Here is a 114,265-nt window from a genome sequence, read left to right as displayed (position 1 = left end):
AACCCGCTGCCCGTCGAAGGACAGCCCCCGGGTTTTGAGCATTTCGTTGGTGAAGATGACCGTCCCGAAGCCGGTTGCCTCCGGCCGGACCAGTGATCCGCCCCAGGAAATGCCCTTGCCGGTGAGCACACCGGATTCATAGCGGTTGGTGATGCGTTTGTACTGGCCGAACAGGTAGCCGATTTCGCGCCCGCCCACCCCGATGTCACCCGCCGGGACATCGGTGTACTCCCCGATGTGGCGGTAGAGCTCGGTCATGAAGGACTGGCAGAACCGCATGACTTCGGCATCGCTGCGGCCGCGGGGGTCAAAGTCGGAGCCGCCCTTTCCGCCGCCGATGGGCATGCCGGTCAAGGCGTTCTTGAAGATCTGCTCGAAACCGAGGAATTTCACGATGCCAAGGTTGACCGAAGGGTGGAACCGCAACCCGCCCTTGTAGGGACCCAGCGCTGAGTTGAATTCAACCCGGAAGCCGCGGTTGATCTGTACCCGGCCCTCGTCGTCCGTCCAGGGGACCCGGAAGATAATCTGCCGCTCGGGTTCACAGAGCCGGCCCAGGATGGCTGCTTCGAGGAACTCGGGGTGGCGGTCGTGGACCGGGCCGAGGCTTTCGAAGACTTCAGTGATGGCCTGGTGGAATTCCGCCTCGCCAGGGCTCCGGGCCAGGACAGTCTCCTTCACGGCCTCGAGTCGTGCATCCATGAATTCTTCCTTACGTGGCCGGGCAAGGGGCGGCGCACGCGGAGGCGGCACTGTCCCAAAGGTTTACGTTTCAACTTATCCGATTGCGACCGTTGACCGTTAGGCGAGCGGCGCCATTACCTCTATTGTCCGTATTGTGACATACAAATTCCACTTCACGAGAACTTCTGCTGGTCCGCCCCGGCGCGGGGTGCGCTGATGCCCTACCTATGCCTCCTCCTTTCCGGCGCTGCGCTGCTGGTCAACGGCCTGGCCACACTGGGGCGCCTGCCCCGCCGGGATGCAGCCGTCCTCAGTCTGGTGGTGGGGTCCGTCCAGCTGTCCCTCGCCGTCGGTTACCTCATTGGGGCGGACGGCAGTGCAGATGCGCTGAAGAGTGCAGCCGGCATGGTCCTCTTTGGATTGACGTACGCGTATGCCGGGCTGGACGTAATACTGGGCCTCGGCTCGAAGGGGCTTGGCTGGTTCTGCGGCATGGTGGCCTCTGTCGGCATGCTCCTGGCGGCGGCATGGTTGCGCGACGATCCGCTGCTGGCCGTCCTGTGGCTCGGCTGGTCCGCGCTGTGGGCGCTGTTCTTCGTATCGATGGCCCTGGGCCTGGCACAGGTGGACGTGTTCACCGGCTGGGCGCTTGTTCTGGCCAGCCAGGCCACGGCCACTGTCCCGGCCGTCCTGGGCATCGCCGGATGGTGGCCACGCAGCCTCAATGCTGCTGCCGGCGCAGCGGTTTTGCTGACGGGACTGTTCCTTGCTGCGGGCGTCCTGGCCAGGCGCACGCAGGCCCGGCACACACAGGCACAGGGTATCCAAGCGGAGCACCTGCAGGCCCGGCACGGAACATCCGCTCCGCGGTAAACGGCGTCACCGTCGGCCGCACCCGGCCAGCGCAGCATGGGATACTCCGATAACAAGTGCCTGCCGGATCAGCCGGCCGGCAGTCGGAAGGGGTCCGTTGATGCAGGAATTCGTCGGTGTGGACGAGATGGTTCGGCAGCACGCCGTCGAAGCTATGGCCAAGGCCGGCATCGAAGCAGGTACCAACTTTGAGGAGCGGTTCCACCGGCATTTCCCTGACCTGCACCACCTTTTCCATTCGTTGTACGGGTCCCGCAGCGATTGGGCCGATCAGCTCACGGCCCTGGTCTTGCAGATCGCCCGCTCCTGGCAGGAACGCCCGGCCGAGCTGAAGGTTCTCGACGCCGAGCGGGAGGCCAACAGCGGCTGGTTCCTCTCCAATGACATGCTTGGCGGGGTCTGCTACGTGGACCGGTACGCGGAAAGCCTGGAAGGAATCCGCGCCCGCATCCCGTACTTCAAGGAGCTGGGCCTCACGTACCTGCACCTCATGCCGCTGTTCCTGGCACCGGAACCGCACTCCGACGGCGGTTACGCCGTCTCCAGCTACCGCGACGTGAACCCGAAGCTGGGCACCATGGAACAGCTCCGGGACCTCGCCGCCGAGCTGAGGGCCAACGGCATCAGCGTGGTGGTGGACTTCATTTTCAACCACACCTCCGACGAACACGAGTGGGCCCGGCGGGCCGCTGCGGGCGATCCGGAGTACAGCGACTACTACTGGATCTTCCCGGACCGCACCATGCCGGACGCCTTCGAGCAGAACGTGCGCGAAATCTTCCCCGAGAACCACCCGGGGTCCTTCATCCAGATGGAGGACGGCCGCTGGGTCTGGGCCACGTTCCACACCTACCAATGGGACCTGAACTACTCCAACCCGGACGTCTTCCGGGCAATGGCCGGCGAGATGCTGTTCCTGGCGAACCAGGGCGTGGAGATTCTGCGCATGGACGCCGTGGCCTTTATCTGGAAACAGCTTGGCACACCCTGCGAGAACCTTCCCGAAGCCCACACTTTGCTCCAGGCCTTCAACGCGGTGTGCCGGCTGGCGGCGCCGTCGCTGCTGTTCAAGTCCGAGGCAATCGTGCATCCGGACGAGGTGGCCCGCTACATTGACCCGGGCGAGTGCCAGATCTCCTACAACCCGCTGCAGATGGCCCTGATCTGGGAGTCCCTTGCCACCCGCGATGTCTCACTCCTGGCCCAGGCACTGAAGCGCCGGCACAACATCCCGGAAGGCACGTCCTGGGTGAATTACGTGCGCAGCCACGACGACATCGGCTGGACGTTCGCGGATGAGGACGCAGCCGAACTGGCGATTAACGGCTTTGACCACCGCCGCTTCCTGAACTCCTTCTACGTCAACCGCTTCCCCGGCAGCTTCGCCCGCGGAGTTCCCTTCCAGGACAACCCCAAGACAGGCGACTGCAGGATCTCAGGCACGACGGCGTCACTGTGCGGGATGGAGGTTGACCCCGCTGAGGCGGTGGAGCGGATCCTGCTGGCCCACTCGGTTGCCTTCAGCACCGGCGGGATTCCCCTGCTGTACCTGGGTGACGAGGTGGCCCAGGTCAACGACTACGGATATGACCGGGAGGCAGGCCATGAGCATGACAGCCGCTGGGTCCACCGGCCCCGCTACCCTGAAGAGCAGTACGAACGCCGCCTCGACCCGTCCACCCCGGAAGGTGCTGTGTTCGCCGGGATGGAGCGGATGATCAAGGTCCGGGCCCGCACCCCTGAGCTGGCCGGAACCCACCTCATCGACTTTGCTACCAACAACCGCGGGGTCCTGGCATACCAGCGGCCGGGGCAACACACCCGGATCCTGGCACTGGCCAACTTCAGCGACCAGCCCCAGTCCCTGCCCGCCGAAACCTTTTCCGGCTACTCAAGCGCCGCCGTCGACCTCCTCTCCGAAGCCGTGCTGCAGCTCGACGACGGCGTCACGCTCCTGCCGCGCCAGTACGTTTGGCTGCGCGTCACCCCCGCGTAATCCCAACTAAGTAGCGCGAAGTGTCGTTATGACCGCTCAAAGCCACACTTGGCGCTACCCAGTTGGGCGGGCGGGGGCGCGGCGTGAAACCATACGGATCATGGCCTCCAAGATTGCGTACCAGGGTGAACCCGGCGCCAACTCCAATATCGCGTGCCAGCAGATGTTCCCGGAGATGGAGAGCGTGCCCTGCGCGAGCTTTGAGGATGCGTTTGAACTCGTGTCCAGCGGCGAGGCGGACCTGGCCATGATTCCCATCGAGAATTCGATCGCCGGCCGGGTGGCGGACATCCACATCCTGCTGCCGCAGTCCAACCTGCAGATCGTGGGCGAGTTTTTCCTGCCGATCCACTTCGACCTCCTGGGCATCCCGGGCAGCACCATCGAGGCCGCCACCGAGGTGCACAGCCACATCCACGCCCTCGGCCAGTGCCGGAAGCTGATCCGCGAGCACGGCCTCAAGCCCGTGATCGCCGGCGACACGGCGGGGTCGGCCCGCGAAGTCAGTGAGTGGAACGATCCCCGGAAACTCTCCCTCGCTCCCCCGCTGGCCGCGCAGATTTACGGCCTCGAGGTGCTGGCCTCGCGGGTGGAGGACGATCCTTCCAACACCACCCGCTTTGTGGTCCTGGCCCGGGAAACGGCGCTGCCGGCCCGGGACGAGCTGCCCGGACCGGCCGTCACCAGCTTTGTGTTCCGTGTCCGCAACGTCCCCTCCGCCCTGTATAAGGCGCTGGGCGGGTTTGCGACGAACGGCGTGAACATGACGCGCCTGGAAAGCTACATGGTGGGCAACGAATTCGCGGCCACCATGTTTATGGCCGACGTCGAAGGCCACCCCGAGGACCTGCCGCTGAAGCTGGCCCTCGAGGAACTGGACTTCTTCACCACCGAAGTGCGGGTCCTCGGCGTCTACCCAGCAGCCGAGTACCGGACTGCTCAGACCGTCAGCGGCTGATCCAAAGACTGGCGCGGCTTCAGCAGGGCAGAGAAGAACCGGCCCAGTTCGGCCGTTGCGGTGAGCGGCAGGACGTTCGCCACGTACTGGTCCGGGCGCACCACCACCACAACGCCGCCCCGGTCCAGGCCGCGGAGTTCAAAGATGTCTGCGGTGGGATCTGTGGCGTACACCTTCTCGTAGTCGGTCAGCTTGAACGGGCCAACCCGCGGCTTGAACACGGCCGGAACGGCACCTATGTCCACGGCCGAGTGCGGCTGCTGGTAAATCACCTTCACGTCGAACCAGGCGTCAGGATCAGCGTCCGACGGCGTCGCGGCCAGGGGCGAGTCCGGCGAGTTTGACATCCACTCGGCGAAGTCCGCCACACCTGACGGTTCACCGGCGTTTGCTGCGTCGGCAAAGACATAGATGCGCCACCGGCCATCGGCCGTGGCGTGGTGGCCAAGATGCACGGGGTTGGTATCGCCCACCCGCACCACGGGTGCCGACTTGAAGCGTTTGCCCACGGGAAAACCGGTTGCAAGCTCCTGGTATCTCGCCGGGGCCACGAGCATGGACGGGGCGTACTCGGTCATAAACCCGGCCGGGAACTCGGCGGTGCGCACGTAGAAGTCCTCGAGGTCCGAGGGGTGCTCGAACTCCTCGGGCTTCTTGGCCATCATGGCGGACCATTCCTTGTCGAAGTCGATGAGGTTCTTTGCCACCACCTGGCGCTCGGCTGAGTACGTCGCCAGTAGACTCTCCGGGCTGCGCCCCTCGAGCACGTGCCCCAGCTTCCAGGCGATGTTGAAGCCGTCCTGCATGGAGACGTTCATGCCCTGGCCTGCCTTGGCGCTGTGGGTGTGGCAGGCGTCGCCGGTGATAAACACCCGGGGGGTCCGGGTGCCGCGCTCCTCCGGCAGGACGTCGTCGAACCTGTCCGTCAGGCGGTGCCCCACCTCGTAGACGCTGTGCCACGCTACATTGCGCACGTCCAAGGTGTAGGGATGGAGGATCTCGTTGGCCTTGTGGATGATCTGCTCGATGCTGGTGTTCCGCACGGCGTGGTGGGTGGCCGGATCCACCACGCCCAGGTCCACATACATCCGGAACAGGTGTCCGCCTTCGCGCGGAATCAGCAGGATGCTGCCTTTTTCACCCTGGATGGCGCACTTGGTGCGGATGTCGGGGAAGTCCGTGGCCGCAAGGGTATCCATCACGCCCCACGCATGGTTGGCCTGGTCCCCGGCAAGGCGGCAGCCGATCGCTTCGCGCACCTTGCTCCGCGCGCCGTCGGCCCCCACCACGTACTTAGCCCGGACAATGCGCTCTTGCCCCTCGCTGGGACCGGCCGTGTGGAGCAGCGTTACGGTGACGGGGTGCTCCCCCTCCCCCACCTCGAGGCCTCGGAACTCGTAGCCATAGTCGGGCTTCAGCCGGGTAGGCGAGTTGGCCGCAAACTCGGCGAAGTAGTCCAGCACGCGGGCCTGGTTCACGATCAGGTGCGGGAATTCGCTGATGCCGGTGGGGTCATCCGGCGTGCGGGCCGTCCTGATGATGCGGGTGCGGTCCGCAGGGTCCGGCTTCCAGAAGGCCATTTCGGTGATCCGGTACGCCTCCGCGATGATCCGCTCGGCGAAGCCAAAAGCCTGGAAAGTCTCGACGCTTCGGGCCTGGATACCGTCGGCCTGGCCAATCGCAAGGCGTCCGGGACGGCGCTCGATGAGGCGCGTGGTGACGCTCGGGAACATGGAGAGCTGCGCTGCGGCCAGCATGCCCGCGGGTCCTGTGCCGACGATCAGCACGTCCACTTCGTCAGGGAGTTCGGCAGGGCGGTCAATGCCGACGCCGGCTGCGGGTTTGACCCGCGGGTCGCCGGATACATAACCGTGGTGGTGAAACTGCACGGGATTCCTCACTTCATTGTGTGACGGCTGGGCCAGAAAGATGCTGTTCGATAATAGAACTTGAGTTTCCATATGAGAAAACAGTGCCCTCGGAGCAACACTGTACGCCTCCTGTGACATGGACGACAAGGGACCTGCAAACCGTGGCCCTCAGGGGGTTGACGGAATCCCCTGAGATGGCGATAGTGATCGTATACGATTTCATACTTCCAAGGAGATGCTTTGGAGCAGGTCAACGGTGACACCCTGGCAGCCGCACGCAAGGTCATTGCGGTGCACATCAACTACCCCAGCCGTGCCGCGCAGCGGGGCCGCACCCCGGTCCAGCCGTCCTACTTCCTGAAGCCCTCGTCGTCGCTCTCCCTGAGCGGCGGCACTGTGGAACGCCCCGCGGGCTGTGAACTTCTTGGCTACGAAGGTGAGATCGCGCTCGTCATCGGCAAGGCCGCCCGGCGGGTCGGGATCGACGACGCATGGAGCCATGTTGCCGGCGTGACCGCCACCAATGACCTGGGCGTGTACGACCTGCGCTGGGCGGATAAGGGGTCCAATCTCCGGTCAAAGGGCGGTGACGGGTTCACGCCGGTGGGCCCGGCACTGATCCCGGCAGACGCCGTCGACCCCGCCGGCCTGCGGATTCGCGCCTGGCACAACGGCGAACTGGTCCAGGACGACACCACGGAGGACCTGCTGTTCCCCTTCGCCCGGCTGGTGGCCGATCTGTCCCAGCTGCTCACCCTCGAGGAGGGGGACATCATCCTCACCGGCACCCCCGCCGGCGCTTCCGTGGCCAAACCGGGTGATGTCCTGGAGGTGGAGGTCTCAGCCGGGGATCTCACCTCGGGCCGTTTGGTCACCCGGGTGGAGGAAGGCACGACGCCGTTCGCAGACTTTGGTGCCGCGCCCAAGGTTGATGACCTGCAGCGGGAGGAGGCATGGGGTTCACGCGAAGCCGCCGGCCTCCCGGCCGTCGACGAGGCTGAGGCGGGGGCCGCCGTCGCGTCTTCCCTCTCCCCCGAGCTGAAAGCAAAGCTGGAGAGCGTGGCCACAGCCACGCTGTCCTCCCAGCTGCGCAAGCGCGGCCTTAATAACGTCAGCATCGACGGTTTGCAGTCCACCCGCCCGGACCGCCGCGTCGTCGGCCTGGCCCGGACCCTGCGGTACGTCCCCAACCGCGAGGACCTCTTCAAGACCCACGGCGGCGGCTTCAACGCCCAAAAGCAGGCTATCGACTCGGTCAACGACGGCGAAATTTTGGTCATGGAAGCCCGCGGCGAGAAGGGTACCGGCACCGTGGGCGACATCCTCGCCCTGCGCGCCCAGGTCCGCGGTGCCGCGGCGATCATCACCGATGGCGGCGTCCGCGACTACACCGCCGTGGCAGGCCTGGACATGCCCACCTACTTCGCCAACCCGCACCCCGCCGTGCTGGGCCGGCGCCACATCCCGTGGGACACGGACATCACCATCGCCTGCGGCGGCGCCACCGTCCAGCCCGGCGACATCATCGTGGCCGACTCCGACGGCATCCTGGTCATCCCGCCTGCCATCGCCGAAGAACTTGTGGACGACTGCATCGCCCAGGAAAAGGAAGAAACCTTCATCTTCGCAATGGTCAAGCAGGGCAACAGCGTGGACGGCCTCTACCCCATGAACGCGGAGTGGCAGGCCCGGTACGAGGAATGGAAAGCGGGCCAGGCAGATGGCTGAAACATTGCTGAGTGCCGGCAGCAAGTCCGAGCAGGCGTACCAGGCGGTTAAGGCGCGTATCGTGGAGGGCACCTACACACCCGGGTACCGCCTGGTCCTGGGCAGCATTGCCAAGGACCTCGGCTTCAGTGTGGTTCCGGTCCGGGAGGCGATCCGCCGCCTGGAGGCCGAGGGCCTGGTGAAGTTCGAACGCAACGTGGGTGCCACGGTGGCCGGGATTGATCCCACCGAATACCTCTACACCATGCAGACCCTGAGCATCGTGGAAGGTGCCGCCACGGCGTTGTCGGCCCCCCTTATCGACGCGGTGGCGGTCGCCCGCGCCCGCGCCATCAACGAGGAAATGCGCGAATGCCTTGACCACTTCGACCCCGTCCGCTTCACCCGGCTCAACCAGGACTTCCACAGTGTCCTGTTCGAGCACTGCCCCAACCCCCACATCCTGGACCTGGTGCACCGCGGCTGGAACCGGCTGGCCTCGCTCCGGTCCTCCACGTTCCGCTTTGTCCCCGGCCGCGCCCACGAATCGGTGGACGAGCACGAAGCACTCCTGAAACTGATCGAATCCGGCGCAGACGCCGAAACCATTGAAAAGGCGGCAAGGCTCCACCGTTCCGCCACCCTCGACGCCTACCTCGCCCAAGCCAAGCACTAGTAAGGACTTCAACGATGACGACCTCTGCAGAAACCGCCAAGCACTACGTGCCGCAGGACCTTCCCACCCACATCCAGCACTACATCAACGGCCAGTTCGTTGACTCCGTTGGCGGAAAGACGTTCGATGTGCTGGACCCGGTGTCCAACCGGAACTACGCCACCGCGGCCGCAGGCCAGAAAGAGGACATCGACCTCGCCGTGGCCGCCGCCCGCGAAGCCTTCGTCAACGGCCCGTGGCCGAAGATGAAGCCCCGCGAACGCGCCCGCATCCTGAACAAGATCGCGGACGCCGTCGAGGCCCAGGAATCCCGGCTCGCCGAGCTGGAAACCTTCGACACCGGCCTGCCGATCACCCAGGCCAAGGGCCAGGCCTTGCGCGCGGCGGAGAACTTCCGCTTCTTCGCGGACCTGATCGTGGCCCAGTTCGACGACGCCATGAAGGTCCCCGGCTCGCAGATCAATTACGTGAACCGCAAGCCGATCGGCGTCGCAGGCCTGATCACCCCCTGGAACACCCCGTTTATGCTGGAGTCCTGGAAGCTCGCCCCGGCCCTGGCCACCGGCAACACCGTGGTCCTCAAGCCCGCCGAGTTCACCCCGCTGTCCGCGTCATTGTGGGCCACCATCTTTAAGGACGCGGGCCTGCCTGACGGTGTCTTCAACCTCGTCAATGGCCTCGGCGAGGAAGCCGGCGACGCCCTCGTCAAGCACCCGGACGTCCCGCTGATCTCCTTCACCGGCGAGACCACCACCGGCCAGACGATCTTCCGCAATGCGGCTGAGAATCTCAAGGGCCTGTCCATGGAGCTCGGCGGCAAGTCCCCCTGCGTGGTGTTCGCCGACGCCGACCTTGACGCCGCGATCGATTCGGCTCTGTTCGGGGTGTTCTCCCTCAACGGCGAACGCTGCACCGCCGGCTCCCGCATCCTGGTCGAACGCGCCATCTACGAAGAGTTCTGCGAAAAGTACGCGGCCCGCGCAAGGAACATCGTGGTGGGCGACCCGCACGACCCCAAGACCCAGGTGGGCGCCCTGGTCCACCCGGAGCACTACGAAAAGGTTGCCACCTACGTGGAGATCGGCAAGTCCGAAGGCCGGCTGCTGGCCGGCGGCGGCCGCCCCGACCACCTGCCCGAAGGCAACTACATCGCACCCACCGTCTTCGCCGACGTCGCCCCCGACGCCCGGATCTTCCAGGAGGAGATCTTCGGACCTGTCGTCGCCATCACCCCGTTCGAAGACGACGACGAAGCCCTCGCCTTGGCCAACAACACCCGGTACGGCCTGGCCGCCTACATCTGGACCCAGAACCTGACCCGGGCGCACAACTTCTCCCAAAACGTCGAAGCCGGGATGGTGTGGCTGAACAGCCACAACGTCCGTGACCTGCGCACCCCGTTCGGCGGTGTCAAAGCATCCGGCCTGGGCCACGAGGGCGGCTACCGCTCCATCGACTTCTACACCGACCAGCAGGCCGTCCACATCACCCTTGGTACCGTCCACACCCCGAAGTTCGGTGCATAAGACACAGTTCGGCAGCATCGAAACATCAGCCGCCAACGAAGGCTAAGCTCCGGCACCCAGCCCGGCCAGCCGCCGTCGTACTTCCCCCAACACCTTTCAACGAAGAGAGAAGAACATGAGCAACTTCGTCCCCACCCCCTCAGTTCCGGCACCGGACATCGTCCGCTGCGCCTACATGGACATCGTGGTCACCGACCTCGCCAAATCGCGCGAGTTCTACGTGGACGTCCTCGGACTGCACGTCACCGAGGAAGATGAGAACGCAATCTACCTGCGCACCCTGGAGGAGTTCATCCACCACAACCTGGTGCTCCGCAAGGGCCCCATCGCCGCCGTCGCGGCCTTCGCCTACCGGGTGAAGTCCCCCGCCGAAGTGGACGCCGCCGAGGCCTACTACCGCGAGCTGGGCTGCCGGGTGGAGCGGCGCAAGGACGGCTTCACCAAGGGCGTGGGCGATTCCGTCCGGGTCGAGGACCCGCTGGGCTTCCCGTACGAGTTCTTCTACGACGTGGAGCACGTCGAACGCCTCACCCAGCGCTACGACCTCTACTCCGCCGGCGAACTGGTCCGGCTGGACCACTTCAACCAGGTCACCCCTGACGTGCCCCGCGGCCGTGCCTACCTTGAAGACCTCGGCTTCCGCGTCTCCGAAGACATCAAGGATTCCGACGGCGTCACCTACGCCGCGTGGATGCACCGCAAGCAGACCGTCCACGACACCGCCCTGACCGGCGGAGACGGCCCGCGCATGCACCACGTCGCGTTCGCCACCCACGAAAAGCACAACATCATCCAGATCTGCGACAAGATGGGCGCCCTGCGCATCAGCGACCGGATCGAACGCGGCCCCGGCCGGCACGGCGTGTCCAACGCCTTCTACCTCTATATCCTGGACCCGGACGGCCACCGCATCGAGATCTACACCCAGGACTACTACACCGGCGATCCCGACAACCCCACCATCACCTGGGACGTCCACGACAACCAGCGCCGCGACTGGTGGGGCAACCCCGTGGTTCCGTCCTGGTACACCGAAGCCTCCCTGGTCCTGGACCTGGACGGCAACCCCCAACCCGTCATCGAACGCGAGGAAAAGTCCGAAATGGCCGTCACCGTCGGCGCCGACGGATTCTCCTACACCCGGCCCAGCGAAGCAGCCGGGGCTGAGGGCTTCAAGCTCGGGGCGCAGCTGTAGCCATGCTGGATGCCAAGACAATTGAGGCCATCGCCGACGAGCTGCTGGAAGCAGGCCGCACCCGCACCCCGGTTCCCCGCTTGACGGCCCGTTACCCCGGGATGACGGTGGAGGACTCCTATGCGGTGCAGCAGTTGTGGCGGCGCCGGAACGAGGAAGCCGGCCGGACCCTGGTGGGGCGCAAGATCGGCCTCACGTCCAAGGCCATGCAGGACGCCACCGGCATCACCGAACCGGACTACGGCGCCATCTTCGATGACATGGTGCTCGAAACGGGATGCTCCGTGGAGTGGGACCAGTACACCCACCCGCGCGTGGAGGTGGAACTCGCGTACGTGTTGAAGGACGGGCTCAAGGGTCCCGGCGTCACCATCTTCGACGTCCTGAAGGCCACCGAGTATGTGGTTCCGGCCCTCGAGATCCTGGACTCCCGCATCGAGATGGAGGGCAGGACCATCGTGGACACCATCTCCGACAACGCCGCGATGGGTGCCATGGTGATCGGCGGCCGCCCGGTGAAACCCGACGCCGTGGACCTGCGCTGGGTCTCCGCGATTCTGTACAAAAACCAGACCGTGGAGGAAACCGGCGTCGCGGCCGGCGTGCTGGACCACCCGGCCAACGGGGTGCACTGGCTGGCGAACAAGATCGCCGCCCACGGCGATTCCCTGAAAGCCGGGGACATCATCCTCGCGGGCTCGTTCACCCGCCCCCTGTGGGTGTACAAGGGCGATACTGTTCACGCCGACTACGGACCCCTGGGGAGTGTCACATGCCGCTTCGAATAAACGACACCTTCCGCGACGCGCTCCACAATCAAAAGGGTAAAGCAGGCCGGCCGCTCGCCGGGATGTGGGTGTGCTCGGGCAGCTCGCTGATAGCCGAACTCTGCGCCGGGTCCGGCCTGGACTGGCTGCTGGTGGATGCCGAGCACAGCCCCAACGGTCTCGAATCCATCCTCGCCCAGCTCCAGGCCATCCACGGCTACCCGGTCCACACCCTGGTCCGCCCGCCGGTGAACGACACCGTAGTGATCAAGCAGTACCTCGACCTCGGTGTGCAGAACCTGCTCATCCCCATGGTCAACTCCGTGGCCGAGGCAGAGGCCGCGGTTGCGGCTACCCGCTACCCGCCCCAGGGTGTCCGCGGCGTCGGCTCGGCGCTGGCCCGCGCAGCCCGGTGGAACCGGGTGCCGGACTACCTGGCCCGGGCCGATGACACCATCAGCGTTACAGTCCAGATCGAATCGACGGCGGCCGTCGAGGCAGTCGAGGACATCCTGAAGGTCGACGGCGTCGACGCCATCTTCGTCGGGCCTTCGGACCTCGCCGCGTCCATGGGCCTGCTGGGACAGCAGGAACACCCCGAGGTGCGCGCCGCCGTCGAACACTGCCTCACCGTCGCGAAAGCGGGCGGCAAGCCCGCCGGCGTCAACGCCTTCAACCCCGACACCGCCCGCCACTACCTGGACAATGGTGCCAACTTCATCCTCGTGGGCGCCGACGTCGCCCTCCTCGCCCGGGGCTCCGAAGCCCTCGCGAAGCAGTACATCCAGAAACCAGACGGCGACACCCCCGCCAGCTACTGACCGTGGTTGGGAGCCGCAACCGGCCTACCCCATGGCTGAGGCGGCGGCGGTCCGTCCGGCGAACTGTCGGCGTGCCCAGCGGGCCAGCTTCTTGCCCTTGCCCTTCCACCAGTTGTCCTCGTCCTTGTCGTGGTGCAGGCGGAAGATGATGGCCATGAGCACGAACATGCCCATCACCACGTCGATCCAGGACGCCAGCACCAAGGCGATCAGGACTGTCAGGCCGTTGGCGATGATGGACGGGACGGCAAGGGTCCGGAAGACGGTGCTCGCCACAAATCGCCGGTGCGACCGCGGTACGGACAGCGCGCGCACCATGTCGAAGCAGACGCACACCACCACGACGGTTTGTCCCAGTGCCAACAGGATCTGGCCGGGAAGCGAGCCGCTGAAGGAGGCGACCGCTTCCATTCCCGGGCTCACCGGTGGTTCCCGTGGCGTGGACGGCAGAAGGCGGGCGTCGGCCCATGAGTACCAAACATCAAAACCCCCAGAAACTTGGAACCACTGCTGCTGATCCAGCAGTGGTTCCATTCAAGTTTCCGGGGGCTGTACCGTCACGAGTAGTGGGTACTCATATTTTCCGGATACGTGGTGGTTCCGGTTCTCAGATGAGCATTGCCTTGCGAACGTCAGCCGCGGATCCGGCACCGCCGGCCCCTGAGGACGAGACCCTTCCGGCGGAGAGGACGTAGTAGCTGTCCGCGGCCTGCAGGGCAAAGCCAATGTGCTGCTCCACCAGGAGGATGCTCATTCCGTTCCGCTGGGAAAGCTTGATGATGGTCGCTTCTATCTCGGCCACGACGTTTGGCTGGATGCCTTCGGTGGGTTCGTCGAGGATCAGCAGGCGCGGGTCCGTGATGAGTGCCCGCGCGATGGCCAGCTGCTGCCGCTGCCCGCCGGAGAGCAGCCCGGCCCGCCGCGCCAATAATGGCCGGAGCGCCGGAAACATATCCAGCGCCTCCGCCACGCGCCCGGCGCCGTTCCTGCGCCCGTCCGCCACCAGCTGCAGGTTTTCCAGGACGGAGAGCTGCGCGAACGACTGCTGGCCCTGCGGCACATACGCCATTCCACGGTCCACCCGCCGGTGCGGGCGGAGTGCGGCGATGTCCTCCCCGTCCAGGCTGATGCGTCCCGCGGTGGGTTTGAGAAGCCCGACGACGGCGCGCAGCAGCGTTGTTTTGCCGGCGCCGTTGTGCCCCAGGACAGAGACAACGGCGCCGTCCGGGACGGTCAGGCTTACCCCGGAGATTACCTGTGTGCGGCCGTAGCCGGTCTGCAGTTTTTCAATTTCAAGCATCGGTGGCCTCCGCTTCCGAGGACCCCAGGTAGACGTCCTGTACTTTCTTGTCCGCCTGCACCTGCGCCACGCTTCCCTCACTGAGGACCTTGCCCGCAGCCAGGACAGTGACCGACGTTGCGAACTCACGGACGAAGTCCATGTCGTGTTCAATCACCAGGGTGATGCGGCTGGCTGCGATCCGGCGCAGCAGCTCCCCGGTTTCCGCGCGCTCGTCCTGGCTCATCCCGGCGATTGGCTCGTCCAAAAGGAGGACTTCCGAGTTCTGGACCAGGAGCATGCCGATCTCCAGCCATTGCTTTTGTCCGTGGGCAAGGATCCCCGCCTTTTTCCCGGCCGCGCCCTCCAGTCCAATGATCTCCAGCGCCTCTTCCACCGCCGTGTCCACGGCCTTGCGGCGCCGCAGCATTCGAAGCGGGCCGCGGCCGGCACCGGCAGCGATGTCGAGGTTTTGGAGGACGGAGAGATTCTCGAAGACGCTGGCAGTCTGGAACGTACGCCCCACGCCCAGCCGGGCGACCTGATGCACTTTGCGTCCGAGGATTTCCGTGCCGGTGTGGTTCACCGATCCCGTGGCTGGTACCAGGCCGGTGATCGCATCGATCACGGTGGTCTTGCCGGCGCCGTTGGGGCCGATCAGGAACCGCAGGTCGCCCTGGACCACATCCAGGTTGACGTTGTCCACGGCGAGGAATCCGTCAAAGGAGACCGACAGGTCCCGGACTTCAAGGTATTTCGGCCGGCCGTGGCGCAGCCCTCCGGCCCGCGGCTCACCGTCGGGGAGCAGGGTGGGCGTGGTCATCTGCGGGCCTCCTCAGGCATGGTGGCGTGCTGTTCTGGTTCCGGCGATGCGGCCAGGGATGCTGGCGCGGGGGTTGCCGGCACTGCCGGCGCTGATGCTGTTGTTCGGAGTCTGCGCCGCCTGCCCAACAGCGCCGGCAAGGAGGCCAGCCCGCCCGGCATGAACCCGATGACCAGGACAAACAACAGGCCCTGGAAGTACACCCAGAAGGAGGGGAAAGTGGAGGACAGGGCGGATTGGGCGGCGGCAACGCCCACAGCGCCGAGGACCGGCCCCAGGAGGGTGGCACGGCCGCCGATTGCAACGCCGATGAGGAAGGCGATGGAAGGGATTACGCCCACATCCGCCGGTGAGATAATTCCGACGAGCGGGACGAACAATGCACCTGCAATGCCTGCCAGGACAGCGGCAACCACGTAGGTGACAGTTTTGATGGTGGCCGGATCGTAGCCCAGGAAGCGGACCCGTTCCTCCTGGTCCCGGACCGCAACCAGCAGCTCCCCAAACCGGCTGTGCATCAGCTGCCGGGCAAGGGCTATGGACAGCAGGAGGACCACCGCCGCGATCAGGTACAGCATCACCTTGTTGTTCGGGTCCTTCAGGTCGAAACCGAAAAATGACCGGAACCCGCTGAGTCCGTTTGAACCACCGGTGGTGGCCTGCTGGCCGATCAGGAACACTGCGAACGCAGCCGCCAGCGCCTGGCTAAGAATTGCGAAATACGCGCCCTTGACACGGCGTTTGAAGACCGCCAGGCCAAGGACAAGCGCCACCAGCCCCGGTATCAGCACCACCGCCAGCAGCGTCACGGGGGGGCTCCGAAACGGTTCCCACCAGCCGGGCACCTCGCCGCTGCCGTAAAGCGACATAAAGTCCGGCACCCCGGAGCCGCCGAAAAGCGACGCGTCCGCCAGCTTCATATGCATCGCCATGATGTAGGCGCCAAGCCCGAAAAACACTCCCTGGCCCAGGGTCAGCATGCCGCCGCGTCCCCAGGCCAGGCCGATGCCGACTGCCACGATCGCGAAGCAGAGGAACTTCCCCAGCAGGCCCAGGCTGAAGACCGGAAGCACCGCGGGCGCAACTCCCAGCAGCAGGACTGCCCCGAGGGCGAATCCGGCCGCAGTACCCAACCGTCCGCGCAACAGCCCCCTCATGCCAGGCTCCTTGTCTTGAGGCTGAAGATGCCCTGCGGCCGAAGCTGGAGGAACACCACGATCACTATCAGGATGAGGACCTTGCCGATACTTGCTGTGGTCGAGTATTCAAAGACAGACTGCAGCACGCCCAGTGCGAACGCCGCGATGACAGCTCCCTTGATCTGGCCAATGCCACCAGCCACTACCACCAGGAAGGCATCCACAATGTAGTTGGTCCCGAGGTAGGGGCTGGTGGAACCTATGAGGGTGACGGCCACACCGGCTACTCCGGCCAGGCCGGAACCGATGAAGAACGTCAACTGGTCGCTGCGCCGGGTTGAGACGCCGCTGGTTTCTGCGAGATCCCTGTTCAGCACAACGGCCCGGATGCGGCGGCCCAGCGGGGTGGCCCTGAGCAGCAGGACCAGTCCGGCCAGGCACAGCAGCGAGAGCGCCAGGATAAACAACCGGGTCAACGGGATCGGTGCGCCCAGTACCTCGATGTTTCCCTGCAGCCAGGCTGGTGCGCGCACGTCCACGCTTGGTGCACCGAAAATGTCCCGCGCGGCCTGCTGCAAAATGAGCGCCACGCCAAAGGTGACCAGGAGCGTGTCCAGGGGCCGGTGGTACATGCGGCGCAACAGCACCGCCTCGAGCACCAGCCCCAGGACACCACCCACCAGGAAACCCGCTGGAATGGAAACCAGCAGTGAAACGCCGGCATCGGAGATGGCCTGCTGGACCACGAAGGCTGTGTAGGCCCCGGCCATCATGAACTCGCCGTGGGCCATGTTGATGACCCCCATCTGGCCGAAGGTCAACGACAGTCCCAGTGCTGCCAGGAGCAGCACGGACCCGAGGCTGAGTCCGGCGAACATTTGCCCTATCAGGAGTTCCATCCAGCAGGCCTTTCTTGATGTGTCCGGCGCCCGGTTACTTGGCCAGGTCCTTGGCCCAGTCGTACGTCTTCAGGAACGGATCCGGTTCAACTGCCTCCGGCGAGGACCAGACCGTGTCGATGAGCCCCTCCGAGTTGATCTTCCCGATCCGGGGAGTCTTGGTGATGTGGTTGTTTTCCCCATTGACCGTCACCAGGCCTTCGGGGGCTTCGAAGGTCACGCCATCCGCGGCAGTTTGCACCTTGTCCACGTCAAAGGACCCGGCCTTCTCCACCATGGCTTTCCAGAGGTACAGCGAGGTGTAGGCGGCTTCCATGGGGTCGCTCGTCACGCGCTCAGCGCCGAACTTCGCTTTGAAGGCGGCAACGAACTTCGTGTTGGCCGGGGTGTCGAGGGTCTGGTAGTAATCCCAGGCGGTCAACTGCCCTTCCACATTGTCCAGGCCGACGCCGGGAACTTCCTCCTCGGCGATGGAAACTGAAACCACGGGCATGGTGTCAGCTGTCAGGCCAACGCTCTTGTACTGGCGGAAAAAGGCCACATTGCTGTCGCCGTTGAGGGTGTTGAAGACCGCGTCGGCTTTGGAGTCCCGGACTTTGTTGACGATGGTGGAGAATTCCGTGGAGCCGAGCGGGGTGTACTCCTCGCCAAGGATTTCAATGCCCTTGGCGGCGGCGTAGGCCTGGATGATCTTGTTGGCCGTCCTCGGGAAGACGTAATCGCTGCCAACCAGGAAGAGGGACTTGGTTCCCTGCTCGGCCAGGTAATCCAAGGCAGGAATGATCTGCTGGTTGGTAGTGGCACCGGTGTAGAAGATGTTCTTCGAGGACTCCAGGCCTTCATATTGCACCGGGTAGAACAGCAGCGCGTCATTGGCTTCGAACACGGGGAGCATGGCTTTGCGGCTTGACGACGTCCAGCCGCCGAATACTGCGGCAGTGCAATCCTGTTGGATCAGCTTTCCGGCCCGCTCGGCAAACTTCGTCGGTTCGCTGGCGCCGTCTTCGCTGACCACCTGCAACTGTTTGCCCAGCACGCCGCCGGAAGCATTTATTTCCTCTGCGGCCAGGGTCAGGGAGTCGAAGACCGTGCTCTCGCTGATGGCCATGGTGCCGGACAGGGAGTTAATGAAGCCTACTTTGATGCTGCTGCCGGACGTGTCCACGCAGGAGGTGCCGCTGCTGGCGGTGGAGCCAGCCGATGCCGGATCTGCGATCTGGCTGCCGCAGCCCGCCAGGACCGCGGCCATGGCTGCCGCCGCCAGGGGAAGGAAAGCGCGTTTATTAACCGAAACCCTCATGTGTACCTGCTTCTCACTCCGCCGCTGCGTGGGCAGCGGCTCGCCTCCGAGGTCCTGGGAAGTGACCCCTTGCGATGAATGTAGGAGCGGATTGTTTCGGCAGCTGCGGCAGTTGGTTTCGTTGTCGTTTCGTCCCGGCTCCCCGGAGCCGCCAGATGCCTGGTTGTCTGTCTAAAATGCTGACGAACGCGGGAAAAGCGGGGGAAGGAAAGTTAACTTGGGGGAAACGTGCGGCGGCGTAACGTTGGCCCGCCGGCCGGACATAAACCAGCGGGCCGTCGTTAGTCGCGCCTGACCTGCGGCTTTACCAGGCGGCGGGAGCTACTGTCCGATAGCGCGGGGCCGCCAGAGCACCACAGCCTGCGAGCGGGGACGGGGGCGCTGGCCGCGTGCCAGGCTCACTACGTCGCCCGCTGCACCCGCCGCAAAGATCCGGGAATCGAAAGGCTGCGGGCGCCGGCTCAGTTCGTCAGCCAGCTCCGCTACACGGTGCTGCAAGGCAGCCACCTGGTTTTCGAGTTCCAGGATCCGCTTGATGCCTTCGAGCGAGACGCCTTCCTGCGACAGCCGCTGCACCTCGCGCAGCATGTTGATGTCACGCTGCGAGTAGCGGCGGGACTTGCCGGGCGCGCGGCTGGGCGAGACGATGCCCATCCGATCGTATTGCCGAAGAGTCTGGGGGTGCATGTCCGCCAGTTCAGCCGCCACCGAGATCACAAAGATCGGCTGGTCTGAGTTGATGTCCATGGCTCACCCGCTGCTAAAGCCGGGCCTTGGCGGCCAGGCCTTCTCGGACGTCAGCTCCGGCCGTGGCATCGGCAAACGCCTTGACCGCGGCTTCGGCTTCCTTGTTCAGGTTCTTGGGAACGGCGACGTCGATGGTCACCAGCAGGTCGCCGGTCCCCTTGGACGTCTTCACGCCTTTGCCCTTCACCCGGAGGGTACGGCCCGACGGCGTACCGGCAGGAACGCGGACCCGCACCTTTTCGCCCTCGATGGTGGGCACTTCGATGTCGGCGCCCAGGGCAGCCTCGGGGAAGGTGACGGGAACATGGATACGCAGGTTGTCGCCGTCGCGCGTGTAGAACGGGTGCGGCTGGACCGAAACGGACACCACCAGGTCACCGTTGCCGGCGGCACCGGGCTGGCCCTTGCCGCGGATGCGGACTTTCTGGCCGTCCTTGATGCCGGCGGGCACGCGGACGTCGATAACCTCGCCGCTGGGTTCCCGCAGTCCGATGGTGGTGCCGCGGATCGAACCCGCGAAGGAAATACTCGTGGAGGCAGTCCGGTCAGCGCCCTTCTGCGGTGTCCGCTGGAAACCCGTCTGCCCAAAACCGCTGCCGAACAGGTCGGCGAACTCCGGCGGGATACCGCCGGCGGAGGGGTTGAACCCGCCGGCGTGGCGTCCGGTGTTGCCCGTGAACAGCCCGCCGAACATATCCTCGAACCCGCCGTTGCCTGCACCGGCACCGCCGGGAGCAAATCGGGCTCCGCCGCCCATGGCCCGGATGGCGTCATACTGCTGGCGCTCTTCGGGATCGGAAAGAACAGAGTAAGCCTCGGAGATGTCCTTGAACTTCTTCTCGGAAGCAGAGTTCCCCGAGTTCGTATCAGGGTGGTGCTGCCTGGCCAGCTTCCGATAAGCCTTCTTGATGTCGGCGTCGGAAGCGTCCTTGGCGATACCAAGGATCGCGTAAAAGTCCTTGTCCACCCAATCCTGGCTAGCCAATGGCGTTTCCTTTCAGTCTGTATTTACTAAAGCTCTACGCGCTGCATGGGCCCCCGCCCCTACGCCGGGCGGCCTGGGATCTGCGATCCCACGCCGCCCGGCTCCGATAGGCCCGATGCCACTCCCTGGGCCCATGCAGCGCTCCGAGCTTGTGTCATCTCACCTTAGGTGACACGAACGCCGAACGCCGGAGCGGATGAGGGGGCCCGGGAGTGGCTTCGGGCCTGCCGGAGCGTGGCGGCTTTGTCCGTAGGACCAAAGCCGCCACGCGTAGGGGCGGGGCCCCCTCATTCGTGGAGGCGTGGAGGTGCGAACTACGCAGGTACAGCGACGATGACCTGTGCGGCCCGGAGGACGCGGTCGCCTGACTTGTAGCCGGAGCGGAGAACCTGGCTGACGGTGTCAACTTCGATGTCCTCGCCGGGCTGCTGGATGAGGGCCTCGTGGATCGTGGGATCGAACTCCACGCCGGTCTCATCGATGCGTGCCAGGCCGTAGGTCTTCAGCGCGTTCTCGAGCTTGGTGGCAATCGCAGCGAAGGGGCCGTCGGCGAGGTCGCCGTGCTGCCGGGCGGCGTCGACGTCGTCCAGGACCGGAAGCAGGGAGTTCAGGACGCCGATAACGGCCATCTCCCCTGCCACGGCGCGGTCGCGTTCGACGCGCTTGCGGTAGTTGACGTACTCAGCCTGCAGCCGGAGGAGGTCGTTCTTCAGCTCGGCCGCCTCCGTGGTGGTGGAGCCTGCCGGAACCCCCTGGGCCACGGATTCCTCGGCCGGCACTTCGATGCCGTTGAGGATCTCCTCGGCCTGGGCGAGCGCGTCGCCGTCGGAGTCCACGTCGGGACCGTCGCCTGGGGCTGACTCGGCGCCCTCAGGGTGCCGGGCCTGCCCGGTCACCGGGTCAACCTTGCGGTTGTCCCGGATGACCGGTTCCTGGTGGCCGTTGCCCTGCTGCTCCTGGCGCGCGGATGAGATGTGCTCTTCCTCGTTACCGTGGTGCGGCATGGCTACTTCTTCGCTTCGTCTTCGTCGATGATCTCGGCGTCGACGATGTCTTCATCGCCCGAGGCAGAACCCGTATTCTCCCCGCCAGCGGCGCCTTCAGCACCTGCCGCACCGGTCGCGCCGTTGGGGGAACCGGCCTGGGCGTAGATGGCCTCGCCCAGCTTGCCCTGGGAAGCCTGCAGCTTCTCGAAGGCGGCCTTCACCGCGGCGTCGTCCGTACCTTCGAGGGCCTTCTTGAGGTCGTCGACGTCGGCCTGGACCTCGGTCTTGACCTCTTCGGGCAGCTTGTCGGCGTTGTCGGCGATGAGCTTGTCCACGGAGTAGGCGAGCTGCTCTGCGGTGTTGCGCGTGTCGGTTGCCTCACGGCGGGCCTTGTCCTCGGCTGCGTGCTCTTCGGCATCCTTGACCATGCGGTCGATGTCTTCCTTGGAGAGGCTGGAACCGCCCGTGATGGTCATGGACTGTTCCTTGCCGGTGCCCTTGTCCTTCGCGGAAACGTGGACGATGCCGTTGGCGTCGATGTCGAAGGTGACCTCGACCTGCGGAACGCCGCGCGGAGCCGGTGCGATGCCGGTCAGCTCGAACGTGCCCAGCGGCTTGTTGTCGCGGGTGAACTCGCGTTCGCCCTGGAAGACCTGGATGGCCACGGACGGCTGGTTGTCGTCCGCGGTGGTGAAGGTCTCGGACCGCTTGGTGGGGATTGCGGTGTTGCGCTCGATCAGGTGCGTCATCACGCCACCCTTGGTTTCGATACCGAGGGACAACGGGGTGACGTCGATCAGGAGGACGTCCTTGCGCTCACCCTTCAGCACGCCGGCCTGCAGGGCTGCGCCAACGGCCACAACCTCATCCGGGTTCACGCCCTTGTTCGGCTCCTTGCCGCCGGCGAGTTCCTTGACCAGCTCGGAGACTGCGGGCATACGGGTGGAGCCACCGACCAGGACGATGTGGTTGATGTCGGAGAGCTTGATGCCGGCTTCCTTGATCACATCGTGGAACGGCTTCTTGGTGCGCTCCAGCAGGTCCTTGGTGAGGTCCTGGAACTTGGCGCGGGTCAGCTGCTCGTCCAGGTGGACCGGACCGTCGGGGGTGACGGACAGGTACTGGAGGGAGACGTTGGTGCTGGTGGAGGAGGACAGTTCCTTCTTGGCCTGCTCGGCTGCTTCGCGGAGGCGCTGGAGGGCGATCTTGTCCTTGGACAGGTCGATGCCCTTGACCTTGAGCTGGTTCAGCAGGTAGTCAACAACCCGCTGGTCCCAGTCGTCGCCGCCCAGGCGGTTGTCACCGGCCGTGGCGCGCACCTGGATGGTGGAGAAGTTGTCTTCGTCCTTGCCGACTTCCAGCAGGGAGACGTCGAAGGTGCCGCCGCCGAGGTCGAAGACCAGGATGAGTTCGTCTTCCTTGCCCTTGTCCAGGCCGTAGGCCAGTGCGGCCGCGGTGGGCTCGTTGACGATGCGGAGGACGTTCAGGCCGGCGATTTCGCCGGCTTCCTTGGTGGCCTGGCGCTCGGCGTCGTTGAAGTACGCCGGGACGGTGATCACAGCGTCGGTGACCTTTTCACCCAGGTAGGACTCGGCGTCGTTCTTCAGCTTCATGAGGATACGCGCGGAGATTTCCTGCGGGGTGTACTTCTTCTCGTCAATGCCGACGGTCCAGCCTGTACCCATGTGGCGCTTGACCGAGGCGATGGTGCGGTCGATGTTGTTGACGGCCTGGCGCTTGGCGATCTCGCCCACCAGGACCTCGCCGGACTTGGAGAATGCAACGACCGACGGCGTGGTGCGGCCACCCTCGGCGTTGGCAATAACGGTGGGCTCGCCACCTTCGAGAACGGAGACGACGGAGTTGGTGGTTCCGAGGTCGATACCTACTGCACGTGACATGTGTTGCTTCCTTCTTTCCTTGGAAACTTACTGGCGCCCTGATGATTGAGCGTTCTGCACTCAACTTTACTCAGGGCGCCAGCGATGTCAATCCAAGTTGAGCGCACTACGCTCAACTTTGTTTTCGGGCAGTGGAGAGTTGGCTTGGAGTTCCTTACGATGCCGGGCTTGGGCAGCGCACGACGGCGGCCCGCCGTTTCGCTGCTGGTGAACCGCGCCGCCGGGCTGCTTGCCTTGCGGTGCTACCTGTCGCTGTCCCGGTCGCCGTGCAGGGGCCCGCGCTCTTCAGCCGTGGTGTTGACCTGCCCGTCGGTAAGCCCCTCCCGGATGGCGTCAGTTTCGTGCCCGGTTCCAGCGGTACCGGCATCCCCGTAATCCCCGTCCGGGTATTCGCCGTCCTCAAGGTTCCCGGCAGGGTCCCCTACAGTGCCGGCGTCACCGTAGTCGCCATCCACATACTGGCCGCCTTCGCCTTCGAGTCCGGGGGCACTGTTTCCCCTGCGGGGCTGCTCCGCTGCGGATTCCTGGTTCTCAGTCATGGTGCACCTCTCCTTTGAGTTCCGCGTCCATGCGGGCGCATGTGCAGTCTATCCAGCGGGCGTTTCCTCCAACAGGGCATCAGCCGGGCCCGGACGCTGCTCAAGCTCCTGCCGGCCCAGCTTGCCCGGCCACCAGATCCGCGGACCGATGTCGTACGCCAGGGCGGGCACCAGCAGCGAGCGCACCAGGACGGTATCCAGCAGCACCCCGAAGGCGACGATGAACGCCAGCTGCACGAGGAACATGATGGGGATGACGCCCAGGGCGGCGAACGTGGCTGCCAGCACCACTCCGGCGGAGGTAATCACACCGCCGGTGACGCCGAGCCCGCGAAGGATGCCGGGCCGGGTGCCGTGCTTGAGCGATTCCTCCCTGACGCGGCTCATGAGGAAGATGTTGTAGTCCACCCCGAGCGCTACCAGGAACACAAAGCCGAACAGGGGAACTGTGGCGTCCGCACCGGGGAAGCCCAGGATGTTGTTGAACACAAAGGCCGAGACACCCATGGCGGCCGCGTAGGAGAGGACCACCGAGAGCACCAGGAGGACCGGTGCAACCACACTCCGGAGCAGCAGCATCAGGATGAAGAGGATGACCACCAGGACAACCGGGATGATGATCACGAGGTCACGCTGGGCAGTGGTGTTGGTATCCAGCGCTGTGGCGGTTACCCCTCCCACCAGGGCGTCGGGGTCCACAGCCTTGACCTCCGCACGCAGGGCCTTCACGGCCTCCTCCGCTTCGAGCGAATCCGCGGCGGAGTTCAGCGTGGCATTGATCAGCACTTTGCCGTCGCGGACGTCGGGAGCGCTGGGAGCGCCGGGGGCTCCGGTGATGGGCACGGAACCCTGCGCCAACAGGTAGGCCTCACCGACGCCGTCGGCCGCTTTCACAGTGTCCAGCACCTCCCCCGCCTTGCCCTGGTCCACTACCACGACGGCGGGGCTGCCGCTGCCGGCGTCGAAATGGCGCGCCAGGGCGTCCTGGCCGTCCACTGCGTTGGACGCCGTAAGGATGACGTCAGTCTGCGGTACCCCGTTGGCCTTGAGCTGAAGGACACCGGCGGAACCGGCCAGCAGAAGCAGGACCGAGGCAACCCAGACGATGCGGGGGCGCCGCGAAACCAGCGAGCCCGTGGCACGCCACAGCCCCTTTTGGCCTTCCAGTCCGGTGACGAGCTCCGGCTGGCGCTCGTCCGCGGGGGCGAGTTTCGGGCGGAAGGGCCAGAACGCCGCGCTGCCCAGGAGTGCCATCAGGGCAGGCAGCAGGGTCAGGGCTGCGAACAGCGAGCAGAGGATGCCGGCAGCTGCCACGGGACCCAGCGCCTTGTTGGAGTTCAAGTCCGAGAAGAGCAGGCACAGCAGCGCGATGATCACGGTGGCGCCGGACGCGAGGATGGGCTCGAAGGAGGCCTTCCAGGCGGTCAGCACGGCGGCGGTGCGGTTGGTGGTGTGGGTCAGGGCTTCCCGGAACCTTGCCACATATAGCAGGGCGTAGTCCGTGGCGGCGCCGATGACGAGGATGGACAGGATGCCTTGGCTTTGGCCGTTGAGCTGGATCCAGCCGGCCTTCGCCATGCCGAACACCAGCAGGATGGCCGCGCACAAGGCGAAGACCGAGGTCAGGAGCACCATGATCGGCAGCAACAGCGAGCGGTAGACAATCAGCAGGATCACAAAAACCGCGGCCAGCGCCACCAGCAGGAGGATGCCGTCGATGCCTGCGAAGGCCGCTGTGAGATCTGCCGCCAGGCCGGCAGGACCGGTGACATAGGTCCGCATGCCCTCGGGTGCTGCCTCGGCAACGGTGTCCCGCAACTCCTGGACAGCCTCCTTGATTTCGACCGACGAGTCGATGGGGGCGATGTACTGGACCGCTTTGCCGTCCTCTGACGGAATTGGACCAATCACCGTACTGCCCAGTTCCAGGCCTTCAAGCTCCGCCCGCAGGGACGCGGCCTCGCCCAGTTGGGCCGGCGTGAGGCTTTCGTCGCTTTCCAGGACGATAACGCCGGGAACCTCGTCAGAGTCCCGAAATTTCGACTGCCAGTCCTGCGCGGCCGTTGCCTCGGCGCTGGCCGGCAGGAAGGATGCCTGGTCATTGGAGGACACCTCCTCGAGCCGGCCAAAGGTGGGTCCGCCGATCCCGGCGAGCGCCAGCCAGGTCAACACGAGGATTACGGGGAGGAGCCAGCGCAGCCAGAACGGAACGCGTTCCTTGGGTTGGGAATGGGAGTTCATGATGCCTTCCGGGCAGCTATCGGGAGTAGGATTGGTTCCATACTAGAGTATCTCCATTATGGAGATAAGTGGTTCCCTAGCTTTTTCTCCTCTCTAGACCGGGAAGAGGGGAAAGACTCAGCTGAAGTAATATCCGTCAGTACGGTTAAGCCGCACAGCCGGCGCCCGAGGCGGGGCCCGTATGAGCACATATTCTTGGAGGCGGACATGGCAAGCGACGAGACGTCCGCTGCCCCCGGCCCGCCGGCGGCCGGCGGACCGCCCCCGCTGGTGCGGCTCCTGCAGGAATTCACCCTCGAGGCCAACCGCTATGTGGACGCGGCCGGCGGGCGCAAGGACATGCACCGGACGGACCTGAACGCGCTGGCGGTCATCATGCGCCACACCGCAAATGGCGGCACTGTCACGCCGGGCCTCCTGCGCAAGGAGTTGAACCTGAGTTCCCCTGCCACCACGGCCCTGATCGACAGGCTGGACAACTCCGGACACGTAGTGCGCGAGCGGGACAGCTCCGACCGCCGGCAGGTTCACCTTCGCATGACGCCCAAGGCCTTCCAGGACGGCGGCGCCATCTTCGCTCCCCTCTCGCGCCGGATGGGCAGCGCCATGGCGAATTTCAGCGCGGAGGAACTCGAAACAGTGACCCGTTTTATGACGGCCATGGTGGAGGCCACGGTGGCCGCGCGGGAAGAATCGTCCAGCACGCCCAAGTAGGTTGGGGGTAGCGTTTGGTTATGAGTGCCCAACAGCCCGAAGACGACGTTTACACGCACGGCCACCACGAGTCGGTGGTCCGCGCCCATGCCGCCAGGACGGCCGAGAACTCCGCCGCATTTGTCCTGCCGCACCTCGCACCCGGCGCTGAAGTGCTCGACGTCGGCTGCGGCCCGGGCAGCATCACCTGCGATTTCGCCGTCCTGGTCAACCCCGGAAAAGTTACCGGCCTGGACCGCTCACCGGACATCATCGCCCAGGCCAAAGCCCTCGCCGTCGAGCGGGAGGTTTCCAACGTGGAGTTCGTAGCGGGCAACATCTACGACCTCGACTTCGACGACGAAACATTCGACGTCGTGCACGCCCACCAGGTGCTTCAACACCTCACCGACCCCGTGGAGGCGCTGCGGGAAATGCGACGGGTGGCAAAGCCGGGCGGCATCGTTGCCGTTCGCGACGCCGACTTCTACGGCATGAGCTGGTACCCCGCCATTCCTGAGCTGGACGAGTGGATGGAGCTGTACCAGCGGATCGCCCGCAGGAACGGCGCGGAGCCCGACGCCGGGCGGCGGCTGGTGAGCTGGGCGCAGTCGGCCGGCTTCACCGACGTCGCGCCCACCAGCAGCAACTGGCTTTACGCCACCGGGCAGCAGCGCCGCTGGCAAGCGCGCGTCTGGGGCGAACGAGTACTGCACTCCGCTTTCGCAGAGCAGGCACTGGAGTACGGTTTCGCCAACCCTGCCGACCTGGCCAGGATTTCTGCCGGTTGGCACCGTTGGGGATCCACGGACGACGGCTGGTTCCTGATTCCCAACGGCGAGGTCATCGCCCGGGCCTAGGGACTGGGAACGATCCCTCACGGCCACGGGCTTCCACATAGCAATGCTTCAGGCTGCCATTGCCTGCCGGCCCAAGATTATGGTCAGCCCATGACCTACTACGGTGACAACGAATATTGGGCGGAACCTTACACACCGGAAGTTGACCAACTAGACTTGGTCAACATGGGACAGTACAACGTCCAGGAAGCAAAAACCCGGTTGTCCGAACTGTTGAATCAAGTGGAAAAAGGCGAGGACGTAGTTATCGCCAAAGCCGGCAGGCCGGTTGCCAGGCTGGTGAAAATTGAGCGTCCCCATAAACGCGAACTGGGCTTCCTTGCGCCCCTGCACATCCCTGATGAGTTCTACGAGCCGTGGAGTGACGAGGAGATGGGGGCCGGCGAATGACGCGGTTCCTGCTGGACACACACGTCTTCCTGTGGGCGGTGGCCGAACCAAAACGTCTCTCCAGCAAAGCGAGGAGCTCCATCACCAAACTGGAAAACCAGATATACGTGTCGCCGGTGACCGCCTACGAACTTTCATACAAGCATCACCAGGGAAAGTTGCCATCCGGGGCGGCTATTGTTGCAAGCTTTGGGCGGCAGGTCGCCCATCTCTATGCCTCCGAACTTGCGGTCTCCTCGCCGCACGCCCTCGCGGCAGGACAGCTGGACTGGGACCACAAGGACCCCTTTGACCGGATGCTCGCTGCCCAGGCGATGGTGGAGGGCTTCACCCTTATCACCGCGGATGAAGACCTGCAGGCCTTCGGACCTGTGGCCACCCTTTGGTGAGGATGGCCCTAAACTTGGCTGGTGCAATTCTCCCTGTGGCTCGCCCTGGCCGGCGCCGGCGCCCTCATCAGTTTCACCCCCGGCGCCGGGGCCATCAACACCATGAGCAACTCCCTGACCGCCGGTTTCCGCCGCTCCATCTGGGGCATCCTGGGGCAGCAATTGGCGCTGGTGGTACACATCGTGATTGTGGCGCTGGGCGTGGGCGTGCTGGTGGCGGGTTCGCCCGTGGCCTTCAACGTCATCCGCTACGCCGGCGCGGCATATCTTGTCTATCTGGGCATCCGGCAGTTCCTTAGCAAGCCGGACCTTGAACACGAAAAGATTGCGGGCTTGAAGAACGAGCCAGCCTGGTCCATCTTCCGGCGGGGCCTTTGGGTGAACCTGTTGAACCCGAAGGCAATCGTCTTCTTCCTCGCGTTTATGCCCCAGTTCATCCGGCCGGACCAGCCCCTCCTGGCCCAATACGCAGTGCTCGCGGCAACAGTCGTGGCCATCGACATCCTGGTGATGTGGTTCTTCTTTGCGGCCGCAGCCAGGTCCTTCGAGCGCTTTACCCATAGCGCCCGGGGACAACTGGTCCTCAACCGGTCGTTTGGTGTGCTGTTTGTGGCCGTGGGCATCCTGCTGGCTTTCCTCCACTGACCCTTAAGCACAGTTGGGCCCGCCAGCTGACGCCGGGTGTGACGAAAAAGCAGACCTTCTTTACAAAAGAGTCATCCTTTATGAACCTGGCGCTAGCCAACAGGGCCAATTAGCACGCATGCTTAGTATATGAACTCAACGTCGAGCCCATACCGTGTCATTGCAGTCTGTACCGGAAACATCTGCCGGTCCCCCATGACCGAGCTGATGCTCGCCGCGGCGCTTGAACGCGAGGGGCTGGACGGCGTGGTCACCGTGGACTCAGCAGGCACCACCGGCTACGAAGCAGGCCGCCCGATAGACCCGCGGGCCGCACGGCGTTTAACCGCCACGCAGCTCTTCTCGGACAAGCACATCGCCCGGCAGTGGCAGTCCGCATGGTTCCGTGAACGCGACCTGATCCTGGCGCTCGACATCGACCACTACGCGTGGCTGAGCGAGTCCGCGCCGGACGATGAGTCCCGGAACAAGATCCGCATGCTCCGGAGCTTTGATCCCCGGCTGGCAGAAAAGGACCTGCTGGACCAGGGGATCGAGGACCCCTGGTACGGCGGGCACGCAGATTTCGACGCCGTCTGGCACCAGATCCACGCCGCCCTGCCCGGGCTGGTGGGTTATCTCAAAGGGGCTGTCCTCCAAGGCGCCCAGCTACAGCGCTGATGAAAGCCCCACGGGGATAAAGGTACGCTCTAATCCATGAGCCCTGCCCCCGTCATCATCGCCGTCGACGGGCGCTCAGGCGCAGGAAAGACAACGCTCGCCGTTGAACTGGCGGCACGGTTGCGGGCGCACCACAAGGTCTCGCTGTTCCACCTCGAGGACATCTACCCGGGCTGGAACGGGCTGATGGCCGGCGTGGACCGCTACGTCGCCACCGTGTTGGCGCCCTTGAGCCGGGGCGAGGCGGCTGCCTGGGTCAGCTGGGACTGGGAGAAACACTACGACGGCGACGTCCGCGTCACGCTGCCCGCCGAGATCGTCATCGTTGAGGGTGTGGGTTCTGCTGCCGCCGCTGCGCGTCCCTTCCTCAGTGCCGTCATTTGGGCCGACTCGCCCGAGGACATACGCCGGACCCGCGCACTGGACCGTGATGGCGGAACATACGAACCGTTCTGGGACCAATGGGCGGCACAGGAAGAGCAGTGGCTGCGCGGCGACGACGTTCCCGGCCACGCGGACGTACACGTCCTGAACCGCGCAGACGGGGCCGCCCCCGCCGACGTACTCCAGCTCCTTCCCTACCTTCCCGCGTTGGCCACCGCCCTCTCCCCCGAGCTGTCCGCCCGCCGCGGGCTGAGCCTCCGCGCCGAATGCCTGAACCTGCGCCCGGACGCCGCCGCACTGTTCAGCGCCCTCTACGGCAGCTCATCCAACGCAGTCTGGCTGGACTCCTCCAATACGGGCGCTGCCGCCGGGACTCCTCCGCACCAGTCCGGGTCCGCCGCAGCTTCGGAGCGCAGGCGCTTCAGCATCATGGCGGACGACGGCGGGTTGTCCGGCCAGTGCGTAACGCACCGCTCCGGCAACAGCGTGATCCACGCGGGCTGCGCCACCGCCACCATCGAAGGGCCCTTCTTCCGCTGGCTGGACACCGTGTGGGGAGGCGCAACGGTCCACACTCCCGACGGCTACCCGGGCGAATTCGCGCTGGGCTGGCTCGGCTGCCTGGGCTACGAACTCAAGCGGGAAACCGGCGGAACCGATCTTGCAGCTTCCACCCCGGACGCCGCCCTGATCTTCGCCGCCAGGGCAGTGGTCCTGGATCACGCCGCAGGTACCGCTTGGCTCCTGGCCCTGGACGTTCCGGATGCGGACGAGTGGTTCAGGGGCGCGCGGGCCGCCGTCCAAACTGCCTCCGCACTGGCTCCAGATGGGGAGGGGGTCTCCAACGCCGGCGGCAGCAGCGGCGTCGTCCTTTCAGATCCGCCAGTGTTTCGCAGCCGTGATACCGGCGCCGGATACAAGGCAAAAATCGCCGCCGCGCAGCACGAAATCGCCGAAGGAAACAGCTACGAAGTGTGCCTGACCACCACACTCTCGGCCAGTGTTCCGGCCGCAGAGCTGGACCCGTGGCAGACGTACCTTGCCCTGAGGCGCAGGAACCCCGCACCCTTTGCCAGCTACCTCCGGTTCGAGGGCCTCACGCTTGCCAGCACCTCGCCCGAGCGGTTCCTGAAGATAGCGTCCGACGGCGGCATGCGGGCCGAGCCGATCAAGGGCACCCGCCGCCGTGCCTCCGATCCAGCGGAGGATGCCCGCCTGCGCTCAGAGCTCGAAACGTCCGTCAAGGACCGCGCCGAGAACATCATGATCGTTGACCTGCTGCGGAATGACCTCAGCCATTTCGCGGTCCCCGGCTCCGTGACCGTGAGCAGGCTTTGTGCCATCGAAAGCTACGCCACCGTCCACCAGATGGTCAGCACCATCGACGCCCAGCTGCGGCGTGGGTCATCGCGGGCAGAGGCGGTGGCAGCCTGTTTCCCGGCCGGTTCCATGACCGGCGCGCCCAAAATCAGCACCATGGCCATCCTGGACCGGCTGGAAGGCGAAGGACGCGGCATGTACTCCGGTGCCGTCGGGTACTTTTCACTGAACGGCGCGACGGACCTCGCCGTCGCCATCCGGACGCTGGTGATCCGCGACGGCGGTGATGGAACCGCGGAACTGACCCTCGGCGTCGGCGGCGCCATCACTGCCGATTCCGACGCCGGCGAGGAGTACGAGGAGATCCGGACCAAGGCCTTCGGGGTCCTCTCAACGCTGGGTGCGGAGTTCCCGGAGGACTAAGCCCCCTGAGCGGCTTACTGAACGGTCGCCGTCAGCCTGGCCACGTTGTCCACATAGCGTGCCGCCAGCGGGCGGTTAAGCCAGTCGGACAGCTTGAGCTCGTGCGAAATGTCCCGGTACGTGTCTTCCACAGCGCGCATCTTGGTGACGATGCCGGCTCCCAGCAGCATCACGGACACCTCCAGGTTCAGCGAGAAGGAGCGCATGTCCATGTTGCTGGAGCCGAGGACCGCCACTTCGTCGTCGATGGTGAAGTGCTTGGCGTGGAGCACAAACGGGGCTTTGTAGAGGTAGATCCGGACGCCCGCCTCCAGCAGCGCCTCGTAGTAGGAACGCTGGGCGTGGTGGACCAGGAACTGGTCTCCCTTTTCGGAGACGAACAACTCCACGTCCACGCCGCGCTGGGCTGCTGTGGTGATGGCGTAGAGCAGCGAATCGTCCGGGACGAAGTACGGACTGCAGATGGAGATCCGGTGCTGCGCGGAGTAGATGAGGGTGTTGAAGAGCCGCAGGTTGTTTTCGGTGATGAAGCCGGGGCCGCTCGGAACCACCTGCGCGGTGACGTTCCCGGGATGCGGGTTGGCCGGAAGCTGGAGCTGGTGTTCCAGGGACTCGTCGGTTTCGCTCAGCCAGTCGGTGGCGAAGACGACGTTCAGGGTGGTGACGATCGGCCCATGGAGGCGGGCCATCAGCTCCACCCACTCCCGGCCGGCCTTGCGGTGCCGCGGGTTGTTGTAGGAGGGCTCGATCAGGTTCTGGGAGCCGGTGAAGGCGATTTCGCCGTCGATCACCATGATCTTGCGGTGGTTCCGCAGGTCGGGCCTGCGCCACTGGCCGTGAATGGGCAGGAGCGGGAGCATCCGCTTCCACTGGATCCTGCCGGCCCTGAGCCGCTCTAACAGGTTTTTGTAACCCTTGACCCGGAGGGTGCCGATGTGGTCGAACAGCACCCGGACTTCCACGCCCCGCTCCGCCGCTTCCTCCAAGGCTGTCAGCAGGTCATTGGTGATGTGGTCCGTGCTCATGATGTAGAACTCGGCATTGACGAACTTTTTCGCCTTCCGCACCGCCTCCGTCATCTGCAGGATGGAGTCGGGGTAGCCGGGGATGAGGTCCACGGAGTTGCCGTCCACCATGGGGAGCGAACCCAGCCTCCGGTTCAATTCCGCGGCGGACCGCACCCATTCCGGTCCCGGGTAGTCGCTTTCCACGTCCGCGAGGGACGTGATCCCGGCGCGCACCCTCTCGTTGACCAGCTGCTGCTGCTCACGGCGCCGCTTTGACAGCTGGAAGTTGCCGAACAGCAGGAAAAGGACGATGCCCACAAACGGGACAAAGAAGATGCCCAGCAGCCAGGCCATCGCCGTCGTGGGCCGCCGGTTGCCGGGAATGATGCCCACGGCCAGCACCCTGATCACCAGGTCGGCGACAGCCAGCAGCACCACGATCCACGTCGGCGCGGAACCGGCAAGCGAAAATGGCCACAACACGGAAATAACCCCCGGGAGACGGGCCGCCGGCGGACGGTTTCCAGCCGGGGCACTCTGCCCAGCTTATCCGCGGGACGCCGCACTAAGCTGGAGCCATGACCTCTCCAGCTTCCGTGGTTCTCGTATTCCTCGACCCCTCCCACCCGGACGGCCGGCTGGCCGACGCAACCAAGCCCCAGCTGCTGGTGACGGACCAGGGCGCCACCCGGGGCGACGGGATCTTCGAGACGATGCTTGCAGTTGACGGCAGCGTACGGAAGATCCAGGCCCATCTGGACCGCCTGGCGGGTTCCGCGATGGCGCTGGACCTCGCCATTCCCGGCGAGGAGGAGTGGCGCCGAGCCGTCGCCACCGCCGTGTCCGAACACCTCGCCCAGCATCCGCCCGCTTCCGGGGCCGACAACGAACTGGTGGTCAAGCTCGTGGTGACCCGTGGTGTGGAGGGCGCCTCAGCCCCCACCTCCTGGGTCCAGGTTTCTCCTGTGGGGGCGGCCGGGCGCCGCCAGCGCGAGGCCGGGCTCGACGTCATCCTCCTGGACCGCGGCTACGACAGCGACGTCGCCGAGCGCGCCCCATGGCTGCTGCTCGGTGCGAAGACGCTCTCCTACGCTGTCAACATGGCAGCCCTGCGCCACGCCCACAAGCAGGGCGCGGACGACGTCATCTTCATCTCCTCCGACGACCGGGTCCTGGAGGGCCCCACGTCCACCGTGCTGATGGCGCATGTGGAAACGTCCGACGACGGCGCGTCAGTCAAGCGCCTGATCACACCGCAGCTGGACAGCGGCATCCTGGCCGGCACCTCCCAGGGTGCATTGTTCGCTGCGGCCAAAGCGGCCGGCTGGGAATTGGGGTACGGCCCGCTGGAGCCCCAGGACCTGCTGGATGCTGATGCGGTCTGGCTGATTTCGAGCGTGCGGATGCTTGCGCCGGTGAACCGCATTGACGGCAAAGAGGTGGGCCTGCCCTCGGTACAGAAGGAGCTCACCGCGGAGCTGAACGAGTTGTTCGCGGGTATTGAATAGCAGTTCCGCAGCCTGGGCCTGGAACCCCGGCAGCCGGGCGGGAAAGCCCATCACATCAGGTTGCGGCACTCCCGCCAACTAGGCGGGGGAACTCTGCGGTTCCCGAGTCAGTTGCGCTTCGAGGCCTGACAGCAGGATGGTGATGCCTTGGTCCAGTTCGCGCTCGCCATCATAATCGGCGAGCGCTGGGGCCAGTGCACGGAGCCGGGGAAACTCTTTTGATGGCAGCCGGTGCAGTCCCAGCCGGAGCAGCACTTCGTTCTCTTCGGGGTCCACAACGAATTCCTGCAGCTCATTCAAGATGTGGCCATAGAGGAACCCGTAGTAGGCGCGATAGACATGGAGGGCGTCGGCCGGGCTGAAGCCGGCGCCAATGAGCAGGGAGAGGATCTGCTCGAGCGGGCGCAGCGTGCCCAGGGGCCTGAGCCCCAGTGGCGTGGAAAGTGGCCTGGTCACCAGCAGCGGTACAACATTCGGGTGCTGGAGCGCGAGCCGCCGCAGGTTATGTGCGATGTGCCGGAGCTGCGCTTTCCAGTCGGGGTCCTCGGGGTGGATGGGCAACTCGTTGAGCACCAGCTCCGAGACGCCGTCCAGCAATGCCGCCCGGTTCTCCGCATAGCGGTACAGGCTCATGGGATCCCGCTCCAGTTCCTGCCCCAGGCGGCGCATGGTAAGGGCCTCCAGGCCCTCCGCATCCACCACTTCCAAAGCTTTGGTGAGCACCAATTCACGGCTCAGCCTCGCTTTGTGGTCGCGGCCTTTCGTGCCTGGGGTCTTGGGCGAGGACATGGGTTTTTCCATTCTGGAGCCGGCAGCAAGCGTTGCGCGGGCAGTAATTCCAGACGCTTGCCGTATTTGTAGTCTACGGCTAAAGTCTACATTGTAGATAAGGCATTCACGCCGCCTGTAGGTCCTGGTTTTCTGCGGGGCCAGTCACACTCCATTGCCCTGTGCAAGGCATTTGAGGTCTGCTGCTGTAGCCGAACGGCGGCGCCACGCACGTAGCGAAGGGACGCCGCCATGGCTAATTCGCAGTTCGACCTTTTTCTCCACGAAGCCACCTACCTCGACCAAACGTCTGACTCCACCCTGGATCAGGACCGCCTTTACGGCCTGTACACCAGCTGGTGCTTCATCAACCAGCAGACACCCGGCCCGGAATCCACGTTCTGGGCCGCCATGAAGAACAAGATCGACCCCGCGCGCAACGGCCTCCGCATGAAGGGCCCTGCCGCCACGGACTACATCATGACCAGCTACCCCGGACTCGTCTAAGAGCGGGCAGCGACCAAAAGGCGTGAACCGCCCGGCACGAAGCCGGGCGGTCCACGCCTTTTTGCTATTTTCCTCCCGGAGCCGGGTACGCGGCGTCCACTTCCACCTCGACGAGCCACCCGTTCACGGGCAGGTTCTCGATCTCGAGCGCGAACCTTGAGGGCCGGGCAGCATTGCTGACGAACGGTTCGGCGGGAGCAGCCGAGCCCAGGGGAACCTTGAAGGCGGAACCGTCGGACAGGCTGGTGTTGGCGAAGTACTGCCGGTACGCACGGTTCCAGCCGTCGAAGTCGGCTTTTTCTGCACCGGCGGGGTTCTGGAGGAAGACGCGCATGGTGATGACGTCGTCGTAATCCAATCCAGCCTGGGCAAGGTTCTCGCCAATCCTGCGGAGGGCGTTGATTCCCTGCGCCTCGGTGATGGTGACACCGGGCGGGAGGACCCCGCCCGGGAAGACTGTGGTGTCCACGTAGCGCTGCTCACTGCCGGCGGGGGCAGTGTTGTTAAGCGCGGACGGTCCCAGGCCGCTGGTCTTGTAAATGGGAGTGTTCGCACCGATTGCCACGCCGCCGGCAATCATCGGGTTGTCCTGACCGGCGGGAAGGTTGGAAACGGTAGTTCCGGGCTTGGGATCGGTGAGGTCCTTGAAGACCGCCGGTGCGGCGAAGGCTGCGGTAGCGGTGAGGCTGATTCCGGCGATACCGGCGGCGATGAGGGAGAGTTTGCGGCGCAGCATGGGCTTCTTTCGGGGTTTGGCTTGGGTTATGGCGGGAGCAGGGAGGGGCTTCATCCGGCCACCATCGCTGCGGCCCGGGTGTGCAGGGCGGTGACGGCGGCCCTGGCGGAGGTCATGGCGCCGTGCTGCCAGGCGATGGCGTGGCTCAGGTGGTCGCCGGCGAAGTAGATGTTGCCGGACGGTTCCAGCAGCTTGGCGTATTTGGCGTCCGTCTGCGACGGCCAGCCCACCCAGGCGCCTTCAGAAAAGGCTGTGTTCCCCCAGTCAACCGAGAACGACGCCGCGACATCCTTGCGGTAAACGTCTCCGTGGATCCTGGCACCCTGGTCCAGGGCGCGGCTCAGGCGCTTCTCCGGGCTGAGCTCCTTATAGACGCGGGCGCTGGCGCCGGTGTTGTAGTAGCCCACCATGGTGCCGCGCTGCCCGTGGAAGCCGGTGGACGGGTACCACATGTTGCCGAGATCGATATTGGTGTTGGTGATGCCGCCGTAGATGCGGTGGTCTTCCTCCCACCAGCGGCGGGAGTATTCAATGCCGATCTTGCCCGCGTCGGCGGGGCTTGCGAACCTAAGGGCGTCGAGGACGTCCGTGGGGAGGTTGCCCGGAACCTTGGCGGCGATGTGCGGCGGCAGGGTGCAGACTGCAAAGTCCGCCTCGATCCTCTTGGTTTGGCCGCCCGGGTTGGTGTACTCCACCGCTACGCCGGCGGCGGTGTTGTTCATGGACAGGACCTGGGCCCCGTAAACGAACTTGTCCTTGCCAATGGCGGCTTCGAACGCGTATGGGATACGGTCCATGCCGCCCACGGGCTGGAACATCATCATGGCCTGGTCCCAGCCGAATTCGAAGGAGAAGTAGTTGCCGACGCCGCTGGCAAAGACATCCGAAAGGGCCTCCGGTGCCAGGGGTGTTCCCGCTTCCAGCCCGGCGCCCGGGGCCACGGAGTAGCCCTTGCGGCCCGTGCCGGTGTATTTGAAGCTTGCCGCCGCATCACCGGGAACCTTGCCGCCGATGGCGCCGAAGTTCCGCAGGAAGGAGATCAGGTTCTCTTTATCCGCTGCGCTCATGTAGCTGTCCAGGGCACCCTGGTCTGTGGCTTTGGCGAGGAGCTCGGAGACGTAACCGTAGACATCGGCTTTAGCGGCGCGGTGGCGGACAGGGGTGTTGGAGAGCTTGGTGTTGCCCTCCCGGAACAGATATCCGTCAGCGTTCTGGTTGGTGAAGGGCTCGATCGTCACCCCCAGTTCCTTGCAGTAGTCCAGGGTGATGTGGTGCTGGGGAATGCGGCCGGGGCCGGCATTCATGTACTGGTCCTTCGAGAATGTTGCCCGCTGGGTAATTCCGCGGAGGTCCGTTTCCTCGGTGCCGCCACGTACGGTCCAGTTGCGTCCGCCTGGCCGCATCCGGGCCTCGAGGATGGTGACTTTGTAGCCCGCCTTGCCCAACTCATAAGCAGTGGTCAGTCCGGCGATGCCGCCGCCCAGGATGACGACGCTCTTCCCCTTCCCCTGCAGGTCATTGGCCCGGGGCGCAGCATAGGCAGGCGCGGCCGTATCGGGAGCCAGGCCCATCGCTGCCATGGTCTCGTACATCACCCCGGCCCCTCCCACCATGCCCACGTAGCGGAGGAAGTTCCTGCGAGTCGCATCTGTCATTTTTTCCCTTTCACCGGAGTGTTACGAGGTGAGCGTAAGGGCCAAATGTTTCGTCAAATGCTGTGACAATGTCGGTGCTGTGCCGTTCACATTTCCGTGAAGTAAACGCTTCCGGGATGCCGCGGGCAACTCCAGCGGATGCCCTACGTGGGAATGATCCGGAAGAGGAACCTGGTCCGGACCATGACCCACAGGAGCCCCAGCACTACGGCGTATGCGGCCGTGTTGAGCAGCACGTTCTCCTGCTGCAGTGCCGGGATATTGGCCACCACGGCGATCAGCACCACGTGCATGATGAAGACGTAGAGGGTGGCGCGGCCCAGCGGAATCAGGAACCAGCCGAGTGCGCGCTGCACGGGCTTCCAGTACGCGGTGAGGAAGGCGTAGGCCGCCACCACCAGGACCAGGACGTTGAGCAGCCGGCCCGGCGCCAGATACGTCCGTCCGAAGAAAAAATCGTACATGCTCCGGTACAGGGCGTCCGGGATGATGGCGAGGCGGACATCAAAACCGTTCGCCAGGTAGGGGTTGCCCCACGAGAGAAATGCGAACAGGAGTGCGGCGACGGTGCACGCGGCCACCAGCCAGGTCTGCCCCACCAGCCAGGCGACGATGTTGCGCCGGTGGTAGCCGGCGACGAGTCCGATCACGAACAGCACCTGCCACACGAGCAGCGGGAACGAGTCCTCGAACTGCGAGGGCAGGAGCCGGAACCTCGTGGCCGCTCCCACGGCGTAGACCGCAAGGGTTCCGGCCAGCACCCAGACTGCCTTGCCGCGGTTGAGCGCAGCCAGGATCAGCGGGCTGGCAAGGAGCAGCACCACGTAAAGCCCCATCACGTTGAACTGCCAGGGTCCGAACTGCAGCAGCAGGATGGCAGGGAGCACCTGCGGCGGCACCGGGAACTGGAACAGGGATTCCATGCCTGCATACAGGTCATAGGTACGGCCGGCGCCGTCGTGCCCTGCCCCGCCCGTTCCCTGGTCCACAAAGGTGGTGAGGGCGTCAGTCCGGAAGATCGGCAGCAACGAGACCAGGAAGACGCCAATCAGGACTATCAGTGCCGTCAGGTAGAGCTTGCCCGCCCGCCGCGAGGTTAGGTCAACCACCGTTCCGAAGTCCTCCTTCGCTCTGGGCCCGTACACCATGCCCACCACCAGGCCGGAGAAGAGGACAAACAGCTCGGCACCCGAGACGAACCCCACCGCCTCCTGCGTGAGCAACTGGAACAGCGAGGTCATGCCCAGGTGGTTTACCACAACAAAGACAATGGCCAGGCCGCGCAACATATCCACCCGGGAATCCCTGCTGGACGGGTCTGAGTATCCCCACGCCGTTGCGACATTGACCCGGCGGGGAATCTGCCACAGGGCAACCAGGAGGATGAGGAGCGCCGCGCCCACTGTCCAGGCAGCGGCCCCCGTGAGGGTGTTGGCCCGGACGTATGTGCTGCCGGAGCTGACCTCGGTGACCGGGCCTGCGACGATGGGGGACGCTTCCAGCGTGCCCAGGGCGGCGTTGGCGATGGCCGGGTTTCCGGTGAGCCGCCAGTCGATGCTTGCCACTCCGGCGTCCCGCGTACTGGTCCGTTCGTCCCACACCACAGCCCCTGCCCTGCGGAATTCACCGGCGGTGGCGACCCCAACCACCTGGTCCCACCAGGCGGCCTTGATGTCCGCTTCGGATGCGCCGCCGGAGGCCGGGCTGTAGAACGCGGACGTGTGCAGGAGGAGCGGCTTGTCCCGTCCCTCGGAATAGCTGGCGTAGAAGTTTTCACCGCCGGAGGCCGTGAGCATGTCCCGCAGTTCGCCGGCGCGGGGAACTGTGTTGACGGCAGCGCCACCGGCTGTGTCGTCGTGGAAGGCGGTCAGGCCCACCCAATCCACCGCATCGTCCCCGGGATAGTAGGGTTCGTAGGCCGCGTCCGAGCCGTTCCAGACGCCGTCGCCGTTACTATCTAGCAGCGCGAACCCATCGCTTCCCTGTGCAGGCGCATTCCGGTTCCGGTCGAACGGATAATCCGTGCCCAGGTACGGTTCCCAGACCATCACAGTGCCCCCGCCGCCGTCGACCTCCCGGAACGCCGCCGTCACGGTCTGGAATGCTGCGCGGTAGGCAGCCGGCTGCTGGCCCCACTCAACCCAGCTCGCATTCATGTCCGGGGCAAACCGGACCAGCAGCTGCCCTTTGAAACTGGACGCAAGCTCCAACACCCGTTCGGCGAAGGGCCTCGCAGCGGCGGCGTCGATCTGGTCCAGCGGCATCGTGGGCTTCACGGTGAGCATCGCGTGGGCACCCTGCAGGGAGGACTGTTCCAGGAATCCCTCGATGTCGTTTTGCTCTGATGAGCGGTAGGGAAACGCTATGTCGTGGCCCAAAATGGCCGGCGAGGCACCCAGCCGGTCGGTGAAACCGGCGGCGGAGTCCTCACCCCATTCAAGGACGGCGCCCAGCAGCGGCTTTCCCTCTTCCGGGAAACTCCGCGCGGCCTGGGCCGACCCTGCAGGCAGCACCACAGCCACGAGGGCAATCAGCAGTGTGGCAAGGAGCGCCCCAACCACGCGCAGTTGGGGTACCCCGTAAAGGCCGGCAGGGTGCTGTGGCCCGGCAGATCGCGTGCTGATGGGGACCCCCGGTGCTGGTTCTGATGATGGGGCACTGCCCCGTAAGAAACTGTATCTGGCGGTGCGTCCGCAAAAGGCCAGAAAACGCCAACCACCTGCGGTGATGCCGCTGCCGTCGGTTTCTCCGGCGTCATGGAAACCGCTGCCTGCTGCACGGTGCCCCGTTCAGTTACGGAACATGACGACGGCGGCCGTGCGGCCCTGCGCGCCAAGTGTTACGTTTCTGGGGAGTAATGAGTACCGGCACCAAGCCCTGACTGGCCGGTCGGCAACCCTCCTTTCGCGGCGGGGTGCCTCAGGTGAATACTCGGCATATCGACCGATTCGAGTTGCAAGCGTGAGAGAAGGAGATCCGTCGTGTCCGACGCACCTGCCCCTGAAGAAAGACTTTCCTACCGGCTTGTCACCGGACCGGATGACAGGTCCTTTTGCGAACGGATTTCCGCTGCCTTGGCCGAAGGCTAGTTCCTCCACGGCAGCCCGGCTGCAACGTCCAACGGCGGCCAGGTGATCGTGGCGCAGGCATTGGTCCTGCCGGCGGCCATCGCTTCCGCCGACGCCGCCGTCGCCACCGCAGTGGATAACCTCGAATCCGCAGGCGAAGACCTCGAGTTCGACGGCGAGGGCCACGCATGAGCTACGCCGGAGACCTGACGCCCCAGGAGGCGTGGGAAAAGCTGGAGCAGGGAGCCATCCTGGTGGATGTCCGCACTGAGGGCGAGTGGGCCCATATCGGCATCCCCGACACAAAGGCCACCGACAACGATCCGCTGTTCATCCAGTGGACGTTCCCCGGCGGCATTCCCAACCCTGATTTCATTAGCTCCCTGAGCCAGCAGGCGCCAGAGGATCCGTCTACCGAACTGGTATTCCTGTGCCGCTCCGGGCAGCGTTCCATCGCGGCCGCCATTGCCGCCACCCAGGCCGGCTACACCTCCTACAACGTGCTGGAGGGCTTTGAAGGCGAGCCGGACCGTTACGGCGAACGCACCGTCAACGGCTGGAAGAACCGCGGACTGCCCACCAACCTCGGAAAGAATTAAGTGACCTTCAACGAAGACGCCGCCGGCTGGAGCCCCGACACCCAGGCCGTGCGCGGCGGGCTGGACCGCACCAACTTCCAGGAAACCAGCGAGGCTGTATTCCTGAACTCCGGGTTCGTGTATGAATCCGCCGCCGCTGCCGAACGCGCCTTCACGGGCGAGGACGAGCGCTTTGTGTACTCCCGCTATGGCAATCCCTCGGTTGCCACCTTCCAGGAGCGCCTCCGCCTCCTTGAGGGAACCGAGGCGTGCTTTGCGACGGCGTCCGGCATGTCCGCCGTCTTTACCGCCCTGGGTGCGTTGCTGGCTGCCGGCGACCGCGTGGTGGCTGCCCGCTCGCTTTTCGGTTCCTGCTTCGTGATCCTGAATGAGATCCTGCCGCGGTGGGGTGTGGAGACGGTGTTCGTGGACGGTCCTGACCTGGAACAGTGGCGTGACGCCCTGTCCCAGCCCACCACTGCCGTGTTCTTCGAGTCACCGTCCAACCCCATGCAGGAAATCGTCGACATCGCCGCGGTGAGTGAACTCGCGCACGCGGCAGGTGCCACCGTCGTCGTCGACAACGTCTTTGCGACTCCCCTGCTGCAGCGCTGCGGGCAGCTGGGTGCCGACGTCATCGTCTACTCCGGCACCAAGCACATCGACGGCCAGGGACGAGTCCTGGGCGGCGCCATCCTGGGCACCAAGGAGTTCATCGAGGGGCCGGTCAAGCAGCTGATGCGCCACACCGGCCCGTCGTTGTCCGCCTTCAACGCCTGGGTGCTCACCAAGGGCCTTGAGACTATGGCCCTGCGCGTCAACCATTCATCGGCGTCCGCCCTGCGGCTGGCCGAGTGGCTGGAGCAGCAGCCCGCCGTGAGCTGGGTGAAGTACCCGCTCCTGAAGTCCCACCCGCAGTACGAACTGGCGGCACAACAGATGAGCGCCGGCGGCACGGTCCTCACCCTTGAGCTTGCGACGACGGGCGGCCGCTCGGGCAAAGAGGCTGCCTTTGCGCTGCTGGACGGTTTGCGCATCATCGACATCTCCAACAACCTCGGGGATGCCAAGTCCCTCATCACGCACCCGGCCACTACCACCCACCGTGCGATGGGTCCGGAGGGGCGGGCAGCCATCGGCTTGAGCGACGGCGTGGTGCGGCTTTCGGTGGGCCTGGAGGACGTGGACGACCTGATTGGCGACCTGGAACAGGCGCTCAAGCAGGTCTAGAGGTCCCTGGTGCTGGGGCCGAGCTCCGGCACCGGCGCCATCTGGGCGAGGGCTTTGTCAGACCTCTTCGATGGAGAGCTGGACGGGCACCTCGTCGCCTTCATAAATCCGGGCTTTGTCCCTGATGGCCTTCTTCACCGGCGAGAGGTAGAAACCGGCTTTCTGGTCCGCAAACAGCGAGGTCTGCCAGGAGTGCCTGGCAATCTCCGCGGTCACCCTGACGGATCCGAATGCCTTGCTGGCGCCGGCGCATTGTTCGTGGATGTCATCCCCGACGTCTGCTGGCAGCGTCAAAAAATGCCAGCCTGCCTCACCGGGGTAGAGCCACAGCTCAGCTCTGAAGGAGTACGACGCCGCCACGCGCCGAGTATGGCACGCCCCCTTGCCGGGGCACCACCGGTTGCTGATTTTTCCTGTCTTGTTGCCCTGCTGTTCGCACGCTGAGGCCAGCGTCAGGCGTGCCAGGGGGATTAAACTGTGCAGGCTGAAAAGTTTTTTGATTTCTTTCCCAGCAGGTGGACTTTTAGGCCCTGTTTTGTCAGACCCTCGCAAGAGGATTGGGGTATGGAAACGAACCCGGCAGTGGTGCAGCGGAGGCGTCCGTTGCGGCTGCTGTCGCTGCGTTTATGGCGGTGCTCGCTGGCAGTGATGTTGCTGTTTCCGGTGGCCCTGGCGAACTTGACGCCGGGGCTGGCCCGCACGCTGCGGCGGGGTTTGATGATGATCCGTTGCAGCGGGTTGCTGACGGGGCTTTGGACGTTCTGGCCGCGGTGGCGCGGTCGGAAGCGAAACTGGCGGCGGCGAAGGTGCAGGCCGTGGCGGTCTTCGCCGAAGCCACGAAAGCGCTGAACGCTCCTGCGAGGTCGCCGTATGAGGCGACGGCGCAGGAGCGGAGCCTGGTGGCTGAGATCGGGTGTGTGCTGGCGATCGGTGACCGGGCCGCCGGTGCCTTGCTCGCCGATTCCCATGCCCTGACCACGTTCCTGCCGGGGACCCTTTCGGCTTTGCAGGCCGGGGCGATGTCCTGGGCGCATGCCCGGGCCATGGTGGACCAAACGGCGAGCCTTGACCCTGCCGGGGCGGCGGCGTTGGAGGCGCACTTCCTGGACCCTGTCCTGGACCCGGGCACGCCGAGACCGGCCGCAGCCGCCGCCGTTGGGGAGATGCCGGCGTACCGGTTCAAGGCCAAGGCCAGGGCCTGGCGGGAGCGCCACCATCCGGAGAGCCTGGAGAAACGGCACGCCAAAAGTGTGGCGGACCGGCGGGTCGAATTCTGGCCGGACAACGACGGGATGGGCTGGATCGCCGCCTGCCTGCCCGCAGACCAGGCCTCCGCGATCTGGGACCGGCTCACCACCATCTCCCGGGAAATGCAGGGACCGGACGAACCCCGCACCCTGACCCAGCTCCGGGCCGACAACTTCGCCTCAGGGCTCCTCACCACCGGGCCCGGCATCAGCGCCGGAAACAGTCCCAGCAACGGCGGAAATAGTTTTGGCAACGGCGCCGGAGATGGTTTTGGCAACGGCGGGGCCAACAGTGCCCGCAGCGCCGGTGGCGGCGGGGAGGAAACCGGCCCCGGGCAGGGATCTTCGATTCGGGCCCAGGTCCTGGTCACCGTGCCCGTGTTCTCCCTGCTGGGCCTGACCGATGAACCGGCGATGCTGGACGGGTCCGGCCCCATCCCCGCCTCAATGGCCCGCGATCTGGTCGGTAACGGGGCAGGCTCTTTTTACCGGGTTCTGGTGGATCCGCGGGACGGGGCTCCACTGGAGATCGGCCGCACCAGCTACCGGCTGACCAAAGCAATGCGGAACTGGCTGCGGCTGCGGGACGGCAAATGCCCGTTCCCCGGCTGCAGCAACAACTCCCTGGATAACGAAGCGGACCACATCCTCGCCTGGCACAAAGGCGGCACAACCGGCATATCCAACCTCGGCCAACCCTGCCCCAAACACCACAAACTCCGACACACCGGCGGCTGGAAACCAACACCAGCCACCACAACCGAACCACCCGGCTGGACCTCACCCACCGGCCGGCACTACAAAAGCGAACACCAGGACTGGGAACCACCCCACTGGCCGAAACGGATTGAGGAACTTTGGGATGCCTCCCTTCAGGCTGACTCGGAGCCCTCGGACCTGTACGTGCCTGGGTACTTTGCCCTACCGGAAACCCTGGACCGCCAGGAAGACCCGGACCCCCGGAATATCCTGATCTGCCAGATTTTGATGTTCCGGAAGACCCTGGCCCTGCTGAAGACGAACTGCCCAAGGACCCGTTTCCGGAGTGGCACCTCTGGCTGGAAACGGCTACCTCAGCGCACTAGGACTGGCGGACCCGCAGCAGCTCGGGGGACCCGTCGACAGCCGAAAGATTGGCAGAGCCGCGCATCGTTACATCCACCGCATGCTTGACCACTGCACCAAAGCCCAGGTCCTCCGGCGCTGAGGCGGCCAAAGCCCTGTCGCGGATGCGGCGCTGTTCAGCTGCCCCTGTTCCGCGGGCAATGATGTCCTCCACACCTTGACGGGCCAGGGCGAGTTCACCCTGCTCCTGCAATACCGGTGCGAGATAGTCCACCAGGGAACGAACTACGTCGGCGGCCCGAGCGGGCCGGAATGTACCGAAATCCAGGAGTTCCCCGCTGAGTCCGCCGCTGCTGGCCTGCCAGGAAGCCATCCGCAAAAGTACGGTGGGCACCGGCGCGGGCTCAACCCCCTCGTGCCACTCACGGCTCGCAGTCTCCACAAGCGCCCTGACGAGAACGGCAAGAAGTGCTGCGTCCTCGGCCCGGAGGCAGACGTCTGCAACACGGACCTCGACAGTGGGGTGGTTTCGGGACAAGCGGGCGTCGAAGTAGATCATTCCTTCGTCCAGCATCACTCCGCTGTCCAGCAGGCGGGTGACCACCCTCCGGTACGCAGGATATGTCCCGTAGATACCAGCGGGTCCCGCTGTGGGCCAGCGGTTCCACGCCTGGGTGCGGTAGCTTTCGAAGCCGGTCTGAAGACCGTTCCAGAAAGGCGAGTTCGCGCTCAGGGCCGTGAGGACGGCAAGCTTGTCACGGATCCGGTCCAGCACAGCCACACCTTCGTCGGGTGACTCAATAAAGGTATGGACATGGAAGCCGCAGGTCAGCTGCTCCTGGGCCGTCAGGCCAAAGCGCTCCAGCATCCTGGCATAGCGTGGATCAGGGGTGGTGTGGCTGGCCAGCCCAAGGGGGGACGTGGCCAGTGCCGCTACCCTTGCGTTATGCCTCCTGGCAGCCGTGTCAGCGAGCGCCCGCCCTGCCCGGATCTGGTCAAGCAGCACACCGTGCTCCAGGCATGGGCGCGTCTGGGTCTCGATCTGCTCCAGCTTGAGTTCGGCACTCAGGCCCATCTCGTCGTCGTCGTAAACGGTCTTGTCTTCCGTTACCAGGTCCCGGGGGTCGTCCGGAGCGTCGTCTGCGGCCAACCGGCGGCCGGACAGCAGGGCGTCAGCGAGGGCAAGCGGCTCCCCGCTCTCCGGATCAACGATCAGGAGCTCTTCCTCAACGCCGAATGTTCGCATACTCACATTCTGCGGCAGCTGAGGGAGTTGTGAAGGTCCTCAGGGCTTCATGACGAAGCGTGAATGCTCAGTCCTGGAAGTACTCCACCTTGGCCCCGATAGTGTTCAGCCGCTCCGCCAGGTCCTCATACCCGCGCTCGATAACGTAGATGTTCCGCAGCTCGGAGATTCCCCGGGCTGCCAGCATGGCCAGCAACAGGCAGGCTGCGGGGCGCAAAGCCGGTGGACAGCCAACCTCTGCAGCGCGCCACTTGGTGGGCCCGTTGACGTAGATCCGGTGGGGATCCAGCAGCTGAACCTGCGCACCGAGCCGGTTCAGCTCCGTGAGGTAGATGGCCCGGTTTTCGTAGACCCAGTCATGGATCATGGTCTGTCCGCTGGCGTTCGCGGCAATGACTGCAAAGAAGGGCAGGTTGTCAATGTTCAGGCCGGGGAACGGCATGGGGTGGATTTTGTCCTCCGGCGCGTGCAGCTCGGAAGGTTTGGTGGTGACGTCCACCAGCCGGGTCCGGCCGTTGCGTGCCATGTACTCGCCGGAGATCTCCAGCTGCTGGCCCATCTGCCCCAGCGTGGCCAGCTCGATCTCCATAAACTCGATGGGGACCCGGCGGATGGTCACCTCGGAGTTGGTGACGATACCCGCGGTGATGAGGCTCATTGCCTCAATGGGGTCCTCGGAGGGGAAATATTCGATGTCGGCATCGATCATGGGACGCCCGGTAATCTTCAAGGTGGTGGTGCCGACGCCGTCGATGGCCACGCCCAGCATCTGCAGGTAGAAGCAGAGGTCCTGCACCATATAGTTCGGGCTGGCGTTGCGGATCACCGTTGTCCCCTCACGGTGGGCGGCAGCCATAATGGCGTTCTCGGTGACAGTATCGCCGCGCTCGGTCAGGACAAAGGAACGGTCGCGGGTATCGGCCGAGGGAGCCTGGACGCTGTAGAAGCCGGCCGTCGCCTCCACTGCGAGGCCGAACTGGCGCAGCGCCTGCATGTGTGGCTCTACCGTGCGCGTGCCCAGGTCACAGCCACCCGCGTATGGAAGGCGGTACTGCGAGGTTTCGTCCAGCAGCGGCCCCAGCAGCATGATGACACTGCGCGTGCGGCGGGCGGCTTCCACGTCCATCGATGCGAGGTCAAGGACGGCCGGCCTGCGGAGCTGGAGGTCGGTATCATTGAGCCAGGTGCACTCGACCCCAATGCTGCTAAGCACCTCGACGATGCGGTTTACTTCTTCAATCCGCGCAAGGCGGCGAAGAATGGTTGTCCCACGGTTAATGAGGCTCGCACACAGCAGTGCGACACCGGCGTTCTTGCTGCTGTTGACGTCCACGGCTCCTGACAGCGGGTGCCCGCCCTCCACCCGAAGGTGTGTCATCTGCGGTTTGCCCACATTGACGATGCTTCGGCCAAAGATGGTCTCAAGCCGCTGGATCATTTTCAGGCTCAAATTCTGTTTGCCCTGCTCCATCCGTGCAATGGCGCTCTGGCTGGTTCCGAGTTCTGCGGCCAGCTGGCCCTGCGTCCAGCCTTTCTCGCCCCGGGCATCCCGGAGCATGGCGGCAACGTGTTCCGTAGTTTCCTGCGTCATGCCGAAAATATATCATAAATGAGTTAGCGCCAGCAGATATCGACTGATAACACTCGGAGCGGAGAACGTTTACCCACTACATGCGATAGAAAACGTGCCCCCTCCTCCGGTCCTGCCTGTTATTGACCCTGCCTGCTCGGCCGGAGGAGACTGGATAAAACCTCTTCCTTCGACGACGACGGAGGTGCTGATGCGCCGGAAACGAGGCCCCCGGGCGGCAGCCACACTTGCCGGCCTGATCTTCGCCGTCGTGCTCCTGGTCCCCGCCTGGCCGGCCTCCGCAGTGCCGTCGCCAGGGGAAGGCACACAGTCAACACTTGGCAACGACGTCTCCTGGCCCCAATGCCGCAAGGACCTTCCCACCGGCCAGGCTTTTGGCATCGTCGGCGTCAATAACGGGTTGGCCAACAACACCAATCCTTGCCTGCGAAAACAGCTCGAGTGGGCTGCTGCCTCATCCGGCCATTCGGCCCAGCCCGAGGTGTCCCTTTACGTGAACACCGCCAACCCGGGAACAAGCGGCTCGTGGTGGCCCTCCAGCAACGAGTACCCGATAGGATCGGCCGTCCATAACCCCTACGGCTCCTGTGAGGAAAGGGACTACGGCACGGCGTGCGCCTACATATACGGCTACGCCAAGGCCTGGGACGACGCTTACATCCGTGGAATTAGCAATCCCTCCGACTACGTCTGGTGGCTGGATGTGGAAACCGAAAACTCCTGGTCCACGGACAAGGATGCCAACCGCGCAGTCCTGGAGGGCATGACGGACTTCTTCCACAGCATCGACGTCAAGGGTGTGGGGATCTACTCAACCGGCCTTCAATGGAGCCGGATTGTGGGAACCGTCAGCAGCTCAAGCAACCTGTACTCGCTGCCGAGCTGGCTGGCGGGGGCGCGCGCCGTAACAGGAGCCAAAGCGAATTGCGCGGGCCCCCGCTGACCGCAGGCGGCGACGTCACGCTCACCCAGTTCGTGACGGGAAACTTCGACTACAACCACTCCTGCGGCTGAATCAGCAGACGTGTGGGCAGTCAGCTCCCCAGCCACACCATGTTCCATGTCCCCGCCCATATGGCGGCAACAAACGCTGCAGCGGCCATCAGCATCCCGGCAGCCAGCACCCAGAGGTCGAGGGCGGTGTACGTGGATTCCCGTGCCCAGGTCCGCTTTCCGCCGCCGAAGCCGCGTGCCTCCATGGTGACGGCAAGCCGGGAAGCACGCCGGATGGCCTGAACCAGCAGGCCAAAGCTCTGCCCCAGCGTCGCCTTCAGCCGCTGGCGGGCATTACCGCGGGAGCCGACGCCGCGGGCACGGCGGGCCATGCCGATGGTCTGCCATTCCTCGGCCATCAGCCCCACGAGCCGCATGGCGGCCAAGGTCCCCAGTACGAACCGGTGCGGAAGGCGTGCCTTCTGCGCCAGCGCATCGGCCAGGTCCGTGGGATCGGTGCAGCTCATCAACAGGACCGCCGGCAGCGCAATCGCCAGCCCCCGCAGCATAAACCCGGCCCCCAGCTCCAGCGAGCCTTCGCTCATGGTCCAGATGCCGACGTCGATAAGCGTCTTTCCGCTGTCCGGCGCCAGGATGGAGGTGCTCCAGCCTCCCACGGCGGCGGCAATGATGAGCGGCCAGCCCCGCTGCCACAGCAGGGTCAGGGTGAGGCCCGCCAAAGGGAACAGCAGGAACTCAAAGACCAGCGCCACCGAGGCGGACACCCAGTCAATGGACAGCGCCAGCACTGCGGTGATCAGGAAGACGGCAGCGAACTTGCTCAGCGGATTGGCACGGGTCAGCAAGGCGCGGTTGCCGCGCAGGTTCAGCTCCTGCCTCATTGCGCCACCGCCACAGCTGCCAGCCGCAGTTCCGTTCCGCCCAGCGCTGCCGTGAACTCGGCATCATGGGTCACGGACACTACGGCCGTGCCCGCGTCCAGGAGCTCGGACAGGAAGGATGCCAGCTCAGCCCAAGTATTGGCGTCCTGCCCGAACGTGGGCTCGTCCAGGACCAGGACCTGGGGATGCGCGGCCAGGACCGTGGCTACGGAGAGCCGCCGTTTCTCGCCGCCCGAAAGGGTATACGGGTTGGCGTCAACGAGTCCCGTGAGCCGGAGCCGCTCCAGCAGTTCATCCACCCGCTCCTCCCCGTGGCCCAGGTGCCGTGGGCCGAACAGCAGTTCGTCCAGTACTTTCCCCGTGACGAACTGGTGCTCAGGCTCCTGGAACACCGTACCCACCCGCTCAATCAGCTGCTCGGCCTTCCACTGGTAAGGGTCAATCCCAGCTCCCCGGCTGAGCGCCAGCGTGGCGGAAACCTTGCCGTCAACGGGCTCCAGCAGCCCCGCGAGGGTCAGCGCGAACGTCGATTTTCCCGCGCCGTTCGGACCGGTGACGGCCAGCGCCTGCCCGGCCCGGACCTGCGCGGAAATGCCCTGCTGCACCGGCACGGGCGGCACTTTCCGGAAGCCCTTGCGGCGCGGACGTTCACGGGACACCGCCAGCTCCTCGGCGGCAAGCAGCAGGTCGCCAGTCCCGGGAACCGAACCGGCAGCACGGGGACGCGTCGGCGGGACGTAGCCGGGCACCCAGACTCCGGCCGCGATCAGCATGCTCCGGGCTTCGCTGAGGACCTGATCCGGCGGCCCGTCCAACAGCACGCCGGAATCGGTTGACGAGCCGGGCTGCAGCACCACAATCCGGTCAACCAGGTCCTTCCACACGGCCACGCGGTGCTCCACCACCACCAACGTTGCCCCGGTTTTGCCGAGGCAGCGGCCCACGGCGTCGCGCACCTCCACCACCCCGGCAGGGTCCAGGTTGGCGGTTGGCTCATCGAGGAGGATCAGCCCCGGCCGCATGGCAAGGATGCCCGCCAACGCAAGGCGCTGCTTCTGCCCGCCGGACAGTGCCGACGTCGGATGGTCCAGCGGCAGGTGGGAAAGCCCGACGTCGTCCAGCGCCTCATGCACGCGGGCCCAGATGTCACCGCGGGGCACGGCGAGGTTCTCGGCGCCGAAGGCGACGTCGTCACCTACGCGCGAGAGGACAACCTGGGTCTCCGGGTCCTGCTGCATCAGCCCGGCCCGGCCGCGCTGCTCCCGGGGGGAGGCGCCGTCGATCAGCAGCGAACCGGACTCATCGGAATCGCCGGCCTCGGCGTCGTCGTCATGGGCATCCCCCAGCACCCCGGCCAGCGCGTGGAGGAGCGTGGACTTGCCTGCGCCGGACGGGCCCAGCAGCAGGACGCGTTCACCCGGCTGGATGTCCAGGTCGAGGGCGCGGACGGCCGGCTTGGACCGCCCGGCGTGCCGCCAGCCCCAGCCGCGGGCGGTGACCGCAGCCGGCCGCGCCGCCACCGCAGAGCCGTGGAGGGAAGGAGCAGTCATCAGGAGAAGACGGGCTCCGATGCTGCCTTGCGTGACGCAAAGGAGCTCAGGACGCCGGTCCTCGCCAGGCCGCGGGTGGCGATCCAGGACAGGGCTCCTGCGATGACGGCGCCGGAAATGGCAGTGAAGATGATGTAGGCCAGCTTGTCCCCGCTGGAGTAGGCGATGTTCCAGCCCCAGGGCGCGAAGGAATCGTTCAGGCCGCAGAAAAGTCCGGCAGCGGCGCCGGCGAGCAGGGATACCGGCAGGTTGAACTTCCGGTACACGAAGATCGCGAAGATGATCTCGGCGCCCAGGCCCTGGACAAACCCGGAGAACAGCACCGAGGCGCCGTACTGCGAGCCCATGAGCAGTTCGCCGGTGGCGGCCACGGTCTCGCAGAACAGTGCGGCGCCCGGCTTGCGGATGATGAGCATGCCCAGCACCGCGGGGATCATCCAGCCGCCCGCCAACAAGCCGGTAAGCGGCGGATAAACGGCGTTCATAGGTGCCGAGACTGCGGCTGCGCCTTGCGACCAGGCCCAGAAAATAACGCCGCCGGCGATGGCGATGAGGGCTGCCACCACGATGTCCACAACGCGCCAGGACTTGCCGGTGGTCTTCTTGATTGCTGTCGTTGCCATGCGATCCTCCTGAGGAACAGGAGGGGAAAGTGGATACTTCAACCGGCGCTGCCGCCGTTGCCGCACACTTCGAGAACTCGACTCCCTTGCGCCGGTACTAACCGGATCAGGTTCGAGGGTCTGCGGCTATCCGCACTCTCAGCGCCCACCTGCGGTCCCTGGCATGGCCAGTGATGCCCGACGGCGGCGCTCCCCTGTCGTTGAATGATTCTGTCGGTAAATAATCGCCCTTGTGGGCGGGGTCCAGTTTACACCGGAGGAGGGGTAGATTGTGGGCCATGACTGCCAATTCCCAGCATGTGACCGAGTTCGATCCGGATTCCGATGCCATCCAGCAGGAAGGATCCCTGCAAGCGCTCATCGCCCGGATCGAAGGCGAAATCCACGAGCTCCAGTTTCCCGGCTTCTCGCTGGACGATGCACTGAACCTTGGGTTGCTGCTTGTGGAGCTGGGCAAGGAGGGCCAGTTTCCCATCGCGATTGACATCACCAAGGGTGAACAGGTCCTGTTCCATGTGGCGCTGCCCGGCGCCACGCCGGACAACGAGCACTGGATCCGTGGGAAGCAGCGCACGGCCGCACGGTACGAGGTGCCTTCCCTCCTGGTGGGGCTGCGCGCCCGGCTCAAGGGCGGACGGATCGAGGACAACGCCTGGTTCGATCAGAGCCGGTATGCGGCGCACGGCGGGTCCTTCCCGGTGTACGTCACGGGGGTGGGCGCAGTCGCAACAGTGACTGTCTCAGGGCTTCCCCAGGTGCAGGACCATGACCTGGTGGTACAGGCCCTGCGCGAGATCCTTGGTTCCATGCGTGCGGACTGACTTCGAGTCGGCGGACTGACTGCAGCATCAACGCGGACTATGGACTCCTCACGAATGCCGGGAGTACATTCAAGGCGAGCGGCCGGAGTTCCAAACAGGAGGACGCCATGATCGGTCCTGCAGCCGAAAACCAAGTGCGCGCGGCGGTGGACAAGGCCGCCGAGGAAATGATCTATATCGGCCCGGACCACCCCTACTATCCCCTGCTGGCGGAACTTGTGTCCGCCGTCGGGAAGGCCTGGCAGCAAGGGTACGAGCACGGCCGCCGCGGCGGACACCATGCCAACCCCTATCTGTGGAGTACCTCGGAGGGGTGAGCACCACCACCGGTTGCCGGGGTTGCCGCATGCCGGCCGACCAGCAGATGAGAAGTGTACTTAGCTTTTATTAGTAACCATGCTTACTATGTTGTCTCCCGGCTTTTGAGGAGACAGGACAATGACAGTCAGCACCCGGGCCACCGGAGCAAGGACCGGCCTGCAGAAGGCAGCGCTTGCAACGGGCGCCCTCTTCCTCCTGGTGGGTGTCCTGGGGTTCGTCCCCGGGATTACCAGTAATTATGAAGCCCTGGGCATGGCCGGACACGGCTCCGGCGCCTTGCTGTTGGGAGTCTTCCAGGTGTCCATCCTGCACAACATCGTGCACGCGGCCTTCGGGGCGGCGGGGCTGCTGCTGGCCCGGACCCACCAGCAGGCAAGGAGCTTCCTCATCTACGGGGGCGTTGTCTACCTGGTCCTCTGGCTGTACGGACTGTTGGTGGGTGATCAAACCCCCGCCAACTTTGTCCCCCTCAACGGCGCCGACAATTGGCTGCACCTGGCCTTGGGCCTGGGCATGATCATCCTGGCCATCCTGCTGTCACCGCGGACCACCCCGAAAACGCCGCCCCGGACGTGACCCGCCCCGCCAAACCGAAACCGCCGTCGACGCCCGCAGCACAGGCAGCCCCGGCAGTACCGCTGCCACCCACAAGGAGCATCATGAAAATCCCGGAAGCCCGAGGTCCCCTCAGCAGCGCACTGTTCACTGCCCTGTCCTTCACCGCCGGCAAGGACGACGCCACCACGCGCGTCGAAGAACTGCGCCGGCTCGTCACTGCAGAGCTGGCTGGAACCACAGACATCATCGGGGACGACGACGTCCAGCTGGCACTTTTCTGCCTCTATGAGCTCCACTACTCCGGTCTTGAAGGCGTCCGCGACGACTGGGAGTGGGAGCCGGACCTCATCCAGGTTCGCCGCCTGCTCGAAAGGCCGTTCGAGGAAGCGCTGCGGGCCGCTGCCCAGTCGGCAGCCGGGGAGCTGGACCTGCCGCCGGCAGCGGAGATGACCAGTGACGCAGTGGCCGACGTCCTGTTTAGGCTGGCCGGGACCGATACCGGGCCCAGCGTGTCCCGCTACGTGGCGAAAAAGGCGAGCCTGGACCAGCTCAAGGAGTTCCTCATCCACAAGTCCGTCTACCAGCTGAAGGAAGCGGACCCGCACACCTGGGCCATTCCCCGGCTTACCGGACGGCCGAAGGCAGCGCTGGTGGAGATCCAGGCAGACGAGTACGGCGGAGGACGCCCCGAACGGATGCACAGCGCGCTCTTTGCCCGCACCATGCAGGGGCTGGGCCTGGACGACGAATACGGCGCCTACGTCAACGCCGTACCCGCCATCTCCCTCGCAGCGGTGAACATGATGTCCCTCTTCGGGCTCAACCGCCGGCTTCGCGGTGCCATCACCGGACACCTGGCACTTTACGAAATGACCTCGTCGCGGCCCAACCGCCTGTACGGCAACGGCTTCCGGCGGCACAGCTTCGATACCGACGTTACCCACTATTTCGACGAGCACGTTGAAGCCGACGCCGTCCACGAACAGATCGCGGGCCGCGACCTTGCGGGCGGGCTGGTGGAAGCTGAGCCCGGGTTGCTGGGGGATGTCCTGTTGGGGGCAACGGCGGCAATGGCGATCGACGGCAGGATTTCCGCGCACCTTGTGGCCTGCTGGGAAAACGGCGAGACCTCACTGAGGGCGGCAGTGCCGGCGGCAGCATGAACGCCAAGGGCATCCTGTCCGCAGAGTACATCCTGCCGCTGCGCTGGACCGAGGATTCACAACTGCCGGACCTGGCCGCATACCTTGGGCGCCTGGTCACGTGGATACCTGTCACCGTGGTGGACGGCTCGGACCCGGAACTGTTCGAGCGGCATGCGGCAGCCTTCCCGGCTGGCGTTCGCCATATCCGTCCGGTGCAGGGCGGCGGCAACGGCCACAGCAGGGGCGGTGGCGGCAACGGCAAAGTGGCCGGGGTGATGGCCGGCGTCCGGGCCGCCAAGGCCGAGCTGCTGGTGATAGCCGACGACGACGTGCGCTACACGCGCGAATCGCTCACCGCCGTCGTCAATCACCTTGCCTCAGCGGACATCGTGCGGCCGCAAAACTACTTCGAGCCCCTGCCGTGGCACGCGTGGTGGGACACAGCCAGGACACTGATCAACCGCGCATGGTCCGCCGATTACCCCGGCACCCTGGCCGTGCGGAGGAGCGCGCTGCTGGCCACCGGCGGCTACGATCCCGTGCTGTTCGAGAATCTCGAGCTCATCCGGACCGTCAAGGCAGCCGGCGGCCAGGAAAAGATCCTGCCGGACCTGTTTGTTGCGCGGAGGCCGCCCGGGCCGCGGCACTTCCTCAAGCAGCGCACCCGCCAGGCCTACGATGACTTCGCCCAGCCCCGCCGCCTCGCCGCGGAGCTTTCCCTGCTTCCGGCGGTAGCCGCAGCAGCCTGCCTCCCCCGGGGGCAGCGCGGGCGGGCCTTCCTCGGACTGGCGGCGGCGCCGGTCATCATCGCCGGCATTGGGCGGCGCCGGAACAGCGGGGCGGCCGTCTTCCCCTTCCGGGCCGTGTGGTGTGCCCCGCTGTGGGCCTTGGAACGGGCTGTCTGCATCTGGATCGCACTGGCATTCCGCCTGGCCGGTGGCATTCCCTACGCCGGGACACGGCTGGGGACCGCTGCCCACTCGGAAGCTGAACTGCAGCGCCGGCACTCCGGAAAACTGGCCACTCTGCGCCAACAAGACATCAAGCCGTCCGCCAGCAACCGAGACCAGGAGCAGCCATGAACCAGGAACCCGCCGAAAGCTCGATCGTGGTGTGCCCCGATGGGCCCCTGATTGTCCGGGGCGACTTCGAAATCGTGACGCCCTCCGGCGACCCCGTCCCGCGCGAGCGCAAAACCGTAGCGCTGTGCCGCTGCGGCGCCTCGGCCATTAAGCCCTACTGCGATGGCACCCACAAAATGATCAAGTTCCGGACGGAACCGCCGGCGGGCTGAACAGCACTCCCCCACCGGGTGCACAACGCCCACAGCGAACCGGCGATTCACCGCACCGGCTCCCGCCACTGATGCCGTTAGGCTGAAGTCAGCCCGTTTTCCGCCCGCAAGGAGTACTAAGAATGAACCTCTTCATCAAGCTGCTCGGCACCGGTGTGAGCCTTGGCGCCGGTTTCGTCGGAACCAAGCTGGTCAACACCATCTGGGAAAAGTCCACCGGACGAAAGCCGCCTACGGGCAAGGACGAGGACATCCCCACCAGCCTGCAGTCGGCGCTGACCTTCGCGTTGATCTCCGCCTCGGTCAGCACCATCATCCAGGTCCTGGCCAACCGGGGCACCCAGCGGGCCATCACCCGGTTCGCCAAGAGCAAGGACATCGTCTAACTAACCTAGTTTTTGTCCAGCTAAGCCGGGCTAAATCCCGTTCGGAAGCCAGCATATCTGGACAAAAACTCCTACGACTTGGAGCCGTCGCCGGTACCGTCCTCACGGGCGGTCTTGGCGGCGGCTTTCTGCACTACTGCTTCCAGCTCATCGGCCGTCAGCAGCTCGCGGTGCAGGTGCTTGGTGCGGTAGCCCGACCTGCCCACCATGTGGGCGGACACCGGCACCGTCAACAGCTGGAAAATCCAGGCGACCAGCAGCACGGGCCACACCCACCAGGTACGCATCTGCAGGCCGATGGCGGCCAGCAGCAGGAACAGCCCCAGCACCTGCGGCTTGGTGGCGGCGTGCATGCGGCTCAGCAGGTCCGGGAAACGGAGCAGGCCGATCGCGGCACCCAGGGACATAACGGCGCCCACCACCATAAAGACGGCTGACAGCAGGTCGATCCAGCCGTCGAGGGCAGTGGCTTCAGGATTCAATGGGCTGTTCCCTTCGGTCGGCCACAAACCTGGCAACCGTCACGGATCCGATGAAGCCGATGATGGAGATGGCCACCACGAGCATCAGGTTGTTCAGGTGCCGGTTAACCGCCATGTCCACACACAGTGCCCCGGCCAGGATGGCGAGCAGGACGTCTGTGGCAAGCACCCGGTCCAGCAGCGACGGCCCGCGCGAAATCCTGATGATGGCGCCGGCGGCGGCCAGCGAGAAAATGACGGCTGTAACAACCAGGACGGTCTGCATCACGATGCTGCCTCCATACGAACGGTTTCGAGTTCTTCCCTGGTACCCATGATCCTGATCAGCCCGGCTTCGATGGACCGCACCTCCTGCCGGAGGTTCTCCACCTCCTCCGGGGAGCTGATGTTCAGCGCATGCAGGTAGAGGGTAGAGGTGGACCTGTCCACCTCCACCACCAGCGAACCGGGAATCAGCGAAATCACGTGCCCGGTGGCCGTGACCAAAAGATCCTGGTGGCTCCGCAGGGTCACGGCCACGACAGCGTTCCTGACGCGTGGCCCACGCACTGTTGCGAGGTACAGGATCTGGCCGCTCGCAACCACCACCTTGGCCAGGAACATGAGTGCGAAGGGGACGGCGTAGAGAATATTGAAGCGGCCGCTGAGTTCCACCGGCGGCAGATAGAACAGCCTGGCTACGGCTATGGCCAGCAGCGCACCGAACAGCAGGTTTCCGGGGCTGAAGTCCTGCCACAGGGCGCCCCAGACAATGACCAGCCACACCAGGAGCGGAAGTTCCTGGCGCAGTGAGATGCGCCGGCGGCTCATTTTCCTCCTCCGGACGTGAGAACAATGGGGACCGTGGTGTCCTCGCCCAGCACGGCCTGGATGTAGGAAGACCGGTCCAGCATGTCCTCGGCGGCCTGGTCGGAGACGGTGAACATCGGACCCGCAAAAACAGTGAGCGCAACGCCGAGGACCACCAGGCCCAGGGTGGAACCCACCATGGTGCGGGGCAGGAGGGTCACGGTATTCCGCTTGGCGCCCGGCCCCGCCATTGCTGCAATCGGCGGGGCAAGCAGCACGGGATCCGGATGTTCGGCGTCGCTGGGGCTGCGCCAGAAAGCGCGGTTCCACACCCTGGCGATCGCGAGCAGTGTCAGGAGGCTGGTGAGAACTCCGCCGATCACCAGCCCGTAGGCCAGGGGCGTGCCCAGTTCGATGCCGGCTTGCATCAGCCCCACCTTCCCCAGGAATCCGGAGAACGGCGGGATGCCGGCCAGGTTCATGGCGGGAACAAAGAACAGCAGCGCCAGCAAGGGCGAGAGTTTGGCGAGGCCGCCAAGTCTGTCCACGGACGAGCTGCCGCCACGGCGTTCGATCAACCCGGTCACCAGGAAGAGGCTGGTCTGGATGGTGATGTGGTGGGCCACGTAGAAGACCGCCGCACCCAGGCCGGCCGCGGAAGACATGGCCAGGCCAAACACCATGTAGCCGATGTGGCTCACAAGTGTGAACGAGAGCAGACGTTTGATGTCGTTCTGCGCCAGTGCGCCGAGGATTCCCACCACCATGGTCAGCAGTGCGGCCACCATCAGGGGGGTGTTGAGGGTGTCGCCGGGAAAGAGCAGGGTCTCGGTCCGCACCATCGCGTAAACGCCCACTTTGGTGAGCAGGCCGGCGAACACGGCAGTAACCGGCGCGGGCGCTGTGGGGTAGGAGTCCGGCAGCCAGAAGGACAGCGGGAAGACAGCCGCCTTGATGCCAAAAGCCACCAGCAGCATGACGTGCAGGAGCGTTTTGGTGCCCTGGTCCAGTTCGCCGAGCTTGATGGCAAGGTCGGCCATGTTGACGGTTCCGGTGGCACCGTAAACCATGGCGATGGAGATCAGGAACAGCACCGATGACACCACGGACACCACCACGTAGGTAACGCCCGCACGGATCCTCGGCCCGGTGCCGCCGAGGGTCATGAGGACGTAGCTCGCCGTCAGCAGGATCTCGAAGCCCACGTAAAGGTTGAACAGGTCCCCTGAGAGGAACGCGTTGGAGACGCCGGCCACCAGGATCAGGTAGGTGGGGTGGAAGATCGAGACTGGCGCGTCCTGGTCGCCGTCGGCCATGCCCTGCCCTGTGGCGTACACCAGCACGGCGAGGCTCACGGCCGAGGACACCACCAGCATGAGCGAGGAGAACTGGTCCACCACCATCACGATGCCCCATGGCGGCAGCCAGCCGCCGATGGTCACGGCAGCCGTCCCGCCGTCCCAGACGGAGGCCAGCAGGAAACATTCCAGCAGGAGCGTCAGGGACAGCAGCGCGATGCTGACCGCCCGCTGCGCCCGTGAGTGCCGGATCAGCAGGAAGGTCAGGGCGGCGCCCAGGATGGGAAGTACGACGGCGAGCGGGGCAAAGCTTGCGATGTTCACTTTCCGCCTCCTTCCGGGCCAAGGGCCACATTTTTGGAGCCGGGTTTTTCTTCTGCGGCGGCGCTCTCAGCGGACATTTCCCGGCCGCCGGCCACCACCGTTGCCACGGGAAACTCGGAGGTCTCGGCAGGGATCTCGGCATCGTCCTCGGCGTCGAAGCTTGGCGTTTCCGCCACGCGGCGGTCTTCCACGTCATCCTGGATCTCATCCTGGCGGGCCAGCACCCACGTGCGGTAGATGATGCCGAGCATAAAGGCCGTGACGGCAAAGGAGATGACAATGGACGTCAGGATCAGCGCCTGGGGAAGGGGATCGTTGTAGTCCTGGGCCGCAATGTCCTTCGAATACAGCGGGGCAAGCCCGGCGTATCCGCCGGTCGCCAGGATCAACAGGTTGGTGGCATTGGCCAGGAGCATCAGTCCCAGCAGCACCCGCGTGAGGCTGCGTTCCAAAATCAGGTAGATGCCGCAGGCATACAGGGCACCCATAACTATCAGCAGGGTCAGGTTTATGCTCATGCTTGGCCCTTTGCGGTGGTCTCTGCGGAGACGCCTTCCGGCCTCTGTTCCCGTGCCGGCGCGGCCTGCGCTGTTAAGCTTGCTGCGTGCGCGTCCGCGGCAAATTCCTGCCCGTCGTCGGCCATGTCATGGGACACCGCGGCGGAACCCTTTTCAAAGTGCTCGTCGATTTCGGCTCCAAGGCTCCGCAGGACGTCCAGTACCAGGCCCACCACCACGATGTAGACACCGATGTCGAAGATGGTGGACGTGACGAACTTGATGTCTCCGAACACAGGCAGCCAGAGTTCGATGATGGCGGTCTGGAACACCTGGCCGCCCAGCAGCAAGGGCACTACGCCTGAGGCTGCTGCAACTGCCAGCCCGACCCCCAGCAGGGCGCCGGCGCTAATGGGGGTGGCCTCGCGCAGTTCGAACCGCCCGCCGGCCAGATAGCGGATGGCCAGGGCAAGGCCTGCGGTGAGGCCACCGGCGAAGCCACCCCCCGGAAGGTTGTGGCCGGCCAGCAGGAGGTAGAGCGAGAAGATGATCATGGAGTGGAAGATCAGCCGGGTAACCACCTCGAAGATGATGGAGCGCCGTTCCGGGGCCAGGGTCCTGCCCGCCACAATCCACGCATCCCTTGCAGACGCGGCGAACTTCCGGCTCACGGCCAGCGCAGCAGCGTCACGGGAACCGGGGCTGGCTCCGCGGTAGCGGCCCACAGTGCCGGCGGCAACGCTGGCGGAGTTCTTGATCCGGTCGCCGCGGCCACGGACGAAGATGAGGCTTGCGACACCTGTTGCTGCCAGGGCAAGGACGGTGATTTCACCGAAGGTGTCCCAGGCCCGGATGTCCACAAGCGTGACGTTGACGATGTTCAGTCCCCCGCCGCCCTCGTACGCGAGGCGCGGAAACTCCAGCGAAACAGGGATGGCTGTCCTGGCGCCCATCGCGTAGATCGCGGCGAACACCATGGTGACGCCGAAGCAGAGGCCAATAATGACGCGGACCACGCGGTACCTGCCGCCGGTGCGGTCCCGAAGCTCGGGCGGCAGGCTCCGCAGCGCCAGGACAAAAGCCACCAGGACGATGGTTTCCACCAGCATCTGGGTGAGGGCCAGGTCCGGGGCGGCCTGGAGGGCAAACATCAGTGCGATGCCGTAGCCGGTGACGGAAACCATCAGGACCGCCAGGAACCGCTTGTTGGCCTTGACCGCGGCCAGGGCGCCAATCACAATGCCCGCACCCACCACCAGTTGGAGCGGCGAACCCGGATCCACAAGGTAGATCCCGTCCGGAAGCGGCTTGCCCGCCAGCAGAATGGCCGCCAGGGGCAGCACAAAGGCGACGCTGAGGATGACGGCGAGGTAGTAGTACAGCGAACCGCGCTGCGTGCGTCCCGTAATCCACACAGCCACGTCATCCAATGCCCCAATGGTGTACTGGTAGGCCTTGTCCGAGTCCACCCACGGCGGCACCAGGGACTGGGCCCGCGAAACCGCGCTGCGGCCAAAGTACATCGCCAGGCCCAGCGCGAAAGTGAGGGCCGTCAAACCCAGCGCCGGCGTGAAACCCTGCCACAGCGCAAGGTGGCCCGCCTGCTCAGCGGGCGTGCCGGCGTCGGGAGCGGACGAAGCAAACAGCGCGGCGTACGGCTGGATCCACGCGTCCACAGGGACCGGCCACAGGCCGTAGACAATGGTCAGGAGGCTGAGGATGGCCGGCGCGGCGAGGAAAGAGGGCTTGACGGCCTTGAAGGGTGTGGGCTCGACTCCCGCCTTGGCCGCAAACGCACCCCACATGAAGCGTGCGCTGTACGCGAAGGTAAGGATGGACCCCAGGACCAGCCCGGCCAGGACCACCATCCCCCAGGGACCGGCGGCAGGGTCGCTTGCGTGGTGGACAAAGGCCTCCAGCACCGATTCCTTGGCCACGAAGCCCGCCAGCAGCGGCACGCCTGCCATGGACGCGGCGCCGACGCCGGCCACAATTCCCAAGGCACGCGAGGACGTGAAGACCCCGGAAAGCTTCCGGACATCGCGGGTTCCGGACTGGTGGTCGATGATGCCCACCACCAGGAACAGGGTGGCTTTGAACAAGCCATGGGCCAACAGCATGGCCAGGCCGGCGAGGGCCGCGTCCGGCGTGCCCAGCCCCACCACCATGGTGAGGAAGCCGAGCTGGCTTACCGTGCCGTAGGCAAGAATGAGCTTGATGTCGGTCTGCCGCAGCGCCCGGTAGCCGCCCACCAGCATCGTCGCCAGTCCGAGGCCCAGCACCACCGGCTGCCAGAAGGACGTTTCGGCGAAGCCCGGCGCCAGCCGTGCAACGAGGTAAATGCCCGCTTTGACCATCGCCGCGGCGTGGAGGTAGGCGCTGACCGGGGTGGGGGCCGCCATGGCTCCAGGGAGCCAGAAATGGAAGGGAACCAGCGCCGATTTGGTGATGGCACCCACCAGGATGAGGACGACGGCGGCACCCACCAAGGAGCCCGTAGGTCCGCCCACGAGCGCAGGCGCCTGCTGGAGGATGTCCGAGATGCGGTAGGTGCCGGCCGCGTAGCCAAGCATGATCAGGCCCACCAGCATCGCCAGGCCGCCCGCGGTGGTGACCATAAGCGCCTGGAGGGCGGACCGCCGCGCTGCGAGCCTGGTGCGGGCAAAGCCGATCAGGAGGTAGGACAGGATGGTGGTGAGTTCCCAGAAGATGAACAGCAGCAGGAGGTCGTCCGCCACCACCAGGCCGAACATGGCTCCGGCGAAGGCCAGGAGCTGGGCTCCGAAGGCGCCAAGGTCCTGGTCCTTCTTTTTGAAGTACCTTGCGCAATAGACCAGGACCAGCGAGCCGACGCCCAGCACCAACAGGGACATGACCCAGGCCAGGGCATCCATCCGGAAGGCGAACTCAAGCTGGAGGCCCGGAATCCAGGGGACCACTTCGGCGACTGCCCCGTCCCCGGAATAAACAGGGCGGTGCTGGAACAGCAGCCAGATAAAGGAGGCAGCAGGAACAGCCGCCAGTGCGTAGAAAGCGTTGCGGCCCCATACCCTGAAGAGGAACGGCGCCACCACAGCCACCGTAAAGTGCACGGCAAGGACTGTGATCACTGTTATCTCCGCAACGTCAGGGGTTCGATTGTCAAAAGTTGGAGCTGGCGGTCATCGGTTAGGTTCGGGAACGCCCAGTTTATCAAGGCTCCGCCTCCTCTTCCTCCTTCGATGTTGTATCCTTGCCCCGCTTTCCCCGGCATGACAGGCGCTGACTCCGTCGCCTGTTCGCCACGGGCGGATACGATGCACGTATGAACAGCGCGAGCGCTCCCGGGGCAACGCAGCCGTCCTCGGAACTTGAATCCGGGAACCAGGCAACCAGCAAGGGGCGCATACTCGCCTGGGCATCGTGGGACTGGGGCTCGGCCGCATTCAACGCTGTGATGACCACATTCGTCTTCACCGTGTATCTCACTTCCAACGCGTTCGGCGGCGAAGACCAGGCGTCGGCGGTCCTCGGCGGGGCACTGGCCGTTGCCGGCTTCGCCATCGCTTTGCTGGCTCCGGTCACCGGGCAACGGTCGGACGCCGGGGGCAGGCGCAAGCTGTGGCTGGGAGTCAACACGGCCGCCGTCGCCATTCTCACTGCCCTGTGCTTCTTTGTGTTCCCCCGGCCCGAGTTCCTCCTGCTGGGGGTGTCCCTCATCGCCCTGGGCAACGTTTTCTTCGAGTTCGCCGGGGTCAATTACAACGCCATGCTGGCCCAGATCTCCACGCCGCGGAACATCGGAAAGGTCAGTGGCCTTGGCTGGGGCGCAGGCTACCTGGGCGGCATTGTTGCGCTGTTGATCGTCCTGCAGCTGTTCGTCCAGCCCAGCTTCGAGTGGTTCGGCTCCTCCACGGAGGACAGCCTGAACATCCGGCTCGTGTCAGTCTTCTCGGCCCTGTGGTTCTTTGTGTTCGCCCTGCCCGTGCTGTTTGCCGTGCCTGAACTGCCAAAGGCTCCGCAGGTTGGGCGCCTGGGAATCGTGGCCAGTTACGGGCTGCTGATCCGCCGGATCAAGGCCATCTATGCCACCAGTCCGCACACCATCTATTTCCTGCTGGCCAGCGCCGTTTTCCGGGACGGCCTGGCCGCGGTCTTCACGTTCGGTGGAATCATCGCCGCGGGCACTTTTGGCTTCGAACTGTCTGAGGTCATTTTCTTCGCTATCTTCGGTAATGTGGTGGCCGCGGCGGGTGCCATCGTCGGTGGTTTCCTTGATGACAAAATCGGGCCCAAGTCAGTGATTATTGGATCCCTGGTGGGCCTGCTCATCGCCGGAACGGTCATCCTGGTCCTTGGCAACGGCAACTATGTTTTCTTCGGCATGGACTGGCCCGGCAGCACCACCTTCTGGGTGTTCGGGCTGTTCCTTTGCCTGTTTGTGGGTCCCGCCCAATCCTCGTCCCGGGCGTACCTGGCCCGGCTTGCCCCGCATGGCGAATCCGGCGAGCTCTTCGGGCTGTATGCCACCACGGGCCGGGCCGTCAGTTTCCTGGCGCCGGCGCTCTTTACCCTCTGCATTACGCTGGCCACTCCGCTGGTGGCCCCGGGTGAAGCCCAACGCTGGGGCATCCTGGGAATCATGGTGGTCCTCCTGGCCGGGCTCCTGGTCCTGCTGCCGGTGAAGTCACCGGACAAGGCCCCCATCGCGGTCATCCCTACGGCCTGATTTTCCCCAACGCAGGCAGCAGGGGCATCTGCCTCGCCTTCGGGCTGTGCCCGTCCAGCCGTCCCTTGCCTTTCCCGGCAGAGCCGGCTTCAAGGCTATTGACTCCTTCTGTTATCGATCACATACTTGTGATCGATAACATGAATCCTTTCAATGACGAGGAGCACTACCGATGGAGCAGGCCCGGCACCGCCCGCGCGCAGGAATCATAGGCACAGGCGGCATAGCCCACGCCCATGCCGAAGCCCTTCAACTCGCCGGCGCAGAGCTCGTGGTCGCGGTGGATATTGATGCAGACCGGGCAGCAGCATTTGCGGAGAAAATGGGCTTCGCCCAGACGGCGCCCAGCCTGGCCGCTGCCGCCGAAGCCGGCCTGGACGTCGTCGCCGTCTGCACCCCGCCGTCGTCGCACGCGTCCCTGGCCCTGGAGGCACTGTCCCTGGGCCTGAACGTGGTGCTGGAGAAACCTCCGGCACTCTCGCTGCGGCAGATGCGGGAGCTGCAGGAGGCGGAACGCGCGTCCGGCAAGCATGTCAGCTGCGTCTTCCAGCACCGCTTCGGCAGCGGCGCCAGTAAGCTGGCGGCGCTGCAGGAGTCCGGCGTCCTGGGCCATCCACTCACCGGTTTCTGCAACACGCTGTGGTTCCGCAACCAGGAATACTTTGACGTTCCCTGGCGGGGCCAGTGGGACGTTGAAGGCGGCGGACCCACCATGGGCCACGGCATCCACCAGTTCGACATGCTGCTCCACCTCTGGGGCCCGTGGCAGGAAGTCGCCGCCTTTGCCGGCAGGCTGGCGCGCCGCACGGAAACCGAGGACGTGTCCACGGCAATCGTCCGTTTCGAGTCGGGTGCCCTCAGCACTGTCATCAACTCCGTCATTTCGCCGCGCGAGACTTCCCAACTCCGGTTCGACTACGAGAACGCCACCGTGGAATTAGAGCATCTCTACGGCTATGACGACTCCCACTGGCGCTTCACCCCGGCCCCCGGGCAGGAGCACCTCGCCGAACTGTGGGCAGACGGTTCCGCCGTCACGCCAAGCGGTCATCCGGCCCAGTACGCACACATCATTCGCGCCATCAGCTCCAATGCCGTCCCGCCGGTCACCCTTGCAGAGGCCTACCCCACGATGGAACTCGCCGCCGCAATTTACGCTTCCGCCATCACCGGCAAGACCGTCCGCCGCGGCGAAATCACTGAAGGAAACCCGTTCTTCGACCGCGCCGACGGCCGGCTCGAACCCTGGAAACTCGAAAAGAGCAACGCATGAGCACTGCCGTCCCCGCATCCTCCGCCACCTCTACTGCCAGCCCCTTCAGCTGGGTTGACGACGGCGCCGCCGTCGCCGTGTCCCTTGACGGCGTCCCTGTCCTGACGTACACCTACGCTGCCGACGATCCCCAGGTGGAGTCACCCAGGCCCTATTTCCACCCTGTCCGGACGAGGACCGGCGACCTGGTCAGCGCCTACCGCCCGCACGATCACGTCTGGCACAAAGGCATCGCCTGGTCGCTGCCGCACCTGGGCCCGGACAACTTCTGGGGCGGCCCCAGCTACCGCCGCGGCCAGGACTACCAGTGGCTGCCCAACAACGGCGCCATGCGGCACGGCGAGCTTCGCCGGGCCGCGGACGACGGCGGCAGGTTCAGTTTTGCCCATACCCTGCAGTGGATTAGCCAGGCGGGGTCGCTCGTGGTTGAGGAGGAGCGGTCCTTCCAGGTAGTGCCGGGTCGCGATGACAGCTACACCCTGGTCTTCGATTCAGCCATGACCAACGTCTCCGGCGGGGACGTCCACATCGGATCGCCCACCACCGAGGGACGTGAAAACGCCGGGTACGGCGGCCTGTTCTGGCGCGGTCCCCGCTCCTTCGCCGGCGGAGCAATCATCGGACCCGGCGGGGCTACCGGCGAGGAATTGCGAGGACAGCGGGCACCATGGCTTTCCTTCGTGGGCCAGCATGATGAAACGTGCCGCTATTCCACGGTTGTGATGGTTGACGACCCCCACAGTGATCACCCCCAGCCGGAATGGTTTGCCCGGTCCGAGCCCTTCGCCTGCATGGGCCCGGCACCGTTCTTCAGCAAGGAAGTCCTGTTCCCGGCCGGCTCCACCTTGCGGTACCGGTATGGGGTGGTGATAGCGGACGGCGAGTCAGATGCAGGCCGGGCCGAAGCACTTGCCGCCGCCGCCCGCGATGTCCTGGCAGGTGCGGCTGAGCCGCGGGCAGGCCGGGGAACGGAAGGATGAATTCATCCGCAGCGGTGCCCGGCTTCCCCGGCGGTACTGCCGTCAGTGGGCTGCGGGTCTACGACTGGGAGGCGGGTGACGGGCTGTGCGGCGGCTCCCCGCACCTGCATACCGTGTCCTCCGAGGCCTACCTGGTGACAAGCGGGACCGGCCAGGTCCACACCATCTCAATGGACGGCCCGGCCGAGCATGACCTCGCAGCAGGATCCCTGCTCTGGTTCAGCCCCGGAACGGTCCACCGCCTGGTCAACACTGCGGAGCTGACGCTCAACGTCATTATGTCCAACGCAGGCCTGCCGGAAGCGGGAGATTCCGTGCTGACCTTCCCGCGGCAGATCCTGCAGGACCCGGACCTTTATGCGCAGCACGCTGCCTTTCCCCCGGACGCGGATCAATCGGTAATTTCCGCCGCCGCCCGCCGGCGGCGGGACCTGGCGCTGGAAGGCTACGCCGAGCTGCGTCAGTCGGTCCTTCGTGACGGGCCGGAGGCCCTGGTTGAATTCCATCGCCTCGCCGCAGCGCTGGTCCGCCCGAAAGTGGAGCGCTGGAAGGAAATCTGGGCTGCGAACGTCCGCAGCCAGATGGCGGCAACGGAGCAAGCGCTGCTGGAGTTGGCGAACGGTTCGGCAGCTTCGATGGCGGGAGCGGCAGTGGCCCGGGGCCGGCAGCGAACGGGTGAACGCTACGGCATGTGCGGCCGGCTGACCACGTGGGAAGATTCCAGGCTGTGACACAAACCCCGGCCGAGTCCCGGCCACCCGCCCGCGCCGCCACCATCTATGAGGTGGCGCGGCTCGCCGGCGTCTCGCACCAGACGGTCTCGCGGTACATGGCGGACCGCTCCAAGCTGAAGGCGGCCACCTCCGAGAAGGTGGAGCGGGCCATGGCGGAACTGAAGTATTCGCCCAACCTGACGGCCCGTTCGCTTCGGACCAAGGCCACGTACCGGCTCCTGGCCCTGGTGCCCGGTGCCTCGCCGTACTTTCCGTCCCGGATGCTCAACGGGGCAGCCGACGCAGCCCATGCAGCCGGCTACCAGCTCGACGTCGTGGCCCTTGAAGGAACGGGACCGGAGCGGACAGCGAGGCTGCGGAGGATTCTCGATCGCGGCCCGTTCGCCGGGGCACTGTCCTTTGTGCCGATTTCGAACAGCGACCTCCTGCAGGCCCAGGAACGCATCCCCGTGGTAGTCGCCGGGGAGTACGACGACAAGATGCGCGGCCAGGGCCGGATCTCCGACGGCTCCGCAGCGCAGGCCATCGTGGCACACCTCGCAGGCCTGGGGCACCGGAGGATTGCGCACATCGCCGGGCCACAGGAGTGGCCTGCCGCGCGCAACCGCCTGGCCATGTACCGGCAGGCCGTCAGCGACGCAGGCCTGGAGGACGGCGGCGTTGCAGGCGCGGACTGGAGCTCGGCCTCCGGCTACAGGGCAGCCAAGGCGCTGATGGCCGATTCGTCCATCACCGCCGTCTTCGCCGCCAACGACCAACTGGCTATCGGGGCCATGCGCGCCCTCCACGACCTTGGCTTCGACGTGCCTGCGGATGTCAGCGTGGTGGGGTGGGATGACCACCCGGAGTCCGCATTCCTGGTGCCCTCGCTGACCACCGTGCAGATGGACCTGGAGGCCCAGGGAAGCAGCACCATGCACCAGCTGCTCGCTGCGCTTACCCCTGATGCCCCCGCTCCTCCGGAGCCCGGCCCTACCGCGATGCGGCTGGTGGTGCGGGAATCCTCAGGACCAGCGCCAAGCGGGTTACGGCAGACTAGGCTTGGTTCATGAACGTGGATGAGACGGATCTTCCGGGCCTCGGCCGGCGGAAGGATTTTATGACAGCGTCCGGCCGCCGAATCGGCGTGGTGGAGCTGCGGGAAGGCCAGATGGAACTCATCGTTTCCACCTGGGATGATCCCGATACGTGCCAGGCCTCGATTCCCTTGACCGGGGACGAGGCTGCAGCCCTCGGAAACCTCCTGGGCGGGCAGCACCTGGCCATGAAGCTGACTGAAGAACACAAGGATGTTCCCGGGATCGTCACCCGGCAATTCTCGATCGTCCCTGACTCTCCGTTCCAGAACCAGCCCATGGGGAAGGCCTGCATCCGCACCCGCTGCGGCGTTTCGATTGTGGCCATCATGCGCGAAGGCGAAGTGCTCCCCTCGCCGGGGCCCGACGTCGTCCTCCACACGGGCGACCTGCTGGTAGCTGTTGGCACCCAGGAAGGCCTCGACTCGGCGGCCGATATCCTGCGTAACGGATAAACGGCATGGACCCGTTGGCCCTGACCCTCATCGAGCTGGGGGCCGTTGTGTTCTGCCTCGGCCTCTTGGCCAGGCTGGCCGGACGGATCGGAATGTCACCCATCCCGCTGTATCTCTTAGGCGGGCTCGCCTTCGGGGCCGGCGGGATCGTCAAGCTCGAAGGCATGCAGGAATTCGCACACCTCTCCGGGGAAATCGGTGTTATCCTGCTGCTTCTTATGCTCGGACTGGAATATACGGCCGCCGAGCTTTTTACCGGGCTTCGCCGCTCCTGGCAGGCCGGCGTACTCGACCTGGTCCTGAACTTCCTCCCTGGAGCCGGCCTTGCCCTGCTGCTGGGCTGGGGAGGGGTGGGCGCCATGGTGATGGGCGGCGTCACCTACATCTCCTCGTCGGGAATCGCGGCGAAGGTCATCACGGACCTGGGCCGGCTGGGCAACCGTGAAACTCCCGTAGTGCTGTCCATCCTGGTTTTTGAAGACCTGGCGATGGCCGTCTACCTGCCCATCCTCACAGCAATGCTGGCCGGAGTGAGCTTCCTGGGCGGACTGACCACCGTGGGGGTTGCGCTGGCCGTGGTGAGCCTCGTCCTGATGATTGCGCTGCGCCACGGGCACCGGGTTTCGAAGGCCGTGCACAGCGAGAACTCCGAGGTATTCCTGCTGAATGTCCTGGGCGCCGCGCTGCTGGTGGCCGGTTTGGCATCAGCCATGCAGGTGTCCGCGGCGGTGGGGGCCTTTATGCTCGGGATCGCCATCTCCGGCGCCACCGCCCACAACGCCACCCGCATCCTGGAACCGTTGAGGGACTTGTTTGCCGCCATCTTCTTTGTGGCATTCGGGCTCAACACCGACCCCACGTCGATTCCGCCGGTGCTCGGCTGGGCACTCGTGCTGGCCCTCATCACCGCAGCCACCAAGATGGCAACCGGGATCTGGGCCGCAAAGCGGGTGGGCATCGCCCGTCCCGGCCGGTTCCGTGCGGGAGCCACGCTGATAGCACGCGGCGAGTTCTCGATTGTCATCGCCGGGCTGGCCCTGGCCTCCGGGGCGATTCCAGACGAACTTGCTGCCCTCGCCACCGCCTATGTGCTGATCATGGCAGTGGTTGGTCCGCTGGCGGCACGCTACGTGGAACCGCTGGTCAAGACAGTGCTGCCGCCCGCCGCGGGCATTGCCGCGAAGGCCTAATCAGCGGTTGTTGCGAAAGCCTAGATAGCGGTGCGGTGGAAGTTCAGGTGGCTGCGGCTGGCCGTCGGTCCGCGCTGGCCCTGGTAGCGGTTGCCATAATCGCCCTGCCCGTAGGGGTACGCGGCCGCCGAGGTCAGCCGGAAGAAGCACAGCTGGCCGATCTTCATACCCGGCCACAGCTTGATGGGCAGCGTGGCCATGTTCGAGAGTTCCAAGGTGACGTGGCCTGAGAAGCCGGGGTCGATGAATCCTGCGGTGGAGTGGGTCAACAGTCCAAGCCTGCCCAGGGAAGACTTGCCTTCGAGCCGGGCAGCAATGTCATCGGGGAGCGTCACCGTCTCATAAGTGGAGCCAAGGACGAACTCGCCCGGGTGCAGGATGAAGGGTTCGTCCTGCTCCACTTCCACCAGCCGCGTGAGCTCCGGCTGTTCTTCGGCCGGATCGATGTGCGCGTACTTGTGGTTGTCGAACAGGCGGAAGAACTTGTCGATCCGGACATCCACCGACGACGGCTGCACCATCGCCGGTTCGTACGGTTCCAGCACAATCCGCTGGGAGTCTATTTCGGCGCGAATGTCGCGGTCAGAGATCAGCACCGTCCCAAATTACCGTATCGGTTATCCACAGCCGCATTCTTTCGTTGTTCCTGTCTGCTGCTGGGGCTAATGTTGCCTCAGTGAATCAGGCGCCGGATGGTCTCCCGGATGGCCCAACAGAGCTGGGGATGTTGTGAATAAATTGGTCGCGCCCTCTTTTATTGGCGTGCTCTGCGCATTGGCGCTGGTTTCCTCGTCCGCGGGCACCGCACCCATGCCGCTTACGGCGAGCCAGGCAGCGAGCGCGGCGGGACCGCGAAGTGTCACGCTGGGCACGGCCAGTGTGAATGCCGACGGCGGCGCTTCCTCGAGCGACCCTTCGGCTGCTTCCAGGCTCGCCCCCGCCGTGGAACCGGACATCCGGCCGGCATCACCGGCTGGGACCACGCGTCCGGCTGTAGCGGAGCCCGCCGTCGGAGCACCTGCCACGGAGGCCCTCACCGCACCTGCGCCGGCCACCGCTGCAGCCGCAGAACCAGCCCCCGAAGTCCCCTGGATCCCGCCGCTCTGGGGGCCGGACGGGGAACCCGCCCCATCGCCCCAGCGCCTGGCGGCCCCGGAGTCCCCTGCTGCTTTGCCGTCGACGGAGGCGCTGGTACCGGACAGCAATGCGGCGGCGATCCTCACGGTGTTCAACAGGATCAACGAATACCGGGCGTCCAAGGGTTTGAACCCGGTGAAGTACCACCCCACCGTGGCAGGGCTGGCGCAGGAGTGGTCGGACAGCATCGCCTCCCGTGAAGTCATTGAGCACCGCGCCAGTTTCTGGACTGACACCCGTGCCATGAATGCCAACAACGGCGCTGGTGAAGTCATTGCCATCCGCACGGACCGTGACGCCGCACAACTGGTGGAGTGGTGGAAGGGGTCTCCCGGCCACAACGCCATGCTGCTCGATCCGCGTTTCAATGTCATGGGTGCCGGGATCTCGTACACGGACCGAACCTACAAAATCTGGGGCGTGGTGAACTTCTTTGGCTACACCACCCTTCCGGCCGGCACCGTCAACTCCCCCGGCGGCGCAGGGTCAGGCCCTGCGTTCCCCCCGCCGACGCCCAGCATCTGCGACGCTCCCGGCCGGCATATGCCGCCCACTTTGGACCTTTCTGCCGCTGCCATCAAGGGGCCGGCCGACCTCGTGACAGTTGACCCAGCGGGCCAACTCCTCGCCCGCGCGGCCACCGGCGCGCGCACTTATGCAGCGGCCCGGTCCATTGGGTCAGGCTTCGCAGGCGCCAAGGAAGTCTTCACTACAGACTGGGACCGCGACGGCGCTTACGACCTCCTGACGCAATGGACCAACGGCACGGTCACCCTGCACCGCGGCATAGCCGCCGGCGGATTCCAGGTGCCGGTCACGCTTGGGAACGGCGGCTGGGAACCGCTCACCCTTGCAGTGGGCGGCTGGTGCGCCAACAACAGGTTCCCCCAGCTTCTGGCACTGGACGGAGGCGGGAACCTTTACCTGTATCCCAATAAGGGGCCGGGAGATCTCTCCGAGCGCGCTTTGATCGGGAACATCGGCACCGCCCGGAAGTTGTCGATGGTCGATTACGACGCCGACGGGTTCCAGGACATCCTGGCGGTCCGGTCGGACGGATCAGTCCAGCTTCACCGCGGTTGGGGCACCACCGCGCTGCGCGCGGAGACGAGACCTACCATTGCCACCGGCTGGGGCGACGTTACGGGGATTCGGCCGCTGCGGGACGTCACCGGACTCAACTCCACGGGGGTGGCGCTGCGCCGGGCCTCGGACGTGATGCAGTACTGGGACCTGACGTCCGGACGCCTCGCCTCGCCGTCGAACATTACGGGCCCGTGGGCGGGGCAGCGGCTGGCGCAGTAAGGGGCTATACGGCCGGCTGGAGCTCCAGGACGTCCTTGAGCCGCTCCAGCTGGCCTACCTCCGAGCTGAGGCTCCGCTGCATCATCGTATTGAGCAAACCGAGCCGGTTCAGGAAAGTCATCGGGTTCAGGAACCCATAGGGCCCCTCCTGCTCGGCTTCAACCGCGAACCGGACGCGCGTGCCCGAGGTTTCCGTGCTCAGGTAGTAGCCGCCCGACCGGCATGACGGGCCCGAAATAACGTCAAACTGAATTTCAGCCCCAGGCCGGGCCTGGGTGATTTCCAGGTCGGCCGGGATGCTTAGGCCTGACCGCCCTGCCACCATCTGCCGGTACACGGCGCCCTTGGTTCCAGCGGAGCCCCGCAGCAGTTTGACGCTGCGGACGCCGTCCCGCCAGAGCGGCAGGTTGGTTGCATCGAGCAGGTAGAGGTACACAGCCATGGCATCGCGGCGGATGAGGACCTCATGCTCTGCGAATGCCATCGGGATCTTTCATGGTTGACGTCTAACTGCCGCAGCAGCTGCACCCCCCGGCTTTGCAGCTACCCGGATCAGGTTAGCCCGCACTCCCCCGCCCCCGCCTAGCCAGCACCCGCGACGTTATTGAAGAGTTACTGGATGACGTCCCGGGAGTTGGGACACGGGCGGCCCGCACGCCGCTTGAACGGCCCGCGGCCACATCTGCGCTAAGCTATGTTCTGCCCCTGGAACGGGGCGATGCGGCTGTAGCTCAATGGTAGAGCGCTAGCTTCCCAAGCTTGATACGCGGGTTCGATTCCCGTCAGCCGCTCCACCAGCGCAGCGGAAGAGACACATCCACCCCGGGTCCATTAGGTACCGGCGTGTATCGTCAGAGGTCAGGAACCTCTTCGGTTCCGCTACAGGAGCAATCATGGCTGACAAGTCCCCGCGTCAAGCAGCATCCAAGAAATCCGGCAAGTCCATCAAGGAAAAGCGCGCAGACAAGAAGGCCGCTTCCGCGCCGGCCAGCTCCCTGGACCTGACGTCCAGCAAGGCCGCAAAGAAGAAGTGACCGGCCTCGAGAACAAACTGACCCTGGGCGTCCTGGCGTCCACGCGAAAACCGGCCGAGCGCCGGCTCCCCATCCATCCGCTGCATTTTGAGCGCATCGCGCCTGAGGTTCGCCAACACATCATCCTCGAGCAAGGCTACGGTGAGCGCTTCGGAGTCCCGGACGCGCACCTTTCCACCCTGGTGGGCAGGATGGCGGGCCGGGAGGAACTGCTGGCGGAGGCCGACGTCGTACTCCTGCCGAAGCCGCAACCCGGGGATCTGGCCGAACTGCGGGACGGACAGGTCCTCTGGGGCTGGCCGCACTGCGTGCAGGACCGCGCCATCACCCAGCTGGCCATCGACAAGAAGCTGACGCTGATCGCCTTCGAGGCCATGAACCACTGGGCAAGTGACGGCGGATTCGGCCTGCACGTCTTCCACAAAAACAACGAGCTGGCCGGGTACTGCTCGGTCCTGCACGCTCTCGCGCTGACCGGTTCAACCGGCGACTACGGGCGGCGCCTCAGCGCTGTGGTGATCGGCTTCGGCGCCACGGCCCGCGGTGCGGTGACGGCACTGAATGCGCACGGCATCCACGACGTCCAAGTACTGACCAACCGAGGAGTCGCCGCAGTAGGCGCGCCCATCCACTCGGTCAATATCGTCCAGTTTGATCACGACGACGAAGCGCCCTTCCTGAGCCAAGTCATCACCGAGCGGGGCCGGGTGCCGCTGGCGCCCTTCCTGGCCGAGAGCGACATCGTGGTCAATTGCACGCTGCAGGACCCCAACAATCCGCTGACCTATCTGCAAACAGAGGATCTTCCCGCCTTCAAGCCGGGCAGCCTGATCGTGGACGTTTCCTGCGACGAGGGCATGGGATTCAGCTGGGCCAGGTCCACCACGTTCGCAGATCCCATGTTCACCGTGGGTGACCACATCAACTACTACGCGGTGGACCACAGCCCGTCCTATCTCTGGAACTCCTCCACCTGGGAGATCAGCCAGGCCCTGCTCCCGTTCCTGGCAACGGTCATCGACGGCCCGGATGCGTGGGCAGGGAACGACACGGTTACCCGGGCCATCGAGATCCGCGACGGCGTCATCCGCAACAAGGATGTCCTCGAGTTCCAGAAGCGGGAAGCCGCATACCCGCACCTCGCCCTGTAAGCCTGCCTTACGCCGTCGTCGCCTTGCTGACGATGCTCACTGGGTGGCGGCGGTCCTTGAGGCTGACCCTCAGCAGCAGCGAGCCTTTCCGCGCCAGGACGACGGCGACCGTCAGCGCGGCGAGAGCCGGGACTCCCCCGGCCACCAGCAGGGCCACGTGCGGGCTGGCATGCTCGGAGAGCCAACCGAGCATTGGCCCGCCTATCGCCTGGCCGCCGATCAGCACCATGATGTACAGGCTCATGACCCGGCCCCGGATACTCATGTTGGAGCTGACCTGGACGAGTTGGTTCGATCCCGTCAGGAACATCAGGCACCAGAATCCGGACAGCACCATCACCGCCCCGAAAACCGGCATGGACGGTGCCACGGCAGCAAGGCAGAGCATGATTCCGTACATGCCGGCGCAGAACACCACGGAGCGGAGCCGCAACTGCCGGCGCCGCGTGGACGCCACGGCTCCCGCTAACGCGCCTAGCGCCACGAGGGCGTTCAGCAGTCCGTAGCCTCCCGCTCCGACGTCGAAGACGTGATCGGCGAAGGCCGCAAGCACTACCGGCAGACTCATGGCAAACACCGCGATGAACCCGGCCATGAGCCACGGCCAGTAGATGGTGGGCTTGCTAAGGGCATAGCTGAGTCCTTCGCGGAGCATGCCCTTGCTCTTGGGGGTCGGTGCGCTGACGAACAGCTGGTCTTTCCGCAGGATCAGGAGCATGGCCACCGTGGAACAACAGGCTACGGCGTTGCCGGCGAATGCCCATCCGGCCCCCACGGCGGTTAGCAGCCAGCCAGCCAGGGCGGGACCAATCAGGCCTCCAAGCTGGAAGGTGGTGGAGTTGACGCTGATCGCGTTGCGCAGGTACTTCGGCCCCACCAGTTCGTTGACAAACACTTGCCTGGCGGGCTGATCCAGCACGGTGACCAGGCCGAGGACCAGGGCGATGACGTAGACGTGCCAGACCTCAACGGCGCCTGTCAGGGCAAGAACCGCGAGCGCGGCAGCCAGGACCGCGGCCATGCTCTGGCACAGGATCAGGATCTTCCGTTTGGCGAACCTGTCCGCCACCATGCCGCCCCAGGGGCCCAGCAGAAGGGAGGGCAGGAACTGCAGCGCCACGGTGATGCCCACCGCGGTCACGGATCCGGAAAGCTGCAGGACCATCCAGTCCTGGGCGATGCGCTGCATCCAGATGGCGATGACGGCGATGAAGTGACCCACCGCGAAGATCCGGAAGTTCGGGACCTTCAGCGAGATGAAGGTGTGCTTCCACGGCAGCCGGTCAGGGACGACGGCGAGGGGCTGGGTCTGGCTGGCCGGCGGCGCAGCCCTTGCGGAGTCGATGACGGGCTGGGTGACAGTTGCCGATGAAGGCGGTGGGGGTGCCACAGGTGTGTCCTCAAATTGCGGTCGGTCCGGGATGCCGTTAACGCTAGGCTGGGTGCACGTGATTATGGAGGCGTATTGTCCCTATAACTCGTATTGCAAACTGCAATGCCACCGATCCGCACCCTGCCCCGCTGGAGTCCACAGTGTTTGAACCTGCGCAGCTGCGCTCCTTCCTGGCGGTTGCCGAGACCCTGAGTTTCACCAAGGCTGCTGATCGCCTGGGCCTGGCCCAACCCACCGTCAGCCAGCACGTCCGCAAGCTCGAAACAGCTGCCAAACGTGTGTTGATCACAAGGGACACGCGCGACGTCCGGCTGACAGACAACGGTGATGCGATGGCAGGCTTCGCCCGGAACATCCTCTCGGCCCACGACGCCGCGGCACGGTATTTTTCCGGCTCCGCCATGCGTGGAAGGCTCCGGTTTGGTACCGCTGATGATTTGGCAATTACCGGGCTGCCAAGGATTCTTCGCGAATTCCGGCAGATCTATCCGCAGATCAACCTGGAACTTACCGTGGGCCAAAGCGATCAGCTGTACCGGAAGCTCAATGCGGGCCAGCTGGACCTCGTGTTCGTGAAATGGGTTGCCGGGGCCAAGGACGGCACGGTGGTGCAGCATGACTCGTTCTCCTGGGTGGGCCAGGAACAGACCGTACTGGAGCCCGGGGCTCCCGTCCCGCTGATCGCCTACCCCTCACCCAGCCTGAGCCGAAAGCTCGCCATCGATGCTTTGGAGTCGCACGGCAGGACTTGGCGCATTACCTGCACCACGCGCCAAATCAGCGGCGTCCTTGCCGCAGTCCGGGCCGGCATCGGGGTCGCCGTCATGCCGTCCTCGCTGGTGCCCGACGACCTGAAGATCATCACCCGGCGCTTTGACCTGCCGGCAGTCGGCGACGTGGATTTCACCCTGATCCGCAATCCCTTGGCCAACTCCGAGGTGATCGACGCGCTGACGCAGTCCATTGTGGGGCGGACCATCAACCGCCCGGCCTAGGTGCTTTCGAACGTATTGATGTCGGTCCCCGTCCGCGGGCTCATGACGACTAGGTTGTACGCATGACAGCAACCAACGGCGTGGGACAGCAGTTCGCCCTTGATGTTGGATACGGGGTCCGGATCAACTACTTCGACACGGGCGGGGACGGCTTTCCGGTCGTTATCCTGCACGGCCTTGCCGGCAGTGCAGTGGAATTTTTCGAAACCGCCGACGCCCTTCCGGAATTTCGGACCATCCTGGTTGACCTGCGCGGGCACGGCCGAAGCACCTCCGGGCCAGACGACCTTTCCCGGGAAGCCTTTGTTGCCGACGTCGTCCACGTGATCGAGTCCGCGGTAGGCGGCCCTGTGGCACTCGTGGGCCAATCGATGGGCGGCCACACCGCAATGCTCGTTGCAGCGAAGCGGCCGGACCTGGTCAGCAAGCTCGTACTTCTGGAAAGCAGCGCCGGCAGCAGCAGCGCTGCCGAAAATATGCAGCTCGGGGAATTCTTCCGTTCCTGGCCGGTTCCGTTCCCAACCCGGGCGGCCGCCCAGGAGTTCCTGGGCAACGGCCCCCTGCAGGACGTGTGGGTGTCCGACCTTGAAGAACGGGAGGACGGGTACTGGCCCCGTTTCTCTGCTGACGTCATGGTGGGCACGATGAACGGGTTGATGCGGCCCCGTTGGGAGGAGTGGGATGCCGTCGCGGCACCCACCCTCGTGGTGTATGGCGAAGAAGGAATGTTTACAGCGGAAGAGAAAGCGGAGTTCGTCGCCCGCGGCCATAACGTCCGGCGCGTGGACATTCCCGGGGCATCTCATGACGCGCACCTCGATGCCACCGGCGCCTGGATAACGGCCCTGAAGTCGTTTTTGAACAGCTAAAGCTTTGGCCGCAAGACAACCCGTTCTCCGTTGATGCCGGAACGTTGCATCGCCTATGCTGGTTTTCCCATGGTCAAGCAGCTGGCCGGTTCTTCAATACGAGCACGCCCCTGCCCGGCAGGTTGCGCGCTCGGGACAGGCAGCCAATGACGACAGCCAAGAACACCCGCCTCAGCTCTTCCCATGCCCGCCCGCATAACACTGCGCGGCCTCTGGCCACCCGCCAATCCACCCTCGGCTCCGGACTGGCCACCACGGATTCCGGATACGTCGGCAAGCCCACCTGCGACAAGTGCCGCACCGATGAATTTGTCTACCTTGAGTCTTACATCCCGCCCACCTACCGGCGCGATGGTGCTGTTGCAACCCTGGGCGAAGTCGCCTACACCTGCACCCACTGCGAGGAGTTCTCCGCCCACAGCGTACCGGTGACATGGACTCCGCCCGGCTGGTACCTCGGCTAGCGGAGAGCCCAACCAGTCAGAACTGCAGAAGGCCGGGTGGCCACCGTCAAGGTGACCGCCCGGCCTTTGCTTCGCCGCTGCCAGGCTAGATCAGCGCGTCGGAGAGGTGGTTCGGTGTGCCGAAGCGGTGCGCGGTGATGCTGACAGCCTGCTCATGCAGGAACGGCAGCAGTTCCACGCGGCCGGCCTCGGTAACCGGGTGGGAGTAGACGGCAAGGTCCGGGCGGCCGCCGGTCGCGTGAGCCAGGGAAGCGGCATCTCCGCCGATCAGGCGGATGCGGGCTCCGGAAAGCCTACCGGCACTGGCGAGGTGTCCGGCGGTTGCCAGCCACTCGGCGTCGGACTCAACTGTGGCGTCGATGTCCAGCGCGGTGAGCACCGCGCGCAGCTGGGCGGGAAGCCCGACGGCGGTGGACACCGTCAGCTCCGAGCCCGCCAGCGAACCGGCCGCTACGGTCCGCACGAGGTGTGCCAGTGTCGCGCCCTCGGAGAGGCGGATGGCCACGGGCAGGCTGCGGTAGCGGAAAATGTTGCGCTCCGCGCTGAGGCCGGAGACGTCCTTTGCCGTACCGAACTCGCCGGCCCAGGCCTCAGCATCGGAGGCCAGTGCGCGCTGGAGGGATTCGAGCTCTGCAGGTTCCAGGGCGGAACCGGCTGCATTGATGATCCGCCCGACACCGGGATGGGTCACAGGCGTATCCGCCGTGCTCGCCGCTGAAGTCCACTCGCCCAGGCCGGCCAGGTAGTTGGGGCCACCCGCCTTGGTGCCGGCGCCAACTGCTGACTTCTTCCAGCCGCCGAACGGCTGGCGCTGCACAATGGCGCCGGTGATGCCGCGGTTCACGTACAGGTTTCCGGCCTGGATGGTGTCCAGCCAGGTGCCCAGCTCCGCCGAGTTCAGGGAGTGCAGGCCCGCGGTGAGGCCATACTCAATCTGGTTCTGGATGGCGATGGCCTCCTCCAGCGTTTCAGCGGTCATCACGCCCAGCACCGGGCCGAAGAATTCGGTCAGGTGGAAGTAGGAACCGCGCTTGACGCCGTAGCGCACGCCCGGGCTCCAGAGCCGGCCGGTGCCATCCAGCTTCTTCGGTTCCACGGCCCAGTTTTCGCCGTCGCCCAGGGTGGTGAGGGCGTTGAGGAGTTTTCCGTTGGCGGGCTCGATGATCGGCCCCATCTGGCTGGTGGGATCCTCCGGGTAGCCCACCTTCAGCGAGGTGACGGCGTCGATCAGCTGGTTGTGGAACCGCTTGGACTTGGCCACCGAGCCCACCAGGATCACCAGTGAGGCAGCCGAGCACTTCTGGCCGGCATGGCCGAACGCAGAGTAGGCCACGTCCTTGGCGGCGAGATCCAGGTCGGCACTGGGAGTGACGATGATGGCGTTCTTGCCGCTGGTCTCGGCCAGCAACGGCAGGTCCCGGCGGAAGGACCGGAACAGTTCGGCGGTTTCATAGCCGCCGGTGAGGATTACGCGGTCCACAGCCGGGTGGGAGATCAGCTGCTTGCCGAGCTCCCGCTCACCGAGCTGCACCATGGTGAGGACCTCGCGGGGAACGCCCGCTTCCCAGAGGGCTTCAATCATCACGGCGCCGCTGCGGGCGGCCTGCTTGGCCGGCTTGATGACGACGGCGGAGCCGGCGGCGAGTGCCGCGAGGGTCGATCCTGCCGGGATGGCGACCGGGAAGTTCCACGGCGGCGTGACCACGGTGAGTTTGGCTGGAACGAATGTGGCGCCGTCGACCTCATCCAGCTTCCGGGCCGACTCGGCGTAGTAGTGGGCGAAGTCCACGGCTTCGCTGACCTCGGGGTCACCCTGGTCGATGGTCTTGCCGGTTTCACTGGCCATGACCTCAAGCAGGTCGGCGCGCCGGGCCTCCAGGACATCTCCGGCGCGGTGCAGGATTTCGGCACGCTCGTCACCGGAGAGCTCGCCCCAGGCCTTGCCCTTGTCCAGGGCCGTATGGATGACGGTGTTGAGGGTGGCCTCGTCCTTGATGGACGCCGCGGCGACGGAGGCATTGCCCAGGGTGGATGAGGGTACGCGTTCCAGGATGGCACGGCCCCAGTCGCGGTTCGCCGGCAGGGACGGATCGGTGTCCGGGGTGTTCTCGAAGCCCTGGTGCGGCATCGGCACCGGGGGCAGGCTGCGGTTCTGCCGGCGGTTGGGCAGCGGAACACTGTTGTCCAGCGCGTCCAGCGAGGAGAGGAACCGCTGCTTTTCGCGCTCAAACAGGGCTTCGTTCTCGCTGAGCTCGAACACGGCGGACATGAAGTTGTCCTGGCTGGCGCCCTCTTCGAGGCGGCGGATCAGGTAGGCGATGGCGACGTCGAACTCGGACGGGTGCACCACGGGTGTGTACAGCAGCAGCGAACCGACGTCCTTCTTGACGGCTTCGGCCTGGCCCTGGGCCATGCCCAGCAGCATTTCGAACTCGATGCTCTGCGGTGCGGTATCCGCGATGCCGCGCTGCTTGGCCAGGAGCCAGGCGAAGGCGATGTCGAACAGGTTGTGGCCGGCAACGCCGATCCGGATGTTCTTGATCCGCTCCGGGTGCAGGGAGTAGTTGATGACGCTCTTGTAGCTGGTGTCGGAGTCCTGCTTGGTGCCCCAGGTTGCCAGCGGCCAGTCGTGCAGGGAGGCTTCCACCTGCTCCATGGGCAGGTTGGCGCCCTTGACCACGCGGACCTTGATGGCGGCACCGCCGTTGGCACGGCGTTCGGCCGCCCAGTCCTGCAGGCGGATCATGGCGGAGAGGGCGTCCGGGAGGTAGGCCTGCAGAACGATGCCGGCCTCGAGGTCCTTGAACTCCGGCTTGTCCAGGATCCTGGTGAAGACCGCGATGGTCATGTCCAGGTCCTTGTACTCCTCCATGTCCAGGTTGATGAACTTGGCCTTGCCGCCACCGGCCGCGAAGGAGTTGGCGCGCCGGAACAGCGGCGTCAGCTTCTCGACGACGTGTTCAACGGCTTCGTCGAAGGCCCAGGCGGAGTGCGGGGCAACGGTGGAGGACACCTTGATGGAGACGTAGTCGACGTCGGGACGGGCCAGCAGGGTGTGGGTGCCTTCGAGCCGGCGGGACGCCTCGTGCTCACCGAGGACAGCCTCGCCGAGGAGGTTGACGTTGAGCTTGATGCCGTCCTTGCGGATCTTGGCAATGGACGGGCCCAGCTTGGCGTCGGTGGCGTCCACGATCAGGTGGCCCACCATTTCGCGGAGGACCTTGCGGGCGACGGGAATGACAACCTGCGGCAGGACCGGGGCCATGGCGCCGCCCAGCTGCACTGCGCTGCGCATGTACCAGGGCAGGAAGGCGGGAACCTTGGGGGCCAGGGCGGCGAGGTTGCGGGCAGCGACGTTCAGGTCCTCGGGACGGACCACGCCGTCCACGAAGCCAACGGTGAATTCCAGCCCGTTGGGGTCCTTCAGGACGCCGGCAAGCTGCTGCGCGGAAGCATCCACGGGAACCTTGGACGCCTCGGTCAGCCAGTGGCGGACCAGCGCTACTGCTTCGCTGGCCAGCGCCTTCGCCTGGGGCACATCGACGTCGACGGTCTGCGGCGCGTAGCCGGTGGCAACTGCCGGTTCCATTGCAATGTGGGTCATGGCTTTTCTCGTTCTTTCCTGGGGGTTTCGAAGAGGTCTTAGAACCAGTATGAGCTTGCAGTCACATAAGATAAAGCGATCTTTTCTGAGCAATACAGGTTAGAAAAACCAAAGATTTGCGGCGCTCACATATGCCCCCGCACCCCTCTCCACAGGACGCTCTCTCACTTAAGGCGCCCTTTGTGGCCACCCTCTCTCACTTAATGCGGGAAAAACGGAAACGCTCTATCACCCTCCACAGGAAGGTGATAGAGCGTCCGGGTTTAAGCGACATTAAGTGAGAGAGCGTCCCCGGAGAATTGGTGCGGCAGGTGATGGGGCGTTCGGGGCGGGAGAGGGTCAGGCGACAGGCCGGTGCATCTCCACGATCTCGTCGTGCCGCGGGCTGTTCGGGTTCATCAGCGAGTTCTTCTTGCCATAGAAGAAGTAGATGGCCAGGCCAATAACAAGCCAGACGCCGAAGCGGGCCCAGGTTTCCCAGTGCAGCTGGAACATCAGGAACGCCGAGGCCAGCACACCGAAGGCCGGGATGACCGGCATCAGGGGCAGGCGGAAGGACCGGGGAGCGTCCGGCTTCTTGTAGCGGAACACGATCACAGAGAAGCAGACGACGACGAACGCGGCCAGGATGCCGATGTTCGTGAGGTCAGCAACGGCCTTGATGGGGAACACGCCGGCCAGCAGGGCGGACGCCACGCCGGCGATCCATGTAACGCGCTGCGGGGTGCCGTGGCGGTCGGTCTTGGAGAACCAGCCGGGCAGCAGGCCGTCGCGGCTCATGGAGAACCAGACACGGGTGACGCCCAGAAGGAAGGTCAGCATCACGGTGAGGATGGACAACACGGCGAAGACCGAAATGATGGTGGCGATGACAGGCAGGCCCACTCCCGTGAAGGCTGAAGCAAAACCTGCGGTGGGGTCGATGTCCTTGTAGTTCTGCATGCCGGTCAGCACCAGGGTGGCGGCCACATACAGGAGCATGGCAATGATCAGCGAAAGGATAATGGCCTTGGGCATGTGCTTCTTGCCGTCCTTAGCCTCTTCGGCCGCGGTGCTCATGGCGTCGTAGCCGAACACGGCGAAGAAGACGGTGGCAGCACCCGCAAGGACGGGGCCGAAGCCGCTGGGCATAAACGGGTTGTAGTTGTTGGTGTCGATGTAGAAGACGCCCAGTCCAATGATGAAGAGGATCAGGACGACCTTGATGGCCACTGCCACGAGTTCGAACCGGCCAAACGCCTTGGTGCCGCGGGAAAGGATCCAGGTCACGATGAGGCACACCACGATGGCTGGGATGTTCACGATTCCGCCCCGGCCTTCGTCAGCTGTGGACGTCATCCAGACGGGCATGTTGATGCCGATACCGGAGAGGAAAGCGTCGAAGTAACCGGAAATGCCGATGGCGACCACGGCGACGATGGCGATGTATTCGAGCAGCAGGTCCCAGCCGATGAACCAGCCGATGATCTCGCCCAGCGCCACATATCCATAGGTGTATGCCGAGCCGGCGCGGGGAATCATGCCAGCGAACTCTGCGTAGGACAGCGCCGCGGCCGCCGAAGCAAGGCCGGCGACCAGGAAGGAAATCAGCACCGCGGGCCCCACTCCGGGTGCGCTTTCGCTTCCTGCTGCCACCAGTCCCGCAAGGGAGAAGATGCCGACGCCGATGATGCCGCCTACGCCGATCGCCGTAAGCTGCCACAGCCCGAGTGACTTAAAGAGGCCACTGTGTTTGTTTTCTTCCTCAATGTCGTCGATGGGCTTGCGCCTCATGATCGACTGGCTCATATCTCTAGTGCTCATCAGGAACTCCTGCTTGGGGTGCGACCCCGCCGCGGCACGCCGTTAGGCGCTGTGACGGGGGTAACTCGGTCCCAACAGTATGCAAGGCTGTTTGCATTAGATAAAGTGAATACTTCTAACCTATATTCGTTAGTTTCAGTTAGGAATTCCCCATGCTCGACCTCCGCAGGCTCCGGCTGCTCCGGGAATTAAGCATCCGGGGAACGCTCGCGGAGGTGGCGGAGGCATTGCAGTACAGCCCGTCGTCGGTATCGCAGCAGCTTGCCCTGCTGGAGAAGGAAGTAGGCGTGGAGCTGCTCCGCAAGACTGGCCGGCGCGTGCAGCTCACGCCGCAGGCTGAAGTGCTGGTGGCGCACACGGCGAGCCTGCTGCAGACCATGGAACAGGCGGAGGCCGATCTCGCGGCTTCCCTGACCACTGTCACGGGGACCGTCCGGATCGCGGTCTTCCAGTCCGCGGCCCTTGCACTGATGCCGGAAACGCTGACGAGAATGGCCAAAGCCTACCCGGAGGTCCGCATCGAGATGATTCAGCGTGAGCCGGAAACCGCGCTGCACGAGACCTGGGCGCGGGACTTCGACCTTGTCATCGCCGAACAGTACCCGGGGCACGCTGCCCCGCGTTACCCCGAGCTGGACCGGGTCCGGCTGACCACCGATGCCATCAGGCTGGCAGTTCCACCAACGCCCGACGGCGCGCCCGCCATCAGCTCGCTGGAGGACACCGCGGAACTCGCCTGGGTCATGGAGCCGCGGGGAGCAGCATCACGGCACTGGGCGGAGCAGGCCTGCCGGAGCGCCGGCTTTGAACCGGACGTGCGCTATGAAACCGCCGACCTGCAGGCACAGATCCGGCTGATCGAGTCCGGCAACGCCGTAGCCCTGATGCCGGACCTGGTATGGACAGGCCGCGGCACCACTGCCCAACTGCTGGAGCTGCCGGGCAAACCGCACCGGACAGTGTTCACGTCAGTGCGCCGTTCCAGCGCCCAGCGGCCCGCCATCCTGGCAGCACGGGAGACGCTCGCCGCTGCCGCAGCGGCGGTGGCAACGAACGACGCCGGGTGACCGGCCGCCGTCGAGTCCTTCACTTCGCGGGGTTGGGGCTTCCTGCTGCAGTGTTCCCTGCGTCACTGCGCGGGATGGCCCCCGGCGCTAGACTGATGCCGTTATGAATCGAACAATGTTCAAGTCCAAAATCCACCGGGCCACCGTTACGCACGCCGACCTGCATTACGTAGGTTCGGTCACCGTTGACCTGGACCTCCTGGATGCTGCCGATATTCTTCCCGGTGAACTGGTGTCCATTGTGGACATCACCAACGGCGCCCGGCTGGAGACGTACACCATTGCCGGCGAGCGCGGTTCCGGTGTCATCGGCATCAACGGTGCAGCGGCGCACCTCATGCACGAGAACGATCTTGTCATCCTCATTACCTACGCCCAGATGACCACCGAAGAGGCCAAGGCCTATGAGCCAAAGGTGGTCCACGTGGACGAAAACAACCGGGTCATCCAGCTGGGGAACGACCCCGCGGAGGGCCTCACCCCCGGGATGCTGCGCCCCCCTTTTGCCCTTAACAACGCTTCCCTCTAAACCGGAGCGTGTGTCCCAGTACCCTCCGCCGCCGCGCCCAGCGGTATAACTTCCTGCGGTTTAACTCCCAGCGGGTTATCCCTTGCTAGGTGTGCTGGCCGGCTTCTTCGTGGTCTGGTGCATCATCCTGGTGGGTTGGTTCGTGGGCCGGCAGAACATACTGGGTGACAATGCCCGCCAGGTCCTCAGTTCCCTCACCTTCTTTGTGGCCAGCCCGGCGCTGTTGTTCGAAACTCTAAGCAAGGCGCGCCTCGCCGAGGTTTTTGCGGCTCCCCTGCTGGTCGCCGCCGTGTCGGCCATCGCCACGGCAGCCATCTTCTTTGCCATCGCCAAGTTCTGGCTGAAACGCTCGCTTCCCGAGTCCCTGATGTCCTCGATGGCGGCCTCCTTGGTGAACTCCGCCAACCTGGGCATCCCCGTCGCCGTCTACGTCCTGGGCGATGCGAGCTACGTGGCGCCGCTGCTGATCTTCCAACTGGCCTTCTTCACGCCGCTGTTCCTGATGATCCTGGACTCGAGCACCAGCTCCCACCGCACCACTCCCCTGAGCTTTGCGGTGATGATTCTGAAGAACCCCATGATCGTCGGCTCCGCCCTGGGACTGCTGGTGGCGGGCACCGGCTGGCAGGTTCCGCCGCTGGTTATGGAGCCCATCCACCTGATCGGCGGCGCGGCGATCCCGGCCATGCTGATTGCCTTTGGCATGAGCCTGAACGGCACCCGCCCGCTTCAGGCCTCCGCCGCCCGCCGGGTGGACACCCTGCTGGCCAGCGCGTTCAAACTGGGGGTCCAGCCGGCGCTTGCGTATCTCTTTGCCCGTTTCGCGCTGGGGCTGGAGGGCCACATCCTGTTTGCCGTCGTTGTCACCGCAGCACTGCCCACCGCGCAGAATGTCTTTGTGGCCGCCAGCCGTTACAAGACGGGCCTCACCGTGGCCAAGGACACCGTGCTGATTACTACCGTGGTGGCCGTCCCGGCGATGATTGGCGTAGCGCTGCTGCTGACGTGATGGGAGTTTAATGATCAAGATGCTGGACACCGTGGTGATCGGCGGCGGAGCCATGGGTTCGGCTGCGGCATGGGCGTTGTCCCGCCGCGGCCGCCAGGTAACGCTGGTGGAGCAGTTCGGGCCGGGACACAAAATCGGCGCCTCGCACGGGGCCACGCGCAACCTGAACCCCGGCTACCACCGTCCCGAATACGTGGCCATGCTGGCCGAAGGCTTGAGCCTGTGGGACGAACTGGAGCAGGACAGCGGCGAACAGCTGCTGGCCCGAACGGGAATCGTCAACCACGGCCCCGATCCCCGGCTTCCGGACGTCGCCGATGCGTTGAACCAGGCCGGCATCCGCGCCGAGTTCCTGTCCCCGGCGGCGGCTGGCGAGCGCTGGCGCGGCATCCGTTTCGACCAGCAGGTACTCCATATGCCCGACGGCGGCCAGCTCAACCCGAAGGCCGCGCTGCCCGCCTTCCAGCGGCTCGCGGCGGCCCGCGGTGCCGAGATGCGGCATCACACCAAAGTGGTGGAGCTGAAAGTGATGGACGACGGCGTCCGGCTCACCTTTGAGTCCGGCGCGGGTACCGAAGTGGTCACCGCCGCCCAGGTTGTGGTTACCGCCGGCGGCTGGACCGAAAAACTCCTGGCCGGCGCCTCGGGAAGTACCCAACTGCGGATTCCGAAGCTGCGGGTCACCCAGGAGCAGCCGGCGCACTTCCGGGTGGCGGATGCGGGCGCCCGGTGGCCCGGGTTCAATCACATGCCAGGCACGGGCGCGGAGTACAAAAGCTGGTACTCCCCCGTCTATGGCATGCAGACTCCAGGTGAAGGGATCAAGGCCGGGTGGCACGGCGTGGGCCCGGAGGTGGACCCGGACTCGCGATCCTTCCAGCCGGAACCCGTGCAGCTCGCCGCCCTGCAGGATTACGCCCGGGCGTGGCTGCCCGGCGTGGACGCCGATTCCTTCGAGGCCATCAGCTGCACGTACACCACCACCCCCGATGAGGACTTCATCCTGGACCGGATTGGCCCTGTTGTCATCGGTGCAGGATTCTCCGGACACGGGTTTAAGTTCACTCCCGTTGTTGGCCGCATCCTTGCCGACCTCGCCACCGGCACTCGGCCGGCGCCGGAGATCTTCCGCGCATCCCGCTAGCCTTTAGCGCTCCTTGCCGTCCTCTACCCCGCTGGCGACCGGCTCGGCGTCGGCCGGCTTCCCCGCGGCCTGCTTTCCGGCGTTCGCCTTGACCGCGGGCATTGCCAGCACCGCCGCCACGGTGAGGAGACCTGCGGCGAGCGCCGCCAGGAAAACGGCGCCTGAAGCGGCGACGACGGCGGGCGCGTCACCGGTGCCTCCTGCCGTGGTTGCGTACACCGAGTTCGCAATCGCGCCGAATACGGCCACGCCGAGGGCGCTGCCAATGGACCGGGCGAACATATTGGTGCTCGTCACGACGCCGCGCTCATTCCATTCCACGCTGGACTGGGCAGCGATAAGGGTCGGGGTGGCCACCAGCCCAAGGCCGAGTCCGACAACGAAGCAGCTGGTGGCGATCAGCGCCACGTTGGGAGTGGCCGACGTCAGGGCAAGGACCAGAAGGCCCGCCACTGTGACGGCAATTCCGATCAGGGCTGTGGGTTTGAACCCGATCCGCAGGTAGAGCCGCCCTGCCTGCGAGGCGCTGATCGGCCAGCCGAGGGTCAGCGCCGCGAGCGCCAGGCCGGCAATCAACGGCGAGGTGGACAGGGCCCCTTCGAGGAACGTGGGCACATACGAGGTCAGTCCGATCATGACTGCTCCGACGCCGAAGGACACCAGTGCAGTGGTACCCAGCAGGCGCCGCGACACCACCCAGGTTGGCAGTACTGGCTCCGCGGCCCGCCGCTCCACCAGGAGGAACAGGACCAGGAGGGCGGCTCCCACGGCGAAGACGCCGATACCAGCCGGCGAGTCCCACTCCCATGCCTGTCCGCCCTGGAGGGCGCCAAGGATCAGCAGGGTGAGCGAGCCTGCCAGCAGCGCAGCGCCGGCGTAGTCCACGCGGTGCTTGGCGCGCTCGACGTTTTCGTGCAGGGTCCGGAGCAGCATCCACCCTGCCAGCAGGCACAGCGGAACGTTGACCAGGAAGATGCCGCGCCAGATCCCCAGCGAGGAGAAGATACCGCCCAAACTGGGACCCACCACCGAAGAGACCGCCCACACACTGGCGAGGTAGCCCTGGACTTTGGCCCGCTCCTCAACTGAGTAGATATCACCGGCGATGGTGATGGACACCGGCAGCACGGCTCCCGCCCCGAGGCCTTGCAGCGCCCGGAAAGCAATCAGGGCGGGCATGCTCCAGGCGATCCCGCAAAGGATTGAACCGAGCAGGAACAGCCCGATGCCCGCCAGGATGATCGGCTTGCGGCCAACCATGTCCGAAAGCTTTCCGTAGATGGGCACCGAGACGGCCTGGGCCAGCAGGTACGCAGAAAAGAGCCAGGGGAAGGATTCGAAGCCGCCCACGTCGCGAACAATCGACGGGACTGCGGTGGCAACGATGGTGGAATCGATGGCCACCAATCCGGTGGACAGCATCAGTGCCATGAGAATGGGGCCCCGCTCTGAACGGAACCCCACTCCTTGGGCTCGCGTGGTCATATGTCTCGTTTCGGTCCCTGTTTCCCTGTTCCCTGTTCCCTGATAACTCCACTCTAGGGACCGAAGCGGAACCGCGACTACCTTCGGTGTTGGTGCCCGTCCAGGAGCCGGGCACAGCGGATGAAACCCAGGTGCGAGTATGCCTGCGGGTGGTTCCCCAAGTGGGTTTCCGTGCCGGGGTCGTATTCCTCCGGCAGCAACCCCGTGGGGCCGAAGAGGTTCACCAACTGGTCGAACAGGTCCCAGGCCTCCTCAATCCTTCCCACCGCGACGTACGCCTCGATCAGCCAGGTGGTGCAGATGTGGAACCCGCCCTCCAAACCCGGCAGGCCGTCGTCGTACCTGTACCGGAACACTGTGGGTCCCACCCGCAGCTCCCGTTCCACGGCCGTCACCGTGTCCAGGAAGCGCTGGTCTGTGACATCGAGCAGGCCTGAGAGCCCGATGTGCAGGACGGCGGCATCCAGGTCGGGGCTGTCGTAGGCCACGGTGTAGGAGGATGCGGACTCGTCCCAGCCTTCCGTCAGCACCTCTTCCCGGATGGCGGTGGCCGTGGCCTCCCAGGACGGTTCGGGCATGCGGCCGTGCCGGGCGGCGGTCCGCAGCGCTCGGTCAAGGGTCACCCAGCACATCACTTTGGTGTACACGTGGTGCCGGGGAGCCCTCCGGGCCTCCCAGATGCCGTGGTCCGGTTCCTGCCAGCGGGCCAGCACTGCCGAGGCCATCTGGACCATCAGTTCCCAGTGGCCGTCGGTCAGGGCCGCTTCCCTCTCGCTGAGAGCGTAGATCAGTTCCGCGATGGGGCCGAACACGTCCAGCTGGACCTGGTGGTCGGCGGCATTGCCGATCCGGACAGGCCGGGAGCCGGCATAGCCGGGGAGGCTGTCGATGACCGCCTCTGTGGAGAGCGGCGCGCCGGTGACCGAGTAGAGGGGATGCAGCCACTCCGGGCCGGGGGCGTGCTCCAGGATCCGCCCGAGCCAGTCCAGGAAACCTACTGCTTCCTGTGTGGAACCAAGGTCCACCAGCGCGTTGACCGTCATGGAGCCGTCCCGGAGCCAGCAGTACCGGTAGTCCCAGTTGCGGGTGCCGCCAATGCCTTCCGGCAACGATGTGGTGGGTGCAGCCAGCACCGCGCCGGTGGGCTCGTGCACCAGTGCGCGGAGGACCAGGGCGGACCGGCGCACCAGGGATGGCTTGACGCTGGGCAGGTCCAGGCGCTGCACCCAGCTGCGCGAGTGGAGTGCCACGCCGGACCGTCGCTCGGTTTCGCCGCCGGGGTCCACAGGTTGATGCTCCGTGTCACCACACCTCAGGTTGAGCACCACTGGGCCGTCCTGCAGGTTGACGGCGGCTGTGGCCGTGCCATGCCGCCCATCCGAGGCAATGGCAAACGTCACGCCCGGGGCGAAAAGAATGATGGGGTCGGAGGTCCCCACCACGTGCAGCCCGTCGCCGCGCGCCTCCATGCTGAAGGGAGCGTTGGCGTAGTCCGGGCGAGGCGCAAACACGATCCTCGCCGCACCGCTTCCGGAGAGCACGCGGACAAGGCTGGTGATGCCTTCGGGGGCCGGCTCCAGGTAGTCCGTGACCGTGACATCGGCCCAGCGGGTCTCCACGATCATGGTGCTGTCCACGTAACGCTGGCCCAGCACCTGCGAGGCCTTGACTGGCTCGACAGAAAAGTGTCCCGCCGCGTCGCCGCCAAGGATGTGGGCAAAGAGCGATCCGGAGTCAGGGAGCGGATGGCTCATCCAGCAGATCCGGGCGTCAGGGGTGACCAGGGCTGTGGACGATCCGTTCCCGATCATCGAATGCCGTTCAAGCCCCACGGCGTCCTCGCCGAACAGCCACGCCCGGCGCAGTTCAAACAGGATGGCAAGCACACGGGCAAAGCACTCCGGGTCGCGCAGCCGGTGTGCAGCGCCGGTATCCCCCGGTCCTACCCGCAGGCCCATGTCAGGCCCCCGCAATGTGGCGATGGCAAGCTCGTCGCTGTACGCGTCCCCGGCGTACATGGCAGCACTGGCGCCAAGCCGCGACCGGAGATTTTCCAGCGCCCCGGCCTTGGAAGGTTCCACGACGGAGAGGTCCAGGACCGACCCGTCCACGATGAAGAACAGCCCGTGCTCACTGGCAATCTCGCGGGCGGTTTCCGTGACCGCCTCCACCACCGCTGCGGCGGCGGGACGGGTGTGGATCGAAACGGCCACAGGCTTTCGCTCGATCCAGACTCCCTTGTGGAAGCCCACCGCCTCGGTGACTGCTGCACTGACTTTCTGCAGGACCGCTTCCGCGGCCAGGGGCTGGACGTGGGCAAATTCCATGTCCGATTCCGCGCCATGCGAGCCGATGAGGTGCACCTCCGCGGGCAGGCGGGACACGGCCGCCAGGTCACGGAGGGAGCGGCCGGAGATGACGGCGGCATGGGTGTTGGGCAGCGCAGCCAGGGCGCGCAGGGCGATCGCGGCGCTGCCCAGCGGGAGGGTTTCGGTGGAGATCCCCTCGGCATCGCACAGCGTTCCGCCGTAATTGCAGGCCACGAGCAGCCCCGGAACCCGGGCGAGGACCTTGAGTTCCGCCATCAGGGTGGGCGTCAGCCCGTCGTCGGCCGTGTCGGAGCGGACAAAGGATCGCAGCAGCCCCAGCGGAAGGGACCGGGTGAGCAGCGCGGAGTCCGCCACGCTCTGGTTCAACGGCATCGCCATTCGTGCACCCCTTAGGCAGGACGCACCCGGAAAGGCAGCCGAAGGATGGCCCACGGCTATCGGGTGGTGCCCCTCCCCGTAGGTCCACCGGAACCTCGGAAGGGGCACTCCTCATCGTCCGCCCGGCCGGTTTCCCCCAAAAGTCCCCATCATTGCGTATGTGTAAAAGCACTGCGTATGTGGAAAAGTCCGGCGGCGGACCGCCGCCAGCTGCTACACCCGGGCCAGGCCCGCCACTTCAGCAAGGAGTTCCACCGAACGCAACCGCGCCTCGGTGCCCGTGCTCTGGTGCGCCACGATGAGTTCGTCGGCGTCGGCATGCCTGCCAAATTCGTCCAGGTAGTCCATCACGACGTCGGGCGTACCCACCGCGGAGTAGGTCATCATCTGCGAGACGTGCTGTCCCTGGGGCGAGTCGAGGATCATGTCCGCTTCGTCGTCGGTGAATTCGCGGCCACCGCCGAAGAAAAGGGAAACCCTGGCGCGCTTGGTCTCCTGCAGCATCGTCTGCGCCTCAGAGGCTGAATCAGCGGCAATCACGTTCACGCCGGCGATCACGTGCGGAGCATCCAGCTGTGCCGAGGGCTTGAACTCGCGCCGGTAGAGAGCTACGGCGTCCTGCAGCGCGTTGGGCGCAAAGTGGGAGGCGAACGCGTACGGCAACCCCAGCTGGGCAGCCAGCCGCGCGCCGAACAGGGAGGATCCCAAAATGTAGAGCGGGACGTTGGTGCCCTTGCCCGGGGTGGCTTCCACGCCCTGGATCCGGGTGGGTCCGGTGAGGTAGCCCTGCAGCTCCAGGACGTCCTGTGGGAAGCTGTCCGCGGACATCAGGTCACGGCGCAGAGCGCGCATGGTGTTCTGGTCGCTGCCCGGAGCGCGGCCCAGGCCCAGGTCGATCCGGCCCGGATGGAGGGTTTCCAAAGTGCCGAACTGCTCGGCGATGGTCAGCGGCGAGTGGTTGGGCAGCATCACGCCGCCGGCGCCGAGCCGGATGCTTTCGGTGTTCGCGGCAACATGGGCGATCAGCACGCTGGTGGCGGAGGAGGCGATGGAGGACATGTTGTGGTGCTCGGCGTACCAGATCCGCCGGTAGCCAAGTTTCTCGGCGCTTTGAGCCATGGCAACGCTGCCCGCGAAACTCTCTGCCGCCGTCTGGCCCTTGCCGATGGTTGCCAGGTCAAGGATGGAGAGGGGAAGAGTCACGGTAGGTGCCGGCCTTTCAAAAACGTTTTCGCAGGGACGTGCCGGCCGGGTCGCGGCGGCACTCAAGGCATAACGACGGCGGGGGCTGGCTTATTTCTGTGACGTTCGGAATACTCAGCATGCTGATGAGGTTGCCGCCCCTATGAGCCTAGAGACAACGAACCAGTTGGAACTGTCCGCAACCATTGACCTGAAGGACCTCGGGAGCGTGCACCGGCTCGGCTTCGGTGCCATGCGCATCGTGGGCGACGGCGTCTGGGGCGAGCCCGCTGACCGCCGCACGGCCGTGGACGTGGTGCGCCGCGCCGTCGAACTCGGAGTGGACTTCATCGATACCGCAGACTCTTACGGGCCGAACATCAGCGAGGAAATCCTGGCCGAGGCGCTGCACCCGTACAAGGAAGGGCTGAAGATTGCCACGAAGGTGGGCTTCACGCGGACGGGCCCGGGCAGGTGGATCCCCGTTGGCCGGCCGGAATACCTGCGCCAGCAGACCGAACTAAGCCTGCGAAGGCTTAAGGTGGACACTTTGGACCTGCTGCAGCTGCACCGGATCGATCCCAAGGTGGATGCTGAAGAGCAGTTTGGCGTGCTCCGCGAACTCCAGGACGAGGGCAAGGTCCGGGCGCTGGGCCTCTCGCAGGTCAGCGTGGAGGAACTGGAAGCGGCCGGCAAGCATTTCACCGTTTCCACTGTCCAGAACCGCTACAACCTCACGGACCGGAGCTCCGAGGATGTGCTGCGGTACTCGGAGGAGAACGGGATCGGCTTTATCCCCTGGGCGCCCATCTCGGCGGGCGAGCTTGCGCAGCCCGGCGGGCCGCTGGACGAGGCCGCGAAGCGGCTGGGTGCCACCACCTCACAGGTGGCACTGGCCTGGCTGCTGCGGCGCTCCCCCGTGATGATGCCCATTCCCGGCACTGGCTCCGTGAAGCACCTTGAGGAGAACATGGCCGCTGCGGGCATCACACTCGACGACGATACCTACGCGGAACTCGAAGCCGCAGGCCAGTAAGTCCCGCAGGGGAGCTCTCCCACCCTCTGATGCTGACTTAGAAGTGGCCCGGTCTGTTGACCGGGCCACTTCCTTGCGGACGCGGCGTTCGGCTACTGGTTAGACCGCGCAGCCGCCGTTCCTGATAGTCGGATCGATCGCCGAGATTTGGTTCTGGATCTCCGCAAACTTCGCCTGAAGCCCGGTTACCACGTCCCTTTGTGCCTTGATGGAGTCCGTGTTCTGCTTTTTTTGGGCCTGGAGATCCCGAAGTTTCGTCTGGGCGGCTGTAACCTGCCCGTCCAGCGTCGTCAGCTGCCCCTGCAGGGACAAGAGCTTTGCTTCAGCCACGCTGATTTCGTCATTGAGCTGGTTCAGCTGGCCTAGTAGTGGGCTCACCAGGTTCTGTAGTGTCAGGACCTCCCCTTCCTTGGTGGTGATCTGGGCGTTGATCTTGGCCAGCTCCGCCGAGATGCTCTCGCCAATCGTGTTGAGCGACTCAACCTCACTGGTTTGTCCCGCCACGGCTTTGTTGGCATCCTCAACGGACTTCTGGAGAGCCGGGAGTTGGTCCTGAAGGTCTGCAAGCACGATCTTCTTCGCTTCCACGGCAGCAATTGCATCCTCCTGCGTCTGCTGTGCGTCGTTCAAGGCGGACCTGAGAGTATCCAAGCTGGTCTTCTGGTTCATGATATTTGCCTGGGCTGCTGTCACGTCCCCTTCCAGCCCCTGCAAAGGCGCTTCGAGATCGGATATCACTTTTTCTTGTGCAGCCACATAGTTGGCGGCGACCGTAGCCGCATCCTGAAGCCCCAGCAGTTCGTGCTGCAGAATGGTAAGTTCGGCCCGCTTAGTAGTAATCGCAGCGTCCGCCTGAGTCACGGCAGCCTCAAGCGTGGGGACTTCCGCCTTCAGCGCGGCGATATTCGCTTCCTTGGCAGTAACGGCAGCGTTTGCCGCCGTAAGCACGGCCTGCAGCGGCGCAGCTTGCTGCTGAAGCGCGCTGCTTTCGTTCTGTTTGGCAGAGAGCTGCGAGTTCAGCCCGTCAACCTGCGTCTGGAGCGTTTTGAGGTCACCCTGCAGGAGAGCGATTGCCGCGTTCTTGGCCGTAATCTGGTTGTTGACGGTGACCAGTTCGGCCTGCTTTGCCGTCCGCGCTGCTTCGAGAGCCTTCTTGCCCCCACCATTGCCGTTGTTGTTGATCGCGTCGATCTGCTTCGTGAGCTCAGCAATCTCGCCCGTAAGGGCAACATTGGAGGAGTTCAGCCCCGCCAGTTCGTCCTTGGCCTTCTTCAGCTCCACCTGCTTGGCGGTCAGGTTGTCGGTGGCGGTGGTGAGTTGTGACTGCAGACTAGTGAGCTGTGTTCCTAGCGCGGCAATAGCAGCGCTGTTGTCGCTCACAATCTTGGCAGCAGTGGCAGCATCAGCCTGGAGCTTCACCAAATCGGTTTCAGCCGCGGTCACGGCGGCTGTCTTGGCAGTTAGAGTTTCGGCTGCCTTTGTTGCCGAACCTTGGAGGCTAGTCAACTCAACCTTCGCGGTGGTAATCAGCGCTTCCTTCGCCATGACGACAGCATTGGCACCGATCGAATCCTCCTGAAGATACTGCAGGGTTTCATTGGCAGCCGCCACTGCAGCCAGCTGATTCTTGAGGGCAACCTCGGCGGTCGTACCTGCAGCTTCCAAGGTCCGAAGCTCTTCCTCAGCGGCAGCCACGGCTTCTGAGGCAACGCGAACCGCTTCAGCTGCATCCTGCGCCTGCTTAGTCAGTGTGGCGAGTTCGGACTCGGCGGTCTTTATCTCGGCGTCCTTGTCAGACAAATCGATTGCTGCCTTGTCAGCTGCGGTTACCGACAACTCGAGCTCGGCCTTCGCTGCAGCGGCCGCCTTCCTGTTGGCGTCCAGGTCTGCGTCCACCTCATCAGCTGCGATTTGGAGATCAGCAGCAGCGGCCTGCGCCTCTTCGAGTTCCTCCTGCAAGGGCGCGAGCTGGTTTTCTACATCCGTCTTCTGACCCTGGGCTGTGGCGAGGGCAGCCTCGGCGGCAGTCACAGCTTCAGCCTTGTCGCTCTGCTGCATCTCCAAGTTGGCCAACTCGTTACTGGCAGCCGCAATATCCTTATCCAGCGCGAGATTGGCGGCTTCCAACGTTGCGATGCCGTCATTCGCAGTGCTGATCTGGCTCTGCAGGTCGGTCGCCTGAGCCTTCAAAGCCTCCCGCTCTGCCGTCAGCTTGGCAACGGCGTCGGCGTTCCTCTTCGCCGCATTCTTCAGCAGGTTCTCCTGCACGGCTCCCCGGTGCGCCAACTGGTTCACCACGCCACTGCAGACCGAAGAATTGGACGTTGTTCCTGCTGCAACCGCGGGCTGCACCAGCACCAGGCTGGTGGCCAGCAGGCCCGGAAGGACGACGGCTGCCGCGAGACGGCGTGAGAGGACAGACTTTGACGCTGCAGTGCGCATGTGAGCTCCTGTTGAGACCTAAAAGCGGCCAACCCTGGCCGCTGCCTCAGCCAACCGTAGGTGCCGGGACCCCACGGGCACACGCGTAATCCCCCACCTGTCTTTGCTCCTTAAGTACTCGTTTACTGGGAATGCTCCTGAGCGCCGCTACTTGGTTTCACCCAGTAAGTCGTTTTCGAATGTGACCGCCGCGGTCCTCCCGTGACCTGCCGTTACTCCCCGTATCTCCGGGTTTCAGCGCCTTTGATTCCCCTGCTCGGGCTGCCGGATAGTGGCTGCAAACGTGCACACTCCGTTGCATCCGACATCCACGTCCAAGGAGGACAAATGGCCATCACCAAGGCGAAACCGGCTGCCGCCGTCGCCCTCACCGTCACCGCGCTCCTGGGGCTGGCGGCGTGCTCCGACCCCGGCGCGACGGCGGCGACAACACCGACGTCGGGATCCTCCACCACGGCGGCAGGCAAGACCTTCAACCTGTCCCCGGAGCAGGACCGCTTCAAGGTTTCCGTCGATTCCGAAGCCGCCGCACTGGTTCCCGATGCCATCAAAGCCGATGGCAAGCTCACGGTTGCCAGCACTGGCGGCACGGCCCCGCTCAGCACCTTTGCCACGGACAACAAGACCCTGATCGGCAGCGAGGTGGACATCGCTTACGCGGTGGGCGAGACGCTGGGCCTGGAGGTCGAGGTCCTTCCCGTGGCTTGGGCCGACTGGCCCCTGGGCATTGAGTCCGCGAAGTACGAAGCCGTGCTGTCCAACGTGACGGTCACCGAAGCCCGCAAGGAAAAGTTCGACTTCGCTACCTACCGGAACGACCTTCTGGGGTTCTACGCGAGAAGCGATTCGGACATCGGCGAGATCAAAGAGGCCAAGGATGTTGCGGGCAAGCGCGTCATCGTTGGTTCCGGCACAAACCAGGAAGCCATCCTGGTGCGCTGGGACGAGGAGAACAAGAAGAACGGCCTGAAGCCGGTCGAGTTCCAGTATTACGACGACGACTCCGCCTCCACGCTGGCCCTGCAGTCCGGCCGCACGGACCTGACGTTCGCACCCAATGCCGGGTCTGCCTACAAGGCCGCGCTGGACGGCAAAAGCAAGCAGGTGGGCACGCTCAACGGCGGGTGGCCGCTGACCGCGCAAATCGCCTTCACCACCAAGAAGGACAACGGCCTGGCGGTTGCAGCGCAGGCTGCACTGAATGAGCTGATTGAAAACGGCACCTACAGCAAGATCCTGGACCGCTGGGGCCTCTCATCAGAGGCCATCCAGAAGTCCGAACTGAACCCGGCAGGCCTGCCCAAAAAGTAGGGAAGCCTGCCGACGAATGGATCCCCGCCTTGCTTCAGCGAGGCGGGGATCCTTCACGTTCCCGCCGGAGCGTCGAGCAGCCGCCGGCCGGGCAAGCCGCCGGGCTGGCCCCGGCCCTCATTGCCCGAAGACCATCCACGCCAGGGCGCATATTCTGAGAAGGAGCCGCCCCCAAATGCTGAAGGAGCCCCATGCCCCACCCCACACGCCCCTTGCGCAAGCTAGGATTCCTCACTATTGGCCTGTTCGATCCGGCAGATCCTGCCGCCGGCCACGAGTCCACTTTGCAGATTATCGAACGTGGCGAGCGGCTTGGATTCGACAGTGCGTGGCTGCGCCACCGCCATCTGCAGTTCGGAATCTCCTCACCCATTCCAGTGATGGCCGCCGCCAGCCAGCGCACCTCCCGGATTGAGCTTGGAACCGCTGTCACCCCGCTGGGCTGGGAGAACCCACTGCGTCTGGCCGAAGACCTCGCCACCGTGGACCTGCTCGCCAAGGGACGAATCAATCCAGGGCTGAGCGTGGGGGAACCGATGCACTACGACACGGTGAAGCACGAGCTGTACCCGGACACCTCCGGGCTGGAGGACTTCAGCTACACCCGCGTGGACCGCCTTGCACGCCTGATCGCAGGGGAAAGGGTGCGGGACTTTTCGGGCCGGCAGGGTGTGGTCGAGGAATTCTCCAACCGCATCGAGCCGCACTCTCCCGGCCTGCGGAATCGCCTTTGGTATGGGGCAGGCAGCAGGAAGTCGGCCGCCTGGGCCGGGGCGAACGGTTTCAATCTGCTCTCCAGCAGTGTGATCTTCCCCGAAGCGGATCAGGAACCGGACTTTGCCCGCGTTCAGCAATCGCAGATTCGCGCCTTCCGTGAGGCCGCCGCAACGTCAGCCCAAGCACATGGACCGGCCCGGGTGTCGCAGGGCCTGGTGGTCATCCCCACCGATTCAGCGTCACCGGGACAGCGGAAGAAGTACCAGCGGTACGTCGATGAACGCACTCCCCGCACACGGGCGCCGCAGGGGCCAAAAGGCATGATGTTCGCCCCCGATCTCATCGGCACCAGCGATGAGATCGCCGAGCAGCTCTACGCACACGCAGGATTCCAGGAAGTGGATGAGGTGGCGTTCGCCCTCCCCTTTAGCTTTGATCACGAGGACTACGTCCAGATCCTCACCGACATCGCCGGCAAACTGGGCCCCGCCCTGGGATGGGCCCCGGCGGAGGTTGGGCAAGACTCACCGTAACCGCCAAGACCAATCCACCCTTCCACCCACCCTGAAAGTGCACGCCTGGCAGGTTTGGCCATAGTCTGGCCAGATGGGGACAAATACCGTGAACTCCGGCGAACAGGTGGACAGGCAGTCGCGCATCCTCGAGGCTGCCCTCGATCTGCTGTCCCGCCACGGTATCTCAGGCGTGAGCATGCGCGCTGTGGCCCGCGAAGCCGGCGTCGCGCTGGGGCTGGTGAACTATTACTACGACGACAAGACCAGCCTGATCCGGGCAGCCCTGCACCGGGTAGACGAGCACGACCTGAAACTCGTGGCACCAGACCCCTCGTCGGCCCCGGAGGAACAGTTGCGCAAGGCCCTGCGGCGGGTTGCGGGCGCCGAACTGCTGACCACACGGTACCTGTCCCTGCGCCTGCACCTTTGGGCCCTCGCGCAAGCCGATGAGGACTATGCAGAGATCAATGCCGCAGCTTTTGACCGGTACCTCGACGGACTCGCTTCACTGGTGTCCAACGCCGTCCCCGGGCTTCCGTGGGAGCAATGCAGGGAACGGGCAGCCGACATCGTCGTTGTACAAAACGGCATGTGGCTCACCGCCCTTCTTGGCATAGACAAGGCAGCCATCCAAAGAAGTATTGCCCGCACCGAACAGATCGCGTTCGCCCCGCCACGGGACCAATAGGCCACAGCCAGCGCGCCGGGCTTCCGGAGCACCAGCCATAGGCCGTCCGGAGGCCTCGGTAACATTGAACGCTTGTTCAAGAAAAGTATTGAACAAGCGTTCAACATGCCCTACTCTCCTTTTATGACTTACGCCACACCAACCCGCGGCGTCGCCCTCAACCCCCGGGTTTCCGTTCCTCACGCCGTTCCCCGGTAAACGCCCGACGCCGTCATGGCGGAATCGGTGCGCCGGTTCCGTACAGCGGAGATACTTCAGCAGCACAGAGCTGGGATGCCACACGGCACCCGCGGCAACAGACCACGACCCGCGCTGCACGCTGCCGCAAGGCCCCTGCGACTTACCACCAAGGAGACAATCGTGACCATTACAGCAGCCACCCTTTTCATCAACGGCGTGTGGGAGTCGGCCGCATCCGGCGCTGTACGCGAAATCCGCAACCCCGCCGACGGCGAGCTGGCCGCAACAGTGTCCGAGGCCGGCCGGGAAGATACCGGGCGTGCCATTGCGGCAGCCCGAACGGCCTTCGATTCCGGAATCTGGTCGAGCGTCCCGGCTCCGGAGCGCGGAACCTTCCTGCTCAAGGTGGCCGCGGAACTGCACGAACGCCGGGAAAAGTTCGCCCGCGCCGAATCACTGGACACCGGAAAGCGGATGACCGAAAGCCGCATCGACATGGACGACATCGCCGCCTGCTTCGAATACTTCGGCAGGCTCGCCGGCCAGCAGTCGGGCCGCGTGGTGGATGCCGGGGACCCCGCCGTCGCCAGCAAAATCGTCTACGAACCCGTCGGCGTCTGCGGCCTGATCACTCCATGGAACTACCCCCTATTGCAGGCCGCCTGGAAAATCGCACCCGCGCTGGCCGCCGGCTGCACCTTCGTGCTCAAGCCCTCAGAACTGACCCCTTCCACGGCCATCCTGGCGATGCAGCTGCTGAAGGATGTCGGCCTGCCGGACGGCGTCGCCAACCTCGTGACGGGGCCCGGCGCGGAGGCGGGCGCACCGCTCTCGGAACACCCCGACGTCGACCTGGTTTCCTTCACCGGCGGACTGGAAACCGGCAAACGCATCGCCGCGGCCGCAGCCGGCACCGTGAAAAAGGTGGCGCTGGAGCTCGGCGGCAAGAACCCCAACGTGGTGTTCGCGGACGCGGACTTCGACGCCGCCGTCGACAACGCCCTGAACGGGGCGTTTGTCCACTCCGGGCAGGTCTGCTCAGCCGGGGCGCGGCTGGTGGTGGAGGAATCGATCGCCGAACGCTTCGTCGATGAGCTGGTCCGCCGGGCGCAGGACATCCGGCTCGGCGGACCGTTCGACGAGGCTGCCGAAACCGGGCCGCTCATCTCCGCGGCGCATCGGGACAAAGTTCACTCCTACGTCCAGCGCGGCATCCAGGAAGGCGCGCGGCTGCGGTGCGGCGGCGCGGCGCCCACAGGAGAGACGTTCGACGGCGGCTTCTACTACCAGCCGACCGTCCTGGACCGCGTCCAAAGGGGAATGTCCGTCGTGGTGGACGAGGCTTTCGGCCCGGTGGTGACCGTGGAAACCTTCCGGACGGAAGACGAGGCCGTGGCCACTGCCAACGACACCATCTACGGACTGGCCGGCGCAGTCTGGACACAGGATGCCGGCAAAGCGCAGCGTGTGGCATCCCGGCTTCGGCACGGCACGGTCTGGATCAATGACTACCACCCCTACCTCCCGCAGGCCGAGTGGGGCGGTTTCGGCCAGTCCGGCGTCGGCCGTGAGCTCGGCCCGACCGGCCTGGCCGAATACCAGGAAGCCAAGCACATTTACCAGAACACCAGCCCCCAGGTGACTGGCTGGTTCGCGGACCACGGCAAGGAGAACTAGATGCACTTCGACAACATCGAGGACCTCAGCGAGCGCGGGTTCGACTACATCGTCGTTGGCGGCGGATCCGCGGGTGCGGCAGTCGCAGCCCGGCTGAGCGAGGACCCGGAGGTGACCGTGGCGCTGGTGGAGGCCGGGCCGGACGACCGCAACATCCCTGAGATCCTGCAGCTTGACCGCTGGATGGAGCTGCTCGAATCCGGCTACGACTGGGACTACCCGGTGGAACCGCAGGAGAACGGCAACTCCTTTATGCGCCACGCCCGCGCAAAAGTCATGGGTGGCTGCTCCAGCCACAACTCCTGTATCGCTTTCTGGGCCCCCCGCGAAGACCTGGACGAGTGGGAGTCCAAGTACGGCGCCACCGGATGGAACGCCGATGCTGCCTGGCCTCTCTACCAGCGGCTGGAAACCAATGAGGACGCCGGCCCGGACGCGCCGCACCACGGCGACTCGGGCCCCGTGCACCTGATGAACGTGCCCCCGGTGGATCCCGCCGGCGTCGCGCTCCTGGACGCCTGCGAGCAGGCCGGCATTCCCCGGGCGAAATTCAACACCGGAACCACGGTGGTCAACGGTGCCAACTTTTTCCAGATCAACCGCCGCGCGGACGGCACCCGTTCCTCCAGCTCGGTCTCCTACATCCACCCGATCATCGAGCGTCGGAACTTCACACTGCTGACCGGCCTTCGCGCCCGCCAGCTGGTGTTCGACGCCGACAAACGCTGCACGGGCGTTGACGTCGTGGACTCGGCGTTCGGCCGTACCCACCGGCTCTCCGCGCACCGCGAGGTCATCCTCTCCACCGGCGCCATCGACTCGCCCAAGCTGCTGATGCTCTCCGGCATCGGCCCCGCAGCGCACCTCGCCGGACAAGGCATCGACGTCCTGGTGGACTCCCCCGGCGTGGGCGAGCACCTGCAGGACCACCCCGAAGGCGTGGTGCAGTTCGAGGCCCGGCAGCCGATGGTGCAAACCTCCACGCAGTGGTGGGAGATCGGCATCTTCACCCCCACCGAGGACGGCCTGGACCGCCCGGACCTGATGATGCACTACGGTTCCGTCCCCTTCGACATGAACACGCTGCGGCACGGCTACCCCACCACGGAAAACGGGTTCAGCCTCACCCCGAACGTCACGCATGCCCGCTCCCGTGGCACCGTCCGGCTGCGCAGCCGGGACTTCCGCGACAAGCCTATGGTGGACCCGCGCTACTTCACCGACCCCGAGGGGCACGACATGCGGGTCATGTTGGCCGGGATCCGCAAGGCCCGCGAAATCGCTGCCCAGCCTGCCATGGCCCAGTGGACCGGGCGCGAGCTTTCGCCGGGCATCGAGGCGCAGACCGACGAGGAACTGCAGGATTACATCCGCAAGACGCACAACACGGTTTACCACCCGGTGGGCACCGTGCGGATGGGGCCCGTCCACGACGACCTCTCGCCGCTCGATCCCGAGCTGCGGGTCAAGGGAGTCACCGGCCTGCGGGTGGCCGATGCCTCCGTCATGCCGGAACACGTCACCGTCAACCCCAACATCACCGTCATGATGATCGGCGAACGCTGCGCGGATCTCATCCGCGCCAGCCGGACCGGGATCATTACGACGGCGGGACGGGAGCTCAGCGCGTCCCTCGCCTGAGTGCCAGTCCCTGGCCACGGGCGAAACGGCCAGCCATTCACAAGGGTGGCGCCAGGCCATTGACGTTTCCCTGCCGTTCCCCGCCCACGGGGCGGCCGGTCATCACCATCGTGCTTTTCTGATTGAGGAGTCCAAATGTTGGAACCCAGCAAGAGTATTGATTCAAGCGGCATGGACGAGTTCGGCTACACCCAGACCCTGGACCGGAGCATCGGCAAGTTTGCCAGTTTCGCCGCAGGCGTCAGCTACATCTCCATCCTCACCGGTGTTTTTCAACTGTTCTACTTCGGTTTTTCAATGGCCGGCCCTGCCTACGCGTGGTCCTGGCCCATCGTCTTCGTGGGCCAGCTGATGGTGGCGTTGTGTTTTGCCGAACTCGCGGGCCGCTACCCCGTGGCCGGATCGGTGTACAACTGGGCGAAGCGCCTCGCCACCGGAACCTCGGCCTGGCTTGCCGGCTGGCTGCTGATGCTGTCCTCCATCGTGGCGCTGGGATCGGTGGCACTTGCACTGCAGCTCACGCTGCCGCAGCTTTGGTCCGGTTTCCAGCTGGTCGGTGACGGCACCGGCCCCTATGACTTCGCCATGAACGGTGTTGTGCTGGCCACCATCATGATCACCATTTCCACGCTCATCAACGCGTTCGGCGTGAAGCTGATGACCAGGATCAACAGCATCGGCGTCTTCGTGGAGCTGATTGCGGCGGTTCTGTTGATCCTCGCACTGGGCTGGCATGTGGTGCGGGGTCCCGAGGTTTTCTTTGACACCGCGGGCTTCGGGGAAGGACACGATCTCGGCTTCTTCGGTGTTTTCCTGATCGGCGCCATGGCTTCCGGCTACGTCATGTATGGCTTCGACACCGCCAGTTCCCTCGGGGAGGAAACGAAGGACCCGAAACGCACCGCACCCAAGGCCATCCTGCGGGCCGTCACGGCCTCCTTCCTGCTGGGCGGCCTGATCCTGCTCTTCGGCATCCTGGCCGCGCCGGACCTTGGCGATCCCAAGCTGGGAGCTGCCGACGGCGGCCTGCAGCACATTGTGCTCTCCGTCCTGGGCGGGCCTTTCGGCAAGGCTTTCCTGGCGTGCATCGTGGTGGCAGTGGTGGTCTGCACCCTGTCCGTCCACGCTGCCGCTATCCGCATGATGTTTGCAATGGCCCGGGACAACAACCTGCCGTTCAGCCGGCAGCTCAGCAAAGTGGATCCGGAACGCCGGACCCCTACTGTCGCGGCTATCGTGATCGGCGTCCTGGCCGTCCTCCCGCTGCTGGTCAATGTCATGCAGCCGGCGATTTTCACGATCCTGTCGAGCATCAGCATTGTCCTGATTTACCTGTCTTACCTGTTGGTCACGGTTCCGCTGCTGCGCAACCGGCTCCTAAGGAAGTGGCCGCTCGCCGACGACAGCTCCGAGCCCGGCTTCAGCTTGGGCAAGTGGGGACTGCCTGTGAACATCCTCGCGGTCCTGTGGGGCGGCGCCATGACCCTGAACCTCGTATGGCCCCGCCCGGAGATCTACAACTCGGTGCCGCCGTTCGAGTGGTACCTACAGTGGGGCGGCGTGATCTTCGTAGCCGCGGTGACAGGAGGCGGGGCCCTGCTGTACCGCCTGAAGATCCGCCACCAGACGGGCGTGCTGGCCGAACACGCCGCGGCCGTGGCCGCACACCCCTCGTCCGGCCCCGCAACCCTGCCGGCCGCGCCGGCAGAAACGTACGTGGCGGAGGTCAAAGTCCCTTAGAGCTGCAGCTCCCTCCGCCGGCCGGGCCGGGCCCACCGCTAAGCTAGCGGCATGGCCAACAAAACCACAGCAGAGAAGCTTGCCACCATCCAGAAGGGGTACACGCTGGAAGGGGCAGCCATCGAACTCGGCGCCGCCATCGTTGACGGCGAACTCCACAAGGAGGCGCAGGTCCGCCTGCCGCTGGCCATGATGAACCGGCATGGCCTGGTGGCAGGCGCCACCGGCACGGGCAAAACCGTCACGCTCCACATGATGGCCGAGCAGCTGTCCGCCGCGGGGGTCCCCGTCTTCCTGGCGGACATCAAGGGCGACCTCTCGGGCCTCGCCACGGCCGCCACGGGCAGCGAAAAACTTGCGGCACGCACCGAGAGCATCGGCCAGGCCTGGCAGGGCAGGACTTTCCCTGTGGAGTTCCTCGCGCTGGGCGGTGAGGGCAACGGTGTCCCGGTCAGGGCCACGGTCACGTCGTTCGGCCCCATCCTGCTCTCGCGCATCATGGAGCTGAACGACACCCAGGAGTCCAGCCTGCAGCTGGTGTTCTATTTTGCGGACAAGAACGGCCTGGAGCTGATCGACCTGAAGGACCTCAGGGCGGTCATTCAGTTCCTGACGTCGCCGGAGGGCAAGGACCAGCTGGAGGAGCTGGGCGGGTTGTCCAAAGCCACGGCGGGCGTCATCCTGCGGGAACTGGTGAACCTGGAGGCCCAGGGCTTGGAGAAGTTCTTCGGCGAACCGGAATTCGATACCGCCGAACTGCTGCGGACCGCCCCGGACGGCCGCGGCGTGGTCACATGCCTGGAACTGCCTACCCTGCAGACCAAGCCCATGCTGTTCTCGACCTTCCTGATGTGGCTGCTGGCCGACCTCTTTGAGGACCTGCCCGAAGCCGGCGACCTGGACAAACCCAAACTCGTATTCTTCCTCGACGAGGCACACCTCCTCTTCAACGATGCGTCCAAGGCGTTCCTGGACGCCATCACCACCACCGTCCGGCTTATCCGGTCCAAGGGGGTTGGCATCTTCTTCGTCACCCAGACGCCCAAGGACGTGCCGGCTGAAGTCCTCGGCCAGCTGGCCAACCGCGTGCAGCATGCCCTTCGGGCGTTCACGCCGGAGGACGCCAAGGCGCTCAAGGCGACGGTCTCCACCTTCCCGATGAGCGACTACGACCTCGAAGAGACCCTGACGTCCGCAGGAATCGGCGAAGCCGTGATCACGGTTATGAACGAGAAGGGTGCGCCCACTCCCGTGGCCCATACCCGGCTGCGCGCCCCGGAATCCGTGATGGGCCCCAGTGACGAGGCCCTGGTGAGGAGCACGGTGGCAGGGTCGTCTTTGCTGGCAAAGTATGGAACCGCCGTAGACAACCCCTCGGCCTATGAGAAGCTCACCGGCAAGGCGGCGGCTCCCACCGGCCCGGCTGCGCCCGGCGAACCTCCCGTTCCCGGCACCGGCGGCGGTGCCGACGGTCACGGTGCCGGCGCTACCGGCGGTGTTCCCGGTGGCGCCGCCGACGTCGATGCCGAGGCGCGGCGGATCGAAGAGGAGATCCTGGGCCGGCCCAGCAGCCGGCCCGCACCCACCAGGAGCAGCGGCCGCCGCGCCCCTGCTGATGTCCCGCGGACTACCCGGCAGGAGTCCGGCGGCGGCGCGATGGGCGACCTCGGCGGTGTCCTCGGCGGCGCACTTGGCGGCGGGCTGAAAAGCATGGCCCGGTCCATTGGAACGCAGCTTGGACGTGAGCTGTTGCGTGGCGTGTTTGGCACGTCGTCCCGGCGCCGCCGCTGACCGCAGCCGCCGCAGTGCGCTGACTCAACTGCCGCCGTCGGGCGCATGGCAGGTAACGTATGAACGTGCAGATGAGTCAAGCGTTGGTGAGGATCGCGGCCGGATGGCTGCTGGGCCTCATGCTTGCTGTCGCCGGTGCCATCGTTGCCGTGAACCTCGTGAACGATACTGTGGCCAGTCCGCAGCAGCCCGTGCGCGAGTATCTGGATGCCTTGCAGAGCGGTGACGGCGGCAGAGCGCTGGGGCTGCTGCGGGCAACGGTGCCGCCCAGCAACGCTGCAATGCTCGACGGAACGGCCCTGCAGACCGCCGCGTCCCGCCTGGCCAATGTGAACATCGGAGACGCCGAGGAGCGGCCAGGCAGCCAGGTGATGGTGCCCCTGGAATACACCATCGACGGCAGCCGCCTCCGCACCGAGTTCCTGCTGCAGAAGACCGGAACCAAGTGGATCTTCTTCAACACGTGGGCATTTGTCCCGTCCCGGCTGCCCACCGTCGATGTCACCGTGGTCAACGCCAGCGAGGCCACCGTCAACGGCGTGGACGTCAACATGCCGAACGGCCGCGGCTCCTTCGCCGTTTTCTACCCGGGCGAATATGAGGCCACGGTGAACGGGGAGTACTTCTCCGCGCCTGCCACCCGTGCCACCGTGACCGCCCGCGATGTCCCGGTGGCACCGCTCAACCTGCTGACCCAGGCCACGGACGAACTGAAGACGGACGTGGCGGCAAAGGTCAAGGAATTCCTGGACGGCTGTGCGGCCCAGGCAGTCAAGGAGCAGAAGCTCCAGCCGGACTGTCCCTTCTACTTCGCCAGCAACAACCGGGTCCAGGACGGCACCATCAAGTGGTCCGTCACTGAGTATCCCAACGTGGCCATCGAGCCGTTCGACGGCCGCTGGGTGGTGGCGCCACTGGACGGCAAGGCGAAGGTGGAAGCGCTCCAGCAGAACCTGTTCACCGGCGCCTGGTACCCGCTCGACGAAGAGGTGGACTTCAGCTTCACCACCCGACTGGACGTCTCCGGGGACACCATCAAAGTCACGCCGATGCTGAGCTTCTAGGGGTTTCCCGCCACGCCGGCCCTGTTTGGTCGCCTGGGCAAAGTGTCACGCAGGGCACGCTTTCAGCCTGCGGCATGGAGCCCGCCCCCAGGGATCAGGGGTTCGTGGTTTCGGCGGCCTCAAAACCGTGCTCCCAGTGATGCGCAGCCAGCTACCGCCGGCGCCGCCGGAGCACCGCCAAAACCTCATTCACCATGGACTGCGGCGAGTACACCACGTCTGAGTAGTAGTACCGGAGCGCCGTGTACCCCTGGAGCACGGACTCATTGTTCCGCCGGTGGTCTTTCTTCACCTGCTTCCAGTCAGCATGGTGCCTGCCATCCAGCTCCACCACCAGCCAGCCGTCCAGCAGAAGATCGACGTACCCCACCCGTTCCAGATAAGCCTGAGGCTGGACGCTGATACCAGCCTGCCGAAAATAGGTCCGCGCCAAGGTCTCGAGGAGGGAGTCGGCGCCCCGGTCCACCCAGTCCAGGACGGCCCGTGCCTTCCCGTTTCGGCGGCCCGGCAGCCGCTGTCGGAGGAACTCAACAGTCATGTCACCCCTGGAGACAGCACTTTCGACCATGACCAAGGATTCCGCGAGGGGCAGGCAACGCAAGGCATGGATCAACACGTCGGCGAGCGCCGCTACGGGACGAAGCTGGGAGGGCGGCAGCAGCAGTCCGGCATGGTGGACGGCCTCGCCGCTGACCGCTGCGTGCCTCCGGTGATACACGTGGCGGGGGCCGGCAGACGACAGGCACCAGAGGCTGTGGTGTGATGCAGCGCTTGAGCAGGTCAGCAGCTCGCGGTTCCGCAGTACCGCAACCAACTCCGGAGACGCCGTCGGAAGCGCATAGAGTCCACGCTCCGGCTGCAGGACCCCGCCACGCACCGCACGGCGAAGGGCTGCATCATCCACGCCAAGCCAGGTGAGTGCCGGCCGGCGGGCAGCCCCGCCGCAGCGTTCCAGGGCTTTTGAGACGTCCATGGGGCCATAGTGGCTATTTTCCGGAGCGCCCGGCAGCGGCCAGCCGCGCTATGTGGACATCCCTGTGGGCCAACGCGGTCACGCCGGGCACGCTTTTGTGGCCCGTGCCGCCGCCAAACCCTGCAGAGTCAAGGCTCAGTGAAATGCGGCCACGCAAAAAAGGCTGCAGCCCCTGACTCTTACGTCACGGGCGGCAGCCTCTTGCGCTCACAGTACGACGGCGGCGCGTCAGTCCATGCCGCGAAGGTCGAGTACCAGCTCGGTGTCGCCGTCGGCCTGCAGTATCACCGGGATGCCCCAGTCCTGCTGGTAGAGGTGGCAGGCTGCGTGGTCCGGGATTTCGCCGTCCTCAGTTTCCGGGCCGTCACAGGCCGCCGCGCGGGCGGTGATATGCAGGATGCCCTCGGGGACGTCTGCGGACAACTCAAGGGTCCGCAGCAGCCCCACTGACGTTCCGCCGCCGGACACCAGCAGCTCAGGCGGAGTGGAGGAGATCTTCAGCTGGGTGGGATCGCCCCAGCGGTCATCCAGCTTCTGCCCGGTGGGGGCAGTGAAGCGAACGGTCAGCTCGAGCGGGCCAGGCGCCACCGGGCTCTTCGGCCGGTGCGTCTGCGACGCGCCCTCGTCCACCTGCTGGGCTTCCTTGGGGATGGGCACGTACACCAACTGATGCTGGTTGGCCTCCACCACAACCAACAGCGGCTCCGAGCCGGCCGACTGCGTGTGGTCCACAATCACGTCCGAGGGCTCCAGGAGCCCGCGTGCCAGCGTCGAGACGGTCCCCGTGCTGGGGTCGTAGCGGCGGACAGCACCGTTGTAGGTATCGGCGATGGCCACAGAACCGTCCGGCAGCACCGTGACGCCCAGCGGGTGCTGGAGGCGGGCTTCCCCAGCGGCACCGTCGCGGAAACCGAAGTCGAACAGGCCCTTGCCTACGGCAGATTCAACGGTGATGGCGCCGTCGTCGTCGATCACGAGCTTTCGGAGCGCGGACGTTTCGGAATCAGCCACCCAGATGTTGCCGGCCGCGTCTTCGGCGAGGCCGGAGGGCTGGGCGAACCAGGCCTCATGGGCCGGGCCGTCCAGCAGGCCTTCAAGTCCGTTGCCCGCAATGATGTCCACTTCGCCTGACACGGGGTCGAAGCTGAAGATCTGGTGGGTGCCGGCCATGGCGATCACCACGGCGTTGAGCTTGCTGGACCAGACGAGGTCCCACGGCGAGCTCAGGGAGACCTCAAGCGGGTGCTCGCTCAGGCGGCCGGTAAATCCGGCGGCATCCTCGTCAACGCGGGCCGGGCCGGTCTCCAGCAGGCGCTGGATGCCGTTGCCCACGAGTGTGGTCGCCTTCCCGTCCTGCAGTGAGAGCCCGCGGAGCCGGTGGTTCACGGAATCCGCAATCACGACGTCGTAACCCACCTTGGCTGCCACGTCCTCCGGCAGCAGGACCAGGCCCTGGGGCTCATTGAACTGGGCGGCGGCAGCCTCACCCGCGGCGGGGCCGTCAGCGTAACCCTTGGTGCCGGAGCCGTAGGTGCCCAGGACAGTGTGGAAATCCGTGTCCAGTTCCACCAGGCGGTGGTGCCCTGTGTCGGTGACCAGCCAGGAGCCCTTCGCGGCACCGTTGGGAGTTGCGGCACCCGCCGCACTGCCGCCGTCGTCCGTTCCCTGTGAAGCTGAACCCCGTCCGGCGGGCAGGAAGAGTGCCTTGCCTGGGAAACGCAGCGTTCCCGAGGTGGGCTCAGGGGCCACGTACGGGCCTGAGCCGCGGTGCAGCGTCCCCTTGGCTTCGTGTTCGGCGATGAGCTCGGGGATCAGCACCGCGAGTCCGTCCGCGTGGCCTTCACCGGAAAGGTGCGCCACGATGTAGCCCTCAGGGTCGATGACCACCAGGGTGGGCCAGGCGCGGGCGGTGTACGCCTTCCAGGTGTCCAGTTCCGGGTCGTCCAGGACCGGGTGGTGGATCTCGTAGCGCTCCACGGCGGCGGCCAGGGCCACTGGGTCTGCCTCGTGCTCGAACTTGGGCGAGTGGACGCCCACAGTCACCAGGACGTCGGAATACTGCTCCTCCAGCGGCCGCAGTTCGTCCAGGACGTGAAGGCAGTTGATGCAGCAGAAGGTCCAGAAGTCCAGCAGCACGATCTTGCCGCGGAGGGCTTCGAGGTCCAGCGATTTCCCTCCGGTGTTCAACCAGTTACGGCCCACCAGTTCGGAGGCTCGGACCCGGAGGTGGGTGCGTACGGTTTCGCTCATCAGCGTCCTTCCAGCTTGTTTCGTTCGGCCAGCCTGGCGTCGCGTTCAGCCAATTTGGCAAACATATCGTTGTAAGCGGTGAGATCGGCGTCGTTATTCCTGTCCGCCGCCCGGTCCACGCGTTTGGTCTCCCGCTGGTCGGACCTTGACCACATGATGGCCACGCCGATGGCCACCAGGAGCGTGGGCACCTCGCCGATGCCCCAGGCCACCGCGCCTCCGGTCTGCTGGTCCAGCAGTGCTGACTGTCCCCAGGCCCTGCCCAGGTTGCCGAAGTAGTCAGCGGCCAGCAGGTTGGTGCCGCCCATGATGGCGACGCCGAAGAAGGCGTGGAAGCCCATGGTGGCCAGCAGCAGCAACAGGCGCATGGGGTACGGCGCCCGGCGCGGCAGCGGGTCGGAGCCGATCATGCTCAGGATGAAGATGTATCCCGTGAGCAGGAAGTGCACGATCATCAGTTCATGGCCCACGTGCTCCCGCATGGCGAAGCCGAACAGGTCCGAGTAGTAGAACAGGACGATTGAACCGGCAAAGTTGGCGGCGGCGAAAAGTGGATGCGTGACCACCTGCGAGAACCTGGAGTGCACAAACACCAGCAACCACTCCCGTGGACCGCGCGAGCCGTCACCGCGGGGAGGCAAGGCGCGCAGGGCAAGTGTCACCGGTGCGCCGAGGACAAGGAAAATGGGGGCCACCATGGTCAGCGCCATGTGGTCCACCATGTGTGCCGAGAAGAGTATGCGGCCATAGACCGACGGCGGGCCGGACGTGATGTAGGTGAGCACCAGCAGGCCGATCACCCAGTTCACAGACCGGAACCACTGCCACTTGTCGCCCCGGCGGTAGATCTTGGCCACACCCAGGAAGTAGGCGACCAGCCCGAACAGCGCCACGGCGATCCACAGCCAGTCCAGCCGCCACTCGGTGAGCCAGCGCGCAGGCGTTAGCTCCGGGGGGAGTTCGTAGCCGGTAAGGATAAATGCCGGTGTTGCGTCGGGTGCGAACGTGGTGGTCTGGGGCGGTGCCGAGCGGCCCAAGGCCACGGCCACGCCGGAGGTAGCGCCCATCACCAGGAATTCAGCCAGGACCAGTTGCCAGAGGACCCTTCGCGAGGACATAGTGGCGCCCTTGCGGTTCAGCTGCGGGATCACCCACTGCCGGTGCATCAGGCCGATCCCGCCCAGGACCAGCGTTGCAGCCGACTTGGCCAGGATCAGCTGGCCGTAGGAGGATCCGAAGAGGTCGCCCCAGTTGGTGATGCGGATGCTGGCGTTGATGATGCCGGAGGCGAAGACGAGCACGAAAGCGAAGCCCGCAAGGGAGGAGAACCGGCGGAGCGTCGATTCGGTGATGTCCGCCGTGGCGCCGGCTTTGCGCCCTGTCAGGATCCCGGACAGCAGCGCCAGCATGACGATGCCACCCACCCACGTACTGACGCCCACCACGTGCAGGCCAAGGGAGCTGGTAGCGCCTTCGTGGTCCGAGGAGCTCGAGGAGTGCCCGATCAGGGCCGTCGGGACCAGGCCGATGAGTGCCAGTATCAGGGTTAGGGCCAACCCACCGAGGGACCTGACGCCGAAAAGGGCGGTGGTCACCACAGCGGCAATGATGGTGACGGCGAGCCAGGCCCGGCCCGTTTCGATGTCCGTCACGAAGTAGACCAGAGCCTGCGTGAACTGGGCGTCGCCCGACACCGCTTGCCCGGCAACGTCCGAATAGGTGAGCACCAGGACGGCGATTGCGGACAGGGTCCAGAGAGCCCCTGCAACTGCTGCAACCGCTAGCGCGCGGGTGAACGCCGGATGTTCGGGGGCCTCATCATCGCGGCCGGCGTCCCGGTCCCTGCTGCGCAGCCCGAGGTTCTTGGGCAGGATGCCGACGGCGAAGATCAGGCCGCCGATGACCGTGGCCACCGAGACGTTGTGAAGAGCTTTGCTGATGGGCAGGCCCCAACGGACCAGTGCGCCGGGGTCCGAAACCTCACGGGCAACGGCCGCGCCGGAAAAAACTAGCGCGGCTGCCAGGCCGAGGAAGAGTGCCGCCAGTCCTGCCAGCTGCCATGGCGCCGAGAGGCCCAGGGAGTTGCCGGCCTGCCCAGGGACTCCCTTGCCGGGAGTGGGCTGGGTTGTTGTGGATTGGGGTTTTGCGGCAGAAGGCACCTGTCCATTGTCCGATACCCTTGCCCGGGCCGCGAATCGGCTTAAAGCTAAAGGGGCGGCAACCAGGTGGTTGCCGCCCCTTTAGCCACGCCGGCCTGATGCCGGAGGAAAAGCCTACTTCTTGTTGGAGACCGCAGCCTTCAGCTTGGAGCCGGCGGTCAGCTTGACGCTGTGGCCGGCGGCGATCTGGATGGTCTCGCCGGTCTGGGGGTTGCGGCCCGTGCGTGCTGCACGGTCCGTGCGCTCGACGGCGAGCCAACCCGGGATGGTGATCTTCTCGCCCGCGGCGACAGAAGTCTCGAAAACCTCGAACAGTGCGTCGAGGACGGAGTTGACGGCTGCCTGGCTGGTGCCGGCCTTGCCCGCTACCTCTGCAACAAGTTCACTACGGTTCTTAGCCATTTATGTCCTCCTGGACGGTCATGATTCTGGAGCCTGAACGCGGCGTGCGCACAAGCCACTGTTCGAAAACTTACCAGCTTGGGCCCTCCCGTTCCGCAAATTCCGCGTGTTTCCGCGACTTTTTGAGGTTAATCACCAGATTCTTGAGGGTTTTCGGCCACCATTGAGCCCGTAGCGGACGCTCTCTCACTCCCTGCGGGTTTTTGGGCGACGCCCCATCACCTCCTGCAGGTCCCGGGCGACGCCCCACCACCTCCTGCGGGTTTTCGTCGGACGCTCTCTCAGTTGATGTGGCCTTTTGGGTGACGCTCGCTCGGTTGGCGGGGTGTTCCAGGTGTTGCTCTTCGGTGTGAGGGGGGCGTTCGACGGCGGCTGGTTCGGGATGGTGCCGGCTGGGCCTTTACCCGTGGAGGGGTGAGAGAGGGACCCGGGGGAAGCCCGCGTTAAGTGGGAGCGGGTCCTGGCCTCGTGCCGCGGTGTTTGTGTGTTAAATGCGGCAGGGCCCTGACGTCGTTTGTCAGGGCCCTGCTCGTAATGGTTGTCCGGCGGTGACCTACTCTCCCACACCCTCCCGGGTG

General features: G+C 65.2%; 99 protein-coding genes, 1 tRNA gene, 1 pseudogene and 2 riboswitches (1 of these 103 running past the window's edge). Of the genes and pseudogenes, 57 read left to right on the top strand and 44 right to left on the bottom strand.

What is annotated here, in order from left to right; genetic code table 11:
- On the bottom strand, positions 1–702 hold the 5' portion of the coding sequence (gene gdhA / locus M8J71_RS03665; protein WP_256246647.1) for an NADP-specific glutamate dehydrogenase. Its footprint begins 636 nt before the window's first position; 702 of the gene's 1,338 nt are visible here — the first part of the coding sequence; its start codon is at positions 700–702; its stop codon lies off the left edge, out of view.
- 198 nt (positions 703–900) lie between these two features.
- Between gdhA and M8J71_RS03660 the strand changes: the two genes are divergently transcribed.
- From M8J71_RS03660 to M8J71_RS03650, 3 genes are all read left to right on the top strand, one after another.
- Positions 901–1,557: an AmiS/UreI family transporter gene (locus tag M8J71_RS03660; RefSeq protein WP_256246646.1), complete on the top strand. Its 657-nt coding sequence runs from the start codon at positions 901–903 to the stop codon at positions 1,555–1,557.
- Positions 1,558–1,657: 100 nt separating this feature from the next.
- Complete coding sequence (locus M8J71_RS03655) at positions 1,658–3,553, top strand: alpha-amylase family glycosyl hydrolase (RefSeq protein WP_256246645.1); 1,896 nt, start codon at positions 1,658–1,660, stop codon at positions 3,551–3,553.
- Between the two features lie 100 nt (positions 3,554–3,653).
- Complete coding sequence (locus M8J71_RS03650) at positions 3,654–4,511, top strand: prephenate dehydratase (RefSeq protein WP_256246644.1); 858 nt, start codon at positions 3,654–3,656, stop codon at positions 4,509–4,511.
- Here the strand turns inward: M8J71_RS03650 and M8J71_RS03645 are convergent.
- The gene (locus M8J71_RS03645) at positions 4,493–6,400 is read right to left on the bottom strand and encodes an FAD-binding monooxygenase (RefSeq protein ID WP_256246643.1); all 1,908 of its coding nucleotides are present in this window, start codon (positions 6,398–6,400) and stop codon (positions 4,493–4,495) included. The genes M8J71_RS03650 and M8J71_RS03645 overlap by 19 nt on opposite strands.
- A 222-nt stretch (positions 6,401–6,622) precedes the next feature.
- On the opposite strand from M8J71_RS03645, the gene M8J71_RS03640 reads away from it, so the two are divergent.
- The 6 genes from M8J71_RS03640 (at position 6,623) to M8J71_RS03615 (ending at position 13,074) form a co-directional block, all read left to right on the top strand.
- Positions 6,623–8,110: a fumarylacetoacetate hydrolase family protein gene (locus tag M8J71_RS03640; RefSeq protein WP_256246642.1), complete on the top strand. Its 1,488-nt coding sequence runs from the start codon at positions 6,623–6,625 to the stop codon at positions 8,108–8,110.
- On the top strand, positions 8,103–8,765 hold the full coding sequence (locus M8J71_RS03635) for a GntR family transcriptional regulator (RefSeq protein WP_256246641.1): 663 nt from the start codon (positions 8,103–8,105) through the stop codon (positions 8,763–8,765). The genes M8J71_RS03640 and M8J71_RS03635 overlap by 8 nt, the downstream gene beginning before the upstream one ends.
- 14 nt (positions 8,766–8,779) lie before the next feature.
- Positions 8,780–10,291 carry a 5-carboxymethyl-2-hydroxymuconate semialdehyde dehydrogenase gene (hpaE, locus tag M8J71_RS03630; RefSeq protein ID WP_256246640.1) on the top strand — a complete coding sequence of 504 codons (1,512 nt, stop codon included), beginning with the start codon at positions 8,780–8,782 and terminating at the stop codon, positions 10,289–10,291.
- A 115-nt stretch (positions 10,292–10,406) separates the two neighbouring features.
- A complete protein-coding gene (hpaD, locus tag M8J71_RS03625) occupies positions 10,407–11,486 on the top strand; it encodes a 3,4-dihydroxyphenylacetate 2,3-dioxygenase (protein ID WP_256246639.1) in 1,080 nt (359 codons plus the stop codon).
- Positions 11,487–11,488: 2 nt separating this feature from the next.
- Complete coding sequence (gene hpaH / locus M8J71_RS03620; protein WP_256246638.1) at positions 11,489–12,274, top strand: 2-oxo-hept-4-ene-1,7-dioate hydratase; 786 nt, start codon at positions 11,489–11,491, stop codon at positions 12,272–12,274.
- Positions 12,259–13,074: an HpcH/HpaI aldolase family protein gene (locus tag M8J71_RS03615; RefSeq protein ID WP_256246637.1), complete on the top strand. Its 816-nt coding sequence runs from the start codon at positions 12,259–12,261 to the stop codon at positions 13,072–13,074. The genes hpaH and M8J71_RS03615 overlap by 16 nt, the downstream gene beginning before the upstream one ends.
- Positions 13,075–13,098: 24 nt before the next feature.
- On the opposite strand, the gene M8J71_RS03610 is transcribed toward M8J71_RS03615, so the two are convergent.
- From M8J71_RS03610 to M8J71_RS03555, 12 genes are all read right to left on the bottom strand, one after another.
- Positions 13,099–13,485, bottom strand: coding sequence for a hypothetical protein (locus M8J71_RS03610; RefSeq protein ID WP_256246757.1), 387 nt, complete (start codon positions 13,483–13,485; stop codon positions 13,099–13,101).
- 196 nt (positions 13,486–13,681) lie between these two features.
- Positions 13,682–14,374, bottom strand: coding sequence for an urea ABC transporter ATP-binding subunit UrtE (gene urtE, locus M8J71_RS03605; protein ID WP_256246636.1), 693 nt, complete (start codon positions 14,372–14,374; stop codon positions 13,682–13,684).
- Positions 14,367–15,176, bottom strand: a complete 810-nt coding sequence (gene urtD / locus M8J71_RS03600; RefSeq protein ID WP_256246635.1) for an urea ABC transporter ATP-binding protein UrtD — start codon at positions 15,174–15,176, stop codon at positions 14,367–14,369. The genes urtE and urtD overlap by 8 nt, the downstream gene beginning before the upstream one ends.
- Positions 15,173–16,333 (bottom strand): urea ABC transporter permease subunit UrtC, encoded by a 1,161-nt coding sequence (gene urtC / locus M8J71_RS03595; protein ID WP_256246634.1) that lies wholly within the window; start codon positions 16,331–16,333, stop codon positions 15,173–15,175. The genes urtD and urtC overlap by 4 nt, the downstream gene beginning before the upstream one ends.
- Positions 16,330–17,214: an urea ABC transporter permease subunit UrtB gene (gene urtB, locus M8J71_RS03590; RefSeq protein WP_256246633.1), complete on the bottom strand. Its 885-nt coding sequence runs from the start codon at positions 17,212–17,214 to the stop codon at positions 16,330–16,332. Before urtB ends, urtC begins: the two co-directional genes overlap by 4 nt.
- Positions 17,215–17,248: 34 nt before the next feature.
- Complete coding sequence (gene urtA / locus M8J71_RS03585; RefSeq protein WP_256246632.1) at positions 17,249–18,514, bottom strand: urea ABC transporter substrate-binding protein; 1,266 nt, start codon at positions 18,512–18,514, stop codon at positions 17,249–17,251.
- 321 nt (positions 18,515–18,835) lie between these two features.
- Positions 18,836–19,261 carry a heat shock protein transcriptional repressor HspR gene (locus tag M8J71_RS03580; RefSeq protein ID WP_163167621.1) on the bottom strand — a complete coding sequence of 142 codons (426 nt, stop codon included), beginning with the start codon at positions 19,259–19,261 and terminating at the stop codon, positions 18,836–18,838.
- 13 nt (positions 19,262–19,274) lie between these two features.
- The gene (locus tag M8J71_RS03575) at positions 19,275–20,246 is read right to left on the bottom strand and encodes a DnaJ C-terminal domain-containing protein (protein WP_256246631.1); all 972 of its coding nucleotides are present in this window, start codon (positions 20,244–20,246) and stop codon (positions 19,275–19,277) included.
- Positions 20,247–20,560: 314 nt separating this feature from the next.
- Positions 20,561–21,250 (bottom strand): nucleotide exchange factor GrpE, encoded by a 690-nt coding sequence (locus tag M8J71_RS03570; protein WP_256246630.1) that lies wholly within the window; start codon positions 21,248–21,250, stop codon positions 20,561–20,563.
- 2 nt (positions 21,251–21,252) lie between these two features.
- Positions 21,253–23,133, bottom strand: coding sequence for a molecular chaperone DnaK (dnaK, locus tag M8J71_RS03565; RefSeq protein WP_256246629.1), 1,881 nt, complete (start codon positions 23,131–23,133; stop codon positions 21,253–21,255).
- Between the two features lie 242 nt (positions 23,134–23,375).
- The gene (locus M8J71_RS03560; protein ID WP_256246628.1) at positions 23,376–23,672 is read right to left on the bottom strand and encodes a hypothetical protein; all 297 of its coding nucleotides are present in this window, start codon (positions 23,670–23,672) and stop codon (positions 23,376–23,378) included.
- Between the two features lie 48 nt (positions 23,673–23,720).
- On the bottom strand, positions 23,721–25,913 hold the full coding sequence (locus tag M8J71_RS03555) for an MMPL family transporter (RefSeq protein ID WP_256246627.1): 2,193 nt from the start codon (positions 25,911–25,913) through the stop codon (positions 23,721–23,723).
- 207 nt (positions 25,914–26,120) lie between these two features.
- Here M8J71_RS03555 and M8J71_RS03550 point away from each other — a divergent pair, with 207 nt between their 5' ends.
- The 7 genes from M8J71_RS03550 (at position 26,121) to pabB (ending at position 31,677) form a co-directional block, all read left to right on the top strand.
- Positions 26,121–26,627: a MarR family winged helix-turn-helix transcriptional regulator gene (locus M8J71_RS03550; protein WP_256246626.1), complete on the top strand. Its 507-nt coding sequence runs from the start codon at positions 26,121–26,123 to the stop codon at positions 26,625–26,627.
- Between the two features lie 20 nt (positions 26,628–26,647).
- Positions 26,648–27,466: a methyltransferase domain-containing protein gene (locus M8J71_RS03545; RefSeq protein ID WP_256246625.1), complete on the top strand. Its 819-nt coding sequence runs from the start codon at positions 26,648–26,650 to the stop codon at positions 27,464–27,466.
- Positions 27,467–27,556: 90 nt separating this feature from the next.
- Positions 27,557–27,856 carry a type II toxin-antitoxin system Phd/YefM family antitoxin gene (locus tag M8J71_RS03540; protein WP_308292944.1) on the top strand — a complete coding sequence of 100 codons (300 nt, stop codon included), beginning with the start codon at positions 27,557–27,559 and terminating at the stop codon, positions 27,854–27,856.
- Entirely contained in the window at positions 27,853–28,245 is a 393-nt protein-coding gene (locus M8J71_RS03535) for a type II toxin-antitoxin system VapC family toxin (RefSeq protein WP_256246624.1), read from the top strand. The genes M8J71_RS03540 and M8J71_RS03535 overlap by 4 nt, the downstream gene beginning before the upstream one ends.
- A 21-nt stretch (positions 28,246–28,266) precedes the next feature.
- Entirely contained in the window at positions 28,267–28,890 is a 624-nt protein-coding gene (locus M8J71_RS03530) for a LysE family transporter (protein WP_256246623.1), read from the top strand.
- 129 nt (positions 28,891–29,019) lie between these two features.
- Positions 29,020–29,550, top strand: a complete 531-nt coding sequence (locus tag M8J71_RS03525) for a low molecular weight protein-tyrosine-phosphatase (RefSeq protein ID WP_256246622.1) — start codon at positions 29,020–29,022, stop codon at positions 29,548–29,550.
- 36 nt (positions 29,551–29,586) lie between these two features.
- Positions 29,587–31,677 (top strand): aminodeoxychorismate synthase component I, encoded by a 2,091-nt coding sequence (pabB, locus tag M8J71_RS03520; RefSeq protein WP_256246621.1) that lies wholly within the window; start codon positions 29,587–29,589, stop codon positions 31,675–31,677.
- A 14-nt stretch (positions 31,678–31,691) separates the two neighbouring features.
- On the opposite strand, the gene cls is transcribed toward pabB, so the two are convergent.
- The gene (gene cls / locus M8J71_RS03515; RefSeq protein ID WP_305478377.1) at positions 31,692–33,164 is read right to left on the bottom strand and encodes a cardiolipin synthase; all 1,473 of its coding nucleotides are present in this window, start codon (positions 33,162–33,164) and stop codon (positions 31,692–31,694) included.
- 98 nt (positions 33,165–33,262) lie between these two features.
- Here cls and M8J71_RS03510 point away from each other — a divergent pair, with 98 nt between their 5' ends.
- Complete coding sequence (locus M8J71_RS03510) at positions 33,263–34,192, top strand: aminodeoxychorismate lyase (protein WP_256246619.1); 930 nt, start codon at positions 33,263–33,265, stop codon at positions 34,190–34,192.
- A 78-nt stretch (positions 34,193–34,270) separates the two neighbouring features.
- On the opposite strand, the gene M8J71_RS03505 is transcribed toward M8J71_RS03510, so the two are convergent.
- Complete coding sequence (locus M8J71_RS03505) at positions 34,271–34,981, bottom strand: TetR/AcrR family transcriptional regulator C-terminal domain-containing protein (RefSeq protein WP_256246618.1); 711 nt, start codon at positions 34,979–34,981, stop codon at positions 34,271–34,273.
- 231 nt (positions 34,982–35,212) lie between these two features.
- Between M8J71_RS03505 and M8J71_RS03500 the strand changes: the two genes are divergently transcribed.
- Positions 35,213–35,467, top strand: coding sequence for a hypothetical protein (locus M8J71_RS03500; protein WP_163167596.1), 255 nt, complete (start codon positions 35,213–35,215; stop codon positions 35,465–35,467).
- 64 nt (positions 35,468–35,531) lie between these two features.
- Here the strand turns inward: M8J71_RS03500 and M8J71_RS03495 are convergent, their stop codons facing one another.
- The 3 genes from M8J71_RS03495 to opgC form a co-directional block, all read right to left on the bottom strand.
- Positions 35,532–36,257 carry a Rid family hydrolase gene (locus tag M8J71_RS03495; RefSeq protein WP_256246617.1) on the bottom strand — a complete coding sequence of 242 codons (726 nt, stop codon included), beginning with the start codon at positions 36,255–36,257 and terminating at the stop codon, positions 35,532–35,534.
- Positions 36,254–37,858: a flavin monoamine oxidase family protein gene (locus M8J71_RS03490; RefSeq protein ID WP_256246616.1), complete on the bottom strand. Its 1,605-nt coding sequence runs from the start codon at positions 37,856–37,858 to the stop codon at positions 36,254–36,256. The genes M8J71_RS03495 and M8J71_RS03490 overlap by 4 nt, the downstream gene beginning before the upstream one ends.
- 143 nt (positions 37,859–38,001) lie before the next feature.
- A complete protein-coding gene (opgC, locus tag M8J71_RS03485) occupies positions 38,002–40,419 on the bottom strand; it encodes an OpgC domain-containing protein (protein ID WP_256246615.1) in 2,418 nt (805 codons plus the stop codon).
- A gap of 292 nt (positions 40,420–40,711) precedes the next feature.
- Positions 40,712–40,826: riboswitch (SAM riboswitch) on the top strand.
- A gap of 13 nt (positions 40,827–40,839) precedes the next feature.
- On the opposite strand from opgC, the pseudogene M8J71_RS03480 reads away from it, so the two are divergent.
- The 3 genes and pseudogenes from M8J71_RS03480 to M8J71_RS03470 all read left to right on the top strand — a co-directional run bounded on the left by M8J71_RS03480 (position 40,840) and on the right by M8J71_RS03470 (position 42,734).
- Positions 40,840–41,118: pseudogene (locus M8J71_RS03480) on the top strand (DUF1737 domain-containing protein).
- Positions 41,115–41,525, top strand: a complete 411-nt coding sequence (locus tag M8J71_RS03475) for a rhodanese-like domain-containing protein (RefSeq protein WP_256246614.1) — start codon at positions 41,115–41,117, stop codon at positions 41,523–41,525. Before M8J71_RS03480 ends, M8J71_RS03475 begins: the two are co-directional and overlap by 4 nt.
- Positions 41,526–42,734 carry an O-succinylhomoserine sulfhydrylase gene (locus tag M8J71_RS03470; RefSeq protein ID WP_256246613.1) on the top strand — a complete coding sequence of 403 codons (1,209 nt, stop codon included), beginning with the start codon at positions 41,526–41,528 and terminating at the stop codon, positions 42,732–42,734.
- Between the two features lie 57 nt (positions 42,735–42,791).
- Here M8J71_RS03470 and M8J71_RS23430 read toward each other — a convergent pair whose 3' ends face one another.
- The gene (locus tag M8J71_RS23430) at positions 42,792–43,094 is read right to left on the bottom strand and encodes a DUF1905 domain-containing protein (RefSeq protein ID WP_256246612.1); all 303 of its coding nucleotides are present in this window, start codon (positions 43,092–43,094) and stop codon (positions 42,792–42,794) included.
- Positions 43,095–43,360: 266 nt separating this feature from the next.
- Between M8J71_RS23430 and M8J71_RS03460 the strand changes: the two genes are divergently transcribed.
- Positions 43,361–45,154, top strand: coding sequence for an HNH endonuclease signature motif containing protein (locus tag M8J71_RS03460; protein WP_256246755.1), 1,794 nt, complete (start codon positions 43,361–43,363; stop codon positions 45,152–45,154).
- Here M8J71_RS03460 and M8J71_RS03455 read toward each other — a convergent pair.
- Both M8J71_RS03455 and M8J71_RS03450 read right to left on the bottom strand, forming a co-directional pair.
- Entirely contained in the window at positions 45,063–46,292 is a 1,230-nt protein-coding gene (locus M8J71_RS03455) for a glutamate--cysteine ligase 2 (protein WP_256246611.1), read from the bottom strand. The two genes, M8J71_RS03460 and M8J71_RS03455, sit on opposite strands and share 92 nt — an antisense overlap.
- Before the next feature lie 67 nt (positions 46,293–46,359).
- Complete coding sequence (locus M8J71_RS03450; RefSeq protein WP_256246610.1) at positions 46,360–47,883, bottom strand: UDP-N-acetylglucosamine 1-carboxyvinyltransferase; 1,524 nt, start codon at positions 47,881–47,883, stop codon at positions 46,360–46,362.
- A gap of 190 nt (positions 47,884–48,073) precedes the next feature.
- Here M8J71_RS03450 and M8J71_RS03445 point away from each other — a divergent pair, with 190 nt between their 5' ends.
- Complete coding sequence (locus M8J71_RS03445; RefSeq protein WP_308292943.1) at positions 48,074–48,826, top strand: hypothetical protein; 753 nt, start codon at positions 48,074–48,076, stop codon at positions 48,824–48,826.
- A 91-nt stretch (positions 48,827–48,917) separates the two neighbouring features.
- On the opposite strand, the gene M8J71_RS03440 is transcribed toward M8J71_RS03445, so the two are convergent.
- The 3 genes from M8J71_RS03440 to M8J71_RS03430 are packed head-to-tail and all read right to left on the bottom strand — an operon-like array spanning position 48,918 to position 51,891.
- On the bottom strand, positions 48,918–49,718 hold the full coding sequence (locus M8J71_RS03440; RefSeq protein WP_256246609.1) for an energy-coupling factor transporter transmembrane component T family protein: 801 nt from the start codon (positions 49,716–49,718) through the stop codon (positions 48,918–48,920).
- Complete coding sequence (locus M8J71_RS03435) at positions 49,715–51,268, bottom strand: ABC transporter ATP-binding protein (protein ID WP_256246608.1); 1,554 nt, start codon at positions 51,266–51,268, stop codon at positions 49,715–49,717. The genes M8J71_RS03440 and M8J71_RS03435 overlap by 4 nt, the downstream gene beginning before the upstream one ends.
- Positions 51,268–51,891 carry an ECF transporter S component gene (locus tag M8J71_RS03430; RefSeq protein WP_256246607.1) on the bottom strand — a complete coding sequence of 208 codons (624 nt, stop codon included), beginning with the start codon at positions 51,889–51,891 and terminating at the stop codon, positions 51,268–51,270. The genes M8J71_RS03435 and M8J71_RS03430 overlap by 1 nt, the downstream gene beginning before the upstream one ends.
- Positions 51,892–51,956: 65 nt before the next feature.
- Positions 51,957–52,097: riboswitch (TPP riboswitch) on the bottom strand.
- A gap of 72 nt (positions 52,098–52,169) precedes the next feature.
- On the opposite strand from M8J71_RS03430, the gene M8J71_RS03425 reads away from it, so the two are divergent.
- The 7 genes from M8J71_RS03425 (at position 52,170) to M8J71_RS03395 (ending at position 56,416) form a co-directional block, all read left to right on the top strand.
- Positions 52,170–52,712, top strand: coding sequence for a heme-degrading domain-containing protein (locus M8J71_RS03425; RefSeq protein WP_256246606.1), 543 nt, complete (start codon positions 52,170–52,172; stop codon positions 52,710–52,712).
- Positions 52,713–52,819: 107 nt separating this feature from the next.
- Positions 52,820–53,029 (top strand): hypothetical protein, encoded by a 210-nt coding sequence (locus M8J71_RS03420; RefSeq protein WP_256246605.1) that lies wholly within the window; start codon positions 52,820–52,822, stop codon positions 53,027–53,029.
- 121 nt (positions 53,030–53,150) lie between these two features.
- Positions 53,151–53,609 (top strand): DUF4383 domain-containing protein, encoded by a 459-nt coding sequence (locus M8J71_RS03415; protein ID WP_256246604.1) that lies wholly within the window; start codon positions 53,151–53,153, stop codon positions 53,607–53,609.
- A gap of 83 nt (positions 53,610–53,692) precedes the next feature.
- A complete protein-coding gene (locus M8J71_RS03410) occupies positions 53,693–54,754 on the top strand; it encodes an iron-containing redox enzyme family protein (protein ID WP_256246603.1) in 1,062 nt (353 codons plus the stop codon).
- Positions 54,751–55,818 carry a glycosyltransferase gene (locus M8J71_RS03405; protein WP_256246602.1) on the top strand — a complete coding sequence of 356 codons (1,068 nt, stop codon included), beginning with the start codon at positions 54,751–54,753 and terminating at the stop codon, positions 55,816–55,818. Before M8J71_RS03410 ends, M8J71_RS03405 begins: the two co-directional genes overlap by 4 nt.
- Positions 55,815–56,030, top strand: coding sequence for a CDGSH iron-sulfur domain-containing protein (locus tag M8J71_RS03400; protein ID WP_256246601.1), 216 nt, complete (start codon positions 55,815–55,817; stop codon positions 56,028–56,030). The genes M8J71_RS03405 and M8J71_RS03400 overlap by 4 nt, the downstream gene beginning before the upstream one ends.
- A 122-nt stretch (positions 56,031–56,152) precedes the next feature.
- Positions 56,153–56,416, top strand: a complete 264-nt coding sequence (locus M8J71_RS03395) for a DUF4235 domain-containing protein (protein WP_163167563.1) — start codon at positions 56,153–56,155, stop codon at positions 56,414–56,416.
- A 71-nt stretch (positions 56,417–56,487) separates the two neighbouring features.
- On the opposite strand, the gene mnhG is transcribed toward M8J71_RS03395, so the two are convergent.
- The 6 genes from mnhG to M8J71_RS03365 are packed head-to-tail and all read right to left on the bottom strand — an operon-like array spanning position 56,488 to position 62,916.
- On the bottom strand, positions 56,488–56,898 hold the full coding sequence (mnhG, locus tag M8J71_RS03390; RefSeq protein WP_256246600.1) for a monovalent cation/H(+) antiporter subunit G: 411 nt from the start codon (positions 56,896–56,898) through the stop codon (positions 56,488–56,490).
- Positions 56,888–57,163, bottom strand: coding sequence for a monovalent cation/H+ antiporter complex subunit F (locus tag M8J71_RS03385; protein ID WP_305478374.1), 276 nt, complete (start codon positions 57,161–57,163; stop codon positions 56,888–56,890). Before M8J71_RS03385 ends, mnhG begins: the two co-directional genes overlap by 11 nt.
- On the bottom strand, positions 57,163–57,708 hold the full coding sequence (locus M8J71_RS03380; protein ID WP_256246598.1) for a Na+/H+ antiporter subunit E: 546 nt from the start codon (positions 57,706–57,708) through the stop codon (positions 57,163–57,165). The genes M8J71_RS03385 and M8J71_RS03380 overlap by 1 nt, the downstream gene beginning before the upstream one ends.
- On the bottom strand, positions 57,705–59,309 hold the full coding sequence (locus tag M8J71_RS03375) for a Na+/H+ antiporter subunit D (protein ID WP_256246597.1): 1,605 nt from the start codon (positions 59,307–59,309) through the stop codon (positions 57,705–57,707). Before M8J71_RS03375 ends, M8J71_RS03380 begins: the two co-directional genes overlap by 4 nt.
- The gene (locus tag M8J71_RS03370; RefSeq protein ID WP_256246596.1) at positions 59,306–59,827 is read right to left on the bottom strand and encodes a Na(+)/H(+) antiporter subunit C; all 522 of its coding nucleotides are present in this window, start codon (positions 59,825–59,827) and stop codon (positions 59,306–59,308) included. The genes M8J71_RS03375 and M8J71_RS03370 overlap by 4 nt, the downstream gene beginning before the upstream one ends.
- The gene (locus M8J71_RS03365; RefSeq protein WP_256246595.1) at positions 59,824–62,916 is read right to left on the bottom strand and encodes a Na+/H+ antiporter subunit A; all 3,093 of its coding nucleotides are present in this window, start codon (positions 62,914–62,916) and stop codon (positions 59,824–59,826) included. Before M8J71_RS03365 ends, M8J71_RS03370 begins: the two co-directional genes overlap by 4 nt.
- Positions 62,917–63,110: 194 nt before the next feature.
- On the opposite strand from M8J71_RS03365, the gene M8J71_RS03360 reads away from it, so the two are divergent.
- From M8J71_RS03360 to M8J71_RS03330, 7 genes are all read left to right on the top strand, one after another.
- Positions 63,111–64,514, top strand: a complete 1,404-nt coding sequence (locus tag M8J71_RS03360; protein ID WP_256246594.1) for an MFS transporter — start codon at positions 63,111–63,113, stop codon at positions 64,512–64,514.
- Between the two features lie 172 nt (positions 64,515–64,686).
- Positions 64,687–65,787: a Gfo/Idh/MocA family protein gene (locus tag M8J71_RS03355; RefSeq protein WP_256246593.1), complete on the top strand. Its 1,101-nt coding sequence runs from the start codon at positions 64,687–64,689 to the stop codon at positions 65,785–65,787.
- Positions 65,784–66,767 (top strand): PmoA family protein, encoded by a 984-nt coding sequence (locus tag M8J71_RS03350; protein ID WP_256246592.1) that lies wholly within the window; start codon positions 65,784–65,786, stop codon positions 66,765–66,767. The genes M8J71_RS03355 and M8J71_RS03350 overlap by 4 nt, the downstream gene beginning before the upstream one ends.
- Positions 66,764–67,498 (top strand): cupin domain-containing protein, encoded by a 735-nt coding sequence (locus M8J71_RS03345; RefSeq protein ID WP_256246591.1) that lies wholly within the window; start codon positions 66,764–66,766, stop codon positions 67,496–67,498. The genes M8J71_RS03350 and M8J71_RS03345 overlap by 4 nt, the downstream gene beginning before the upstream one ends.
- The gene (locus M8J71_RS03340) at positions 67,495–68,553 is read left to right on the top strand and encodes a LacI family DNA-binding transcriptional regulator (RefSeq protein ID WP_256246590.1); all 1,059 of its coding nucleotides are present in this window, start codon (positions 67,495–67,497) and stop codon (positions 68,551–68,553) included. The genes M8J71_RS03345 and M8J71_RS03340 overlap by 4 nt, the downstream gene beginning before the upstream one ends.
- The gene (locus M8J71_RS03335) at positions 68,550–69,032 is read left to right on the top strand and encodes a cation:proton antiporter regulatory subunit (RefSeq protein WP_256246589.1); all 483 of its coding nucleotides are present in this window, start codon (positions 68,550–68,552) and stop codon (positions 69,030–69,032) included. Before M8J71_RS03340 ends, M8J71_RS03335 begins: the two co-directional genes overlap by 4 nt.
- Positions 69,033–69,037: 5 nt before the next feature.
- A complete protein-coding gene (locus M8J71_RS03330) occupies positions 69,038–70,222 on the top strand; it encodes a cation:proton antiporter (protein WP_256246588.1) in 1,185 nt (394 codons plus the stop codon).
- A gap of 20 nt (positions 70,223–70,242) precedes the next feature.
- Here the strand turns inward: M8J71_RS03330 and dcd are convergent, their stop codons facing one another.
- Positions 70,243–70,818: a dCTP deaminase gene (dcd, locus tag M8J71_RS03325; protein WP_163167536.1), complete on the bottom strand. Its 576-nt coding sequence runs from the start codon at positions 70,816–70,818 to the stop codon at positions 70,243–70,245.
- 133 nt (positions 70,819–70,951) lie between these two features.
- On the opposite strand from dcd, the gene M8J71_RS03320 reads away from it, so the two are divergent.
- Positions 70,952–72,664: a CAP domain-containing protein gene (locus tag M8J71_RS03320; RefSeq protein ID WP_256246587.1), complete on the top strand. Its 1,713-nt coding sequence runs from the start codon at positions 70,952–70,954 to the stop codon at positions 72,662–72,664.
- A gap of 4 nt (positions 72,665–72,668) precedes the next feature.
- Here M8J71_RS03320 and M8J71_RS03315 read toward each other — a convergent pair whose 3' ends face one another.
- Complete coding sequence (locus M8J71_RS03315; RefSeq protein WP_163167534.1) at positions 72,669–73,148, bottom strand: hypothetical protein; 480 nt, start codon at positions 73,146–73,148, stop codon at positions 72,669–72,671.
- A gap of 236 nt (positions 73,149–73,384) precedes the next feature.
- Here M8J71_RS03315 and M8J71_RS03310 point away from each other — a divergent pair.
- The 3 genes from M8J71_RS03310 to M8J71_RS03300 all read left to right on the top strand — a co-directional run bounded on the left by M8J71_RS03310 (position 73,385) and on the right by M8J71_RS03300 (position 74,849).
- Positions 73,385–73,458: transfer RNA gene (locus M8J71_RS03310), tRNA-Gly, on the top strand.
- Between the two features lie 99 nt (positions 73,459–73,557).
- Entirely contained in the window at positions 73,558–73,698 is a 141-nt protein-coding gene (locus M8J71_RS03305; protein ID WP_205484577.1) for a hypothetical protein, read from the top strand.
- Entirely contained in the window at positions 73,695–74,849 is a 1,155-nt protein-coding gene (locus M8J71_RS03300; protein WP_256246586.1) for a N(5)-(carboxyethyl)ornithine synthase, read from the top strand. Before M8J71_RS03305 ends, M8J71_RS03300 begins: the two co-directional genes overlap by 4 nt.
- A gap of 7 nt (positions 74,850–74,856) precedes the next feature.
- Here M8J71_RS03300 and M8J71_RS03295 read toward each other — a convergent pair whose 3' ends face one another.
- On the bottom strand, positions 74,857–76,239 hold the full coding sequence (locus M8J71_RS03295; RefSeq protein WP_256246585.1) for an MFS transporter: 1,383 nt from the start codon (positions 76,237–76,239) through the stop codon (positions 74,857–74,859).
- Between the two features lie 143 nt (positions 76,240–76,382).
- On the opposite strand from M8J71_RS03295, the gene M8J71_RS03290 reads away from it, so the two are divergent.
- From M8J71_RS03290 to M8J71_RS03280, 3 genes are all read left to right on the top strand, one after another.
- Complete coding sequence (locus M8J71_RS03290) at positions 76,383–77,237, top strand: LysR family transcriptional regulator (RefSeq protein WP_256246584.1); 855 nt, start codon at positions 76,383–76,385, stop codon at positions 77,235–77,237.
- A 62-nt stretch (positions 77,238–77,299) separates the two neighbouring features.
- Positions 77,300–78,106: an alpha/beta fold hydrolase gene (locus M8J71_RS03285; RefSeq protein WP_256246583.1), complete on the top strand. Its 807-nt coding sequence runs from the start codon at positions 77,300–77,302 to the stop codon at positions 78,104–78,106.
- A 146-nt stretch (positions 78,107–78,252) separates the two neighbouring features.
- Positions 78,253–78,570 carry a hypothetical protein gene (locus M8J71_RS03280; RefSeq protein WP_256246582.1) on the top strand — a complete coding sequence of 106 codons (318 nt, stop codon included), beginning with the start codon at positions 78,253–78,255 and terminating at the stop codon, positions 78,568–78,570.
- A gap of 85 nt (positions 78,571–78,655) precedes the next feature.
- Here M8J71_RS03280 and M8J71_RS03275 read toward each other — a convergent pair whose 3' ends face one another.
- Both M8J71_RS03275 and M8J71_RS03270 read right to left on the bottom strand, forming a co-directional pair.
- Entirely contained in the window at positions 78,656–82,174 is a 3,519-nt protein-coding gene (locus M8J71_RS03275) for a bifunctional proline dehydrogenase/L-glutamate gamma-semialdehyde dehydrogenase (protein WP_256246581.1), read from the bottom strand.
- A 339-nt stretch (positions 82,175–82,513) separates the two neighbouring features.
- Complete coding sequence (locus M8J71_RS03270; protein ID WP_256246580.1) at positions 82,514–83,977, bottom strand: amino acid permease; 1,464 nt, start codon at positions 83,975–83,977, stop codon at positions 82,514–82,516.
- A 152-nt stretch (positions 83,978–84,129) separates the two neighbouring features.
- On the opposite strand from M8J71_RS03270, the gene M8J71_RS03265 reads away from it, so the two are divergent.
- From M8J71_RS03265 to M8J71_RS03250, 4 genes are all read left to right on the top strand, one after another.
- Positions 84,130–85,044 carry a LysR substrate-binding domain-containing protein gene (locus tag M8J71_RS03265; RefSeq protein ID WP_256246579.1) on the top strand — a complete coding sequence of 305 codons (915 nt, stop codon included), beginning with the start codon at positions 84,130–84,132 and terminating at the stop codon, positions 85,042–85,044.
- Between the two features lie 103 nt (positions 85,045–85,147).
- Complete coding sequence (gene panD, locus M8J71_RS03260) at positions 85,148–85,573, top strand: aspartate 1-decarboxylase (protein ID WP_256246578.1); 426 nt, start codon at positions 85,148–85,150, stop codon at positions 85,571–85,573.
- 82 nt (positions 85,574–85,655) lie between these two features.
- Entirely contained in the window at positions 85,656–86,582 is a 927-nt protein-coding gene (locus M8J71_RS03255) for an AEC family transporter (RefSeq protein ID WP_256246577.1), read from the top strand.
- Positions 86,583–86,592: 10 nt separating this feature from the next.
- Entirely contained in the window at positions 86,593–87,726 is a 1,134-nt protein-coding gene (locus M8J71_RS03250; RefSeq protein ID WP_256246576.1) for an FAD-dependent oxidoreductase, read from the top strand.
- A gap of 3 nt (positions 87,727–87,729) precedes the next feature.
- Here M8J71_RS03250 and M8J71_RS03245 read toward each other — a convergent pair whose 3' ends face one another.
- The 3 genes from M8J71_RS03245 to M8J71_RS03235 form a co-directional block, all read right to left on the bottom strand.
- Positions 87,730–89,211, bottom strand: coding sequence for an MFS transporter (locus M8J71_RS03245; RefSeq protein WP_256246575.1), 1,482 nt, complete (start codon positions 89,209–89,211; stop codon positions 87,730–87,732).
- Between the two features lie 77 nt (positions 89,212–89,288).
- Positions 89,289–91,919 carry a trehalase-like domain-containing protein gene (locus tag M8J71_RS03240; protein WP_256246574.1) on the bottom strand — a complete coding sequence of 877 codons (2,631 nt, stop codon included), beginning with the start codon at positions 91,917–91,919 and terminating at the stop codon, positions 89,289–89,291.
- A gap of 213 nt (positions 91,920–92,132) precedes the next feature.
- On the bottom strand, positions 92,133–93,122 hold the full coding sequence (locus tag M8J71_RS03235; protein WP_256246573.1) for an LLM class flavin-dependent oxidoreductase: 990 nt from the start codon (positions 93,120–93,122) through the stop codon (positions 92,133–92,135).
- A 142-nt stretch (positions 93,123–93,264) separates the two neighbouring features.
- Between M8J71_RS03235 and M8J71_RS03230 the strand changes: the two genes are divergently transcribed.
- The gene (locus M8J71_RS03230; protein ID WP_256246572.1) at positions 93,265–94,137 is read left to right on the top strand and encodes an aldo/keto reductase; all 873 of its coding nucleotides are present in this window, start codon (positions 93,265–93,267) and stop codon (positions 94,135–94,137) included.
- Between the two features lie 99 nt (positions 94,138–94,236).
- Here M8J71_RS03230 and M8J71_RS03225 read toward each other — a convergent pair whose 3' ends face one another.
- Positions 94,237–96,579 (bottom strand): chromosome segregation ATPase, encoded by a 2,343-nt coding sequence (locus M8J71_RS03225; protein WP_256246571.1) that lies wholly within the window; start codon positions 96,577–96,579, stop codon positions 94,237–94,239.
- Positions 96,580–96,906: 327 nt separating this feature from the next.
- Between M8J71_RS03225 and M8J71_RS03220 the strand changes: the two genes are divergently transcribed.
- The 8 genes from M8J71_RS03220 to M8J71_RS03185 all read left to right on the top strand — a co-directional run bounded on the left by M8J71_RS03220 (position 96,907) and on the right by M8J71_RS03185 (position 107,903).
- A complete protein-coding gene (locus M8J71_RS03220) occupies positions 96,907–97,890 on the top strand; it encodes an ABC transporter substrate-binding protein (protein WP_256246570.1) in 984 nt (327 codons plus the stop codon).
- Between the two features lie 191 nt (positions 97,891–98,081).
- Complete coding sequence (locus M8J71_RS03215) at positions 98,082–99,140, top strand: LLM class flavin-dependent oxidoreductase (protein ID WP_256246569.1); 1,059 nt, start codon at positions 98,082–98,084, stop codon at positions 99,138–99,140.
- A gap of 73 nt (positions 99,141–99,213) precedes the next feature.
- Positions 99,214–99,810 carry a TetR/AcrR family transcriptional regulator gene (locus tag M8J71_RS03210; RefSeq protein ID WP_256246568.1) on the top strand — a complete coding sequence of 199 codons (597 nt, stop codon included), beginning with the start codon at positions 99,214–99,216 and terminating at the stop codon, positions 99,808–99,810.
- Positions 99,811–100,176: 366 nt separating this feature from the next.
- Positions 100,177–101,667 carry an aldehyde dehydrogenase family protein gene (locus M8J71_RS03205; RefSeq protein WP_256246754.1) on the top strand — a complete coding sequence of 497 codons (1,491 nt, stop codon included), beginning with the start codon at positions 100,177–100,179 and terminating at the stop codon, positions 101,665–101,667.
- On the top strand, positions 101,668–103,308 hold the full coding sequence (locus M8J71_RS03200) for a GMC family oxidoreductase (protein WP_256246567.1): 1,641 nt from the start codon (positions 101,668–101,670) through the stop codon (positions 103,306–103,308). It abuts the gene before it with no gap.
- Between the two features lie 135 nt (positions 103,309–103,443).
- Positions 103,444–105,048 carry an APC family permease gene (locus M8J71_RS03195; protein WP_256246566.1) on the top strand — a complete coding sequence of 535 codons (1,605 nt, stop codon included), beginning with the start codon at positions 103,444–103,446 and terminating at the stop codon, positions 105,046–105,048.
- 51 nt (positions 105,049–105,099) lie between these two features.
- Positions 105,100–106,839, top strand: coding sequence for a helicase HerA-like domain-containing protein (locus M8J71_RS03190; RefSeq protein WP_256246565.1), 1,740 nt, complete (start codon positions 105,100–105,102; stop codon positions 106,837–106,839).
- Between the two features lie 71 nt (positions 106,840–106,910).
- Positions 106,911–107,903 carry a hypothetical protein gene (locus tag M8J71_RS03185; protein ID WP_256246753.1) on the top strand — a complete coding sequence of 331 codons (993 nt, stop codon included), beginning with the start codon at positions 106,911–106,913 and terminating at the stop codon, positions 107,901–107,903.
- 151 nt (positions 107,904–108,054) lie between these two features.
- Here M8J71_RS03185 and M8J71_RS03180 read toward each other — a convergent pair whose 3' ends face one another.
- The 4 genes from M8J71_RS03180 to M8J71_RS03165 form a co-directional block, all read right to left on the bottom strand.
- The gene (locus tag M8J71_RS03180; protein WP_256246564.1) at positions 108,055–108,876 is read right to left on the bottom strand and encodes an endonuclease domain-containing protein; all 822 of its coding nucleotides are present in this window, start codon (positions 108,874–108,876) and stop codon (positions 108,055–108,057) included.
- Between the two features lie 228 nt (positions 108,877–109,104).
- Positions 109,105–111,126, bottom strand: coding sequence for an NHL domain-containing thioredoxin family protein (locus M8J71_RS03175; RefSeq protein WP_256246563.1), 2,022 nt, complete (start codon positions 111,124–111,126; stop codon positions 109,105–109,107).
- The gene (locus M8J71_RS03170; RefSeq protein ID WP_256246562.1) at positions 111,126–113,285 is read right to left on the bottom strand and encodes a cytochrome c oxidase assembly protein; all 2,160 of its coding nucleotides are present in this window, start codon (positions 113,283–113,285) and stop codon (positions 111,126–111,128) included. Before M8J71_RS03170 ends, M8J71_RS03175 begins: the two co-directional genes overlap by 1 nt.
- 114 nt (positions 113,286–113,399) lie before the next feature.
- Entirely contained in the window at positions 113,400–113,687 is a 288-nt protein-coding gene (locus tag M8J71_RS03165) for an HU family DNA-binding protein (RefSeq protein ID WP_009358243.1), read from the bottom strand.
- Between the last annotated feature and the right edge of the window lie 578 nt (positions 113,688–114,265).

This window comes from Pseudarthrobacter sp. R1 (assembly GCF_024494415.1).
GTDB lineage: Bacteria > Actinomycetota > Actinomycetes > Actinomycetales > Micrococcaceae > Arthrobacter.
Note: the sequence above shows the minus strand (reverse complement) of the source record. Positions and strands in the feature narration are given on the sequence as shown.

Coding starts and splice junctions, on each gene's coding strand:
- M8J71_RS03660 (WP_256246646.1), top strand. CDS start 901: ATGCCCTACCTATGCCTCCTCCTTTCCGGCGCTGCGCTGCTGGTCAAC.
- M8J71_RS03655 (WP_256246645.1), top strand. CDS start 1,658: ATGCAGGAATTCGTCGGTGTGGACGAGATGGTTCGGCAGCACGCCGTC.
- M8J71_RS03650 (WP_256246644.1), top strand. CDS start 3,654: ATGGCCTCCAAGATTGCGTACCAGGGTGAACCCGGCGCCAACTCCAAT.
- M8J71_RS03635 (WP_256246641.1), top strand. CDS start 8,103: ATGGCTGAAACATTGCTGAGTGCCGGCAGCAAGTCCGAGCAGGCGTAC.
- hpaE (WP_256246640.1), top strand. CDS start 8,780: ATGACGACCTCTGCAGAAACCGCCAAGCACTACGTGCCGCAGGACCTT.
- hpaD (WP_256246639.1), top strand. CDS start 10,407: ATGAGCAACTTCGTCCCCACCCCCTCAGTTCCGGCACCGGACATCGTC.
- hpaH (WP_256246638.1), top strand. CDS start 11,489: ATGCTGGATGCCAAGACAATTGAGGCCATCGCCGACGAGCTGCTGGAA.
- M8J71_RS03615 (WP_256246637.1), top strand. CDS start 12,259: ATGCCGCTTCGAATAAACGACACCTTCCGCGACGCGCTCCACAATCAA.
- M8J71_RS03610 (WP_256246757.1), bottom strand. CDS start 13,485: ATGGAAGCGGTCGCCTCCTTCAGCGGCTCGCTTCCCGGCCAGATCCTG.
- urtE (WP_256246636.1), bottom strand. CDS start 14,374: ATGCTTGAAATTGAAAAACTGCAGACCGGCTACGGCCGCACACAGGTA.
- urtD (WP_256246635.1), bottom strand. CDS start 15,176: ATGACCACGCCCACCCTGCTCCCCGACGGTGAGCCGCGGGCCGGAGGG.
- urtC (WP_256246634.1), bottom strand. CDS start 16,333: ATGAGGGGGCTGTTGCGCGGACGGTTGGGTACTGCGGCCGGATTCGCC.
- urtB (WP_256246633.1), bottom strand. CDS start 17,214: ATGGAACTCCTGATAGGGCAAATGTTCGCCGGACTCAGCCTCGGGTCC.
- urtA (WP_256246632.1), bottom strand. CDS start 18,514: ATGAGGGTTTCGGTTAATAAACGCGCTTTCCTTCCCCTGGCGGCGGCA.
- M8J71_RS03580 (WP_163167621.1), bottom strand. CDS start 19,261: ATGGACATCAACTCAGACCAGCCGATCTTTGTGATCTCGGTGGCGGCT.
- M8J71_RS03570 (WP_256246630.1), bottom strand. CDS start 21,250: ATGCCGCACCACGGTAACGAGGAAGAGCACATCTCATCCGCGCGCCAG.
- dnaK (WP_256246629.1), bottom strand. CDS start 23,133: ATGTCACGTGCAGTAGGTATCGACCTCGGAACCACCAACTCCGTCGTC.
- M8J71_RS03560 (WP_256246628.1), bottom strand. CDS start 23,672: ATGACTGAGAACCAGGAATCCGCAGCGGAGCAGCCCCGCAGGGGAAAC.
- M8J71_RS03555 (WP_256246627.1), bottom strand. CDS start 25,913: ATGAACTCCCATTCCCAACCCAAGGAACGCGTTCCGTTCTGGCTGCGC.
- M8J71_RS03550 (WP_256246626.1), top strand. CDS start 26,121: ATGGCAAGCGACGAGACGTCCGCTGCCCCCGGCCCGCCGGCGGCCGGC.
- M8J71_RS03545 (WP_256246625.1), top strand. CDS start 26,648: ATGAGTGCCCAACAGCCCGAAGACGACGTTTACACGCACGGCCACCAC.
- M8J71_RS03540 (WP_308292944.1), top strand. CDS start 27,557: ATGACCTACTACGGTGACAACGAATATTGGGCGGAACCTTACACACCG.
- M8J71_RS03535 (WP_256246624.1), top strand. CDS start 27,853: ATGACGCGGTTCCTGCTGGACACACACGTCTTCCTGTGGGCGGTGGCC.
- M8J71_RS03525 (WP_256246622.1), top strand. CDS start 29,020: ATGAACTCAACGTCGAGCCCATACCGTGTCATTGCAGTCTGTACCGGA.
- pabB (WP_256246621.1), top strand. CDS start 29,587: ATGAGCCCTGCCCCCGTCATCATCGCCGTCGACGGGCGCTCAGGCGCA.
- M8J71_RS03510 (WP_256246619.1), top strand. CDS start 33,263: ATGACCTCTCCAGCTTCCGTGGTTCTCGTATTCCTCGACCCCTCCCAC.
- M8J71_RS03505 (WP_256246618.1), bottom strand. CDS start 34,981: ATGTCCTCGCCCAAGACCCCAGGCACGAAAGGCCGCGACCACAAAGCG.
- M8J71_RS03500 (WP_163167596.1), top strand. CDS start 35,213: ATGGCTAATTCGCAGTTCGACCTTTTTCTCCACGAAGCCACCTACCTC.
- M8J71_RS03495 (WP_256246617.1), bottom strand. CDS start 36,257: ATGAAGCCCCTCCCTGCTCCCGCCATAACCCAAGCCAAACCCCGAAAG.
- M8J71_RS03490 (WP_256246616.1), bottom strand. CDS start 37,858: ATGACAGATGCGACTCGCAGGAACTTCCTCCGCTACGTGGGCATGGTG.
- M8J71_RS03475 (WP_256246614.1), top strand. CDS start 41,115: ATGAGCTACGCCGGAGACCTGACGCCCCAGGAGGCGTGGGAAAAGCTG.
- M8J71_RS03460 (WP_256246755.1), top strand. CDS start 43,361: ATGGCGGTGCTCGCTGGCAGTGATGTTGCTGTTTCCGGTGGCCCTGGC.
- M8J71_RS03455 (WP_256246611.1), bottom strand. CDS start 46,292: ATGCGAACATTCGGCGTTGAGGAAGAGCTCCTGATCGTTGATCCGGAG.
- M8J71_RS03450 (WP_256246610.1), bottom strand. CDS start 47,883: ATGACGCAGGAAACTACGGAACACGTTGCCGCCATGCTCCGGGATGCC.
- M8J71_RS03445 (WP_308292943.1), top strand. CDS start 48,074: ATGCGCCGGAAACGAGGCCCCCGGGCGGCAGCCACACTTGCCGGCCTG.
- M8J71_RS03440 (WP_256246609.1), bottom strand. CDS start 49,718: ATGAGGCAGGAGCTGAACCTGCGCGGCAACCGCGCCTTGCTGACCCGT.
- M8J71_RS03435 (WP_256246608.1), bottom strand. CDS start 51,268: ATGACTGCTCCTTCCCTCCACGGCTCTGCGGTGGCGGCGCGGCCGGCT.
- M8J71_RS03430 (WP_256246607.1), bottom strand. CDS start 51,891: ATGGCAACGACAGCAATCAAGAAGACCACCGGCAAGTCCTGGCGCGTT.
- M8J71_RS03425 (WP_256246606.1), top strand. CDS start 52,170: ATGACTGCCAATTCCCAGCATGTGACCGAGTTCGATCCGGATTCCGAT.
- M8J71_RS03420 (WP_256246605.1), top strand. CDS start 52,820: ATGATCGGTCCTGCAGCCGAAAACCAAGTGCGCGCGGCGGTGGACAAG.
- M8J71_RS03415 (WP_256246604.1), top strand. CDS start 53,151: ATGACAGTCAGCACCCGGGCCACCGGAGCAAGGACCGGCCTGCAGAAG.
- M8J71_RS03410 (WP_256246603.1), top strand. CDS start 53,693: ATGAAAATCCCGGAAGCCCGAGGTCCCCTCAGCAGCGCACTGTTCACT.
- M8J71_RS03405 (WP_256246602.1), top strand. CDS start 54,751: ATGAACGCCAAGGGCATCCTGTCCGCAGAGTACATCCTGCCGCTGCGC.
- M8J71_RS03400 (WP_256246601.1), top strand. CDS start 55,815: ATGAACCAGGAACCCGCCGAAAGCTCGATCGTGGTGTGCCCCGATGGG.
- M8J71_RS03395 (WP_163167563.1), top strand. CDS start 56,153: ATGAACCTCTTCATCAAGCTGCTCGGCACCGGTGTGAGCCTTGGCGCC.
- M8J71_RS03385 (WP_305478374.1), bottom strand. CDS start 57,163: ATGCAGACCGTCCTGGTTGTTACAGCCGTCATTTTCTCGCTGGCCGCC.
- M8J71_RS03380 (WP_256246598.1), bottom strand. CDS start 57,708: ATGAGCCGCCGGCGCATCTCACTGCGCCAGGAACTTCCGCTCCTGGTG.
- M8J71_RS03370 (WP_256246596.1), bottom strand. CDS start 59,827: ATGAGCATAAACCTGACCCTGCTGATAGTTATGGGTGCCCTGTATGCC.
- M8J71_RS03360 (WP_256246594.1), top strand. CDS start 63,111: ATGAACAGCGCGAGCGCTCCCGGGGCAACGCAGCCGTCCTCGGAACTT.
- M8J71_RS03355 (WP_256246593.1), top strand. CDS start 64,687: ATGGAGCAGGCCCGGCACCGCCCGCGCGCAGGAATCATAGGCACAGGC.
- M8J71_RS03350 (WP_256246592.1), top strand. CDS start 65,784: ATGAGCACTGCCGTCCCCGCATCCTCCGCCACCTCTACTGCCAGCCCC.
- M8J71_RS03345 (WP_256246591.1), top strand. CDS start 66,764: ATGAATTCATCCGCAGCGGTGCCCGGCTTCCCCGGCGGTACTGCCGTC.
- M8J71_RS03335 (WP_256246589.1), top strand. CDS start 68,550: ATGAACGTGGATGAGACGGATCTTCCGGGCCTCGGCCGGCGGAAGGAT.
- M8J71_RS03330 (WP_256246588.1), top strand. CDS start 69,038: ATGGACCCGTTGGCCCTGACCCTCATCGAGCTGGGGGCCGTTGTGTTC.
- M8J71_RS03315 (WP_163167534.1), bottom strand. CDS start 73,148: ATGGCATTCGCAGAGCATGAGGTCCTCATCCGCCGCGATGCCATGGCT.
- M8J71_RS03305 (WP_205484577.1), top strand. CDS start 73,558: ATGGCTGACAAGTCCCCGCGTCAAGCAGCATCCAAGAAATCCGGCAAG.
- M8J71_RS03285 (WP_256246583.1), top strand. CDS start 77,300: ATGACAGCAACCAACGGCGTGGGACAGCAGTTCGCCCTTGATGTTGGA.
- M8J71_RS03280 (WP_256246582.1), top strand. CDS start 78,253: ATGACGACAGCCAAGAACACCCGCCTCAGCTCTTCCCATGCCCGCCCG.
- M8J71_RS03275 (WP_256246581.1), bottom strand. CDS start 82,174: ATGACCCACATTGCAATGGAACCGGCAGTTGCCACCGGCTACGCGCCG.
- M8J71_RS03270 (WP_256246580.1), bottom strand. CDS start 83,977: ATGAGCACTAGAGATATGAGCCAGTCGATCATGAGGCGCAAGCCCATC.
- M8J71_RS03265 (WP_256246579.1), top strand. CDS start 84,130: ATGCTCGACCTCCGCAGGCTCCGGCTGCTCCGGGAATTAAGCATCCGG.
- panD (WP_256246578.1), top strand. CDS start 85,148: ATGAATCGAACAATGTTCAAGTCCAAAATCCACCGGGCCACCGTTACG.
- M8J71_RS03250 (WP_256246576.1), top strand. CDS start 86,593: ATGATCAAGATGCTGGACACCGTGGTGATCGGCGGCGGAGCCATGGGT.
- M8J71_RS03245 (WP_256246575.1), bottom strand. CDS start 89,211: ATGACCACGCGAGCCCAAGGAGTGGGGTTCCGTTCAGAGCGGGGCCCC.
- M8J71_RS03240 (WP_256246574.1), bottom strand. CDS start 91,919: ATGGCGATGCCGTTGAACCAGAGCGTGGCGGACTCCGCGCTGCTCACC.
- M8J71_RS03230 (WP_256246572.1), top strand. CDS start 93,265: ATGAGCCTAGAGACAACGAACCAGTTGGAACTGTCCGCAACCATTGAC.
- M8J71_RS03225 (WP_256246571.1), bottom strand. CDS start 96,579: ATGCGCACTGCAGCGTCAAAGTCTGTCCTCTCACGCCGTCTCGCGGCA.
- M8J71_RS03220 (WP_256246570.1), top strand. CDS start 96,907: ATGGCCATCACCAAGGCGAAACCGGCTGCCGCCGTCGCCCTCACCGTC.
- M8J71_RS03215 (WP_256246569.1), top strand. CDS start 98,082: ATGCCCCACCCCACACGCCCCTTGCGCAAGCTAGGATTCCTCACTATT.
- M8J71_RS03210 (WP_256246568.1), top strand. CDS start 99,214: ATGGGGACAAATACCGTGAACTCCGGCGAACAGGTGGACAGGCAGTCG.
- M8J71_RS03200 (WP_256246567.1), top strand. CDS start 101,668: ATGCACTTCGACAACATCGAGGACCTCAGCGAGCGCGGGTTCGACTAC.
- M8J71_RS03195 (WP_256246566.1), top strand. CDS start 103,444: ATGTTGGAACCCAGCAAGAGTATTGATTCAAGCGGCATGGACGAGTTC.
- M8J71_RS03190 (WP_256246565.1), top strand. CDS start 105,100: ATGGCCAACAAAACCACAGCAGAGAAGCTTGCCACCATCCAGAAGGGG.
- M8J71_RS03185 (WP_256246753.1), top strand. CDS start 106,911: ATGAGTCAAGCGTTGGTGAGGATCGCGGCCGGATGGCTGCTGGGCCTC.
- M8J71_RS03180 (WP_256246564.1), bottom strand. CDS start 108,876: ATGGACGTCTCAAAAGCCCTGGAACGCTGCGGCGGGGCTGCCCGCCGG.
- M8J71_RS03175 (WP_256246563.1), bottom strand. CDS start 111,126: ATGAGCGAAACCGTACGCACCCACCTCCGGGTCCGAGCCTCCGAACTG.
- M8J71_RS03165 (WP_009358243.1), bottom strand. CDS start 113,687: ATGGCTAAGAACCGTAGTGAACTTGTTGCAGAGGTAGCGGGCAAGGCC.